Origin of the sequence: Lutimonas halocynthiae, from assembly GCF_030409835.1 — a bacterium.
GTDB classification, from domain to species: Bacteria; Bacteroidota; Bacteroidia; order Flavobacteriales; family Flavobacteriaceae; genus Lutimonas; species Lutimonas halocynthiae.
The window spans coordinates 576,716-660,982 of the sequence record NZ_JAUFQO010000001.1; the positions used below are offsets into that span (position 1 = coordinate 576,716).

Sequence of the window (84,267 nt, forward strand, 5' to 3'; positions counted from 1 at the left end):
ATGGTATCTTCAGGATTTTGAATTCTGGTTTGGAAGGCATCATTCTCTGAAAGAAAATCATTGAAATAGAGATCGTCTTCTCTTAGGGGCACTGTATCCAAATCTTCACTTATAACCACAATGGGAGAAAGCGCATGTGCTTCAAGCAGTTTTTTATAAAGTGGAAGTTTTTTCCCCACCCTGCTAATTACATCTTGCGTAAAGATTAATTTGGGAGCTGTTATATTTAATCTTACCGCTATTTCGTTAGGGCTAAAACTGTCTGCAATTGTAACTACCGGGATACCTGCTTTAAGGCCTGCCAGGTAAATGGCAACAGCCTCTAAGGTCATTGGCATGTCAATAGCGATTCTGTCTCCTGGCTTCAATCCGAAATCACTCAGGCTATTGGCAATTCTATTTACATATTTTTTGAGGGCTTTTTGACTTATTTTTTCTATCGATTTACCTTCTTTTTGGTAAATGATGGCAATAGCATCATCATCATTTTGAAAGCAGGAATCAACAATATTAAAGGCAGCTCCTTTTAGCCAGGCAGCGTGTTCAACCCCTTTGGAAATATCCAAGACGGTATCATATTCTTTATAAAAATCAATGCCAAGGTTTTTGATGGTCTGATCCCAGAAGTCTTCCTTTTTGCTTGCTGACCATTTCCAAAAATCATCATAGGTATCAAAATTGTTCTTCAGCATCATCTTATAGATGTTGCTGCTTTTCAAGACTTCATCTTTTGGATACCAGGAAGCAGTCATAATTTTAGAAATCTATTTCTTCATTCAAATCGGGCTTTTGCTCTTCGTCACCATCTTGCTTCTCGTCTCTTTCTTGATCACAATCAACACTAATCGTTAGATTTTCAGGTACTTCAAATTCTTCCGTACTGATGCCTAAATCTTCGTCAGTATAATTCTTTTTCATGTAAAGTGCCCATATGGGTAATGCCATTGTTGCTCCCTGACCTCTTGTAAGGTCAGCAAAATGAACCGCACGATCTTCGGCGCCAACCCAAACTCCGGTTGATAAATTAGGAACAAGGCCGATAAACCAACCGTCAGATTGATTTTGTGTAGTCCCTGTTTTACCCGCAATAGGATTGTTAAATTGATATGGATATCCTGTTACAACTTTATCCGGATATTTTCCTCCCGAAGTTCTTAAGCGAACACCTGATCCGTATCTTGTAACACCTTCCATCAAATTAATAGTTGTATAGGCTATGCTTTCGCTTAAAACCTCTTTCGTTTCGGGCATGAATTCTTCAAGGATGGTTCCGTTTTTATCTTCGATTCTCAGAATCATCATCGGTTTGACATACATTCCTTTATTAGCGAAGGTGTTTAGTGCCCCGATCATTTCATAAAGACTTAAATCTACTGTTCCTAAGGCTACTGACGGAACTGCAGGGATATCGGTTTCAACCCCTAGATTTTTTGCCATCCTAACCACATTTTGAGGTGTAGTTTGGTCAATAAGATTTGCCGAGATTACATTAATAGAGTTGGCCAATGCATTTTTTAAAGTTCTCAAACCTCCGTATTCATCTCCAGAATTTCTCGGTGTCCAATCTTCATCAAGATGGTATTTACCGGCTGGAATTGTATAGGGTGTATTCGGAAATTCATCGCAAGGAGAAAGCCCTAGTTGATTTATGGCTGTTGCATATACAAAGGGTTTGAAAGTTGATCCAACTTGTCTTTTCCCTTGTTTTACATGGTCATATTGAAAATATTTATAATTGATTCCGCCAACCCAGGCTTTAACGTGACCAGTTGTTGGGTCAGTTGATAGCACACCTGCCTGCAGGATAGATTTATTGTGTCTGATTGAATCATATGGGGTTAAAACAGTGTCAATAGCACCTTTCCATGAAAATATTTTCATGGGAGTTTCAACATAAAATGAGGCTTTGATTTCTTTCTCAGAGGCACCGTTCTTTTTCATTTTCCTCCAACGATCACTTCTTTTCATTGCAGAAAGCATGGTACTTTCAATCTGCTCTTTTTCAAGATCGTAAAAGGGTGCAGTTTTGTTCTTCTTTTGTTGTTTGAAAAAGACTCTTTGCAGGTTGGCCATATGTTCACTCATCGCCTCTTCGGCATTCTTTTGAAGCCTTGAATCAAGGGTAACATAAATTTTTAATCCGTCTCGATAAATATTATAGCTCTCACCATTGGTCTTTGGATTTTCTTTCATCCATTTCCTCATAAATTCACGAACATATTCTCTGAAATACGTTGCTGTGCCATCACTGTGTCCTTCCAGGTTGATATCAAGTTCAAGAGGTAGTTTTTGAAGAGAATCTTTTACCTGTTCAGTCAAAAATTCATTTCTAACCATTTGACCCAAAACAACATTTCTTCTATTGGTCACCAATTCTTCCCTACGCATCGGATTGTATAAAGATGAATTCTTTAACATACCAACCAACATGGCCGATTGGTCAATACTTAGCTCATAAGGTTCCTTTCCAAAATAAATCCTACTGGCAGATCTAATTCCCACGGCAGCATGCCCAAAGTCGTACTTGTTCAGGTACATGGTAATGATCTCATTCTTGGTATATTGCTTCTCCAATCTAAGTGAGATAACATATTCCTTTACTTTCTGAATTAATCTTTTTCCGATGTTACCAGATGCCGTTTTAGTAAACAACATTTTCGCTAACTGTTGGGTAATGGTGCTCGCACCGCCATCTCTTCCAAGCTTCACTGCAGCTCTTGCCGTACCCTGAAAATCTATTCCAGAATGCTCGTAGAACCGTTCATCTTCAGTAGCAATAAGTGCCTCGATAAGGTTATCCGGCAGTTCGCTAAATTTAACAGGAGTTCTGTTCTCTCTGTAGTATTTACCTAAAGTTTCGCCATCAATTGATATGACTTCAGTAGCGAGATTATTTTCGGGGTTTTCAAGTTCCTCAAAAGTAGGAAGTGTTCCAAAAACATCTAATGCAGCGAGCATAAAAACTATAAACAATGCGACTAAGCCGCCTAGGAACAATCTCCAAATCCATTTGGAGAATTTACTCATACCTTGTTTTTGACTTTTTTGAGCCATTAATCTAATTTTTCAATTTGTAATCCGACATCTGTGATTCCGTTTAATGAAGTTAGGCCTTCAATATCACGCGTTTTTCGCATGGCTTGTTGCACAGATATATCATAATCTCCAACTAAAGAGAATGTCACATTCGTTTTATATTCCAATTTATTTTCCTTGATATCAGTCATTCCTGATCCAAGAAACCTACCTTCTGCACTTGTCATTTCATACTCCAGGGTGTCTACAATCTGGTAGTTATTCGGAAATTTTATACCAACGATCAGAAACAGGTTACTAAACTCGTAATCCTTGTTGTTTCTAAGCGTGACATATAGATTGTTTTTAGCAATCGTATCAGTAGAATTAACGGTGAAATTGATAATAGAATCTTTGTGCCATTGACTATACTCAATTGGCTTGTATTGATTGTAGATTATATTATTCGTGCAAGACATGGTATAATTCATAACGATAAAAGCTAAAAATATTTTAATTAAGCCAATACCTTTCTTCTTCATCTGAATAGTCATTATTAATTGTTCTTTTTTTGAAGATTTTTTCTGTTGTTTTTAGAATTACGGTTGCGGTTATTGTTGTTTCTTTTTCTCTTCTTTTTGAATTTTGGTTTGTCAAACCTCGTAAGGCTATCCTGACCAACAACATCCGTAAAGTTTGATGCCTCTATGCTTTCAAATTCAAGTTCTGATTCATATTCTTCTAAACTTGTAGCCTTTTTGTTCTCTTTATTCAGGTCAATGATCTGATTGGTTTGTTCAACAGTAAGTTTATGCCAGCTAATAGGGTTTTCTTTATAAGCATACCATATCCAACCTTTGAAAATATCCATTTTTTGAAAAACAGCAGGTCCCTTTTCTGTCTGAAGCCAAACGTTTGCTTTCGGGAAGGATTTTAAGGAATCCATATATGAATCCAATTCATAGTTCAGACAACATTTGAGTTTTCCACATTGTCCGGCTAATTTCTGAGGATTTAGAGAAAGCTGCTGGTAACGGGCAGCAGAAGTACTAACTGATCTAAAATCAGTTAACCAAGTGGAACAGCATAACTCTCTTCCACAAGAACCAATTCCTCCTAGGCGAGCCGCTTCTTGTCGAAGCCCAACTTGTTTCATTTCAACTCTAAGGCTAAAAGTTCCGGCAAGCTCTCGTATTAATTGACGAAAATCAACTCTGTCGTCGGCTGTATAGTAGAAGGTGGCTTTATTTCCATCTCCTTGGTATTCTACATCTGAGAGTTTCATTTTTAAGCCTAATCTGCTAATGATCAAGCGCGATTTTCTTTGAACTTCTTTCTCTTTATTTCTGGCAGTCGTCCAGATTTCAATATCTTTTTGAGTGGCTTTTCTATAAATCTGTTTGATGTCTTCGCTGGTTTGCGGAATCCTTTTTTTACGCATTTGAACTTTCACAAGTTCTCCTGTAAGGGATACAACACCTATATCGTGACCTGGAGAAGTTTCAACAGCAATCACTTCACCAATACAAATTTGAATTTCTTTGGTGTTTCTAAAATAACCCTTTCTTCCATTTTTGAATCTAACTTCAGCAATGTCAAAAGGTTTTTGACCATTTGGGAGTGACATGTTTGAAAGCCAGTCAAAAACGTTCATTTTATCGCAACTCCCGGATGCGCAAGCGCCATTGCTTTTGCAACCCAAGGGTAATCCATCTATAGAGGATGAGCACGAAGTACAGCCCATAGTATTTATATATTTTGAATCGAGAATTACTATTTACCTGATTTAGAATCATTTCAATTATCATAAATTCCTTAGTCCAAAGCAATTCTGACAGGTAAAAACTCAATATAAGTTCGAAAAATTTAGGTAAATATACTCATTAATGATAAACTATAAACATGCCTAAAGATTATTAGCAGCAAGCCTTATTTTTCTTTGACGCTAATGATGTTAACGGGGCAGGCTTCTTTAGCTTTGATAGCATCTTCAAGAATTGACATATCGGGTGATTTAATAGTAAAAAACCCCTTTTTGTCATTTGAGTGCAGTAATACTGACTTCCCATCTTTTTTAGACATTTGGAATTGTTTTGGAGCCAGCTCCACACAATAATTACAACCGATACATTTTTTTCTCTGTAAAGTAATAATAACCATGGGATGAATTTGCTGTTGAAAGAAGGATACGATTATTCTGCGTTTTTGTATCCTAGCCTTAATTTGATTTTTTGCAAAAATAGGTTTTTTTGAACAATCACTGTAATTGAAAATAGTGAGTCTTTCTAAGCGTAAATCCTAAGTTTTTGTTTTCTTTGTAAACTAAGATTAATAAGGATGCTTTTTTCAGACATCATTGGGCAAGAACATATCAAACATCATTTGGTAAGAACAGTTGAGAATTCAAGAATTCCTCATGCTCAGTTATTTATTGCACCTACAGGAAGTGGAGCGCTGCCCTTGGCAATTGCCTATGCCCAATATATTCTCTGCCAAAATAAAGGAGGAGAGAATGATAACGGGAATGCTTCTTGTAATTTGAAGTTTGACAAACTCATGCATCCTGATTTACATTTTGCTTTTCCTGTAACGACTAATGAAAAAGTAAAAAAACATCCAACCAGTAATTCTTTTTTGGAAGAATGGAGACAATTTGTTCATGAAACGCCTTATGGTAGCTTGTTTAACTGGTATCAGCTTTTGGGGATAGAGAACAAACAAGGCCAGATAGGGGTGGATGAAGCAGAAGAGATCGTTAAGAAATTGATTCTGAAACCCTATGAAGGCGGGTTCAAAGTGATGATCATTTGGATGGCAGATAAAATGAATGCATCGGCATCCAATAAGTTATTGAAACTGATAGAAGAACCACCAGAAAAAACCTTGTTTTTACTCATAGCAGAGAATGAGGAGCTCATCATAAAGACCATATTGTCTAGGTGTCAGGTACTTCATATACAGGCTTTAACGGAACAAAGCATTATTGATAAACTGATGAAGAACCATGAGCTTGATGAAAATCAAGCCATAAAAATAGCACATCAGTCTAATGGGAACTGGAATAAGGCTTTACATTTATTGAGACATGACGATAATGAATTGATCTTTGAAAAGTGGTTCATAACATGGGTAAGGTCTGCCTTTAGAGCCAAAGGAGATGCCAGTGTAGTTCAGGACCTAATCAAGTGGAGTGAAGAAATAGCGAAGACGGGTAGAGAGACTCAAAAGAGATTTTTAAAGTATTGCTCTCACTTTTTTAGACAGGCCATGCTCACAAATTACAATGCCAGATCTCTCGTGTTCTTTGAGTCACAAGAAAATAATTTTGATTTAGAAAAATTTGCTCCTTTTGTTCATGGGGCTAATATTGAGGACATCAATCAAGCCATTGAAGATGCCATATATCATATTGAAAGAAACGGAAATGCCAAGATCATTCTTCTTGATCTTTCTATGCAGTTGACAAGATACCTTCATCAAAAAGAAGAGAAGGAAGAGAAGTAATTTAACGCTCAGGCAATACGTATAGAAATATTGCCATAAAATGACAAAAACTTCCTAATAGTACAAAGACATGGAAAATGGCATGGTTGAATCGTATGCCTTTATAACTGTAAAAAAAGGCACCAATACTATAAGCCAAACCTCCACAAAGCAACCAAATCAAACCTGGGGTAGGAAAGTTTTCGATCAATGGTTTAACCGCGAAGATGATTACCCAACCCATTAAAACATAGGCAATAGTTGAAATCTTATCGTATTTGCCAAAATAGAATACTTTAAATATAATACCAGCAATGGCCAGGCCCCATGAAATTCCGAAGATGGTCCAACCAACCCAACCTTTTAAAACTACCAAGGTAAAAGGGGTATAGGTTCCTGCTATAAGGACATAAATAGCTGAATGGTCAAGAATGTTTAGTTTATGACGTAATTTTGGATTTTTTGCATAATGATATAGGGTTGAAGCAGCGTATAAAACGATGAGGCTGCTTCCAAAAATGGCAAAACTTGTGATATGTCTGGCAGTACCGTATTTAGAGGCTGAAACAATCAATATGACCAAGGCAGCAATACTTAATATGAATCCAATTCCATGGGTGATAACGTTCAGTGTTTCTTCCCTGCTCTCATAAAAAGTGCTCTTGTTTTCCATAGAATTCAAAATTACTAAAATTGCCCTTACTGCATGTTTTATATTGATTTAATTATCACTCACATTAGATTTTTTAGTTAAATTTATTGGATATTAACCAATTAAACTTTTCATTATGAGCTTTATTTATTTTATAATTATTGGCGCCATTGCTGGGTGGCTGGCCGGAAAAATCATGAAAGGCGGCGGATTTGGCCTTGTTATGAATATGGTACTGGGAATTATTGGAGGTGTTGTTGGTGGCTGGGTTTTCAGTATTTTAGGTCTTAGTACAGATGGAGGAACGATAGGGTCATTGGTTACATCGGTTGCCGGAGCTGTTTTAATTCTGTACGTGGGGCGCTTGATTAAAAAATAATTCAAAGACATCATATTATCTAATCTTATAATTAGGGTTTAGAAGTTCTGTTATAATCCCTATGATTTAAGGCATATTTCCTTATTTTTGCCATTGAATTTTTAAGAAAGTCAGATGTCAAGAATACTTACAGGAGTTCAAAGTACAGGAACGCCTCATTTAGGAAATTTGCTAGGTGCCATCATTCCTGCGATCAGTATGTCAAAAGATTCGAAAGAGGAATCTTTTTTATTTATTGCTGATCTCCATTCTTTAACTCAAATTAAGGATGCCAAAGAATTGAGACAAAATACATATAGCACAGCTGCTACCTGGTTGGCTTTTGGTGTGGATGTTGAGAAAACTGTTTTTTACAGACAAAGCGATGTGCCGCAAGTCACAGAGTTGTCATGGTATTTAAGTTGTTTTTATCCTTTTCAAAGACTTACTCTTGCCCACAGTTTTAAAGATAAAGCTGACAGACTGGAAGATGTGAATTCTGGACTTTTTTCTTATCCAATGCTAATGGCGGCTGACATTTTATTGTATGACGCTGATGTAGTGCCGGTTGGAAAAGACCAATTACAGCATCTTGAAATGTCAAGAGATGTTGCCAATAGATTTAACCACCAGATGGGTGATACCTTAGTGCCGCCTCAGGCTAAGATTCAGGAAAACACCATGTATGTACCTGGAACCGATGGCGAAAAAATGAGCAAATCCAAAGGAAATATTATTGACATATTTTTGGCTGATAAGCCTTTGCGGAAACAAATCATGAAGATCAAAACAGATTCTACGCCAATGGAGGATCCTAAGGATCCCGACACTTGTAATCTTTTTGCGCTTTATAAATTAGTTGCTAGCCCAGAACAGATTGAAGAGATGAGAGCGAATTATGAAGGCGGGAATTATGGATACGGACACGCCAAACAGGCTTTTTACGAATTGTTGATTGATAAATTCAAGGTAGAACGTGAAAAATACCACTACTATATGGCGAATTTAGATGAGATAGATGCCGTTCTAAAGCAAGGTGCCGAAAAAGCCCATAACGTGGCAGATACAGTTCTAAAAAGAGTTAGAGAAAAACTAGGGTATTAAAATTTTCCTAAAATCAGCATTGATCAATTATGAAAAGAAAACTCATTAGTTCAGGTTCTTCATTCGAAGAAAAAATTGGCTATTCGAGAGCTGTTGTAGCTGGCAATATGATTTTTGTCTCTGGAACTACCGGCTACGATTATAATACGATGCAAATTTCTGATGACATTGCTGAGCAAACTGAACAATGTATTAAGAATATCGAAAAAGCGCTGCAGGAAGCTGATGCCTCACTTGTGGATATCGTCAGACTAACTTATATACTTCCAAAAGGAAGTGATTTTGAGCAGTGCTGGCCTGTATTGAAGAAATATTTTGGAGGGATAAGACCCGCTGCAACAATGATTTCAGCAGGTTTAGCCGATGATAAAATGAAAATTGAAATAGAGGCAACAGCCATCAAGACCGATTAATATGGTGCTATTGGGTCAATTGGCTTTATTTGAGTTGCATTTCTATAATTGTATCAATAGCTTCTCTCTCTCCTGACGGTACAGAAAAAGTCAATCCAAATTCATTTACAGTGTGTACTACTTTTTTTCCACTGCTGAAGAAGGTCATTTTTTTTATTTTTTCACTAAAATGAGGGATGAGGTAGGTGTCTTTTTGATCATTTAATAAATGTAAATAAACAATCCCGTCTTTTTGAGTAGACACCATAGATGAACTAGGGGCAACAGGCCCTTGTCTTGTGCCGTAAATGCTTGTGCCATGAGTCTTGAGCCAGTCGCCTATGCTCTTCAAGGAGCTGATATGCTCAGCCTGTATCTTTCCATTAGGCATGGGCCCTACATTCAATAATAAATTACTACCATAGCCTGCCGCATTAATCAGGTATTGAATTAACTCTTTGTCTGATTTGTGTTTTTTATCTTGTAGGTTGAATCCCCAGGAACCATTGATCGTTTCACAAACTTCTTTTGGCAAGGCTCCGATATCAGTAGAACTGGTTCCCCAACCTGTAGTGTTTTTTCCAGGAAGGTCTTTTTCAAACATTTGAAAGTCTTCACCTGAAATAGGAGCAATATGATGGTTGTTACCAATAAGACATTGAGGTTGTAAATCATGAATTAAGGTATAGATTTCATCGTAATGCCAATCTACTTTTGCTGCACCAAACTTTTTACCATCCCATTCTTTCTGATCCCAATGACCATCAAACCAGATTCCGGCAATATCGCCGTAATTGGTCAATAATTCAGTAAGCTGGGTTTTCATAAAAGCAATGTATTTATCCCAATCTCCGGTTTCAGCGCGACCCTTTATTCCTGTACCTGTTCTTCCTCTTGGGAAATAATCATCATGACGCCAATCGAGTAAAGAATAGTAAAAGAATAATTTAATACCTTCTTTTTTACAGGCCTCTGACAAAGCCTTTAAAACATCTTTTTTGTAATTGGTCCTTTGAACAATATTGTAATCTGAGGCCTGGGTATCAAACATTGAAAACCCGTCATGATGCCTGCTTGTGATCGTGATATATTTCATTCCCGCTGCTTTGGCCATGGCGACCCACTCTGCAGGATCATATTCAACGGGATTAAAAAAAGCAGGAAGCTTTTCATAACTATCGACGGCAATATTTTGATTATTCATCACCCATTCGCCATCTCCTAAAATACTATAGACACCCCAGTGAATAAACAAGCCAAATTTGGCGTCTTCAAACCATTCTCGGGCTTCGAGGTTTTCGGCCGTTGGGGTATAATTCTCTTGGGAAAAGAGCGGTTTAACATTTAAGAGAATCAATAAGATAATTATAATTGCCCTCATCATTTTAGGATTTATTGGTTAGCTGAAAGAGTTTATGGTGCCGGATTTGGTTGTAAATTCTGAATTTGATCTATTTCTTTTAATAAGTCATCGGATAAGTCAAATTGTATACTGCCGATGTTCTCTTTGAGCTGATCCATAGTTGTAGCACCAATAATGGTGCCGGTTACAAAGGGTCTTTGATTCACAAAAGCAAGGCTTAATTCAGTAAGGCTCATATTGTTTTTACTGGCCAGGTCAGCATAGGCGGCGGTCAGTTGTAAAGCCTGTGGATTGCTGTATCTTGAGTAGTTTGGAAAAAGTTTTAATCGCGATTTTTCAGGTAGATTTCCATTCAGGTATTTTCCTGATAAAACGCCAAAGGCCAGCGGGGAATAAGCCAATAGCCCGATTTGTTCTCTAAGAGCCACTTCAGCAAGATTAATTTCAAAAGTTCTGTTCAGCAAAGAATAAGGGTTCTGAATTGTTTTACAAGTAGTCAAATTATTGTTGTTACTTTCTGCCACTTGTCTCATAACACCCCATGAAGTTTCATTTGAAACCCCATAATGTCTGATTTTACCTTCTTTAACAAGACCATCAAGTGTTTCAATGACCTCTTTAAAATTATCGATCCATTTTTCATTTGGGTTATGCGTATAGTTTCTTTGACCAAAAAAATTCACATTTCGTTCTGGCCAATGTAGTTGGTAGACATCTGCATAATCAGTTTGTAATCTTTTCAAACTTTGATCCAGGGCATCGTGAATTACATTTTTTGAAAATCCTAAGTTGGGTCTGAGGTAATTGAAATATTCCATAGGGCCCGTAACCTTTGTTGCGACAACAAAGTCTTCTCTTTTTTGCTCTTTTAACCAAGTACCAAGAATACGTTCTGAACTACCCTGGGTTTCTTTTCTCCCTGGAATTGAATACATTTCAGCTGTATCGAAAAAATTAACACCTTTTTCTTTGGCGTAATCTAATTGTTCGTGCCCTTCTGATTCAGTGTTTTGCTGGCCATAAGTCATGGTGCCCAAGCAGATTTTACTAACTTTTATATCGGTTTGAGGAATCTTAGTATATTTCATAAAATTGTTGAATCTATTGTTTGAATTGACAGTATTATAAAAGAAAAAGGTCTAAAACCGTGATATAGATTTTAGACCTTTAAATTTATGAATTTAAATTGATTTATTTTAATCCAGGATAGCTTGTATTCCAGGTAAGGTTTTACCTTCAAGCATTTCAAGCATCGCTCCACCACCAGTAGAAACGTAACTCACTTTATTGGCAAATCCAAACTGTTTAACCGCCGCAACAGAGTCTCCACCTCCAACAAGAGAGAAAGCACCGTCAGCAGTTGCATCAGCCACAGCATTACCTAATTCTATAGTTCCCTTTGAAAACGCTTTCATTTCAAAAACACCGATCGGGCCATTCCAGAGGATGGTTTTAGATTGTGCAATAACGTAAGAGAAACCAACATTGGTTTTTGGTCCTGCATCAAGACCTTCCCATCCGTCAGGAATATGATAAATATCTACAACTTGTGTATTGGCATCATTACTAAAAGCATCAGCAGCAATAACATCAACTGGTAAATGAACTTTTACTCCTTTTTCCTCTGCTTGTTTTAAGATGCTGAGGGCAAGCTCCATTTTGTCATCTTCGCAGATTGAATTACCAATATCTCCGCCCTGGGCTTTGATAAAAGTAAAACCCATTCCTCCACCAATGATCAAATGATCAATTTTATCAAGAATGTTTTCTATTACAGTAATTTTAGAAGATACTTTTGAGCCCCCTAGAATTGCTGTAACTGGCTTTTCACTAGATCCTAAAACTTTTTCAAGACTTTCAATTTCTTTTGCAAGAAGCAAACCGAAACATTTGTTTTCTGGAAAGAATTCAGCAATGATGGCAGTTGAGGCATGCGCTCTGTGAGCCGTCCCAAATGCGTCATTTATATAAATGTCACCATTCTTACTTAACTTTTCAGCAAACGCTTTATCTCCCGCTTTTTCTTCACTATAAAACCTTAAATTTTCTAATATCAAGACTTCACCATTTTGTAGGTTAGCCACTGCAGCTTCTACATCAGGTCCAATACAGTCATTAACATATTTCACTTGTACGCCAATGATATCGCTTACCTTGTCAACAATGTTTTTTAATGAGAATTTTTGCTCAACGCCTTTTGGTCTGCCCAAATGAGACATCAAGACCGCGCTTCCACCATCTTCAAGTACTTTAAGGATAGTTGGTTTAGCCGCTTCAATTCTGGTTGCATCTGTTACTTGTAATGCTTCGTCAAGAGGCACATTAAAATCTACTCTAATGAGCGCCTTCTTATTCTCAAAGTTAAAATCGTTTACTGTTTTCATCTTTATATATCAGTTGTTTTTTATAGATCAAAAAAGAATATTTACAAAATTTCTCTATGGGTTCTCATCATCATCCTGAATGATTCAGGATCGTTTTTAAAATGGATGACAAATATACTAAAAAGAAGCGCTTTTTGACCTTGGATAATGCAATAATTCAGCTAATTTTTTAGCTATTTAGAAATTAATGTCATTTTTAAATGAATGCTAAATTTACGAATTATTATTGAGCAGTTGTCAAGCTCAGCATTATCAACCTTAGTCTTTGATGATATTTAATTCACCCCATTGGAGATCGATATCATTAAAAACCTGTTCCCCCATGTCTTCCTGTTCATCGAATAAGTGTTCTTCTGCTATTGGAGTAGCTATTGAATCCAGTTGGTTAATAAAAAATACCTGCCCAATATTGATATCAGAATTCTCGTTGGGATCAAAAGTGTGCTTTTTGGTAAGCTTGACTTTAGCGTCCCATCTAAATAATTGAGGGTACCATTTGTCTTTGTATTTTTGATAACTGATAGCAGTTTTAAAAGTAGGGCTTTCTATTTTTAGACCTATTACGAACAATATTGGCTTAACAATGAAAGGGATACTGAATTTACCCTTTTGCTCAATTGAAACGATAGCATAATCTTCTGTATTGATAAGAATTTTACCGGAATCCTTTATATGATCTATTGTTCTCTTGGCTTTAAAATTAATGGTCACCAATCTTTCACCGTTGAGTGACGTTTCATCTCCAAAACTGTATTCGTATTTTTTGAAATGTTTAGGATTTAAATAATTATCTCGATCATTATTGATGTCTAGATCGATTACCGATTCAGGACCTCCCAAATCCATGTCAATGTCACTATCAAATTCGTCTTCATCAAAATCTTCCCCTTTTTTGATCGCTTTCTTTTTTCTTTTTTCCTGCTTTTCTTCAAACCATTCTCTCATGAATTGAAACTGCTGTGGATTCTCTTCGGGTTTATAGAGTAGGAGCTGGTGCTGGTTCTTGGCAGAGTCTCCTGATTTAGGATAATAAGTTTTAAAAACACCTTCTTCTTTGTTAATGACGGCACCATTTTCAATAAATTTTTCTCTGTAATACGCAATTGACTGGTATTCGTTTTGAGGGTAATTCTCAGAAAGTCGATCAAGTGCTTTTTTAATATAATCCAAAGGGTCTTTCTCTGTCAGAATGACTTCATCCAGTACGTTACTACTCGGTGTCATTACGATGTTGAGTTCCCGGTCAATATTACTTACCGGAACTTCATAGCTGTTGAATCCAATAAAACTGATACTAATTGTATCGTTTCTTTTTGATTTTGGGATATAAAAGTCAAAGTCACCATTTTCATTACTAATGGTTCCTATGGGATGATTTTTTAATCTGACTGAAGCGAAAGGCAAGGGTTCATTGTCTTCCCCGTTTATGATTTGCCCGGTAATTACACTATTGTCTTGGGCAAAAACCCCAGGAATAATTGTAAACATTACAAATAGTAGGGCATAGTATGATTTGAATCTCATAAGGTAATTTTCAGATTCGACGAATTAACGAAGGTATTGTTACAAAGTGATAAGTCAGATTAAACTAAATAATCGATATTAAGTCTTTTTGATCAGAAGGAAATAGTCATTGTCTAATTCCAAATAACCCTGATCATATACATAATAATAGACTTTCCCAATTTTAGTCTTATAGATCGATGTGAATAGTGAAAAATCAAAATTGTGGCTATTAAGTGTGTTTCGAATAACCTTACTCTTACCGCTTTTGTTCAGTTCAGTAAGGATTTTATAGTTTTTTTTCAGGCGATTGTTGGTATTTCTGATCAGGTTTTTACTTTCAGTATTGACCTTGTTATTATGTGAATTACGACAATAGTCACTGCAAAACTTTTTATCACTTCTTCCTTGTATTTGCTCTCCGCATTCTAAACATAGTTTTTGTTCCATTTCGTTTAATTTAAGGTAATAATGTATAATGACCATGAGCACATAGCCACGAACCATTTTCTTTAATAAATATTCTAGTTGATTTGCCGCGTGTTGAAAAGTCAACACCATCAGTGCTTCCCTGGTCACTCCAGTAGTAAACAATCCAGGCAACATTTCCTTTAATTGTGACTATCGGATCATGCATTTCAGTCTGGATATTTTCAGATGTCTCGATCCAAGACTTTATACCAGCAACTTCAGCAGTTTTTCCAACTCTCAAAATACTGTCATACTCTCCAAATTGTGTAAAATCTGGATGTACAAATGAGGCGTATTCATTTAAGTCTTCATTTTCTATAGCATCCCACATCGATATAAGCGTTTGTTTTACTGCTTCTTTTTCTGATTCAACAGTTGTTGAATTATCCTGGCAACTGAATAAAAGGATATAACAACTGAGTGTCAAGCCTAATACTATTTTGTTTTTATTCATTGATGAATAGTTTAATATTTGTGATGCTGTGTACTCGCTGCTTTAAAAAACCACACCTTTTGGCAGTACGAACCTGAACAAGCAGATCATCATGATGAGTATGATGAAAGCTTTCCAGGATAGTTGACCAATCGATGCGTTATCAGAAAGTTTTATGTTTTTTATTATTCTTGCGTTTTGCCAAGGGTAAATGAAAATCATTCCACTCATTATGGGATAAATAAAACTGATGATATTTATAAAAGGCAGGTATAAGAATGTAATGATTACGGAACCTATTATAAAAGGAATGATAATTATTCGAAATGAAAATTTAGGGGCATTATCTTCAGGATTGACCCATTCTTTTTTATAGGCAAATTCTAAAAATGGCCGCGTCATTCTGTTGGCAACAAATAAAAGACCAATGGCTGCGAGCAAGGAATATAGAATTTTCAGAGAAATTGGGGTTCCAATGAGCTCATAAGCTTTTCCTATATCACCGATACTAAACAAAGGACCGGTCATGACATAGCCCAAAAAATTATTAAAACCAAGCACGGTTGCCCAGAGCATAAATAGTTGAAGTAAGCCTCTTTTTTTAGTTCTAAAAAACGACCCTCCCATTAAGAACCCTTGGATAAGACTTATTAAAGGGCCAGCCAAAGCGGTTCCGATTTTTTGACTGTTAGTCAGGTTTTCAATAGCAAGATGTTCAACATAATTATGATGCATAATGGGCTCACTACTTGAAAGCCATCCAGAAAAAGCATGGGCAAATTCGTGCACAATAGTCGTAAACATAAAAGCCAATACATAACAAATAGTAGAATGAATGATAATATTTGATTTTTCTGTCATGCAAATTGAGTCAAGGAATAAAAGCTCCAAAGGAGTTGAAAAATAAGTATAAATGTAGTTAAAATTACTCGATTACAAACGACTACATTCATTTACATACGAAAGTAAATGTTTAACAAGACAACCTTTTGATTTTCTCGTCACAAATTTGCAGAAGCGAATCCAGAAAAGTTCGTAAATGTTTAACCCCCTGCATTCAGGGATAATAATTAGTAATATGAATACATTAAGAAACAGAGTACAGTTGATCGGTCATTTAGGAATGAATCCAGAATTAAAGACATTAGAATCAGGAAGGAAATTAGCAAAATTCTCCTTAGCTACAAATGACAGCTATACGAATTCAAATGGTGAGAAAGTAGAGGAGACCGAATGGCATAATATCATTGCATGGAATAAAACAGCCGAACTAGCCGAGTCTTTTCTTGAAAAAGGCAAAGAGGTTGCCATAGAAGGTAAATTAACTACAAGATCATGGGATGATGACAAAGGACAAAAAAGGTATATCACTGAAATAGTTTGCAATGAAATTTTATTTTTAGGAAAAAAGGACTAGTATGGAATTTAAGATCAGGATGAGGGATTGCCCTCATCCTATATTTGCTTACTTTTAAAGGGCTCTAAAACCCATATCAAAATCTAATCTTTCAATTATGAAATCATTTCAAAAGGAAATCAGGTTAAAACCTTATTCTCGCGGATACCATTTAATTACGGATCAAATTTTGGAAAACTGCAGGGAAATACGAGAGATTAAAATAGGCTGGATTCAGGTATTTATAAAACATACCTCAGCGAGTTTGACCATAAATGAAAATGCTGACCCGTCTGTTCGCGTTGATTTTGAAAGCCATATTAATCAAATGGTACCTGAGAACGCTCCGTATTATGTGCATACCTATGAAGGTCCGGATGACATGCCGGCCCATATCAAATCATCGCTGATGGGCGCTTCAGTGCAAATACCTATAACTAATGGCGAATTGAACATGGGTATCTGGCAAGGGATTTACCTATGTGAACACAGAAATCATGGTGGATCAAGAAAATTGGTGGTGACGATTTTAGGGAATTAATACAATTAATTATTGATTCAAGGTGTCATTAAACAACCGAAATCCTTGCGTCAATGCGACCTTTTCCTGGAAGAATCTCAAGGTTTTTCAATTTCAACTGGGCTTCAAAATCTTTTTCAAGACTATGAAGGGCTCCATGTTCGAGGAGCTCCTTTTTAAACCGGCTCAAGGTACTATGTCCAGGAACACTGTCTTCAATAGTAAGGCCGCAGAACCTGAGTGCCGAGATACTATCATAGACCATAGCTTCTGTTTGCGTGTCTGAAAGCTGGTACCATTCAGAAATCAAATGCATTTTAAAAAGCAGTAATGGTGAATAGGCTTTGGCTCCCCTGTCTGTAAGTCCTTTAGTATATATTTTCTTAAGTTTTGAAGTAATAGGTTCCCAATTGACATACTTATTTATATGAGAAAAAAATTCATTCTTTCTACTGTGTTTGTCCACAAATGGGGCTACAAAACTTCTTTGCGGATCATTGATGTTCTTATAACTTTTCACTCTTCTAAGTTACGAACTAATGTCTTGGTTTGCAAGCTGGTGAACGCATAATCTTTAGAAATAATGGATTGATTCAAACAAATCTAAATAAAATGATTTAAAAGCATATAATTCAATTACCTAATGATAGTATAGAACACCTTTAGTCTAATTAATATTATTAAATTAGCGTCTATATATACCCAAATCATGCGCAAAAAATATTTCTTAGAATCAATCTTATCCTTGAATAAGAGCAATCAAGATCCGCTTAATTTCCCTATCAGGTTAACCAACAAATTAGGTCACTTAAATAGCCTGGTTACGTTAGACGATTTTCCGCCCACGTCTCAGGATATTGCTGTTAAAAATGAATTAAGTGCTTTAATTGAATTAGAATTAGATAAATTTGATAATCTGATAAGCAAAGAGATCAAAGGATTTAATGATTCTTTTAATGCTTTATCTTTAGATTATTTAATTTTGGAGTGATTACGGTTATACAATGAAAAGACTTAAATACTTATTTGTTTTTATTCTTCCATTAGGAGTGTATTTTTCCTTTAACAGGCATGGATTAAGCACTTTTGGCCCAGTATTTTTTGCCTTCATTTTTATTCCATTGATTGAACTTTTTTTAAGACCGGATAAGCGTAATTTAGATCAGGATTCTTTGCAAAAAGAAAAGAACTCTAAGGTTTATGATTGGATTTTGTATCTGGCAGTACCGATTCAATTATTGATGCTAATATCGTTTTTGTTTGTTATTGAATTGACACCATTCATGTCAGTTAGTTTTATAGGGAAAGTTTTTTCCATGGGATTATTATGTGGTGTTCTTGGGATTAATATTGGACATGAACTAGGGCACCGTTCGTCAAGAATGGAGCAATTTTTAGGTGAGATATTGTTATTAACCTCGCTGAATACGCATTTTCTTCCTTATCATAATGAAGGGCATCATCGCGAAGTGGCAACTCCGAGTGATGCGGCAACGGCTAAAAAAGACCAATGGTTATATTCATTTTGGATTACTTCGCATTTTAAGAGCTATGTCAAGGCCTGGAAAATTGAAAATAATAGAATGAGACGTAATGGGAAGTCAATTTTTTCTTTGTCTAATAAAATGATAGTTTATAGCATAGCGAATGTAGCAGTGCTTAGTACCATCTATTTTCTCTTTGATCTGAAGGTTTTTTTAGCCTTTATTTTAGCCGCCGTCATAGGAATATTACTATTGGGAACAGTAGACTATATTGAACATTATGGTTTATTGAGAAAGTTAAATGCCTCAGGAAGATACGAAAGGGTCCAACACCGGCATTCTTGGAATTCAGATCACCAATTAGGCAGGCTAATGCTGTTTAATCTTTCAAGACACTCTGACCATCATTATAAAGCCAGTAAGAAATACCAGCTGCTGGAATCATTACCAGAAAGTCCTCAGATGCCAACAGGATACCCGGGAATGATGATGCTTGCCACGATACCTCCTTTGTTTTTTTGGATTATGAATAAAAAAATTAAATCCTAGCAATCATACTTAATCCTAGCATAGTTTTATTCTTTTTGTCTGGGGTCTTCGTTAATAATTCTTCTCACAGGAGCAGGAGCTTGAATTCCATCTTCTTTGAGCGCTTTAAAAATTGCCAAGGCGATACTGCTATCAGTTTTTAACGTATCAGAAAAAGTTGTCCAATACATTAAGGCAAAATTAAGATTGCCATCAGGTCCATAACCATAGAAATAGGTTTTCGGAGCAGGTTCACGACTTGTATTAGGGTGTTCTAAGGCAATTTCATTGAATAATTCGATTACTCTTTCAGGGTCGGCATCAGGCGATGTTTTCATCGGAACTTTACTTCTTCTATTTCTGTTGGATAAAGTCCAGTTGATTACTTTTTTAGAAATCAAATCACCATTAGGAATGATGACCTCTGCACCTGAATAGGCTCTGATATTACTTGATCGAACCCCAATATTAGTCACAACTCCCATTTCCATATCAACCTCTATGGTATCTCCTAAATTGATGGGCCTTTCAAAGGCCAGGATTAATCCTGAAACAAAGTTAAGCACCACATTTTGCAATCCAAAACCAATACCAACTCCAAGGGCACCAAGAATAAATCCAAGTTTACTGAGGTCTACCCCAGCAGCAGAAAATCCGGCATATAAGCCTAAACCAATCACCACAATTCGCAATACCAATGAGATAGCTGGAGCAACACCTCTAGGTAAAACATTGACCATCCATTCATCTTGAAATAAGGTTGCTGCTAATTTAGCAATAACCAAAGTCATAATGAAAATTACGGCAAAGGCTAAAAGACCACCTAAAGAAATAGTCATTTCACCAACCCTCCATTCTATAGCTAAAATGTCATTATAGCCATTAATGAGATAATCATTTAGTTCAAAGGCGTTCAGCGTAAAAAACAACCAAAATAATAGACCAACAAAATTCAATAAAGGCCTTATTCTTTGATGAGTGGCCTTCACCATGGCGGTCAAGGTTTGGATATTTGTAGTACTTCTAAATTTAAAAATGAGTATAAAAATACTTGTGAATACTTTTATAGCGAGGTAAATGATAACACCAAAAGTGAGTGAAATAATAACTGCTTTTGTTATAAAGTTAGATAAGGCGACCATACCAATTACGTTGGCGATGATAGAAATAACTAGCAGGAACATATAAAAAACTGAAATGATCTTAAAAGGACGAATGATTTGTGAAAAAGCATCTGGGTTTGCTTTGATTATTTTCCGTCCAAGGATTAAGGAAAGTATGATTATCAGCGCATCCAAGATTAATAGGCCTCTTACCAAATGCGCTTTGATTCCGATAAAAGCTTCAAATGTATTGATCATGTACACGAGAAAAAGTAGCCACAAAAACCCACTGAATTTTTTAACAGTTACTTTTGGAAGCAATAAAACTGTACCGAATAAAACAATCATAATATGAAATTCGGCATAGGCAGGAACCATTGAATCATAAAAGAATGCCGAGATGAGAACACCTACTGACAAGGTTGTTAAAAACGGGTTTTTTAAAATGGTTTTAGCTTGTATTTCAATGGGATTTTTTAGCGACAGGATATTTTTTTTCCACTTTGCATTGGCTATGATAAGAAAAGCCATAAATAAAATTAGAAATACAATCTGAAATATAAAGGTCTTAATATTTAAATGAAAAAAATCTAAAAATTGGGTTTTGTTTTCTTTTACGCCTTTGTAAATCAAAGAATAAGAAGAAATTGATTCAGTAGCAATACTATCCCCAATCATTAATTTTTCACCTTTTTGCCAAATTGGCTTACTGTCAAAAACAAAATAATCCTTTCTTCTTTGATTTTCTGCAAATTCAATATTTGAAATTTCCTCATCTATGATAAGCACTAGTTCGGTAATTTTTTTCTGTGTGATAAAAACACTATCTAATCTAAGATGGGCTATTGACATGATTTCCTCGAGAACGACAATGGCTTTATTAAAGCTGTCTTCCATGTCTTTAGACTCGCTCCTGTTTGCTAATTCTGCTTTGGTAAGCTCCCAACGATTTATATCATAAAACACATCGTTAATGATTTTACTAATTTCTTCGGACCTGTTTTTGATGACGCCTTGGTATTCACTTAAAACTGATTTATAATTAGTCCATTCGACTTTTCGTACTTTAAGATCTCGCAGCGTTACATCCTCTCTGTTTAAAAAAGCAGAGTCTACTAATTGGAGTATTTTCGGCCCGGCTACATCAACGATAGAATCTATTTCTAAGATTCTATTTTTTGCATCCAGCGCTGATTTAAGCTTAGATACTTGTTGGCCTAATTTTTCGGATTCTTCTGAGATATCTCCAATTGCAATAGCTTCACTAGAAACAGAAGTACTGTCAGTTTTAGTTTCTACGTCTTGGGCATAAAGACCAAAAGAAAGGAATAAAGAGAGAGACAGAAAGTAAAATATTCTAATGGATTGAGACTTCATAAATAGCGTTTTGAAAGCAACAAGATACTTATTTTTTCCATTCCGAATCATACACCTGAAACTTGAGTCATTAGAGGATCTTTTTAAAAAAGAACTTATCTTTATGAATTCATAATTTCACTGATCAAAACACTACAAATATGTCTAAAAATGATGCGCGGCTAAGGGTTGGAATGGCTCAAATAGCACCAGTTTGGCTCGATAAACAGATGACGATAGCAAAAATCATTTTTCAAATCAATGAAGCGGCCGACAAAAAATGTGAGCTTCTTGTTTTTGGAGAAGGTCTATTGCCTGGTTACCCTTTTTGGCTGGGTTTGACTCATGCTACCGAGTTTGATTCTAAAATGCAGAAGGAGATGCATGCGCATTATGTTAGAAATGCCATTCAAATTGAAGCAGGTGAATTGCAAGACATAACGAATCTCTGTCGTGACAGGAAAATATCAGTATATCTCGGATTGATTGAACGCCCGCTTAATAGAGGAGGGCATAGCTTGTATTGTTCGTTGGTATATATTGATGCAAAAGGAGAAATTCAGTCAGTGCATCGAAAATTACAGCCTACCTATGATGAAAGACTCACTTGGTCTCCAGGAGATGGAAATGGTTTGCAAGTGCATCCACTAAAGAAATTTACTGTGGGAGGTTTGAATTGCTGGGAAAATTGGATGCCACTTCCTCGTACTGCGCTATACGGACTCGGTGAAGACCTTCATATTGCGGTTTGGCCTGGATCAGATCATAATACCCGTGATATCACGAGATTTATTGCGAGAGAATCAAGGTCATTTGTCATTTCAGTATCAAGTTTGATGAATAGAAAGGATTTTCCAAATGACACACCTTATTTGGATAAGATTCTTCAGGATTGCCCTGATGTATTGGCCAATGGAGGATCTTGCATTGCCGGACCAGATGGCGAATGGATTATTGAGCCACAAATTGGTAAGGAAGGTCTGATCATTCAGGATATTGATTTTAACCGCGTATTGGAAGAGCGTCAGAACTTTGACGTTGTTGGCCATTATTCAAGACCTGATGTAACGCGCTTGACAGTCAACAGAGAAAGACAAAGCATTTTAGATATAGAGGATAATACAAAACCAAAAGGATGAAAAAAATTGGATTAATAGGAGGAATGAGTTGGGAGTCAACACTTTTGTATTATAAACTGCTTAATGAAAAGGTGAAATCATTACGTGGCGGTTTTCATTCAGCAAATTGTGTAATTGAGTCGGTTGACTTTGCTGAAATAGCAGCGCTCCAAGCTAAAGATGATTGGAACGCTTTGGATGAATTAATGAAAACAAGGGCGCGGGCATTGGAATCTTCAGGCGCAGAAATGATATTGATCTGTGCCAATACGATGCATTTGAGTGTGCCTGCTATTGAACAAAGCAGTAAAGTTCCTGTGTTGCATATTGCCGATGTCACGGCGGCTGAAATCAAGAATAAAAAATTAAAAAAAGTGGCCTTGTTGGGAACAAAATTCACCATGGAAAGAGACTTTTTTAGAGACATTCTTGAAAAGAATGGGATTGCCGTATTAATACCTGACGAGGAGGGGAGAAATAAGGTTCATGATATTATTTACAAAGAACTGGTCAATGGGATTGTGACCGATGAATCAAAAAAGGCATATGTGTCAATAATCGAGAGTTTAATAACAGAAGGAGCAGAAGGGATTATTCTGGGTTGTACAGAGATTCCTTTATTGATCAAGCCAATGGATGTTGACATTCCTCTTTTTAATACAACAAAAATTCATGCCGAAAAGGCTGTGGAGATAGCACTGGAAGGTAGTTATTAGCTAATTATCTTTTCGAATGGAGTGACAGTTGAATCCTCTTTCTAATTTTATCAACTTCTAAAACCTTCACGATAACTTGTTGGTGAAGGTTTACAATGGCATTTACATCTTTTACGAACGTATCGGAAAGGTTTGAAACATGAATCAAACCATTTTCTTTGATTCCAATATCTACAAAGCAGCCAAAATTTGTAATATTATTGATAATACCGGGGAGTAATTGCCCTTCTTTCAAGTCGTCAATACTTTTTAAATTTTGATCAAAACTAAAAATCTTGGCTTTTTCTCTTGGGTCAACACCTGGTTTTTCAAGTTCGTGAACAATATCTTTCAATGTAGGAAGACCGATCTGATCATTGCAATACTGTTGAAGGTCAATTTTTTCAAGTAGGGGCTTATTGCCCACCAAATCGTTCAAATTTATTTTTTCATCCTTTGCCATTTTTGCAACAAGACTATAACTTTCAGGATGAACTGCAGAATCGTCTAATGGGTTTTTCGCATTTTTAATACGCATAAAACCCGCAGATTGTTCAAAGGCTTTCGCGCCAAGTCTTGCTACTTTCTTAATTTCTGCTCTTGACTTGAAAGGACCCTTTTCTTTTCTGTGATCTACAATGTTCTGAGCCAGTTTATCGCCAATCCCGGAAACATAACTCAATAGAGAAACACTGGCCGTATTGATGTTCACTCCAATAGTGTTTACGCAACTTTCAACTACGGTATCCAGACTGTCTTTTAGTTTATGCTGGTCAACATCGTGCTGGTATTGACCTACTCCAATTGACTTGGGATCTATTTTTACCAGTTCTGCCAAAGGATCAGCTAGTCTTCTCCCAATAGAAACAGCACCTCTTACCGTTACGTCAAAATTAGGAAATTCATCACGGGCAATTTTCGAAGCAGAATAAATCGAGGCACCTGCCTCATTAACTATAAAGACCTCAATATCTTTATTAAAACGAATGTTTTTTACCAGTCTTTCTGTTTCCCTCGATGCAGTACCATTTCCGATTGCAATGGCGTCTATTTTGTAGGCATCCACCAGGGAATTTAATTTTTTCATTGCGCCTTTTACATCATTTTTGGGAGCATGAGGATAAATGTTCTCATTGTGTTCTAATCGGCCCTGTGCACTGAGGCAAACAAGTTTACAGCCAGATCTAAACCCAGGGTCGAGCGCTAAAATTCTTTTTTCACCAAGTGGTGCTCCAAGTAAAAGTTGTCTTAGGTTTTTGGAAAAAACCTGTATAGCATTTTCATCCGCCTTTTCTTTAGCAGTTTGAAGAATTTCATTAGAAAGTGAAGGGAAGAGCAATCTTTTAAAGGCATCATCTATGGCAAGAGCAATTTGTTCGGTACATTCTGTCTGGCGTTCGATGATTCTCTGTTTGATTTCATTGAGAACCTTTTCTTTGTCGATAAGTATTGCGATTCGGATAAAACCCTCTCGTTCTGCTCTTAAAATAGCCAATAGGCGATGGGACGGACAAGACTTAAGATCTTCCTCCCAATTAAAATAATCTGAAAATTTGATGGCCTTTTCCTGATCAGCTTTCGACTTTACAACTTTGGTCTGGATACGGGCGAATTTGTTCAAATGCCATCTTACTCTATTTCTGACACTGCTTCTTTCACTTATCCATTCTGAAATGATGTGTCTGGCTCCTTCAAGTGCTGCTTCATGATCTATATCTGCTGAAGTATATCTGGAAACAATCTGTGATAGTGAATCTGGTTTTTGGCTCATGATAATTTTAGCCAGGGGTTCTAAACCATTGTTTCTGGCCGTTTCAGCCTTTGTTTTTCTTTTTTTCTTAAAGGGCAGGTATAAGTCTTCTAAAGTATTGAGATCAATCGCGGCATTAATTTGAGAACTTAATTCAGGACTTAAAACCTCCTGCTCTTCAAGCGCTTTAAAGATTGTAGCTCTCCGTTTCTCTAGTTCTTCGAACAGTTTTTTGAATTCAACTATACGGCCTATCTCTACTTCATCAAGATTACCAGTTTTTTCTTTTCTGTACCTTGAAATAAATGGAATGGTACAATCTTCCTTCAGCAGGTCTATTGTATTTGAAATTCCCTTTTTGGGAAGTTGTGTTTTAGACTCAACAAAAGCCAATAGATCCATAGAAGATTTTTAATTATTTGATCAGCTTACTTTTTCTCCGTTTGCAACGGAGTCAGCATCGGGTTCAATAAAACTAAGCTTGCCTTCGGTTGTATCACTCATTAAAATCATCCCTTGACTTTCAACCCCTCTCAATTTTCTTGGAGCAAGATTAACTAAAACAGACACTTTTTGTCCAATAATATTGGCAGGATCAAAACTTTCTGCAATGCCGCTTACGATAGTTCTGGTATCGATTCCAACATCAACTTTTAGTTTTAAAAGCTTCTTGGTCTTCGGTATTTTTTCAGCTTCAAGAATTGTTCCTATTCTAATGTCCAATTTACTGAAGTCATCAAAATTAATGGTTTCTTTTTGAGGTGTTAATTCAACAGTTACCTGACTCTTTTTTGACGCTTCTAGTTTGTCAATTTGAGTTTGAATTTCTGCATCTTCGATTTTTGCAAATAACAATTCAGCCTTATTGATTTGATGATTCGCCGGCAGCAATGTTTTTTCTGTGCTAATCGACTTCCAATTCAGGTTTTCAAATCCTGTACTATTGAGAATTCCTTTTAATTTTATACTTGTAAAAGGAAGAAATGGTTCGCATAAAACTGATAAGCCTGTTGCGATTTGAAGTGCAACAAACATAATCGTTTTTACTCTTTCAGCATCTGTTTTTATTTTTTTCCAAGGCTCTTCATCAGCTAGATATTTGTTGCCCAGTCTTGCCAAATTCATCAGTTCAGAAAGCGCTTCTCTAAAGCGATACCTATCTATCGAGCTTGAAATAATATCAGGATATTTAGCTAATAGATCAAGTGTTTTGTTATCTACTTCTGTAAAACTGTTTGGCTCAGGAACTGAACCTTCGTAGTATTTATCAGTCAATACAACAACTCTATTGATAAAATTACCAAAGATAGCCACAAGTTCATTGTTATTTCTGGCCTGAAAATCTTTCCAGGTAAAATCATTATCCTTCGTCTCAGGCGCATTAGCGGTAAGCACATACCTTAATACATCTTGTTTTTCAGGAAATTCCTCAAGGTATTCATGAAGCCATACTGCCCAATTTCTCGAAGTTGAGATCTTGTTTCCTTCAAGATTTAAGAATTCATTTGCTGGTACATTTTCCGGAAGAATATAACTTCCCTGAGCCTTTAACATAGCAGGGAAAATGATACAATGAAATACAATATTGTCTTTTCCTATAAAGTGAATCAAATTGGTACCTTCATCTTTCCAATAAGGCTCCCAATCTTTTCCTGTTCTTTCTGCCCATTCCTTTGTTGAAGAAATATAACCAATCGGCGCATCAAACCACACATATAAAACCTTTCCTTCCGCTCCTTTAACAGGAACTGGTATTCCCCAGTCTAAATCTCTGGTTACAGCTCTTGGTTTTAAGCCATCGTCAACCCAAGATTTTACCTGGCCTAAAACATTGGCTTTCCAATCTTTTTTATGACCCTTTAGAATCCACTCATCCAGAAAACTTTCATATTCATTCAAAGGCAGATACCAATGCTTGGTTTCTCTTAGTGATGGTTTGTTTCCTGTAATAACTGATTTTGGGTTTATTAAATCCTGTGCATTGTGACTGGTACCGCAATTCTCGCATTGATCACCATAACTTTCTTCAAAGCCACATTTAGGGCAGGTTCCAACGATAAACCTGTCAGCTAAGAATTGATCAGCCTCTTCATCATATAATTGAGCGGATGTTTCCTCAATAAATTTACCGTGTTCATATAAGTCCTTAAAGAATTCACCTGCCGTTTCGTGATGCACTTTTGCTGTTGTTCGCGAATAATTATCAAAAGTAATTCCGAATTCCTGAAAAGATTTTTTAATGATCTCATGGTATTTATCCACTACGGCTTGAGGTGTAATTCCTTCCGCTTTAGCTTTTAAAGTAATAGGCACTCCGTGCTCATCTGAACCGCAAACAAATGCTACATCCTTGCCATTGAGGCGAAGGTATCTCGCATAAATGTCAGCTGGAACATAAACTCCTGCCAAATGACCTATATGAACCGGCCCGTTGGTGTAGGGTAAAGCAGCTGTTATCGTATATCTTTTAGGATCTTGCATGTGTAAAAATTAAGACCACAAAAGTAAGAAAAAGGGTAAACATGTCATTCTTTATTTTCATTTATCAAGCTATTCATGCTTAGTTAAGAAAGGATGGTCAAAAAATAGATTTTAAATTATATTTTTATAAAAATTTAAAAAATGTTTTACAAGTTAAATATATTGTTGTTTTCGTTGATTTGTCTGGTGCTTTTTAGCCAGAATACAACAGCTCAAAACGACACGGAGGCCATTATCACAAGAGATCTTATACGGCCACCACACTTAAAAAAAGGGGATACGATCATTATTTTGGCACCAGCTGGAAAGATTAAAGACAGGGCGGCAATTGATCCGGGAATAGAACTTGCCAATCATTGGGGATTAGTGGTTTTTTTTGGAAATCATTTGCTTTCTCAGGATAGTTCTTTCGCCGGAACCGACTCAGAAAGACTGGAAGATCTTCAAAAGGCGCTTGATGACCCAAGCATCAAAGCCATATGGGCTGCTCGTGGAGGTTATGGTACGATAAGAATCATTGATGATCTTGATTTTTCAAAATTTATGGAACACCCTAAATGGATTATTGGTTATTCGGATGTGACCGTGTTGCATAATAAAATTCACGGTTTAGGTTATCAGTCTATTCATGGGCAGATGCCATTGACTCTTGATTTGGAAGAGCCAAGTCAAAAAGAATCAATTCAAACCTTGTATGGAACCTTATTTGGTAAGAAATTACAGTATAAAATACCTTCTTCAAAGTACAATCGTTTAGGTGAAGGCTCAGGTCAATTGGTAGGCGGTAATTTATCAATTGTTTACAGTATGCTGGCCTCTGACACTAATCTAAACATGAATGGTAAAATTCTCTTCATTGAAGATGTTGGTGAAGCCTTGTATCATATAGATCGCATGATGATTAGTTTGAAAAGAGCTGGATTTTTTAATAATTGTGGAGGTATTATTGTTGGGGATTTTAAGTTAAAATCTAATGAGGGTAATAGATTTGGGAAAACACTGGAAGAAATAGTTCTTGAAGCTGCTGAAGGAACTGAATTTCCAATTGTCTTTAATTTTCCGGCCGGCCATGTTGATGATAATAGAACATTATTATTAGGAAGTTATGTTGACATGAAAGTAGCAAAGAATAAAACCAGGATAAAATTTAGATAAAAAATGGCAGCTCATAATGAACTTGGAAATCATGGTGAGCAACTGGCTGTGCAGTATTTAATAGAGAAAGGATTTATAATAAGAGAGCAGAATTGGCGGTTCAAAAAGGCCGAGGTGGATATCATCGCTCAAAAAGGAGATGTTCTGGCCATTGTTGAGGTGAAGACCAGATCGAATAGTTTTTTTGGTGACCCCCAGGAATTCGTAAAGCGGGATAAGATCAATTTAATAGTAAAAGCGGTAGATCATTATGTTACTGAACTCGACTTGGATGTGGAGGTACGATTTGACATTATAGGAATTGTGAAGACTGACTTTAAAACCTCCATTACCCATTTAGAGGATGCTTTTTACCACTTTTAACAGATCCGGTTCATCTTTACAATTATCTTGTTTCAAACATTGTTTTTAATTCATTAAAGTCTTCCGGTTTGGCAAGAATTTTCTTTTCAGCGTCTAATACCAGGTAGGTGGGAATGGCCGAAATACCATAGTCTTTGACTTTTTGACTTGACCATTTATCCAAATCTAAAATATTGACAAACTCACTGTACTCCTTTGTCATAATCTCCCAGCTTTGTTTATTATCCTCTAGACCTACAGCTACGACTTTAATATTCTCAATGCCGCTTATAAATGTATAAAATTCAGGGATTTCCATTTGGCAATGTGGACAATTGGAACTAAAAAACAAAACGATAAAATAGTCAGTTCCCGATAGACTGTGCAGCGTGTTTGTTTTACCATCAGACTCCCAGCTAAAATCAGGGGCGATGCTGCCCAGGGCTGTTAGCAATGTTGCCTCTGTTCTTCTGATTAATTCTTCGTTTTGATAGGCAACGGGCAAAGCTTTGTAATAGGTGTCCATTACAAAGTTGATCATTTCTACATTTTCACTTATCAAGTAAGTTTCAATTAGTTCCTCCTCAAAACTGGACAAAGTTTCAAAATGATGGTCAATCCAATTTACCGCCTTTTCAATTGCAACTTTTTGAAGTTCATTTTCTGAAACTTCATCTTCGCCTTGGTTTAAATAAAAGACATAGTCGTTTAAGCGGTCATTGACAAAAGTAGAGTGATTTAAAATGCTATCTGAAAGGTCCATGGCATCAAAAAAATGTTCCTTTATGGCTTCAAGATAAGCCTCAGGTTCCTTATGAGGCGAATTCTCGTTATACTGCGAGCTGGCTAGGATAAAATGATTTGCGAGCAAACCTTCAGAGTTTTTTTCAAAAAGATGCTGTTCATCTTTTAAATCCGCGAGGTATTTTTTGTATGTTTTTTCAAGCGCTTCATCGGTTTTTTTATCAGTAGATTTAAAATAAAGCACCTGAATCGAATCCAATCTTTGTTGCTTTGATTTTATTGCCTCATAATAATTGTGATAGATATTATTCTCTTCTGATTCTGAAAACGATATGGAGGTATCAGGATTATTTGGGTCAAATGAAAACTTCACGTCTTCTTTATTGTAGATAAATTCGACATACAGATTGTTTTCAATTTGATAGTACGCCCGGTAAATACCAGAATCTTCCTTTTCGTCAATTTCAAACTTAAATTCACCATCTTCTACATCTGCATTCGCAATATAGGTTTGTTCACCGTTCTCCAATTTATACAGCAGAATCCACGAATAATCATGGTCAGGGTCTATAGTTCCATTAATGGAATATTGAGCTTGAAGTGCATAGCCAAAGACAAACAACAATAAAAAAAGATACTTCCTCATATAGGATTTTTTTGCAAAGGTACAATTTATCTTAAAATTCTTGATTCATGAAGCTGGCCTTTGACAGTCCTTATCAACGCATCTAATTGAGTATCTTTGAAAAAACTGATTATGAATCTAAAGAATAATATTATTTGGATCACAGGATCCTCTTCCGGAATTGGTGCCGCTTTGGCGCGACAGTATTCTGAGTTGGGAGCTCAATTGATTCTCTCTGCAAGAAATACAGAAGCTTTAGAAGAAGTGAAATTGTCATGTTTGCATCCAGAACGCATCAAGACCTTGCCATTGGATTTGGCTGATACTTCAGCTCTAAAAGGAAAGGTTGAGCTGGCTCTAAGTCTGTTTGGAAGGATAGATATACTTGTTAATAATGCCGGAATAAGTCAAAGATCACTCGTTTCGGATACATTTTTGGAGGTAGATAGAAGAATTTTTGAAGTGAATTATTTTGGGACAATAGTTTTGACAAAAGCCTTACTTCCACATTTCAAAATGAATAAGAAGGGGCATTTAGTCGTAATAAGCAGTGTGGTAGGTAAAATTGGAACGCCATTAAGATCTTCATATTCAGCATCTAAACATGCTTTGCATGGTTTCTTTGATAGCCTGAGGGCAGAATGTTATGATGACAGATTAGACGTCACTTTAATATGCCCAGGTTTTGTGAATACAGATGTTTCAATTAATGCACTCACAGCAAAAGGAAATAAGCAAGGCACAAAAGACAAGGCTACCGCCAACGGACTCAGCCCAGAATTTTTTGCAAAGAAAGCGATAAAGGCAATCTATCGAAGAAAACAAGAAGTTGTGATTGGAGGTTTTCTGGAGGTTTTAGCTGTTTATGTAAAAAGATTTTTCCCATTACTTCTCTCAAGAATGGTTAGAAAAGTGGACGTTACATAATCGGTTTTTCAGTATTTGAACCGTCGATTATTTTATCCAGATCTGCCTGAGTTAAGTTCGTTTTTAAACCAATTAAAACGAGCTCATCCCCGGAAGCTATTTCGAGTACTATTTCTTTAACTTTTTTATTTCTCTGAAGTGTAAAAAACGCAATTTTATCATTTTTACTTTTCACTTTGATCGTTTTTTCAAACCTCGATCTATTGATAAACTTGTCAAATTGCTCAGTTTTGTCTTCAGCGTGTTCAGAAAACACAAGAATTCGAATATGCTTGGCTTTTTTCAACAATGGTTTGATGTCTTCAATAGATTCCTCCGGCAAGAAACTTGCGATTAATGAACTACTAAGGCCAAAGGAAAATTCAGAATCGTCTTCATGTTCTTGGTAGAATGAATTAAAAGAGGTGTTGATAGCACAAGAGGAAAACGCAACAATAAATAATAACAAAAAAACTCTTTTCATGGTGGGGATTTCCTATACGACGATTGAAGTCGGGTTTTGTAACAAAAAAACTCAAGGCTTACTCAGGGTTTCACTTAAAGTGAAGCTCTGAGTAAGCTCTGAGGCAGAAAAATTGTTAAAGCATATCATTTGCTAAGTTGGCTAATTCTGAACGTTCTCCTTTTTCCAATTTGATATGGGCAAAGAGTGAATTTCCTTTTAGCCTGTCTATCAAATAGGTGAGTCCGTTACTGTGCTCGTCCATATAAGGAGTGTCTATTTGATTGATGTCTCCGGTAAATATGACTTTGGTGCCTTCACCAGCTCTTGTAATGATGGTTTTTACTTCATGGGGTGTAAGATTTTGAGCCTCATCAATAATGAAAATTGCATTGCTAAGACTTCGACCTCGAATAAACGCAAGCGCTGTAATAGTAAGTAAACCAGATTCTTGTAATTGTTCTAGTAACTTGCTCTTTTTTTCATTGGCTTTAAATTGATTCTTTATAAAAGTAAGGTTGTCCCAGAGAGGTTGCATGTATGGAGATATTTTATCCTCAGCATCACCAGGAAGAAAACCTATCTCTCTATTACTCAGAGGAATAATAGGTCGGGCAAGGATAATCTGGTCATATTTATTTTTTTGTTCCAAGGCGGATGCTAACGCCAACAGTGTTTTACCTGTTCCTGCAACTCCTTCTAAGGCTACTAGTTTAATATCTTCGTTGAGTAAGGCATTTAATCCAAAAGTTTGTTCAGCGTTACGAGGTTTGATACCGAAAACATATTTTTTATCAACTTTTTCAATAGCATCGGTTACCCCATTATATCTGGCAAGTACTGAATTTGTACAGTTGTTAAGAATATAATAGCCATTGGTAATTTTTTCCTTCCCAAGAATTCCTTTTTCTTTTACCTGACTCTTTTGATAAATACTTTGAATCACATCTGCATCAATATTGTCTATTACAGGTAGCCCTTCAGAAAACTTCTTTATGTTTTTGACCTTACCTGTTTCATAATCTTCAGATACAAGTCCGATTGCTCTCGCTTTGATACGAAGGTTAATGTCTTTAGACACTAAAATGATGGCATTGTCTTTTTCTTCATTTTGCAATGAAATGGCCGCGTTTATGATTTTGTTGTCATTTTTTGTATTTCCATAGATTTCTTCAGCATCTACTTTTTCCAAAGCGAGTTGATCCATGATCACTTTGATTTTACCATTGTCTTTTCCAAGCCCTATCCAAGAATTTAATCCGTTAACTCCTGATAATTTATCTAAGAACCGGATTACTTCTCTAGCTTCAAAATTTTTAGTTTCATTACCTATTTTGAACTGATCTAACTCTTCCAAAACAGTTATTGGAATAGCCACATCATTCTCTTCAAAACTCTTGATTGAATTGTGATCAAATAATAAAACAGATGTGTCTAAGACGTAAATTTTCTTTGTAGTGCTTTTCTTCATAAAATTTATTTTTTGGCGAGAGCACATCATTTTTGTGATGATGGGCTTATTTTTTCATAGGTGCCTTGCAAATGGCAGCTTCTAATTTTTTAAAAATGTACAAAAAATAAAGCTTGAAAAAAGAGGGAGGGATTAAAATATGGCTAGACTTATTAACAAGAAGTTAACTAAATGGCGTGTAAGGTGTCTAAAGCCTTTTCAATACTATCAATCCGAATAAAGGTAATAAGGAGTCTTAGGCCCTTTTTTGTTTGTTTTTCTTTCATGACGCAAGTTTGGCCATGAGATTGAACATATTTCAGCACTTTTGTGAAAAACGGACTTTGATAAAAATCGCTTTGCTGGTCAGACAAGAAATAGCCTATCATTCTTTTTTGTTTCAAAATGACTCTTTCTAAACCAAGAGTTCGGGCGACCCATTTTAACCTTATTGAATTTAACAAGTCAACAGCTTCAATCGTCAGTTCCCCAAATCTATCAATTAGTTTCTTTTCAAACTCCTGTATTTCCTCTTCAGTTTCGAGTTCACTAAGTTCTTTGTAGAGACTTAACCTCTCTGCTATACTGCTGATATAGTCATCAGGAAAGAGAATTTCAAAGTCAGTATCGATCTGAACTTCCTTTACATATTCTTTGATTTGATCTTCGTCCTGATGGTAAAGATCTTTAAATTCATTTTCTTTCAGTTCCTGAATAGCTTCATTCAGAATCTTTTGATAGGTTTCGAATCCGATATCATTGATGAAACCAGATTGCTCACCACCTAAAAGGTCACCGGCCCCTCTGATTTCTAGATCCTTCATGGCTATATAAAAGCCGCTACCTAATTCAGAATGGAGTTCAAGAGCCTGAATTCTTTTTCGGGCATCATCGGTCATCATATGATATGGTGGGGTAATTAAATAACAAAAAGCCTTTTTGTTAGACCTTCCCACACGACCTCTCATTTGATGCAAGTCACTTAATCCAAAGTTATTGGCATTATTTATAAAAATGGTATTGGCATTGGGCACGTCTAAACCGCTTTCAACAATAGTTGTACTGACCAATACGTCAAAATCACCGTTAATAAATTGAAGCATCAGTTGCTCCAGTTTTTTTCCTTCCATCTGGCCATGACCAATACCCACTTTTGCATCGGGTACCAATCTTTGAATAAGTCCGGCTACTTCAGTTATATTTTCTATACGGTTATGGATAAAGAATACCTGGCCACCTCTCAGAATTTCATAACGAACAGCATCTCTTATGGTATCTTCTCCAAAACGAATTACATTAGTTTCTATGGGATGCCTGTTTGGAGGAGGTGTTTTTATTACAGATAAGTCTCTCGCTGCCATGAGAGAGAATTGAAGCGTCCTGGGAATAGGAGTAGCTGTAAGGGTCAGCGTATCTATATTTTCTTTAATAGTCTTTAACTTGTCTTTAACGGCCACACCAAATTTTTGCTCTTCATCAATGATCAAAAGACCAAGGTCTTTGAATTTCACACTTTTACTCACGAGCTGATGCGTTCCAATAACAATATCAACACCTCCACTTTCCAAGCCTTCTAAAACATCCTTTCTCTGTTTAGTAGTTCTGAATCGGTTTAAATAATCTACTCTTAGCGGAAAATCTTTTAGCCTTTCCTTGAATGTTTTTGCATGTTGGAATGCCAAAATAGTGGTAGGAACTAATATGGCGACCTGTTTCCCATTGTCAACAGCTTTGAAGGCGGCTCTTATGGCTATCTCTGTTTTCCCAAATCCAACATCTCCACAAATCAACCTGTCCATGGGTTGGTCTTTTTCCATATCTGCTTTGACCGCTTCAGTGGCGCTTAGTTGGTCAGGAGTGTCTTCATAAATAAAACTCGCTTCCAATTCATGTTGTAGATAGCTGTCGATATTATAGGCATGTCCTTTTTGAAGTTTTCTTTTTGCATAAAGTTCTATTAGATTATAGGCAATATGCTTGACTCTGGCCTTTGTTTTTTGTTTGAGGTTTTTCCAAACATTTGACCCCAGTTTATGAACTTTAGGAGCCTTACCATCTTTACCGTTGTATTTGGTGATTTTATGCAAGGCATGAATGCTGATATACAAAACATCCCTTTCTCCATATATAAGTTTTATAGCTTCTTGTTTCTTGCCTTCTACATCGATTTTATGCAGACCTCCAAAACGACCTATTCCGTGGTCAATATGCGTTACATAGTCTCCAATTTCAAGATTTGTCAACTCCTTGAGTTGTATAGATTGTTTTTTCGCAAAACCACTTTTTAATCTGAATTTATGGTAGCGCTCAAATATTTGATGATCGGTATAACAGGCAATTTTAAGATCTCGGTCAATAAAACCCTGGTATAATGGTGTGGTTATGGTTTGGTAGGTAACTTCTTTGTCGAGATCGTCGAAAATATCATGAAACCTCTTGGCCTGATTTTCATTGTCACAAAACAAATAATTTGTTATACCCGCTTCAGAATTCTCATTTAGGGTTTCAATTAATAAATCGAATTGTTTGTTAAAAGCCGGCTGAGGCAGGGTATCAAAAGCAATGGTTTTATCAAACTTTCCTTTGGATCTGTTTTCTATGATAACACTTGAAAATGCTGTTAATTGATTATCTATTAGCGCTCCATCGCAAAACAACTCATCAGGGCTGCTGTGCTTTATTTCACCCTTAAGATTCTCAAACGCCTCTTTAGCTTTTACGTATAACTTGTCTAAACGAGCCTTATTTAAATCAGGGCTTTTTGTAAAAACTACCGTTTTTGAAGAAATATACTTTAGAAAGCTCTGGCGTTTCTCTTCAAGAAATTTGTTTTCAACATTAGGCATGATATCGATCTTGGTCAATCGATCTATCGAGAGTTGCGTTTCTATGTCAAAGGTCCGGATACTATCTATTTCATCTCCAAAAAATTCGATTCGATAAGGATAATCATTTGAAAATGAGAATACATCGATGATGCCTCCTCTAATAGCAAAATCTCCGGGGTCTACAACAAAATCAACACGATTGAATTTGTACTCATGGAGTAAGTCATGAACAAAATCTAGAGACAGGGTGTCAGCCACTGCCAGTTTAAGGGTGTTTCTTTTTAGCTCACTTTTTGTAATGACCTGTTCAAAAAGGGCATCAGCATAGGTAACGATAAGTGCAGGTTTTTTTTGTGAATTAATCCTGTTCAATACTTCTGCCCTAAGAAGTATATTGGCATTATCGGTATCTTCTATTTGATAAGGTCTTCTATAAGATCCAGGATAGAAAAGAACGTCATCTCTTACACTGCTATTGTTATTGTCGAGAACTTGTTCAAGATCATTTAAAAAATAGGCTGCTTCTTCTTTTTCATTGCAAATGAGCAATATGGGTTTTCCGGTTGCTCTAAATACAGAAGATATCACCATAGACAATGCAGATCCATTCAAATTGGTAATTTCAATTTGTTGGTTGTCATTTTTGACAGTGTCTACAATATGCCTGACTTTGTCAAAACTATCATAAAGATCAGCAATAATCTGCTTACTCAAAGTGATTAATTTTTCGCAAATATAAGTTTAATAGGGCAGAATATTAAAACGATTATAGAAGTATATGCTAAAATTTTACAAGGTTATTTTGTATATTTGATAGTGTCCTTAAATAGTTGTTTTATGAATATTTCAGATATATATTTGTCTATAGGGCAAAAGAGAAACATCAGCCACTTTGCCAATATTGTCCGCATCGCAAAATCGGACAATCAAATTTCTTCTGAAGAAGTTGCATTCCTTGCAAAGGTTTCAAAGAAATATAGTATTACAGATGAGAATTTCAAGAAAATTTTAAAATCTCCTGAAAGTGTTCCCACCATAGCGCACCTCGATCATATAGAAAGAATTGAGCGTCTTTACGAATTAATCCTTATGGTCAAGGCTGATCGTCATATTGAAAATGAAGAGGTGTTAATGCTGAGACGTATAGTGATCGGTTTGGCTTTTCCATTGAACAGGGTTCAAATGATAGTAGACCATGCTCTTGAAATAGATATAGAAGAGGCTTCTATGGATAGTTTCACCGATAAAATGCTCAGATTATTAAAAATGAAATAGTTAAATGCTTCAGTCGATGGCGTTATAAATGACCTTATTGAGCTCTTGCCAAAAAGGTTGGTTGTTAAAGCCAAACATTTGGGTCATGCCCACAATGACAATATCTTTTTTAGGATCGATATAGTATTTGGTGTTAAAATAACCTCCCCAGCCAAATGATCCTTTACTAAGTGGTGACATGGCTGAATTTTCTTTTTTCACAACCCAATAACCCAGACCAAATCCCATTTCTTCCACATTACTCATAAACCCTGTATTGTTATTATCCAATTCGGTAAATTCAGGTTCTGACAGAAGTTTGACTGTTTTCTTTTTCAAGATTCTTTTTTTATTTAATGAACCTTCATTGGCAAGTGCCATACATAAGGTAGCATAATCAAGCGTAGTTGAGCTTAGGCCACCACCACCAGCGAAATGATTATGAGCAGGCATTTTAGGATATTCAAGAAATGGATAGTTAATGATATTTTGAACCGTATCGGAGGCATGAACTTTTGCGAGTCTATCTTGTTTTTCTTTCGGCAAATAAAAATATGTATCCTTCATTCCTAGAGGTCCAGAGATGTTTTCACTAAAGTATTTGTCTAGACTAGTTTTAGATACAACTTCAATTACCCTTCCTAATACTTCCATATTCATTCCGTATTTGTAATGAGTTCCGGGTTGGAATGCCAATGGTGCGGCCGCTATTTTATTCACCATCTCTTCAGTTGTAAATTGGTCGGTTGACAGGCCAAAAATCATAAGTTCATTTTTCGTATAGACGGCGCGTAAAGAATCTTTTTCAAAGCTGCCATAATAAATGCCTGAAGTATGGGTCAATAAGTTTCTTATCGTTATTTCTTTTTTTTGATTTACTGTTGTATAGGAAGAATCACTGCTATTAAAGCGATCCAAAACCATTGTTTTCTTAAATGAAGGAATGTATTTAGATAGCGGATCATCAAGGTCTAATTTCCCCTTTTCCATCAATTGCAAAATACTAACAACGGTGAGGCTTTTGGTCATTGAGGCAATTCTAAATATATTATCGTTTTCATAGGGTTTATTCATCGATTGGTTATCGTAACCAAAGCTTTTGAAATATTTTATTTTCCCTTTTTCTGCCACAAGAAACACACCCCCAGGAATAACACCCTTTTCAATATTTTCAGTTAAATAGTTGTCAATTACTGTAAGACTGCTTCCTATTGAAGTATCATAAATGGCACTTTGGCCAAAGATGAAAGTGTTGAAAAGCATAAAAGTTACAAAGGAGAAGAATGTTTTTGTCATTATAAGAATTGATAAGTGAATTTGAAAGATAATGAATAATTAGCAGTCAAAAAATTTAGACTTACCTAAAATAATATTTATATTTGCAAAAAAATTACTATGTATTCGCAGGCAGAAGAGAACTATTTAAAGACCATTTACGCCTTGGAGAAGGATTTTGGGAATGAAGTAAGTACAAATCTTATTGCAGGTAAAATTAAGACCAAGGCATCTTCAGTTACAGATATGTTGAAGAAATTAGCCAATAAAGAACTGGTGATTTATAAAAGATACCAAGGCGTGTACCTCACAGAACTAGGTCGTCTAAGTGCTTTGAAAGTGATAAGAAAACACAGGCTTTGGGAATGTTTTTTAGTTCAAAAACTACAGTTTAACTGGGATGAAGTTCATGACATCGCGGAGCAATTAGAACATGTAAAGTCAGAATTGCTGATCAATAAACTAGATGCGTTTCTAAGATTTCCAAAATTGGACCCACATGGAGATCCAATCCCGGATGCACAGGGGAGGGTTCTTTTAAGTAAGACTTTAAGCATTAAGGATATGAAGATAGGAACAGCCGGAATTTTTGTTGGCGTAAAAGATTCATCATCAGTATTTTTACAATATTTAAATAAAAAGAACCTTGCTTTAGGAGATAAGATTCGAGTAATTGATATAGAACCTTTTGATGATTCGTATCACATTGAAACAAAGACACACAGATTGGTAATAACGAGTAATGTTGCTGAGAACCTCTGTTTAAAAAATGTCAAATAATGACCTATAACCCAATAACAGCATTGTTGATCTTCCTAGGAGGCGTATTATTGATATTTGCCTTTTTTCGCCCAGTAAAGGGTTGGTATTGGTTGTTGAAAAACAATTATCAGTCAAATGAAAAGACTGTAATGGAAGATATTTTAAAACAATTATTTCGATTGGAGAGTTATGGTGCTGAAGCAGATATCAATGCACTTACAAATTCATTGAAGGTTAAGGATAGTTTTATTATTGATGCCATTCATAAAATGTCAATTATGGAACTGGTAAAAGTTGAAGGAGATCTCCTTCGATTAACAAATGACGGAAGACAATACGCCCTAAAAATTATTAGGGTGCATAGATTGTGGGAAAAGTATCTGGCAGAGAAAACAGGTTTTGACAAAACGGATTGGCACGATATGGCTGAAGAGATGGAACATGTTTTGAGTCATGAAGAAACAGATAGGTTGGCAAATCAATTAGGAAACCCAATGTATGATCCTCATGGAGACCCTATTCCTAATAATGAAGGAATGCTAAAGGAAGTAGATGGAGAGCCCTTGTCATCAATGCCAGCAAATAGTGTTGGTAGAATAGTGCATATAGAGGATGAACCGGATGTAATTTACCGGCAGATCTTAGCCGAAAAGATTCATATCGGTTCGGTGATCAGGATAGAAGAAAAGAGCAATGAACGTATTGTTTTTCATTCGGAAGGAGAGGAATTTATATTGGCGCCCATCGTTGCGGCAAATATTACAGTGTCAGCCCTAAAAAAGGAAGTGGTTGAAGAAGAAGGAACCGTTAGACTTTCGAGTTTGATTGATGGAGAAGTTGGTAAAATCGTAGGGATGTCAAAAGAATGTCGGGGAGAGAATAGAAGGAGACTCCTTGATCTTGGATTTGTAAACGGGACAGAGATTAAGATCGATCTAAACAGCCCCATGAATAACCCTGTGGCTTATTCTGTGAAAGGAACAAGTATTGCACTGAGAAGGGATCAAGCTTCTAAAATTCTTATAAATAAATTGTAGTTATGGAGAAGAAAGAGGATCATGCATGTGGGTCTTGCGCTCATTTTAATTCGGAAGGATTAAAAAAACTTGGAGTTGACACTGGTGGTTTTGATCATATTATTGCTATTGCTGGGAATCCTAATACTGGGAAAAGTACGGTTTTTAATGCCTTGACCGGATTGCGTCAGCACACGGGGAATTGGCCTGGAAAAACGGTTGCCAGAGCTGAAGGAGCCTATTCATATGCGGATAAGAAATACAAACTGGTTGATCTTCCGGGAACCTACTCTTTATTGTCTACTTCACAGGATGAGGAGGTTGCAAGAAATTTTATTCTTTTTGGGAAACCTGATGTTACGATTATTGTTGTTGATGCCTGTAGATTGGAACGCAATTTAAATCTGGCTTTGCAAATTCTTGAAATTACTGATAAGGCTGTTTTATGTCTTAATCTGATCGACGAAGCTGAACGAAATAACATTACGATCGATACAAGAACGCTAAGCAGGGAATTGGGAATTCCGGTTGTGGCCACGAGTGCGAGATATCAAAGAGGAATACCTGAACTTATCCAGACAGTTGATGAGATTGCTTCAGGTAAGATACTATGCAAACCACGAAAAATTAAAAATGTTCCTAAAAAAATATTAGAAGCAGTCACAAAATTAAGTGGAGAAATTGAGGCAGAATTCCCTGATATTCCGAATAGCAGATGGATTGCCTTTAGATTACTTGAAGGAGATAACAGAATAATTGAGGCATTAAAAGCTGGTGAATTAGTGTAGTATGGAGAATAATTCTGTTGATAAGATATTGAGCATGACCAATGAACTGCGATGGAAAATCGGAGAAGATTTTCACGATCATCTTGCGGAAGGGATTTATGCGGATGCCTCAGAAATTGCCGAGAGTTCGGTGATGAAGGATTCTGGCAAAAATCGGTTTAGGATCGATCGAAAAATTGATGAAATAGTCACCAGTAAGACCTGGGGGTTTCCGATAATGTTTTTAATACTAGGCCTGGTTCTTTGGCTGACTATTGTGGGAGCGAATTACCCTTCAGCCATGCTAGCTCAATTGTTGCTCGAAGGTTTGCATCCTATGCTGAAGAATTTAGGTGCGACATTAGGAATGCCGTGGTGGCTTAGTGGTTTCCTTTTCGATGGAGTCTATTTAGCAGTTGCCTGGGTCATTGCAGTAATGCTGCCTCCTATGGCAATTTTTTTCCCAATGTTTACCTTATTAGAGGATTTTGGTTATTTACCACGGGTCGCTTTTAATTTGGACAATTTATTCAGAAAATCTGGCGCCCACGGCAAGCAGGCTCTTACTATGAGTATGGGTTTTGGATGTAATGCTGCCGGGGTGGTTGCCACTAGAATCATAGACAGCCCTAGAGAGCGTCTGATAGCAATTATAACAAATAATTTTTCACTCTGTAATGGTAGGTGGCCAACTCAGATTTTGATTGCAACCATATTTGTTGGAGCGGTGGTTCCGGATGCATTTTCAAGCCTGGCTTCTTTACTTGCCGTGGTAGGAATAGCCATTCTTGGAATAGCCTTCATGTTTTTAGTTTCTTGGGGCTTGTCAAGAACTGTTCTAAAAGGAGAGGTGTCAACATTTAATTTGGAATTACCGCCTTATAGACCGCCCAATTTTTGGAAAACGGTTTATACTTCTATTATTGACAGAACCTTAATTGTGTTATGGCGAGCTATCGTTTTTGCGGCTCCCGCAGGGGCAATTATCTGGCTTATTTCGAATATTTATGTTGGTGATCTGAGCCTGGCTGGTTGGACAGTTCAAAGCTTAGATGGTTTTGGATTTTTATTAGGTCTTAATGGCGTGATACTGCTCGCTTATATTGTAGCTATTCCTGCAAATGAAATTGTTATCCCAACTATTCTTATGCTTACCGTAATGGTCACAGGCATCGCCGGAGGAGAAGGAGCCGGGGTGATGTTTGAACTTGACTCTGTTTCTGGTACGGGAAATATTCTAAGAGCAGGAGGATGGACTTTATTGACTGCAGTAAATCTCATGTTGTTTAGTTTACTTCACAACCCTTGCAGTACAACAATTTACACGATCTATAAGGAAACTAAAAGCGTGAAATGGACAACTGTTGCTTCTATTTTACCCGTTATATTAGGTTTTATCATTACATTTTTAGTAGCTCAGATTTGGCGAATTTTTATAGGTTAAGAAAATGTTTTACGCGAATTGATTTTTGTGAAAATGAACTTATTGATAAGCTCATTTTCCTTACTTTTATGGAAAATCAATAAGTGGACCAACCTTCAACTTTTCAAGTATACAATGCATCTGCAGGAAGCGGGAAAACCTTCACGCTTGTTAAGGAATATTTGAAAATCATTTTGAGCGATCCTGATCAGCGATTGTATCAGCATATTTTGGCAATTACCTTTACAAATAAGGCTGCTTCTGAAATGAAGGATAGAATTCTTGAGAACCTACTTCGGTTTTCTGTCATAAATCAGAAAGATGAAAAGGATGATATGCTATCTTCTCTTATTTCAGAAACAGGGCTGGATGCAGCTATATTGAAAATTAGAGCCAAAGAAAGACTTCAGGATATACTCAAAAATTATGCTTCTTTCCACATAAAAACAATTGATAGTTTTACCAATAAATTAATTAAATCTTTTGCTTTTGACCTGGGTATGTCGACTGATTTTGAGGTTGAACTCGATACTGATTCGATCTTAAAAGAAGCCGTAGATGCGGTATTGTCAAGGATAGGAATTGACCAGGAATTGACAACTCTTTTGGTTTCCTTTTCTAAAGAAAAAACCCTTGAAGATAAATCTTGGGATGTGAGTAAGGATCTCTTTGAGATTTCAAGGCTGATCTTAAATGAGAATCATGCAAAGGAGCTTAAAAAATTATCCGGAAAGAGCTTGTCATCGTTTTCAGACTTATCTTCTAAATTGAGAAAGGAGCAACGTGTTTATAAAAAAGTGATCGAAGAAACAGGGCAAAAAGCGTTGACCTTAATAAATGACCAAGGGATTGATACTAAAGATTTTTTGCGATCTCAATTTCCAAATTTCTTTTTAAAAATGATCAATCAGCCTGGAGAATTAGATTTTGATCAAGAGAGTAGTCTGTTTCGAAATATTGGAGAAAGAAACTTTTATGGGAAAACCAAACCTGAACAGGTGAAGTCAGCAATCGATGCCATTGCTGAGCAACTAATTGCCTATTATCAGGAAGCGGCTTTGGTCTATGAAAAATATAAACTCAACGAATTAATATTAAAAAACCTGGTTCCGTTAGCAGTTATAAACACCATCAATCAGGCATTGGAAGAATTAAAGACCAACAATAATATCAGATTAAATGCCGAATTTAATCAATTGATCAGTGATCATTTGGTCAATGAACCGGCCGCATTTATTTATGAAAAATTAGGAGAGCGGTTTAAACATTTTTTTATTGATGAAATGCAGGATACTTCTGTACTGCAATGGCAAAACCTAATTCCTTTAGTTGATAATGCTTTGAGTGCTGAGGCAGCTGGTTTGATGTTGGTAGGGGATGCAAAACAGGCTATTTATAGATGGAGGGGAGGTCGTGCAGAACAGTTTATCAGCTTGTCTTCAGATCAAAAAGACTATGAATCTAATCCTTTTCAAACGACTAAAGCCGCGTTGAATCTTGAGACGAATTATAGAAGTTACCAGCAGATCGTAGATTTCAACAATGGTTTCTTTAGCCATATTTCTCAGCATTTTGCAAATAGTGCCTATGGTGATTTATACAGGTTAGGCAATGATCAAAAGACCAATCAAAAAAAAGGTGGTTTTGTAAGATTGCAATTTATGGAAGCCCTCAAGAACAGTGAAATGAGGGAAGAGGTTTATCCCAAATATGTCTATGATACAATTAAAGATCTTTTGAATCAATATGAGGCCCATGAGATTTGCATCTTAGTTAGAAAGAAAAAAGAAGGGGCGGCCATTGCTAAATATTTGACAGAGCAGGGCGTAGATATCATAAGTTCAGAAACCTTGTTAGTCAAGAATAATCAGAAGGTTAGTTTTATCATTAGCTTTTTGCAAATGATTGAAGACGATAAAAATGAGGACGCTAAATTCGAGGTTTTAAATTTTTTATTTGGGCATTTGAATATTGCCTCACAAAAGCATGATTTTATTAAGGACTTCATTAAGAAGGATTTGAAAGACATATTCGAATCTCTTGAAGCATATGACATCTATTATAAAACAAAAACGTTTAACGAATATTCGATTTTAGAAGGTATAGAAGATCTTATTAGAAGCTTCCGACTGACAAAAGAATCTGATGCTTTTCTTCAATTCTTTTTGGATTTCGTATTTGATTATACACAGAGAAAGTCGCAAAAGAATATTTCTTTTTTGGAATATTGGGAAGAAAAGGGTGATAGATTGAATATTGTGAGTTCTGAAGACATTAAAGCAGTAAGAATCATGACGATTCATAAGTCAAAAGGGCTTGAATTTCCTGTTGTCATTTTTCCATATAATCTTGATATTTATTTTGAAAGAGATCCAAAGGCCTGGTACAGAGGTTTGCCCGAAGAAGAATTTAATGGATTTGATACCATTTTGGTTAATTCATCATCCGGAATTACAAAGACGGGAGATGCAGGAACTGCTATTTACGAGGAACAGCGAAAAGAAAAGGAGTTGGATAGCTTTAATCTCTTATACGTTTGTTTGACCCGGGCCATTGAACAGTTATATGTCATTTCTGAGCTGAAAAAATCAGGAGGAAAATTGGGAACCAGCTCTCAATTGTTTGTCGATTTTTTGAAGCAGCAAGGGAGATGGGAAGAGAACCAGATGACCTATGATTTTGGTGTAAACGAAAGAGCCAGTGAGCCGGATTCATCTACAAATCAAGCCGAATTGCAAAAAGAATTTATCAGTAGTTCATGGCAGGATCATCAAATACATATCGTGGCCAATTCAGAAATTCTATGGGATGAAGCCAGAGCGGAGGCCATTGGCTATGGAAATTTGATTCATGAAATGATGGCAGATGTTGTTGATGAAAACATGATTGACAAAACCTTAAAAAGATGGGTCACTAAAGGGTTATTGCAAGAACAATCATATGCAGAAATCCATAAACTGATGTTAGAAATAGTCAATCACCCTCTTTTAAACATGTATTTTAAAGTTGGGCTGGAAGTACTAACAGAAAGAGAAATTTTGACGGATTCGGGCCAGGTAATCATACCAGACAGGTTGGTGTTTGATGGAAATAAAGTAACAATTATAGATTATAAAACAGGAAAATCCAATAAAAATCATGGACTGCAAATTGATAATTATGCCTTAGTTTTACAAAAATTAAATTTTGAGGTTGTAGATAAAATATTGGTTTACATAGATGATGAAATTACTGTAGTTAAAAGTTAAATAATATGAATACAATTGACATAATAATTGGGATTATCCTGATTTTCGGTACTGTGAACGGCTTTTTAAAAGGCTTATTTGTTGAAGTAACTACTTTGGTGGGTTTGGTACTTGGTGTTTATGGAGCCATTCATTTTTCTCATTTTTTAGGTAATTTCCTTAAAGATTATGTGACTTGGGACGAATCAATGTTACAATTGGTTTCTTTCGCCGGAACCTTTTTAATCATCCTAATCGGTATGGTTTTATTGGGGAAGGCCATGACTAAAATTGCAGAAACAATAGCTTTAGGGTTTTTCAATAAATTGGTTGGAGCCATTTTTGGATTAGTCAAATATGCCTTGATCTTAAGTATCGTTTTACTTGTTTATGATGAAATAAACGCTTCTTTGCGTTTTGTAGAAAAGGAGAAGGTTAAAAAATCAATTTTATATGAACCGGTAAAGAATTTTGCCCCAACCATATTTCCCAATTTGGTCAGGGTCGTCAAATAAACGATTCCAATGTTTTTAGGGAATAGTCGGTAATTTCAAATTACTTAAAACCCTAGGCTTAGTGATTAAAAATTATCGCTATTTTTGCATTGCTAAATATTAATTATGTCTGCAGCTAAAAAGGAATACAAAAGGATTACAACCAAAACATTGTTTGAAATGAAAAAGCAAGGTGAAAAGATCGCCATGCTGACTGCTTATGATTATACGATGGCAAAAATTGTAGATCACGCAGGTATAGACATTATTTTAGTAGGTGATTCAGCATCGAATGTTATGGCTGGTCATGAAACGACTTTACCAATTACCCTTGATCAAATGATCTACCATGCTTCTTCTGTTGTGCGAGCCATTGACAGGGCACTAGTAGTGGTAGACCTTCCATTTGGAACTTACCAAGGGAATTCAAGACAAGCTTTAGATTCGGCCATCAGAATTATGAAAGAATCAGGAGGCCATTCGGTAAAATTGGAAGGAGGAGCTGAAATATCAGAATCGATTACTCGAATTTTGTCAGCAGGAATACCTGTTATGGGACATTTGGGCTTAACGCCTCAGTCAATTTATAAATTTGGTACCTATTCTGTTAGAGCAAGAGAAGAGGAAGAGGCTGGTAAATTAATGGCAGATGCCAAATTATTAGAAGAATTGGGCTGTTTTGCAATTGTACTTGAAAAAGTTCCCGCAAAATTAGCAAAGGAAGTTGCCGAAAGTGTTTCGATACCGGTTATTGGAATTGGAGCTGGAGATGGCGTTGATGGTCAGGTTTTGGTAACACATGATATGTTAGGAATGACACATGAATTCAGCCCGAGATTCCTGAGAAGATATCTCGATCTATATACCGAAATGGGCAATGCTTTTAAAAGTTATATCTCAGATGTGAAATCAAAGGATTTTCCAAATAAAGAAGAACAGTATTGATACACAATTCTCGCCACTCCGGCGAGTTTTTTTATTTTACACTTTTAACCAAATTTTAACAAGAAAAAACTTGCCTAACCCTTAGATTTGTTGCCCTTGTTGTATAAAACGAAAAGAAATTTAAAAAGATAAATGGATACACAAAACGCAAATGTTGATATCAGATTGATCAACGAGAAAATAGAGAAAGAAAGTGCATTTGTCGAGATGCTTCATTTGGAAATGAATAAGGTTATTGTAGGGCAAAGACACATGCTTGAAAGACTGCTAATTGGTTTGCTTGGTAATGGACACATTCTTCTTGAAGGAGTTCCTGGATTGGCCAAAACATTAGCAATCAACACCTTGTCTAAAGCGGTGCAAGGGTCATTTAGTAGGATTCAATTTACCCCTGATCTATTGCCAGCAGATGTTATTGGTACCATGATTTTTAATATGAAGGAGAATGATTTCTCGATTAAAAAAGGGCCAATATTTGCTAATTTTGTTCTGGCTGATGAGATCAACAGAGCGCCTGCTAAGGTTCAGTCTGCCTTGTTAGAGGCCATGCAGGAACATCAGGTCACAATTGGAGATACTAGTTTTAAATTAGAACAACCATTTTTAGTTCTTGCTACCCAGAACCCAATTGAACAAGAAGGTACCTATCCGTTACCTGAAGCTCAGGTGGATAGATTTATGTTAAAGACAGTGATTGATTATCCAAAAATGGAAGACGAACAAATGATCATGAGACATAATCTGAAGGGAACTTTTGGTCAAGTTAATCCGGTAGTTTCCGTAGAACAAATCTTAAGAGCAAGAGAATCTGTGAAAGAGGTTTATATGGATGAAAAAATTGAAAAATACATTCTAAATATAATTTTCGCTTCACGATACCCTGAAGATTACCGTTTGGCTGACCTAAAACCGCTGATTAGCTTTGGAGCTTCTCCAAGGGGTAGTATCAATCTGGCAATGGCCTCTAAATGTTACGCTTTTATCAAACGAAGAGGTTATGTTATTCCTGAAGATGTTCGCGCGGTAGTTCACGATGTGTTAAGACATAGAATTGGAATTACGTATGAGGCCGAGGCCGAGAATATTACTTCAGTTGACATCATTAATAAAATCGTTAATGAGGTTGAAGTGCCTTAATGAATCTATTATCAACAACTATTCAAAACTTAAAGATGCGTTCTTCCAGGAAGGAAGAATTAGGAAGTTTAATTAGAATACCGGCCAGTGGATACTAAAGAATTACTTAAAAAGGTTAGAAAGATTGAGATCAAGACAAGAAGATTGTCTGACCACATTTTTTCGGGAGAATACCATAGTTCCTTTAAGGGGCGAGGTATGACCTTTTCTGAAGTGAGACAGTATCAATTTGGTGATGACATCAGGTCTATCGATTGGAATGTTACCGCCAGATATAATGAGCCTTATATCAAAGTCTTTGAAGAAGAACGAGAATTGACCATGATGCTTGTTGTTGATATAAGCGGGTCGGAATCATTTGGAACAACTCAGCAATTTAAAAGAGATATATTAACCGAAATAAGCGCAACACTTGCTTTTTCAGCAATCCAGAATAATGACAAAGTTGGGTTGTTGTTGTTTTCTGATGAGATTGAATTGTTCATTCCTCCAAAAAAGGGGAAAACACATGTGCTTAGAATCATCAGAGAATTGATTGAGTTCAAACCCAATAGCAGAAAAACTGACCTTACCCAAGCTTTACGATATTTTTCAAATGTGATGAAGAAAAAGGCGATTGTCTTTATACTATCAGATTTTATTGATACAGGTTATGACAGCGCATTAAAGATTGTTGGGAAGAAACACGACGTAACCGGAATCAGGGTATATGATAAACTGGAAACAGAATTACCTAAGTTAGGAATGGTGCCCATGCGAGATGCGGAAAGTGGGCAGATCAAATTGGTCAATACAAATTCTAAATCTGTGAGAACGAATTATCGTGCCAATTACTTGAAAACAGTAGATTACTACGAAGATTCTTTTACAAAGAGTGGTTCGGGTGTAATCAACACCAGGATTGATGAGAGTTACGTTAAAAAGTTATTGGGCTATTTCAAAAGAAGGGCATAGTATTTCAATCTATTGATGATTGAATTGAAAATTGAATGAAGAAAATGAGATATTTATTTTATCTATTATATAACATCAAAAACGCTAAGAAAACGAGTTTGGGCCATGGAACCAATAGTTTTAGAAGGGTTTTCACTTTGTTGTTTTTGTTCATTGGCATAGTAGGATACGGACAAGTTTCCTCTAAAATTGATACGACAAGTATCAGGATAGGTGAACAGTTTAATTATGAAATTATAGTTGACCAAACTTCAGATGTTCGCTTCCCAAAACTGGAATTAGACAGTTTAAACAGAATTGGGGTAGTTACATCTCATGAGATTGATTCTTTAAAGAATCAATTGATCAAAAAATATACTTTAACCAGTTTTGACAGCGGAAGGTACGTTTTACCAGGACAGGAGATTTTTATAAAAGACAAAAGATTTCTTACTGAAGATGTGATTATTGATGTGGCAACGGTTCCTGTAGATACAATCAAGCAACCGATGTATCATATCAAGGATATAGAAAACGAACCTTATCTGTTTAGTGATTATTTAAACTATTTCTGGGGCTTAATTGCCTTGTTAATCATTATTGGTCTGATACTCTATTTTGTTTTAAGAGATAAACCAACGGAGGAAGAGATTTTATTGAGAATTCCTCCTTTTGACGCAGCTAAAAAGAGGTTAAAGGAGCTAGACGGGAAGGAACTTATTTCTCAGAATAAGATCAAGTTATACTATGTTGAATTGACGGATATCGTAAGAACATTTATAGAGAGAGAATTAAACATCCCTGCCTTAGAATCTACAACCGATGAATTATTAGAAACGATTACTGATTTTAATAGTAGCAGTAAACTCAATATACCAAAAGACACTTTGGTCAAATTGCAGAAGTTATTGCAGGAAGCGGATCTTGTAAAATTTGCCAAGTCAAAACCTTTGCAAAATGAAATTAGCCTGCATAGAATGGATGCAGAAGGAATTATAGATACACTACATCCAATTCAGTTGGAAACTAAAGAAGAAGAAGATGATAGGGAGTAATATGGAGTTCACAAATCCGGGTTTTCTATGGCTGTTATTGCTCATTCCAGTATTGGCTGTGTGGTACTTTTTTGTAAGAAAGAAGGATAATGCGAATTTACATATTCCCAGTGTTGCAGGATTTCAACAGAGCAATATATGGGCAAAATTAAAACCGATGCTCTATGCAATGAGGCTGCTTGCTATCGCCTTGTTGATCGTTGCTTTGGCGCGTCCAAGAAATGTAGAAGTTAGTAAAAGGAGTAAAACTACCCGTGGAATTGATATTGTCATGGCAATTGACGTTTCAGCAAGTATGTTAGCAAAAGACCTGAAGCCAAATCGGCTTGAAGCCTTAAAAAATGTGGCAAGTAAATTTGTTCAGAAAAGACCAAATGATAGAATTGGCATTGTGGTTTATGCGGGTGAAAGCTTTACGCAGACTCCAATAACCAGTGACAAAACCATCATTCAGAATACGATCAGAAAAATTAAATGGGGTCAAATTGAAGATGGAACCGCCATTGGAATGGGTTTGGGTTCAGCCGTAAATAGGTTAAAAGACAGCAAGGCAAAAAGTAAGGTTATTATTTTGCTTACGGATGGTGTTAATAATACTGGGTTTGTAGACCCCAAGACGGCAACGGAACTGGCCAAACAATTAAATATAAAAGTGTATACGATTGGATTGGGTACAAATGGTACCGCATTATTTCCGGTGGCAAAGGATTTAAACGGCAAGCTAATTTTCAGGAATGCACCGGTAGAAATTGATGAGGAGCTTTTAAAATTCATCGCTGCTGAAACGGATGGAAAATATTTCAGGGCTACGGGAAATAAAAAGCTTGAAGCCATATATGAGGAAATAAATAAGCTTGAAAAAACCGAAATAGAGGAGTTCAAGTATTATAATTATCAAGAAAAATTCAGACCCTTGATCTTACTTGCAGGATTTCTGATCATGTTAGAAATGTTGTTGAGATTCACGGTTTATAGAAGTTTTATCTAGTTAGTAAAATATGTATCAAATAGAGGAACCAAAATATTTTTACTTATTTGTCGCCATTGCGATCTTATTGCTGTTCTATCTTCTGAACTGGTTTTGGAAGGTGAAAAAGCAAAAGGAGTTTGGTGATCTTTCTTTGTTGGAGCAATTGAGTCCTCAAAAATCTGTTTTTAAACCGGCTTTAAAAATGATTTTTGTGCTATTGGGCTTATCACTGTTGATCATTGCAATGGTTAATCCCAAAATGGGAACCCAATTAAAGACGGTAAAAAGGCAGGGAGTTGATATTGTTTTTGCCCTGGATGTATCAAAAAGTATGCTTTCTGAAGACATTGCGCCTAATCGACTGGAAAAATCTAAGCAAATCATATCAAAGATCATTGATAAACTGGGTAGTGATCGTGTTGGTATCATTATCTATGCGGGGAATGCATATCCTTTACTTCCTATCACGACTGATCATGGCGCTGCGAAGATGTTTTTGCAAAATGCAGGTCCTGATATGGTTTCATCACAAGGGACGGCAATTAATGAGGCTTTAGAATTATCAAAGACTTTCTTTGATGATGATACGCAAACCAATAGGTTTTTATTCGTGATTTCTGATGGTGAAGATCACGAAGAGAAGTCGAGCGATATTGCGAAAGAAATTGTTGATCTTGGCATTAGAACCTATACGATAGGAGTAGGGACAAACAAGGGAGGCCCCATTCCTATAAAGAAAAAAGGAAAATTTCTGGGATATAAAAAAGACAACAAAGATGAAGTTGTTATTACGAAATTGAATGTGGAAACATTAAAGGATATCGCCGATAAAGGTGATGGAAAATATATATATGGAAATAAAACCTCTAAGACTATAGAATATGTTGAAGAGCTATTATTGAAGGCAGATAAAAAAGAGTTTGAGACAAAACAATTCTCTGATTATAAGGACCAGTTCCAATGGTTTATCGGCTTTGGTTTGTTAATGTTGGTATTAGATGTTTTCTTATTGAACAAGAAAACGAAATGGGTACAAAAGTTGAATTTATTTAATGAACGGTAAAATGAAAAATATAATTTACGTGTTGCTCTTTTTGCCTCTGACCATATTTGCTCAGGAAAAAGAACAAGAGAAACAAGAACCGGTAAAGATTAAGTTGGCGGAGAAACAAATGTTGAGAAAGGGAAATGATCTTTACAAGCAAAAGCGATTTGTCGATGCGGAGGTTAAATATAAGAAAGCCTTAAAGGAAAATCAAAATTATGGTACGGCGGGCTATAATCTTGCCAATGCGGTTTATGAGCAAGACAGGTTTGAAGAAGCCTTGCCTCAATACGAACTGGTAGCCAAAAGTTCTGTTGCTGTTGAAACCAGAGAGAAGTCTTTCCATAATATTGGAAATGTGATGATGAAAAACAAGCAGTATGATAAGGCTGTAGAGGCGTATAAAAAATCAATGATATTAAATCCGAGCGACGAAGAGACAAGATATAATTTAGCCCTTGCTCAAAAACTCCTTAAAGATCAACAAAATGATCAAAATAAGGACAAAGACAAGGATAAAGATAAAGACCAAGATAAGGATAAGAATCAAGATCAAGATCAAAACAGCGAAAATAAAGACCAGGAAGAGGATCAGGGAGAAGACGAGAAAAAGGATCAGAATGAAAATGAAGGAGACAATGAAAATGATCAAAACGACCAGCAAGATCAAAAGAACGAGGGTGATAAAAAGGAACAAAAAAAGCAACCTCAGCCAAATCAATTGAGCCAGCAACAAATTCAACAATTGCTGGAAGCCATGAATAATGAAGAGAATAAAACACAGCAAAAAGTAAATGCCAAAAAGGCAAAAGGTAAAAAAGTCGATCAGGAAAAAGATTGGTAAATAAAAACGTCATTTTGTCGTTAAAGTGAACTGAGAATGAAAGTTTAGAAAATGAAAGCGAAGTATTTATCCATATTGGTATTGCTCATAACAGCGCAAAACGTTATCGCACAGGTGACGTTCAAAACGGCTGTTAGTAAAACTGAACTGGGTCTAAACGAAAGATTGCGTATTGAGTTTTCAATTGATAAGCAAGGTGGGGATGATTTCACTCCTCCTGATTTTAAAAACTTCAAGGTATTAGCTGGTCCAAGTCAGTCTAGCAGTTTTTCTTCGATTAACGGGAAGACTTCTTATAAATTAACCTACACCTATGTAATCCAGCCAACTGCTAAGGGAACTTTTACGATTCCTTCTGCTACCGTTCTCTATGATGGGGAACTTATCAAATCTAATACGGTTAGGATATCTGTGACGGATGCTGTGGATATTCCTGAGGATCCTAATGACCCAAGATATGTAGCACAACAAAACATTCATTTAGTGGCTGAAGTGTCTGATATGACCCCTTATGTGGGTGAGAGTATTTCAGTTGTTTATAAATTATATGTTGACATTAACAAAGTAAATGTTCAAAATACAAGGGAGGCTTCATCCCCTTCATTCAATGGTTTTTGGAATCAAAACATCGAAGTTAAAAAGTGGGTGGCAAAAAATGGAACCTATGGTGGTAAACCCCATCGTTTTGTGATTGTCAGGAAGACAGTTTTAATTCCTCATAAATCAGGAAAGCTTGAAATAGAACCTCTTGAAATGGAGATTACTGCCGGGATTCCAATGGGCAGGAGAGATTTTTTCGGGAATATGTTGATGAATGATGTGAATTTCACACTGACCTCTGGTAGAAAAATCATAAGAGTTAAAGAATTACCAACCGAAAATAAACCCTTTAACTTTAGCGGTGCCGTAGGTGATTTTGACTTCTCCGTTACACCTAGTAAAACGGATCTTAAGGCGAATGAATCAGCCCAAATAAAAGTAGAACTGAAAGGTCAAGGAAATCTTAAGCTGGTTAAATTACCGGGTATTTCAACTCCGAACGGTTTGGAAGAATATGAACCAGAACACAAAGAGAATATCAGAACTACCATGAGCGGTCTTAAAGGGAGCGTTTATGACCAATATGCGGTTGTTCCTCAATCAAGAGGTAAGTTCAAGATTCCGGGTGTTTCATTTTCATATTTTAATCCAAAAGAAGAAAAGTATTATTCAGTTGAAACCGAACCCATAGTATTAAATGCCCTGACTGGTGTGGAAGTATCAGATCAGAATGTGATAGGTAACAATAAACAGGCTGTGGTTAGTAATGAAGGTGATATTAGGTATATTCATTTGAAAACAAGTTTTGTTTCGACCTTGAAGGATGAGGATTTCATGGATTCTAATTTATTTTATGTGCTAATGATTTTGCCTTTGTTATCGATTCCATTAGGTATCTATATAGGTAAAAAGAAACAGCAGAGGGATAGTGACATCATAGGAAACAAGCGAAGGAAAGCCGATAGATTGGCAAGAAAGTATCTGTCTCAGGCGAGAAAAGTATTGGGTAAAAAAGAAGCTTTTTATATTGCCTTAGAAAAAGCACTTCATAATTACCTTAAGGCTAAACTACACGTAGAAACAACAGATATCTCTCGTGAGAGAATTGCAGAGATCCTGAAAAAGAGACAGGTGGATGAAAACACTATACAGGAGTTTGGTACGGTTTTGGAGAATTGTGATTATGCCCGTTATACACCATCTACTGATGTGATGATGAAGAAAGAATATGAAAATGCCAAAAGAGTAATAGCGAAAATTGATAAACAGTTATAGCTATAGATTGATTTAAATAAACATGTTGAAATTTTTAATACATACCGTTTTTATTTCTTTACTGGTTTTTGCAGGCACTTCTGTACAGGCTCAGGTTCCTGATAGTTTATTTGCATCAGCTAATAAATTATACCAGCAGGAAAAGTATATTGAAGCTTTAGAACAATATCAAAATATTGAAAAGTTAGATTTGGAATCTGCTTCTCTCTACTTCAATATGGCAAACATTTACTATAGAACAAATCAGGTAGCACCTGCCATTTATTATTATGAAAAGGCTTTAAAATTGAACCCGAATGACAAAGACGTAAGGTTTAATTTAGGATTCGCTAATAATATGATTCTAGACAATATTGAGCCGATCCCCAAAAGTTTATGGCAGAAATTCATGGATGGTATCATTTTAAGATTTACCTATGAAACTTGGTCGAAAATAGCTGTTGCTCTTGCTTTTCTCTTTGCTTTTTTATTTTTAATGTATCACTTTTCTTACAGTACCGGGAAGAAGAGGTTTTATTTTATTACCAGTATCTTATCTGTGATTTTTGTCACCACGAGTTTGTTTTTTGCATACAGAAATAAACACCATATGGATACCAACGTTGAAGCGATTATTTTCTATCCTGCTGCCGAAGTAAAAAATGCGCCAACCAAGTCTAGTGATGTATATTTTGAACTGCATGAAGGTACCAAAGTACTGATCCTGGAAACGCTGGACAACTGGAAAAAGATCAAAATTGCTGATGGTAAGATGGGATGGATCGATACCGCTGCAATCAAGGAAATTTAAGTATTGAGTAGATCTGGCTTTTATACTTCTACAATAAGACTTCATTGGGTTTTAAACCAACAATTTTTTGATTAATGTTTACTTTTTGAAATAAGTGACATGAGTCAAGCCTTCACTTAAGTGAAGGCCTCATTTAAGTGAGCCCCTCACTTAAATCACCCTCTGAGAACCCTAGGTATCCAATCAAGGTTTAAAACAAACAGGTAAGATTTCTCCTTTTGCCAAGCAATATTTTTCTACGAGTTCAGGGCTTAGTTTCAGCGAATAATCGACTTCCTCAACATTAAATCCTGCGTTTCTTAATCGATCAAAATAGTCTCTTCCATAAATTCTCACATGGTCGTATTGTCCAAAATGTGTTGCTTTGTCTTCAGGTGTTATGATATCTGGGTCTTCATATGTAGTTTCTCTTGCTAATTCTTGAGGAACCTGAAAAATACCCATTCCCCCGGATTTCATTACCCTATACAATTCTTTCATTGCTTTATTATCATCCTCTATATGTTCGAGTACGTGATTACAAAAAACCAAATCAAATTCTCCATCTTTAAACGGAAGATCGAGGATATCTGCTTTAACGTCTACAATAGGTGAATAAAGATCTGCGGTAGTATAATCAAGATGCTTCATTTTCTTAAATATGGATAAGAAGCATTGTTCTGGAGCCATATGTAGCACTCTTAAAGGTTTTTGGAAAAAATCTGTTTCATTTTTTAAGTATAACCAAAGCAAACGATGCCTTTCTAAAGAAAGTGTACTGGGTGAAAGGACATTTGGTCTTTGTTCTCCATAACCATAAGGTAAAAAGCGTTTAAAGCTTTTTCCATCTATAGGATCAGTATATCGATCTCCTTTTAACCAAACTGAAAGAATTGGCGTTGCGAGATAGCTCATTTTGATCAAATAGGGTCTCGGGATGGTATTCAGTACATATTTGAATAGCTTCATGTAATGATCTCTTATTTGGCTCTAAACTCAGCCTCTTCATTGGTCACGATACCCAAAGCTTCATTGACATATTTAAAAGTTGAAAGCAACTCTGGTTTTCCATTAACTATAGCCACATCATGTTCAAAATGTGCACTTGGTTTTTCATCGGCAGTTTTAATGGTCCAACCATCACTAAATTGCTTAATTCTATGCGTTCCTAAATTAATCATAGGTTCAATGGCAACCACCATTCCCTCAACAAATTTTTTGCCTTTTCCGCGACGACCGTAATTGGGCATCTCAGGATCTTCATGCATCTCTCTTCCTAAACCATGACCAACAAGTTCTCTTACAACTCCATACCCATGACCTTCAGTAAACTTTTGAATGGCATGACCTACATCACCTACGCGCTGACCTGTTCTGAATTCTCTAATGCCTACATAAAGACTTTCTTTGGTCACTTCAAGTAATTTTTTAGTTTCGGGATCTATTTCTCCAACAGCAAAAGTAAAGGCATGATCGCCATAAAAACCATTTTTAAGCGCACCGCAATCTACTGATATAATATCGCCTTCTTTTAGTGGTTGCTTATTTGGAATTCCATGAACCACCTGTTCATTCGGGCTCATACAAAGTGTGTTTGGAAAGTCATACAACCCTAAAAAACCGGGAATTGCGCCATGATCTCTAATGCATTCTTCAGCAATTTTATCCAATTCCAAAGTACTAATACCGGGCTTTATCACTTTCGCAATTTCACCAAGTGTCTTAGAAACAATAAGAGCACTTTCTCTCATCAATTCTATCTCTTCACGGGACTTAATTTGTATCATGACTTGTATTTAATATGGCAAAGATACTGTAAAAAGATAGAGACAAAAAAATCAATTCTGATCTTTTATAGCCTCTTGATTGAATCTTTCAAAGAATTATATTTTTTTACACTTGCCATTAAACCTTTTTTCAGAAACCGAGTCAGAAGGTAAACTAGAAATTGAAAAATTATGAATAAACATGTATTGTTATTAATAGTATTCTTATCCCTAAATCTCTCAACTTATGCACAAGGTCAAGGCAGAGAGTCTAAGAAGGGAAACCAAAAAGAAGCGATGCAAACCATGGTGTCAACCTTAGAACTAGATGAATTACAAGAGATCAGTTTTAAAGAGGTGCTTCGTCAAACCATGACTGAAAGGAAGGCTTTAAGAGACCAGGTCCTTACACAAGAAGTAAAAAGAGAAACCTTAAAGTCTATTTCTGATAAGGAAAATATTGAGGTCGCTAAAATATTGAATGACGATCAGTACAAAGAATTCCTTTTGCTAAAGGATGAAATGAGAGAAAAGGCAAGAAAACAAAGGAATGGTGGTAGCAAAAAAAGAAATTAACTCTTAAAAAAGCCAAATAAGCCTTTTTTCGATTTGTGCTCATGAGGTTTTTCTGTTTTCAACAATTGCTGATAAATTTCACCCCAACCCAATAAGCCACCTACATTTCTATCATCAATAAACACATCAGCATTTACCTTTCTGCTGATACTTCCATCAAATTTTTCTTCGGGATAACTCTTATTGACAGCATAGAATTCCAGGCCGTTTTTTTTGCAAAAATCTACCGCATCTTGCAACCGGTCTCCATATCTGTATGTCCACAAGATTAAACGATGCCCTTTTTGTTGGAGTTCGAGTAAAGTGTCAAAAGCAAAAATCTTTGCAGCCCCAACTTTTGGATAAGCATCTTCTACAATTGTACCGTCGAAATCGACGGCAATCAATAAAGAATTTTTAGGTAACATTTTCATCTCCAAATTTTATCAAATCTAATCATAATACAATCCTAAAACCAAGAAAAGTATTTCAATTAGGTAATTTTAACATATTATATAAACGAAATATTAAGTGTTTTCGTGTTCGTTTACTTTTCTGTTATCCAGATTCCTTATTTCAGTAATGATTCACGCGTCATTGAACCAGGTTTAGAGAGCTTCAAAAGATCAAGAACAGTGGGCGCGATATCGCCTAAAACACCATTTTTTATACCATTCTCTTTATCCTTTTCAACCAGAATTAAAGGGACAGGATAAGTTGTATGTGCCGTATTAGGTGATCCATCTTCATTAAGCATTTTCTCACTGTTTCCGTGATCGGCAATAACGATACTTGAATAATTATTTTCCAAAGCCGTATTGATGACGTCTTTCAAACATGAGTCAACGGCTTCAGCTGCTTTCATAGCGGCCTCCATTACGCCTGTGTGACCTACCATATCCGTATTCGCAAAATTCAGGCAAATAAAATCTGCTTCACGAGCTTTAAGCTCTGGAAGAATGGCATCTCTAATTTCGAAAGCACTCATTTCAGGCTGCAGGTCGTAAGTAGCTACTTTTGGAGAAGGACAAAGCAGTCTTTTTTCTCCATCAAATTCAGTTTCTCTTCCGCCAGAGAAAAAGAAAGTCACATGAGGATACTTTTCTGTTTCAGCGATTCGAATCTGTTTTTTATTATTGTTTTCCAGGATTTCACCCAAGGTTTCAGTAAGATTATCTTTAGGATAAACCACTGATACTTTTTTATATGAATCGTCATAGTTTGTCAATGTCACATAGTACAACGGCAAAGTATGCATGTCAAATTCTTCAAAATTTTCTTGTGATAGTGCTCTTGTTAATTGTCTACCTCTGTCTGTTCTAAAATTGAAGAATATAATAACGTCATTATCTTCAATTTTTGCCACTGGCTGCCCATCGTCTCCGGTCATAACAATCGGTTTGATGAACTCATCTGTAACACCAGCATCATAACTTTTTTGCATACTTGCTGCAGCATCCATAGAAGGTTCCCCAATTCCATTAACCATAACATCATAAGAAAGTTTTACTCTTTCCCATCGCTGGTCTCTGTCCATTGCATAGTAACGTCCACAAATACTGGCTAATTTACCCGTTGAAGTAGCCATATGTTCTTCAAGTTCTTTGGTAAACCCAAGACCTGATTTTGGATCAACATCTCTTCCATCGGTAAAAGCATGTACAAAAACATCTTCTAGACCATAATTATCAGCTGCATTTAAAAGACCTTTTAAGTGATCGATGTGTGAATGAACTCCACCATCAGAAAGAAGGCCTAAGAAATGTACTTTCTTACCTTCCTTTTTTGCATAAGCAAAAGCATCTGTGATCACTTTTTCCTCAGCGATAGACCCGTCTGCAACAGCATTGTTGATTTTAACGAAATCCTGATATACAATTCTTCCGGCGCCAAGATTCATATGACCCACTTCAGAATTTCCCATTTGACCTTCCGGTAGACCTACATTTAATCCATCAGTGCGTAAACTCGCGTTTGGATAATTGCTAATTAGTGAATCGAAAAATGGTGTTTTAGCTTTATAAATTGCTGAAACATCAGGGTTTTGAGTTTCACCCCACCCATCTAATATGATCAAAATAACTTTTTTATCCATGGCTCATTTACTATTGAAAAATTCAAATGCAAAGATAAGGAACAATTAGATTTTGAACCAGATTTTATGGTAAAATAATGCAGGAATCCCTTTAAAAAAGGGGATTTTTAGCTGTAATCAAAAAAAATGAAGGATAATCGTGTCACGAAAAATATTAAATGTTAATTCGAAACGATTTTTACAATACCGAGCTGCTCAATAGAAACATAAATATGCCCATCAGGACCTATTTTAACCGTCCTGACTCTACCCATATCTTCAATTAATTTTTCCTCACTAATAACTTTTCCATTTTCAAGCTTAACAAGGTTTAAATATTCGAACTTAAGTGAGCCAACGAGTAATTGATTCTCCCAGCCTGGATATAGATCAGTTGTTATAAAGGTCATACCACTAGGTGCAATAGACGGAACCCAATAATGCAGCGGTTGTTCCATGCCGGGTAAATCTGTGTCTTTTGTGATTTCTGAATCGTCATAGTTGATCCCATAGGTAATTAATGGCCAGCCATAGTTTTTACCGGAATCGATAATGTTGATCTCGTCTCCACCTTGAGGACCGTGTTCATGAACCCATATTTTTCCGGTTTGAGGATGCATGGCCATTCCCTGAGGATTTCTGTGTCCATAAGAATATACGGCGGCCTTTGCACCCGCTGTGGATACAAACGGATTGTCAGATGGAATACTTCCATCGTCATGGAGCCTGTATATTTTTCCGCCATCTCTTTTGATGTCCTGAGGGTTATTATCTCTGTTGCCCCTGTCGCCAATAGAAAAGAAGAGGAAGCCATCATTATCAAATTCTAATCGAGACCCAAAATGTTGTCCTTTTTTTGTGTTCGGTGTTGCTTTGTAAATAACCTCTTTGTCAACTAATGCATCTCCTTTGATTCGGGCCCTCATTATTACTGTATTGGCCCCTTTGTCATCGTTTTCAGTATTTCCTGAAAAGGAAAAATAGACCCATCCATTGTTTGCATAATCAGGATGCAATTTTAGATCTAACAATCCACCTTGGTTTTTGTAAACCACAGCCGGGACATTTTTTAATTTGGTTTTTTCGCCATCTTTAAAAACGATTAAATCTCCTTCTTGCTCTGCAATCAATAGCGATCCATCAGGCAGAAATTCTAAACCCCAGGCGATATCAAGGCCATCCACAACAGTTTCAGCTTTATAACTAAAGTCACCATTGCTGGTAAATTCATTAGTCTTTTGACATTGGGTCATAAAAAAGGACAAACAGACGATGACAAGAGTGATTTTATTCATTTTGATAAATTTTAAGTTTAAAGATACAATTTTTTAAAAAGTATATTTTAGATTCAGGCCAGCATAATAATTTGTGGGTTCTCCTGGATAATAATAGCGAGGAGCGTTATTTCCAAAGCTTGCCGCATTTATTTGCAACATTGAGGCGTATTTTTCATTGAAAACATTATTTACGCCAACATAAGCATCTAGTTTGAAGTGCGCTGTTAAATTTATTTTATACCCGGCTTTTAAATTTACCAGCTGGTAACTGTCAGCGTATATACTATTGTCATCTCTCAACGGAATCTCACCTATGAATTGATAGTTTAGGTAAGTATAAAATCCGGATAAGGTGGTTAAATGAAGCTGCGAAAAAAAGGTTTTGTCTGGCACTCCTGTCAAGTCATTTCCAGAATAATCTTCATCAAGATCTTGAAATTCATCAAATGTATACCGATGTATACTCAAAGCATTTGAATGACTTAATTGAATAGTAGGTTTGTTAAGCAAGAAATAATTAATTTCGATTTCGAGACCTTTATGAATTGTTTTACCGGCATTTACGCCAACAAATTGATCATCACCTATTCTTCGGGCTACCAATAAATTGTCAATATCCATATAATACAGAGCAATTTCATAATTAAAAATGCCTTTGATGAATTTACCACGACTTCCAATTTCGTAATTCCAGCCTGTTTCAGGTTGAATATCGCTATTAATAAGGCCATCTGGCAATAAGGTTTCTTCAAGCTTTGGTGGAGAGAAGCCATGGCTCACCGAAGCGTATAGCATACTAGTTTTATTCAATTGATAGTTGAGGCCAATCTTCGGAGATAAAATAGGGTCAAAACTGTAGTTACCGGATTGGTTATTTTGATCGTCATTAAAATTGTCATCAATTTTATAGGAGGTTTGATTCAAATTCAGACCTAAATCGAGAAGCCATTTATTTGCAAGTTGGTATTTACCTTCAAGAAAGAGATTATAATAATACCTTTTTTCATCAAAATCGCTTAGTTCTTCACCTTGAACGCTTCCTGTTCCAGGCGGAAAATCCTGATAAAGGTTCTCAAAAGTTTTCAATTGATTTAAATCATTAAAATATTCAAAACCAACAGTCCATTGCAAGTCCTTTTGGAATAGATCTAATTGTTGTATAAACCTTGTACGTAAGCCAATAGAGTTGGTATTCTGTTCAAGAATATTAAAGGGTCTTGCTTCATAAGAGTCTAATAAGCTGCCAAATATGCTGCTTATTTGTTTGGAGTTTTCGTTGTATTGATGCTGCCAGGATACCCCTAATAAGAATTTCTTGTAATCTTCAAAGCCTTTTGATTGACCCCATGTAAAGGCTGCTTTAGTTGGCTCATTGATATAATCTTCTTCATTTAAAGAACTTGGAATAAAAGCTTTGAGGTCGATAAAATTAGCGATTATATTAAGATTGTTTTTTTCATTTAGATAATGATTAGAGGCGAGTGTCAGGGTCTGTCGATCTAATTCATTATTGTCTCTGTAGCCATCACTATGGGTATTGGAATAAGTAATTTTAGCTGAATTGGTTTTATTTGCAAGGTTAGCGTTAAGCCAAAACTTTTGAAGCCCGAATGAACCAAAAGTATAGGCTGTAGCGATGGCTTTTGTGTTAAAAACACCTTTGTCTGGGATAAGTTGTATGGTGCCCCCGAGACCAGCTCCATAAAGACTGGATGAAGGCCCTTTAAGCACTTCCATTCGAGCCATACCTTCTAGTTCAATATCTTCGATGGTTGTTTCTCCTGAACCATTAGTCAGAGGAATATCTCCATAATAGGCCCTGATTTTGCTTGTTCCAAAAAGATTTCTTGAACCAATACCACGAATGGTTATTCGATTTGTATTGAGTGTTCCATTGTGCATATAAACGCCAGGCACACTATTCAGAATAGGAGCAATATTGACGCCATTATTGCTCTTAATTTGAGAGAATGGAATTACGGCTATTGACGAAGAAATATATTTTAATTCACTTTGAAAGTGATTAGATTTTATAATCACTTCAGCAAGGGAAAATGGTTTTTCCTCCATCTCGACAATAGTCATTTCAGCTGCATTGACATTGAATTTCTTTGGATAATAACCTTCTTTTATACATGTAAATGTTCCCTGGGACTTTAAAAGAAACTGGCCATTTTGATCAGTAGTTTCAATTATGTTTTGAAGACTGTCAATAATTTGAACCTGTTGAATCTCTAATTTGTTTTCTAAGCTGATCACCTTTCCGGCATAGGATTGACCTCTTAAAGAGGAAGAGAACAAGATGAAGAGGAAACCTGTTAAAAACAAATACCTTGGTACCATTCCACGACGTAAAACCTTATTTAACAAGCCCGTTTTTGACCATGTTTTTATTTTCATCCAAATTGTATATAAAACCATTGATTATAGCATAAACCACTATATCGTTTTTCATTAATAAAAATGTAGCATCTGCCCCAATTTTAATAGGTGACATAGGCATCGAATTGTTTTTTGGTATCATGATTTTTTTGATGTCGATAATGTTTATTGGCTTCGGAGTAAATTTAATCTCCTTCGGCATATCATTTATGCTTACCGAAGTATAGCCTTGACTTAGCAAGCTCGTAAAATCTAAATTCATAAAAGCTTCAAAATCATCTAGTATTTTAGGATAGGTTTCGCCAACTTTAAACTCATAACCTTCTGCATCAAGCGTTTCATATCCATAGTGTGTTGAAAGGTCACCTACATCGCTGATTTTACCTAAATAGTAAAACTCACTGTGATTTTTATTTTCAATTTCAGTATGATTCACACCAATATCTACTTTAAAGTCTAAACCAAGGTATGAGAAGCTTAAGTTTTCAATTTTAAGATCGAAGAGTTTACGATCATTTTTGGGTATAGACATATATTGATCAAGTGTGGTTGCTTCATAACTTTTTGTCGAAATGCTTTCTATGGCTGATAGGATGCTGACATAATTTAATTTCCGAATGAACTGTTTTTCTGGATCGTCATAATGACCTCCAGATTCAATAAGAATCGTACTTGTGCCCCATAATTGCATGTTGTCACCAAAGGCTCTTGGTTCGAACTCATCCGAATACCGGCCAACCTGACCTCTGGCATATCTTTGTATTACCTTATTCATATTGGCAATTACACGCATGGCGTTACCTCTTGTTTCGTTGATGTCTTTTTCAAAATTATAAGCAGGTGCTAAAAATGAAATAGTCGCTGGTTTTTCAGTTGTCTTAGCATTATAATACTTGCTTTGATCATGAAGATTGAACCCGAAATCAGCATCGAGACTGTCTCTTACTCTTTTTAGTATTTCTGATTCTGGAGACTGACGTCTGACAGCATCTCGATTGATATCTATACCAATGGCATTACGTCGAGAAAAAGCTTCGGCGCCATCTGGGTTTAGCATTGGTATAAAATGGACTCTAACATTTTTCAATAGGGTTTTATTTTGCTTGAAATAGTTGATTATGTCAAAGATAGCTGCTGTAGCTGTTGGCTCATCACCATGCATTTGAGACCATAAAAGAACGTCTGTTTCACCTTCACCAACACTGATCATTGAAATACTGCGTTCTTGAATTGATTCTCCTAATATGGTAACCTCAAAAGCCTTTTGTGTTTTTAGACTGTCAATGAGTGGCTGAATATCATTATGTTTAAACCGTCTCTTATCTATGGTGATTTCTTTGTAATCATCATAAGACGCAAAAAGGCGTTGATCTAATGTTTCTTTCTGAGAATAGCCTATAAAAGGAAGCAGTAGTAGGAGTAAATATTTTGTCATAGTTTAATTTTTAACAGGAATTGTTTCCCAACTAAGAGAGGTTGTAGACTTACGTATGTTATCGATAAAATCTTTGCCAGGATCTGTTTTTTCTGTACGGTACTTTTGATCCTTTTCGAGCCATAGCGGATGCCCTTCAAAAAGGGTATACTCGTAATGACCAATTACATAGTCGATTTCAGGGAATTGTTTTTTTAAGAACTTGACCAATTTAACATTTGATTTCAATTGTTTTTTGGTCAGGGGTTTGTCTGCAGTGCCACCCACGTTTTCAATTCCTATGGCACAATGGTTTAAACCAATCACGTGTCTGGCCATTGTTGTTTCAGGAAGGAGGCGATACACCGTTCCGTCTTGGTCCACAAGAAACTGTGAAGAGACATTTAAGGCACTTGCACTGGTAATATCGACTCTTGAATTAGGCAGTCTGCTATCTTTAAATGCATTATATGACTGTTCAAAATCAGGGATAGCTGTCCAGTGGACAACAATCATTTTTGGCGAAATGCTTGTTGTGCTTTTTTCAATCCCATATCTTTTTGACATATATTCAAGCGTCAATTGCTTCCTTTCATCGTCAAAAGTAATAGGCTTGTCGATGATTTTCATTGAATTACATGAAATAAGAAACAGGCCAATAAGAGAAATAAATGGAATGAATTTGAGCATGAAATGTGGGATAATTTTTGATTCCGGCTAATTTAGATAAAAATAAATGCAATGTCATGTTGAAAGATTTATTTTTATTATTCATGTTGCTACTACTAAAATTGGGAACTTATTTTTAAGTAAAGGAATCTAAACATACGAAATTGTCAAGATTGTGACCAATGGCTTGAGGATGTAGTAAAATTCTCGAAATATTTAATTTATATAACTTTACAAAAAAGCGTTCTATGGCCCGAGAGTATCTTTCAAATAGTGTGTTGGAGAAGCTTCCCTATCACTTACGTGATTTTATCTTAAAGCAACCCTACGATTCATATACAGCGCAAAACCAGGCTGTTTGGCGATATGTTATGCGAAAGAATATGGATTACTTAAAGTCTACGGCTCATGAATCATACATATCGGGGCTTCAGAAAGCTGGAATTTCTACAGAAGAAATTCCAAGAATGGAAGGGATGAATCGAATTCTCAAAGAAATTGGATGGGCAGCTGTTTCGGTAGATGGTTTTATTCCCCCAAATGCTTTTATGGAATTTCAAGCCTATAACACGCTGGTTATCGCAGCGGACATACGTACAATAGAACATATAGAATATACGCCGGCACCTGATATCATACACGAGGCTGCAGGGCATGCACCTATAATTGCGAACCCGGAATATGCAGAATACTTACGTCGTTTTGGTGAAATTGGTTCAAAGGCGATTTCTTCAGCGAAGGATTTTGAATTGTATGAGGCGATCAGGCACTTGTCAATAATAAAAGAAGATCCAAATACTCAGAAGAAAGACATACAAGAAGCTACCGAACAGATAAAAGCCATTTCTAAAAATATGGGTGACCCCAGCGAGATGGCAGGGATCAGAAATATGCATTGGTGGACCGTGGAATATGGTTTGATCGGGGATATGAAAGCCCCGAAAATATATGGAGCTGGCCTACTGTCATCTATTGGAGAAAGTAAATGGTGCATGAGTGATCAGGTTAAAAAACTTCCTTATACCATTAATGCTGCCAAGGTTGAATTTGATATTACAAAGCCACAGCCCCAGTTATTCGTTACCGAAGATTTTGCGCATTTAAGCTTTGTACTAGAGGAATATGCTAATTCCATGTCACTGCGCAAAGGAGGACTCAGAGGAGTGCAAAAATTAATTAACTCAAAGAACTTGGGAACGGTTGAATTATGCACGGGAATTCAGATTTCAGGAAAATTCACTGAATTGATTGCTGATGATTATAATCGCCCCATTTATTTAAAAACAAAGGGCCCTACTGCCTTGGCGTATAAAAATAAAGAATTGATAGGGCATGATAAGACATACCATTTAGATGGTTTTGGCTCACCTATAGGTAAATTAAAAGGGATTAATCTTGCGATTGAGAATATGTCACCTACTGATCTTGAAGCTTATGGTATTTATGAAGGAAGAACAACGAGTCTATTGTTTGAAGGAGGCGTTAGGGTTGAAGGAGAAATAATAACAGGGAAGAGAAATCTTCAGGGCAAAATCATATTGATTTCATTTAGAAATTGTACAGTAAGCTATGGAGACCAGGTATTGTTTCACCCTTCCTGGGGAATTTATGATATGGCCGTTGGCGAATCCGTGATTTCAGCTTTTTCAGGAATTGCCGATCCAAATTCTTTTGGACAACAATTTGAAGTACCAAAAGAGAAAACACATAAAATTGATTATAGCGCTGAGCAACTTGAGCTTTTTCAACTTTATGAAGAGGTAAGAAAAATGAGGCAGTCAAAACTGATTGACTCGGTTAGGCTGAAAACAATATTCGGGAAGCTTGTGTTAAACTTCCCGAATGACTGGTTATTGGTTCTTGAGATTTATGAACTTTTATATCCTGAAGAAAGTTCAGATACAAAAGAGCTTGTGAAGTCTCATTTAGAAAATTCCTATGAGCTTGAATCCATCAAGCATCTTATTGCTGATGGAATTAAATTGATCAATGAGGAATCTTATTAAGTTTCAATTTACAATTGAGAAACTCTTAAGGTGTTTACCATCCCTTTGTCATGAACTGGCATAGAAGTAAGATTGATTACAAAATCGCCCTTCTTTGCATAATTCCTTTCTAAAGTCATACGGTTAAGATCTTCAACAGTTTCATCAGTACTCACCATTCTATCATAAAACTGAGCTTTAACACCCCATAAAAGGTTCAATTGAGCCAAAATACGAGGGTTGTCTGAGAATGCAAGAATATTTGATTTTGGTCTTCTGGCAGAAATTTGAAACGCAGTATAACCACTATTCGTTAATGTCGTTATGGCCGAAGCTTCAATTTCATCTGCAAGTTTAGCAGCATTACTACAAACAGCTTTTGAAATATACCTTTCATTAATGCAATTAACTCCTTGAACGTATCCTTCGATCAATTCAGAATCTTCAACACTTACGATGATACTTCTCATGGCTTTAATTACTTCCGTTGGATAATCTCCAACTGATGTTTCACCCGAGAGCATCACAGCATCAGCACCATCCATAATTGAATTTGCCACATCATTCACCTCTGCTCTAGTTGGTATTTGACTTGTAATCATTGATTCCATCATTTGAGTCGCGATAATTACTGGAATACGCGCCTCTTTTGCTTTTCTAACTAACATTTTTTGAATGATAGGTACTTGCTGCATTGGAACTTCAACTCCTAAATCACCTCTTGCTACCATTATCCCATCGCAATAAGATGTTAAATGGTTGATGTTCTCAACAGCTTCAGGTTTTTCTATTTTCGCAATAATTGGAATCTTATAACTTGATTTTTCTTTGATAAGATCACTTAGCTTAACAAGATCCTCTGGTGTACGCACAAATGAAAGTGCCATCCAATCAACCTCTTGCTCAATAGCAAACTTGGCATCTTTTATGTCTTTTTTAGTTAGTGCTGGAAGAGAGATCTTTGTATTTGGAAGGTTAACACCTTTCTTAGATTTTAAACTTCCCCCTCTTATAACCTTAGCAATCACTTTTTTATCTCTATCTGTGCTCAAAACTTCGAATAAAAGCTTCCCGTCATCGATGAGAATTTTTTCTCCTTTCTGAACATCTTTTGGAAAATCCTGGTAGGTCATAAAGGCTACCTTCTTTGTACCTATACACTTGACAGTAGTAAATTCAAATTCATCCCCTTCATTCAATTCAACGCCTTCTTCCATGACGCCAACACGCAGTTTTGGCCCTTGAAGATCCGCCAGAACGGCAACATTAAAATTGTTTTCTTTATTTAAATCACGGATATATTTGATTTTTGTTCTAACATCTTCATAATCGGCATGAGAAAAATTCACTCTGAATACATTGACACCGGCAACCATCAATTCCTTGATTTTTTCTTTGGTAGATACAGCTGGTCCTAAGGTGGCAACTATTTTCGTTTTTTTTCTAGTTTTCATTCTTTAAAAAATTAAATTATCTCTGGATTTTAAATCCATAGGGTCTATGGCATAGGATGCCATAATGTTATTTATTTTATTGATATTAAGCAACGTCTTATTAAGCGCAGCATCATCCTTTAAGCCTTCGATTTTTATGAAATAATCCACTCTTTTCTTTTCGGGGATTAAATAAGAGATCTTTGTCTCTTCAGGAAATATGATAGTTCCTCCTTCACTTGTGTTTTCAGTGAATACATACTTATTAGCCATCAATGACCATGATGTAAATGCTGTCTCGTCTTCAAATTTATATAGAGGAAAACTACAATTTTCATATTTAAAATCAAGATCATCCTTAAATCGTCTTAATCGTATGTCTAAATGACTGTTTAAAAAATAAGCCATTCTGTAATCAGTCAAAACTGAGTGTATCCCAATCAGAGCATAGTCGTGATCGAATTCAAAATCAATAGAATGAATTTTTGACACTATAATTAGATTAAAGCATGCGTTTTTACAAAAATAAAGATAGTTTTTATAAATCAACTCAATTTTTTACGAAATCGATTTAGTAATCATAACCAAGCGTTACATGAAGAATAAATCAGGCCTCTATTTGAGCTTTTAATTTATAATATGCCCTTTTTGAAGCAATCTCTTCAGCTTTCTTTTTGGAGGTTGCTCGTCCTTTTGACACCAAATCCTGGTCGACTAATAATTTTACACTAAAATGCTTTAATGTGTCATTTCCAGTGTCTTCGTAAACATTATATTTAATTCTTTTCTTTCTTTTTTGACTCCATTCTATCAGGACGCTTTTATAACTGGTAATTTTCCCTTCCAGTCTTTCAATATCCACATAGGGTTCAATAACAAACCTGAAGATGAACTTTTCAGTGAAGGCGTAGCCTCTGTCTGAATGAATGGCTCCAATCAAAGCTTCAAACAGGTTGCCATGAATATTGTCTCCAAAATTGGTGTTTGGAACGGAGCTCTCGACAAAATGAATCAGATCTAAATCTTTGCCTAATTCATTTAGGTGCTCCCTACTAACTATTTTTGAACGCATTTGTGTGAGATAGCCCTCGTCACCTGTAGGAATTTTTTTAAAAAGATAGTTCGCAATCACTGCCCCTAAAATGGCATCTCCCAAAAACTCTAAACGTTCATAATTTTTTGGAACACCCTTCTTATTAACTCTTTTAAGTGAGCTGTGGGTAAAAGCTTCTTTGTAAAAATCAATTTTTTTGGGCTTATAACCTAAAATCTGTTTCATCGCCATAATAAATTCTTCATCCTTGGCAGAATGAGAATTTGTTATTTTGCGAATTAGATTCATTAAGTTTTAATCTTCGAATTTTCTAAATAAGATACAGGCATTATGTCCACCGAACCCAAATGTATTGCTCATTGCTACCTTAACTTCTCTTTTTTGAGCCTTATTAAATGTAAGATTTAATTTTGGATCAATCTGATCATCATCGGTAAAATGATTGATAGTAGGAGGAACAATCCCATGATTGATTGAAAGTATAGAAGCAATGGCTTCAATAGCTCCAGCTGCTCCTAACAAATGGCCAGTCATCGACTTAGTAGAATTGATGTTTAAATTGTAGGCATTATCTCCAAAAACACTTTTAATGGCCTTTAATTCGGCAACATCTCCAAGTGGAGTTGAAGTTCCATGCATATTAACAACATCTACATCTTCAGGTCCAATTTCAGCATTCTTGAGACAGTTCAGCATCACATTTTTTGCTCCACGACCTTCAGGGTGCGGCGCTGTTATATGATGTGCATCAGCAGAAAGGCCACCACCGATTACTTCGGCATAAATTTTAGCACCTCTTGCTTTTGCATGTTCTAGCTCTTCTAGAATCAAAGCTCCGGCTCCTTCTCCAAGAACAAAACCATCTCTATCTTTGTCAAAAGGTCTGGACGCCGTTTTTGGATCATCGTTTCTTGTAGATAAGGCATGCATGGCATTAAAACCACCCATTCCGGCAATAGTTACGGCAGCTTCTGAACCTCCTGTTACAAAAATATCTGCTTGACCCAATCGAATATAATTCAAAGAATCAATAATAGAATTAGCCGAGGAAGCACAGGCAGAAACTGTAGTAAAGTTAGGGCCTTGTAAGTTATGTTTGATCGAAATTTGCCCAGGGGCAATATCTGCGATCATTTTTGGAATAAAAAATGGGTTAAAACGCGGAGATCCATCTCCCTTTGCGTAATTAAGAACTTCATTTTGAAAAGTTTCAAGACCGCCTATTCCTGCGCCCCATATTACACCTATTCTTGAAGTATCTTCATTTTCTAAATCAAGACCAGAATCAGCAATCGCTTCATCAGCTACAACCATAGCATATTGTGTAAACCTATCCATTTTGCGTGCCTCTTTTCGATCAAAATGATCAGTGGCAACAAAGTTTTTAAGTTCACAAGCAAATTGAGTCCTAAAATTTGAAGCATCAAAATAGGTAATGGGAGCAGCTCCGCTAACACCGTCAGTCAGTCCTTCCCAGTATTCCTTAACAGAATTTCCTATAGGAGTCAAAGCCCCTAATCCTGTTACAACTACCCGTTTTAATTCCATTTTTGAAGTTTTTATTAACAAAACAAGAAATTACGAGCCGTTTCCAAATAGGAAAAGCTCGTAATTTTATAAGCAAAGTATAAATTTATTTAGCTTCTTCAATATAGCTAATAGCCTGACCTACAGTACCTATGTTCTCTGCTTGATCGTCTGGAATTTGGATATCAAATTCTTTTTCAAATTCCATAATTAACTCAACTGTATCTAATGAATCTGCTCCTAAGTCGTTGGTAAAGTTAGCTTCATTAGTAACTTCATTTTCGTCCACTCCTAATTTATCAACGATGATAGCTTTAACTCTTGATGCAATGTCTGACATAATTTTTTATTTTTAAATTTAATTATGCTGCAAAAATAATATATTTTAACTTCTAATCTATAAAAAGTAAAAAAAATTAAACAAAGCGGAAAGTAGAAATACTTTAACTTTTCTTTTTTCAATTTGATTATTATGCTTTTTTTTGCTTCCACTTACTAAATATTCGATTATGATTAGGATCATTATTTTTGCCTCAGGTTCTGGAACCAATGCCGAAAACATCATCGAATATTTTAGCGAAAGTGACCTGGCAACAGTAAGTTGCGTAGTTACAAATAACGCAAAGGCAGGTGTTTTAGAGAGGGCCAAGCGCTTAGGGATTCCTACAAGAATCTTTTCGAAACACGAAATGCATAAGCCGGAATTCTTAAGTTTTTTGAATAAAAATGCGGATTTTATCGTGTTGGCTGGGTTTTTACTTAAGATTCCTGATCAAATGATTCACGATTTCCCGAACACTATTATCAACATTCACCCGGCTTTACTTCCTAAATATGGAGGAAAAGGCATGTATGGAATGCATGTTCACAGGTCTGTAGTAGAGAATAAGGAGCCAAAATCTGGAATAACGATTCATTATGTGAATGAAAATTATGATGAAGGAGCCATTATTTTTCAAAAATCGGTTGACCTTACGGCTCAAGATACACCAGATGATGTGGCGGCAAAAATTCATCAATTAGAACAGGAGAATTTCCCAAGGGTCATTGAAAGTTTATTAAAGTCTTTATGAGAGTTAACGTATATACAGATGGTGCATGTAGCGGAAATCCTGGCAAAGGAGGCTATGGTATCATTATGGAATGGGTAGGAAAGCCGTATATAAAAGAATTTTCGGAAGGATTCAGATTGACTACAAATAACCGAATGGAGCTACTTGCCGTAATTGTAGCTTTAGAACAACTTAAAAAAGATGGCGTTCAGGTCTTGGTTTTTTCAGATTCCAAATATGTTATAGATTCAGTCGAAAAAGGCTGGGTTTTTGGTTGGGTGAAGAAAGGTTTTAAAGATAAAAAAAACGCAGACCTATGGAGAAGGTTTTTAAAAATATATAAAAAACATCAGGTCAAATTTAAATGGATTAAAGGTCATAATGACCATCCCCAAAATGAGAGATGTGACCAATTAGCTGTAGCGGCCGCAAAATCCGCAAACTTACATATAGATAAAGAGTTCGAGCTTTTAAAAAAGGAAAAGCCTGGTAAATTAGAACTCTAAATTGACATGGCGATAATCAGTACTTCGTCGTTTTTATCATACAGATACAACTCTTTCTTTACAACTTCAAAACGAGCTACTTCAGGCAAAATTTTCAAGAAAGTATCTTCCGCTGACATATCAGGGCAGAGTTTTCTGGTTGAACCAGTTTTGTCAAATTTAATTTCTACACCAGAAATAGCATAAGTGGAAAAATAATTATTACACCCGGCAAAGCCACTTAGCCTGTTATCTACTTCATGAAAGAGAAGGGTAGGGGCTGATGAAATTTGCTCTAAGCCTTTTAGTTTTAACACTTTCCATTCCTTCATGAGTTCTGAATTTTGGTCCGTTGCCACTTTCGATAAAAGTTCTTTCAATTGATATTTTATTGAAGAAGCATCAGCCGCTGGATTTTCAACTTTAATTTCTGTAACGATCAACTCATACGTGTAACCAGGAACATATTCAAAACCTTCAATTTGATCATAGAAATAAGTCCAGTCATCTTCAGGTGATTCTTTTACAAGCATACAAGTTTGCGGACCAACACCAACACAGTCAGAAAGATGATCAGCTATGATTAGCTTTTTAGATTGTATATCGCTATTTGCCGTGCAAGCCAATGAAAGAAATAAGAATAAGTATTTCATAATAAAAAGATTAAGATAACATATTGATTGCTCTGAGAAGCGCTTCGATAAAAAGATCAATCTCCTCTTTAGTATTGTAAAACGAAAATGAAGCACGAACTGTGCCAGGAATTTTATAATAATCCATGATTGGCTGGGCACAATGATGTCCTGTTCTGACGGCAATACCCAATTTGTCAATTATAGAGCCAATATCATAAGGATGTAATCCTTCAACATTAAACGAAATTACAGCCGCTTTTTTCTGAGAAGTCCCGTAGATAAGTAACTTGTCGATCGCATTTAATTTTTCTGTAGCATAAGTTAGTAACTCATCTTCATAAGCTGCAATCTGATCAAAACCAATACTGTTCATATAGTCTAAAGCGACTCCAAATCCTATTACTCCTGCAATATTTGGCGTACCTGCCTCAAATTTATGCGGCAAATCTGCATAAGTGGTCTTTTCAAAAGTAACTTCACTAATCATTTCGCCACCTCCTTGATATGGAGGTAATTTATTGAGCCATTCTTCTTTGCCGTAGATCATTCCAACACCTGTTGGTCCGCAAAGCTTGTGAGCAGAGCAAGTATAGAATTCACAGTCTAAGGCCTGAACATCTGGTTTGATATGAGGTGTAGCCTGGGCTCCGTCAATAAGAACAGCAGCTCCAAATTCATGAGCCTTATCAATTATCTGTTTGATTGGATTTATGGTGCCAAGCGCATTAGATACATGGTTTACAAAGACCAACTTGGTTTTAGATGAAAGAAGCTCATCAAATACAGCCATTTCCAATTCCCCTTTAAGGGTCATAGGGATTACTTTAAGTAAGGCCCCCGTTTTTTCGCATAGCATTTGCCATGGAACAATATTAGAATGATGCTCAAGAGCAGAAACGATGATTTCATCTCCTTTACTCAGTAGATCAGAAAAACCATTTGCTACCATATTGATGCCATGGGTTGTGCCTGAGGTCAATATAATTTCATAAGATTTAGAAGCATTAAAGTGTTTCTGAATTTTTAATCTTGCTTCTTCGTAGGCGCTGGTAGCTTCTTGGCTCAATGTATGTACCCCACGGTGAATATTTGCGTTATAATTGCTATAATAATCAACAAGGGCATCAATCATAACCTGAGGTTTTTGACTTGTTGCTGCATTGTCAAAATAGACTAATGGCTTTCCATTTACCTTTCTATTTAGTATCGGAAAATCTTCTCTAACTTTCTTTATATCGAACATAGCTTATTTAGAATCATTCAAAATACAAATATACGATAGTATCATCTTAAACTGTTCAAAAACAAATTGAAAATTTCTTTATTTTTGCTTGATCTAATTTAGTTATTCCTATGAAAAAGCCGCTTAAGTATTTCCTTATTCTATTATTAATTAGCTCTTTAGTTCTTGGGTATATCTATTATCCGGCTTTGAATATTGTAACCGGTTATTCTAGTAAGAATTTGGCCTCCGGAATCTTTTTGGCTCATCGCGATCAGCAATCGATGATAAATGAAGACAATGGATTTATACCTATAAATTTGGCGAAATACGAAATTAATGAGGCTGAGAAGTCTGTTACTTCCTCCATATTTGGATTGATGAAAAGAAAGGCTGTTTTTAAGGATGGCTTGGGGGCAACCTTAATTAATGAAGGCAATAATATCAAGAAAGTATTTGACAAACCAAATCGCATTCAGCCAGATCTGAAGCTGATATTCCCTTATGGAGAGCTTGCTCAAAAGGATACGCTGTTCCTTGAGATTGATTATAAAAAATTAGATGAAGCTGTTGCAAATGCTTTCGATCAAGCTGGAGAGAAGGAAAAACAAACCCGGTCAGTCCTTGTAATTTATGAAGATCATATCATTGCCGAAAAATATTTAGAAGGCTTTGACCATCGTTCATTGATGCATGGCTGGTCGATGACTAAAAGTTTGACCAGTACAATGTATGGTATCCTTCAAAAACAAAAAGGCTTTGATATTCATAAACAAACTGGATTGGAGGCCTGGAACTCTGATGCCCGAAAAAATATAACTTATGCGAATCTATTAGAAATGAATAGTGGACTGGAATGGAGTGAGGCATATTTTAATATTTCTGACGTTACAAAAATGCTGTATTTGGATTCAGATATGGGCCAGCCTCAAATTAATAAACCTTTAATAGGTCAACCAAACGAATCATGGTATTACTCTTCTGGTACCACCAACTTATTAGCCGGCCCTCTCTTGAAAGAACAGTTTGATTCTGATCAGGATTATCTGGATTTTTGGTACAGGGAGTTAATAGATAAGCTAGGAATGTATTCAGCTGTAATTGAAATTGATGAAGCCGGAACCTATATTGGTTCATCATATGCCTGGGCCAATACAAGGGATTGGGCAAAATTTGGATTGCTGTATTTACATGAAGGGAACTGGAACGGAGAACAGATCTTAGATAGCTCTTTTGTAAAATATGCAGCTAGTCCAACAAATAGCTCAGAAGGAAGGTATGGAGCTCAGTTTTGGTTGAATGCAGGTGGTCATCACCCTGATGCACCACTAGATATGTATTCTTGTAATGGTTTTAAAGGCCAGTATGTTTTTATTATACCCAGTAAAAGATTGGTGATAGTCAGAACAGGTTTAAAGGGTGATCCAAATTTTGATGTCAATGAATTTATAAAAAACATTGTTGCAAGCATCTCCTAGATCAATTGTCGGTCAATCCATATACTATTAAAAAAGCAAGGTAGCCTTTTATTAAAAAGGCTACATGTCCATTCCTAATTCCACGTCAAGTTTTTCTGCAAGAATTTTATTAATTCTCGGTTTGAGACCTGGAATTTTAATTTTTTCGACCACATCATTACAAAAAGCAAAAAGCATTAAAGCCTTAGCTTCCTTTTTTGGAATCCCTCTTGATTGAAGGTAAAACAAGGCGCTATTGTCTAATTGACCGATGGTACATCCATGCGAACATTTAACATCATCTGCAAAAATTTCAAGTTGAGGTTTGGCATTTATACTTGCCTTGTCTCCAATTAGAATATTGTCATTCTGCTGATATGCATTAGTTTTTTGAGCAAGTTTGTCAACGATTACTTTACCATTGAATACACCGGTTGCAGCATCATCGTAGATCCCTTTATACATTTCATGACTTTCACAGTTTTCTTGTTTGTGATGCACAAGTGTATGGTTGTCAACATGTTGTTTATTCCCAATTACTGTGATTCCATTTAAGTTGGATGTAATATGTTCTCCTTCCTGATGAAATTCAAGATTGTTTCTGGTTATGTTACCGCCAAAAGAAAAGGTATTAATCGATACGATACTGCTTTCTTTTTGCTGCACATATACATTATCAATTAATGAAGATGTTATTTTATCATTTTGAATCTTATAGATATCTGCAATCGCTCTTTTATGAGCAAAAACTTCAGTTACAGCATTGGTTAAAACCACATTGTCACTAAGGTTTTGATGACGTTCATATATTTGAACGTGAGAATTTTCACCAACAACTACTAAATTTCGAGGTTGTAACATGATTTCTTTTTCATTTCCTGTCGAAAAATGCAGAATTTGAATTGGTTTTGGAAGCACCGTGTTTTTTGGGATATTAATAAATACCCCCTCTTTTGAAAAAGCGGTGTTCAGTGCAGTTAAACTGTCTTCTTTAGAGGCAACTGTACCAAAATAATGATCAACAACCATTTTATATTTTGGTTGTTTCAAGGCTGAAGAAAGAATACAGATATCGACACCTTCGTGAGTGGTATCTGACAAGAATGAGCTGTATGCACCGTCAATAAAAACGATTTTATACGACTCAATTTCATGTAAAAAGTACTGTTTTACATTTTTAAACTCAACCGAAGCATCTCCTTTTGGGAAAACACTGTAATCATTTTTTAAAAGACTATTTAAAGAAGTGTATTTCCATTCTTCATGCTTTTTACTCGGAAAGCCTGTTTTTTCAAACTCCTCTATAGCTTCCGTTCTGATTCCGTGAATTTTTGAATCAAGATCGATATTGCCTTTGTTCTCAAAGGCCATAAATGAGGTTACTAATTTTTCTTTTAAATCCATATCAATTCAACTATTTCAACCAATCGTAACCTTTATCTTCAAGTTCATGAGCTAATTCTTTGCCTCCAGACTTCACTATTTTTCCGTTGTGTAGTACGTGAACAAAGTCAGGCACTATATAATCTAAAAGTCTTTGATAATGCGTAATAACAATCACTGCATTGTCTTGACTCCTTAATTTATTTACACCATTGGCAACAATTTTAAGCGCATCAATGTCTAAACCAGAATCTGTTTCGTCCAAGATGGCCAACTTAGGCTCTAACATGGCCATTTGAAAGATCTCATTTCTCTTTTTTTCACCTCCTGAGAAGCCTTCATTTAAAGAACGAGAAAGAAATTTTCGGTCCATTTCTAACAATTCAGATTTTTCTCTGATCATTTTCAGCATATCCTTAGCAGGAAGGTCATCTAATCCTTGTGCCTTTCTTTTTGCATTGATGGCCGTCTTAATAAAATTTGTTGTCGAAACTCCTGGAATTTCAACCGGATATTGGAAAGACATGAAAATGCCTTTATGAGCTCTTTCGTCAGGAGATAATTCAAGAATGCTTTCATCTTGAAAATCGATTTCACCTGCTATCACTTCATAAGTTTCATTCCCGGCAATAACAGAAGAAAGTGTACTTTTTCCAGAGCCGTTAGGGCCCATAATTGCATGGACTTCACCAGGTTTGACCTCTAAATCTATTCCTCTAAGGATTTCCTTATCTTCAATACCTGCACGCAGGTTATTTATTTTAAGCATTTTTTTTAATTTTTTTGATTCTTAAACTTTTCACAGATCAATGTAAATCAATATGTTTTATTCAACTATAATTTTGACTATTTGAAAAATCTTAACCTACAGATCCTTCCAAAGAAATTTCTAACAATTTTTGAGCTTCAACAGCAAACTCCATTGGGAGCTTGTTGAGTACCTCTTTACTAAAACCATTAACAATCAGTGCGATAGCTTTCTCTGTATCGATTCCTCTTTGGTTACAATAGAACAATTGGTCTTCGCCAATTTTACTGGTCGTGGCTTCGTGTTCTATCTGAGCAGATGTATTTTTTGCCTCTATATAAGGAAAGGTGTGAGCTCCACATTCATTTCCCATTAACAAAGAATCACATTGTGAAAAATTTCGGGCATTTTCAGCTCTTGAACCTACTTGAACAAGTCCTCTATATGAATTTTGAGATTTTCCGGCAGATATACCTTTTGAAATAATGGTACTTTTAGTATTCTTACCAAGATGGATCATTTTTGTTCCTGTATCGGCCTGTTGAAAATGATTCGTAACGGCGATAGAGTAAAACTCTCCAACTGAATTATTTCCTTTTAGCACACAACTCGGGTATTTCCATGTAACAGCACTACCTGTTTCCACTTGTGTCCAAGATATCTTTGAATTATTATGGCAAATACCTCTTTTGGTAACAAAATTATAAACCCCGCCTTTACCTTCTGCATCACCAGGGAACCAGTTTTGTACCGTAGAATATTTGATTTCTGCATCATCTAAGGCAATCAGCTCTACCACCGCGGCGTGCAATTGATTTTCATCCCTTGCCGGAGCTGTACATCCTTCAAGATAACTCACGTAACTACCTTCATCAGCAATTACAAGCGTTCTTTCAAACTGACCCGTTCCACCTTCATTTATTCTAAAATAAGTAGAAAGCTCCATTGGGCATTTTACACCTTTGGGGATATAACAAAAAGAACCATCTGTAAATACCGCCGAATTCAAAGCAGCATAAAAATTATCAGTTTTTGGAACAATACTTCCAATGTATTTTTTCACCAATTCAGGATGGTCTTGAATGGCTTCGCTAATAGGACAAAAAATAATTCCTTTTTCAGCTAGTGTTGCTTTAAATGTTGTTGCTACTGACACTGAATCAATAACAATATCCATGGCAACTCCTGAAAGCCTTTTTTGCTCATCAATAGAGATACCTAGTTTTGTAAAAGTCTTTAATAATTCAGGATCAACTTCATCAAGACTCTCCAGTTCTTTTTTAGGTTTCGGCGCTGAATAATAACTTATTCCTTGAAAATCAGGTTTTACATAGTTGACATTAGCCCAGTCGGGTTCAGTCATGTTCTTCCAGATTTCAAAGGCTTCTAATCGCCAGTCTGTCATCCATTGCGGTTCATTCTTTTTCTTTGAGATGGCAACAATGATGTCTTCATTCAGCCCTTTAGGAAAAGTTTCTGATTCAATATCAGTATAGAAACCATATTCATATTCTTTGGTTTCGAGTTCCTTTTTCAGATCATCCTCGGTATACTTACTCATAATTTTAAGTCATTAAATTAAAGTGAGAAGCTTTCGCCACAACCACAGGTTCTGTTCGCATTAGGATTTTTGAAGACAAAGCCAGTTCCGTTAAGGCCACCTGAATAATCAAGTTCAGTCCCTACAAGGTATAAGAAGCTTTTTTTGTCAACAATAATCTTGATATTATTATTCTCAAAGATCTTATCATTTTCCTTTTCTTCATTATCAAAACTCAGGTCATAGGACAGCCCAGAACATCCTCCGCTCTTAACGCCTACCCGGATATAATCTTTAGCAGCATCATATCCATCCTCTCTCATTAATTCAATAGCCATCATTTTGGCTTTTTCAGATACTTGTATCATAACAAATTAGATTCATTCTAAATAACTGCAAAGATATGGTAAAAATGATAATGGTAAAAAAATTAAAAAAAAAATCACCCTTTTACACAATAATAAATTTTTTCGTGCAGGTGAAAAAAAGCACAATATTCAATATATAACTACGTTCGGCTATTAACAATTTTCTCGAGTTATTAACATCTTCTTAACAAGGATGAACTCTTCTATTAAGGCTAATGACAATATCCTCGAGGTAAATTGTTGACGTACAGACAATAACATAAAAACGTAGGATATGAAAACCGATCTCTCCCCATTCGGTAACATAGATAAAACGATTAAAAACTCCCTGATTTCACAAGATGATTTTGTGTTATCAGGCTTTACGCATACCAAATTCTTTAACAACAACGATACAAATTGTATGAACAATTTAACAATTAACAATAAAAGAAACGTAGCTTTTCCTAGACTTAGATCCTCTAAGAAATCTTATTATTCTTCAAAAGGGCTTAGAATCTTAATGATTTTGGGTTTATTTCTTTTTTCCATAAGCATGTTTGCGCAGTCAAATGGTGATTACCGATCAATACAAGATGGAGATTGGACTGATGCTAATACATGGCAACATTACGATGGGTCTTCATGGTCCAACGCCACAGATTATCCAGGTGAATTTGGAGGTACTTTGAATGTTACGATACGTAATAATCATAAAGTAGAAATCAGTGGATCTATTGCAAATTTGATTCAATCGGTAACTATTGGAGATAATGATTCTGGAAATGGAAGAGAGGTATTAGAGATAGATGCCAATACATTTCTATATACTAGTTCATTTGTTATTGCAAGTGATGGTGACCTTGAATGGGGAGGAAATAATTACGATCTGGATTTAGGGCCAGATGTATTTATAAGTATTTTTTCAGGTGGATTAATAGATACATCAAGTCCTTGTAGCGCAAGTAAAACAATTTCTGCAAATGGGATAATTATTTCATCATGTCAAGGACCTATTGGTGGCGGTGGAAATTTCAGTTTTCAGGATATGATAGATGCTGGCGGTTTTGATAACAGCATCGATTCAGACGGTGATGGTATCAGAGACCGAGTAGATCTAGATGATGATAATGACGGTATACTCGACTTAGATGAAAGCGAAAATTTATTACAGGCAGCTACTTTTGATGATACAGTTCAGCCATCCTACGGAAATAACTTAGGCGTTGCAATTGCACCTTGGTCAATTACCGGTGGCGGAACGAATATTGTGAAAGTAAATGGTAGTACAAACTATAATAACTCTGGACCAAGAATTGATGCGAATCCATATACGCTAGCTGGTACAGATCAGCATTATTTTGATGTTAATGGAACTGGTGATTTTTACCAGTCTTTTGTTTTAACAGCAACTAGAACAATCACTTATTCGGGTTATTTCTCTCCAAGGGATGGAGATTCAGCATCAGGATCAATTTCGATGCGTCAAGGAGTAGGGAATACTGGAACTGTAATGGATACCTCAGGTACTATTGCAATTTCTGATAATGGTGGTGATTCACAAAATGCAACCTGGACATATGTTGAACGCACGGTTGTATTAACTGCGGGGACTTATTCAATGGTAGTAAATATGTCAGACCCTACCAATTTTGATGAGGGTAAGGTACAGGCTATTGATTTAGATTCTGACGGTGATGGAATAGTGAATCAGCTTGATTTGGATTCAGATGGAGATGGGATTTTTGATGCCGTAGAAGCTGGTCATAATCAATCTCATAGCAATGGTATAGTAACAGGTTCGGTTGGTACAGATGGTATTCCAGATTCAGTTCAATCTTCAGCCGATAGTGGTCTGATTAACTATACAGTTTCAGAAAGTGATGGTGACACTATTTATGACTTTTTCGATTTGGATTCTGATGGTGATGGTATTCCGGATAATGTAGAATCTCAGACAACAGCAGGTTATAGAGCTCCAAGTGGGTTAGATACAGATACCAATGGAATGGATGACGAATATGATTCAAATGGAACTGTTATTGTTCCTGTGAATACCGATGCATCTTTCCCGACAAGTGATACGATACCTGATTATTTAGATCTAGATTCTGATAATGAAGGAGGTGATGACACTGCAGAAGCTGGGTTAACCTTGACAGGAACAGATTCTGATGGAGATGGTTTAGATGATACAACAGATGCAACAACTGGATATTCCGATCCAGGAGGAACAATTGATGATCCTTTATCTGGAGCTTTAATTCTTCCAGATTTTAATGGTTCTGGGGATGTTGATTTTAGAGATGCTCAACTTACCTCTGATTTAAGTGTTACAAAAGTGATGGATAACCCAGTGGCATTGCCAGGGCAATCTCCAACATTTACAGTTACAGTTACAAATGATGGACCAGGAGATGCATCTAATGTTGCGCTTACAGACCTTTTGCCAACCGGTTACTCATGGGTAAGCGATGATGGTATAGGCTCATATAATAATGTTTCAGGAATCTGGACGATTGGTGATTTGGCAAACGGGAATTCAGTTTCTTTAGATATTACAACTTTTGTTGAATTCAGCCTTTCACCTCTTTATGATTATGTGAATATTGCTGAAGTTAGCGCTTCGGATAGTTTTGACCCAGATTCAACACCAAATAATGGAATTGAAGCTGAAGATGATCAGGCGGAAGCAGGTTTTCCTTTTATATTTTATGATTTATCTGTAGATGGTAGCGTTGATATCAGTAACCCTTGTGAAGGAGAAGATGTAGTTTTCACTTTGGTTGTAAATCATGATGTTAACAATTCAAACGGAACAGCAACCGGAATTGAAGTAACAGATGTTTTGCCAGCAGGTTTTAGTTATGTTAGCCATGATTCGGGGACCTATAACTCTGCTACTGGAGTATGGCAATTGAGTAATTTAGCTCAAGGAGCTTCACAAACGATAAATATTACTGCTACAGCAAATACAGCTGGAGCTTACAATTATACAGCATCAATTACTGATGTGACAGGTTTTAATTATAACTCAGGAAACAATAGTGATTCTGTAACTGGTGCAATTGAGACACTTCCAAACGCAGAGGCAGGACCGACTGCAGCCCTTAGTTGTTTAGTTACAAGTATAAACCTAGCGGGATCAAGTAGTACTTCAGGTGCTACTTTTGCATGGACAACAACAGGAACAGGAAACATAGTAAGTGGAGCTAATACATCTACGCCTTTAGTTGATGCGGTAGGGACTTATACTTTAACTGTAACAAATCCTTCTACTGGATGTACTAATACGGATACAGTAGTTGTAACATTTCTTCCAGACACAACTCCACCAGTTACACCGACATTATCGGCAGTAACGGTAGATTGTAATGGTACATTGACTGCACCAACCACAACAGATGCATGTGCAGCAGGAACAATTAC

At 36.1% G+C, this 84,267-nt stretch carries 72 protein-coding genes and 3 pseudogenes (1 of these 75 running past the window's edge); 34 read left to right on the top strand and 41 right to left on the bottom strand.

Annotated features, from left to right (window positions below):
* The 5 genes from QWY87_RS02575 to QWY87_RS02595 form a co-directional block, all read right to left on the bottom strand.
* On the bottom strand, positions 1-752 hold the 5' portion of the coding sequence (locus QWY87_RS02575; RefSeq protein ID WP_290287843.1) for an AMP-binding protein. Its footprint begins 1,066 nt before the window's first position; the window shows 752 of its 1,818 coding nt (coding positions 1-752); the start codon lies at positions 750-752; its stop codon lies off the left edge, out of view.
* Positions 753-756: 4 nt separating this feature from the next.
* Positions 757-3,054 (bottom strand): penicillin-binding protein 1A, encoded by a 2,298-nt coding sequence (locus tag QWY87_RS02580; protein ID WP_290287844.1) that lies wholly within the window; start codon positions 3,052-3,054, stop codon positions 757-759.
* A complete protein-coding gene (locus tag QWY87_RS02585) occupies positions 3,054-3,557 on the bottom strand; it encodes a gliding motility lipoprotein GldH (RefSeq protein WP_290287845.1) in 504 nt (167 codons plus the stop codon). Before QWY87_RS02585 ends, QWY87_RS02580 begins: the two co-directional genes overlap by 1 nt.
* Before the next feature lie 14 nt (positions 3,558-3,571).
* A complete protein-coding gene (locus tag QWY87_RS02590; protein ID WP_290287847.1) occupies positions 3,572-4,759 on the bottom strand; it encodes a PSP1 domain-containing protein in 1,188 nt (395 codons plus the stop codon).
* 185 nt (positions 4,760-4,944) lie between these two features.
* Positions 4,945-5,175: a ferredoxin gene (locus QWY87_RS02595; protein WP_290287848.1), complete on the bottom strand. Its 231-nt coding sequence runs from the start codon at positions 5,173-5,175 to the stop codon at positions 4,945-4,947.
* 177 nt (positions 5,176-5,352) lie between these two features.
* On the opposite strand from QWY87_RS02595, the gene QWY87_RS02600 reads away from it, so the two are divergent.
* Positions 5,353-6,519 carry a DNA polymerase III subunit gene (locus QWY87_RS02600; protein WP_290287851.1) on the top strand — a complete coding sequence of 389 codons (1,167 nt, stop codon included), beginning with the start codon at positions 5,353-5,355 and terminating at the stop codon, positions 6,517-6,519.
* 1 nt (position 6,520) lies between these two features.
* Here QWY87_RS02600 and trhA read toward each other — a convergent pair whose 3' ends face one another.
* A complete protein-coding gene (gene trhA, locus QWY87_RS02605; protein WP_290287854.1) occupies positions 6,521-7,171 on the bottom strand; it encodes a PAQR family membrane homeostasis protein TrhA in 651 nt (216 codons plus the stop codon).
* A gap of 115 nt (positions 7,172-7,286) precedes the next feature.
* Here trhA and QWY87_RS02610 point away from each other — a divergent pair, with 115 nt between their 5' ends.
* The 3 genes from QWY87_RS02610 (at position 7,287) to QWY87_RS02620 (ending at position 9,025) form a co-directional block, all read left to right on the top strand.
* On the top strand, positions 7,287-7,529 hold the full coding sequence (locus QWY87_RS02610) for a GlsB/YeaQ/YmgE family stress response membrane protein (RefSeq protein ID WP_290287856.1): 243 nt from the start codon (positions 7,287-7,289) through the stop codon (positions 7,527-7,529).
* Between the two features lie 114 nt (positions 7,530-7,643).
* Positions 7,644-8,612, top strand: coding sequence for a tryptophan--tRNA ligase (gene trpS / locus QWY87_RS02615; RefSeq protein WP_290287859.1), 969 nt, complete (start codon positions 7,644-7,646; stop codon positions 8,610-8,612).
* A 29-nt stretch (positions 8,613-8,641) separates the two neighbouring features.
* Positions 8,642-9,025, top strand: coding sequence for a RidA family protein (locus QWY87_RS02620; RefSeq protein WP_290287861.1), 384 nt, complete (start codon positions 8,642-8,644; stop codon positions 9,023-9,025).
* A gap of 25 nt (positions 9,026-9,050) precedes the next feature.
* On the opposite strand, the gene QWY87_RS02625 is transcribed toward QWY87_RS02620, so the two are convergent.
* The 7 genes from QWY87_RS02625 to QWY87_RS02655 all read right to left on the bottom strand — a co-directional run bounded on the left by QWY87_RS02625 (position 9,051) and on the right by QWY87_RS02655 (position 16,019).
* On the bottom strand, positions 9,051-10,385 hold the full coding sequence (locus QWY87_RS02625) for an alpha-L-fucosidase (protein WP_290287863.1): 1,335 nt from the start codon (positions 10,383-10,385) through the stop codon (positions 9,051-9,053).
* Between the two features lie 32 nt (positions 10,386-10,417).
* Positions 10,418-11,455, bottom strand: a complete 1,038-nt coding sequence (locus QWY87_RS02630; RefSeq protein ID WP_290287866.1) for an aldo/keto reductase — start codon at positions 11,453-11,455, stop codon at positions 10,418-10,420.
* Positions 11,456-11,563: 108 nt separating this feature from the next.
* Positions 11,564-12,751, bottom strand: coding sequence for a phosphoglycerate kinase (locus QWY87_RS02635; protein WP_290287868.1), 1,188 nt, complete (start codon positions 12,749-12,751; stop codon positions 11,564-11,566).
* Positions 12,752-13,009: 258 nt separating this feature from the next.
* The gene (locus QWY87_RS02640; protein WP_290287871.1) at positions 13,010-14,275 is read right to left on the bottom strand and encodes a carboxypeptidase-like regulatory domain-containing protein; all 1,266 of its coding nucleotides are present in this window, start codon (positions 14,273-14,275) and stop codon (positions 13,010-13,012) included.
* A gap of 78 nt (positions 14,276-14,353) precedes the next feature.
* Complete coding sequence (locus QWY87_RS02645; protein WP_290287872.1) at positions 14,354-14,704, bottom strand: hypothetical protein; 351 nt, start codon at positions 14,702-14,704, stop codon at positions 14,354-14,356.
* Between the two features lie 10 nt (positions 14,705-14,714).
* Positions 14,715-15,179, bottom strand: a complete 465-nt coding sequence (locus QWY87_RS02650; protein WP_290287873.1) for a YybH family protein — start codon at positions 15,177-15,179, stop codon at positions 14,715-14,717.
* Between the two features lie 42 nt (positions 15,180-15,221).
* Entirely contained in the window at positions 15,222-16,019 is a 798-nt protein-coding gene (locus QWY87_RS02655; RefSeq protein ID WP_290287875.1) for a hypothetical protein, read from the bottom strand.
* A gap of 217 nt (positions 16,020-16,236) precedes the next feature.
* Between QWY87_RS02655 and QWY87_RS02660 the strand changes: the two genes are divergently transcribed.
* Positions 16,237-16,575 (top strand): single-stranded DNA-binding protein, encoded by a 339-nt coding sequence (locus tag QWY87_RS02660; RefSeq protein WP_290287877.1) that lies wholly within the window; start codon positions 16,237-16,239, stop codon positions 16,573-16,575.
* A gap of 97 nt (positions 16,576-16,672) precedes the next feature.
* The gene (locus QWY87_RS02665; RefSeq protein ID WP_290287880.1) at positions 16,673-17,095 is read left to right on the top strand and encodes a secondary thiamine-phosphate synthase enzyme YjbQ; all 423 of its coding nucleotides are present in this window, start codon (positions 16,673-16,675) and stop codon (positions 17,093-17,095) included.
* Positions 17,096-17,123: 28 nt separating this feature from the next.
* Here QWY87_RS02665 and QWY87_RS02670 read toward each other — a convergent pair whose 3' ends face one another.
* The gene (locus QWY87_RS02670) at positions 17,124-17,594 is read right to left on the bottom strand and encodes a transposase (RefSeq protein WP_290287883.1); all 471 of its coding nucleotides are present in this window, start codon (positions 17,592-17,594) and stop codon (positions 17,124-17,126) included.
* A gap of 228 nt (positions 17,595-17,822) precedes the next feature.
* On the opposite strand from QWY87_RS02670, the pseudogene QWY87_RS02675 reads away from it, so the two are divergent.
* Both QWY87_RS02675 and QWY87_RS02680 read left to right on the top strand, forming a co-directional pair.
* Positions 17,823-18,065, top strand: a pseudogene (locus QWY87_RS02675) (hypothetical protein); the annotation flags it as partial.
* 13 nt (positions 18,066-18,078) lie between these two features.
* Positions 18,079-19,107: an alkane 1-monooxygenase gene (locus QWY87_RS02680; protein WP_290287885.1), complete on the top strand. Its 1,029-nt coding sequence runs from the start codon at positions 18,079-18,081 to the stop codon at positions 19,105-19,107.
* 26 nt (positions 19,108-19,133) lie between these two features.
* Here QWY87_RS02680 and QWY87_RS02685 read toward each other — a convergent pair whose 3' ends face one another.
* Positions 19,134-21,566, bottom strand: a complete 2,433-nt coding sequence (locus QWY87_RS02685; protein WP_290287887.1) for a mechanosensitive ion channel family protein — start codon at positions 21,564-21,566, stop codon at positions 19,134-19,136.
* Between the two features lie 140 nt (positions 21,567-21,706).
* Here QWY87_RS02685 and QWY87_RS02690 point away from each other — a divergent pair, with 140 nt between their 5' ends.
* Entirely contained in the window at positions 21,707-22,684 is a 978-nt protein-coding gene (locus QWY87_RS02690; RefSeq protein ID WP_290287890.1) for a carbon-nitrogen hydrolase family protein, read from the top strand.
* Entirely contained in the window at positions 22,681-23,379 is a 699-nt protein-coding gene (locus QWY87_RS02695; protein ID WP_290287892.1) for an aspartate/glutamate racemase family protein, read from the top strand. The genes QWY87_RS02690 and QWY87_RS02695 overlap by 4 nt, the downstream gene beginning before the upstream one ends.
* A gap of 4 nt (positions 23,380-23,383) precedes the next feature.
* On the opposite strand, the gene QWY87_RS02700 is transcribed toward QWY87_RS02695, so the two are convergent.
* Together QWY87_RS02700 and metG are read right to left on the bottom strand one after the other, a co-directional pair.
* Positions 23,384-25,510, bottom strand: coding sequence for a Tex family protein (locus QWY87_RS02700; RefSeq protein WP_290287894.1), 2,127 nt, complete (start codon positions 25,508-25,510; stop codon positions 23,384-23,386).
* A 21-nt stretch (positions 25,511-25,531) separates the two neighbouring features.
* A complete protein-coding gene (gene metG / locus QWY87_RS02705) occupies positions 25,532-27,589 on the bottom strand; it encodes a methionine--tRNA ligase (protein ID WP_290287896.1) in 2,058 nt (685 codons plus the stop codon).
* A gap of 141 nt (positions 27,590-27,730) precedes the next feature.
* Here metG and QWY87_RS02710 point away from each other — a divergent pair, with 141 nt between their 5' ends.
* Both QWY87_RS02710 and QWY87_RS02715 read left to right on the top strand, forming a co-directional pair.
* Positions 27,731-28,744: a S66 peptidase family protein gene (locus QWY87_RS02710; protein WP_290287899.1), complete on the top strand. Its 1,014-nt coding sequence runs from the start codon at positions 27,731-27,733 to the stop codon at positions 28,742-28,744.
* A 3-nt stretch (positions 28,745-28,747) separates the two neighbouring features.
* Complete coding sequence (locus QWY87_RS02715) at positions 28,748-29,107, top strand: YraN family protein (RefSeq protein WP_290287902.1); 360 nt, start codon at positions 28,748-28,750, stop codon at positions 29,105-29,107.
* A gap of 22 nt (positions 29,108-29,129) precedes the next feature.
* Here the strand turns inward: QWY87_RS02715 and QWY87_RS02720 are convergent, their stop codons facing one another.
* Positions 29,130-30,476: a redoxin domain-containing protein gene (locus QWY87_RS02720; RefSeq protein ID WP_290287904.1), complete on the bottom strand. Its 1,347-nt coding sequence runs from the start codon at positions 30,474-30,476 to the stop codon at positions 29,130-29,132.
* 111 nt (positions 30,477-30,587) lie between these two features.
* Between QWY87_RS02720 and QWY87_RS02725 the strand changes: the two genes are divergently transcribed.
* Positions 30,588-31,382: an SDR family oxidoreductase gene (locus tag QWY87_RS02725; RefSeq protein WP_290287906.1), complete on the top strand. Its 795-nt coding sequence runs from the start codon at positions 30,588-30,590 to the stop codon at positions 31,380-31,382.
* Here QWY87_RS02725 and QWY87_RS02730 read toward each other — a convergent pair.
* From QWY87_RS02730 to mfd, 3 genes are all read right to left on the bottom strand, one after another.
* Positions 31,375-31,845 carry a DUF4252 domain-containing protein gene (locus QWY87_RS02730; protein WP_290287908.1) on the bottom strand — a complete coding sequence of 157 codons (471 nt, stop codon included), beginning with the start codon at positions 31,843-31,845 and terminating at the stop codon, positions 31,375-31,377. The two genes, QWY87_RS02725 and QWY87_RS02730, sit on opposite strands and share 8 nt — an antisense overlap.
* 115 nt (positions 31,846-31,960) lie before the next feature.
* The gene (locus QWY87_RS02735) at positions 31,961-33,295 is read right to left on the bottom strand and encodes a PhoH family protein (protein ID WP_290287910.1); all 1,335 of its coding nucleotides are present in this window, start codon (positions 33,293-33,295) and stop codon (positions 31,961-31,963) included.
* 167 nt (positions 33,296-33,462) lie between these two features.
* Complete coding sequence (mfd, locus tag QWY87_RS02740; RefSeq protein WP_435389484.1) at positions 33,463-36,816, bottom strand: transcription-repair coupling factor; 3,354 nt, start codon at positions 36,814-36,816, stop codon at positions 33,463-33,465.
* Between the two features lie 123 nt (positions 36,817-36,939).
* Here mfd and QWY87_RS02745 point away from each other — a divergent pair, with 123 nt between their 5' ends.
* Positions 36,940-37,377, top strand: a complete 438-nt coding sequence (locus QWY87_RS02745; protein ID WP_290287912.1) for a hypothetical protein — start codon at positions 36,940-36,942, stop codon at positions 37,375-37,377.
* Positions 37,378-37,386: 9 nt separating this feature from the next.
* Here QWY87_RS02745 and QWY87_RS02750 read toward each other — a convergent pair whose 3' ends face one another.
* The gene (locus QWY87_RS02750) at positions 37,387-38,652 is read right to left on the bottom strand and encodes a serine hydrolase domain-containing protein (protein ID WP_290287914.1); all 1,266 of its coding nucleotides are present in this window, start codon (positions 38,650-38,652) and stop codon (positions 37,387-37,389) included.
* Positions 38,653-38,751: 99 nt separating this feature from the next.
* Between QWY87_RS02750 and QWY87_RS02755 the strand changes: the two genes are divergently transcribed.
* The 14 genes and pseudogenes from QWY87_RS02755 to QWY87_RS02820 all read left to right on the top strand — a co-directional run bounded on the left by QWY87_RS02755 (position 38,752) and on the right by QWY87_RS02820 (position 55,854).
* Positions 38,752-39,411 carry a metal-dependent transcriptional regulator gene (locus QWY87_RS02755; protein ID WP_290287917.1) on the top strand — a complete coding sequence of 220 codons (660 nt, stop codon included), beginning with the start codon at positions 38,752-38,754 and terminating at the stop codon, positions 39,409-39,411.
* Positions 39,411-40,430, top strand: coding sequence for a metal-dependent transcriptional regulator (locus tag QWY87_RS02760; RefSeq protein WP_290287919.1), 1,020 nt, complete (start codon positions 39,411-39,413; stop codon positions 40,428-40,430). Before QWY87_RS02755 ends, QWY87_RS02760 begins: the two co-directional genes overlap by 1 nt.
* Before the next feature lie 2 nt (positions 40,431-40,432).
* Positions 40,433-42,620, top strand: a pseudogene (gene feoB, locus QWY87_RS02765) (ferrous iron transport protein B).
* An 83-nt stretch (positions 42,621-42,703) separates the two neighbouring features.
* Positions 42,704-45,847, top strand: coding sequence for a UvrD-helicase domain-containing protein (locus QWY87_RS02770; RefSeq protein ID WP_290287920.1), 3,144 nt, complete (start codon positions 42,704-42,706; stop codon positions 45,845-45,847).
* Positions 45,848-45,852: 5 nt separating this feature from the next.
* Positions 45,853-46,341 carry a CvpA family protein gene (locus tag QWY87_RS02775; RefSeq protein WP_290287921.1) on the top strand — a complete coding sequence of 163 codons (489 nt, stop codon included), beginning with the start codon at positions 45,853-45,855 and terminating at the stop codon, positions 46,339-46,341.
* Between the two features lie 105 nt (positions 46,342-46,446).
* Positions 46,447-47,265, top strand: coding sequence for a 3-methyl-2-oxobutanoate hydroxymethyltransferase (gene panB, locus QWY87_RS02780; RefSeq protein ID WP_290287923.1), 819 nt, complete (start codon positions 46,447-46,449; stop codon positions 47,263-47,265).
* Positions 47,266-47,397: 132 nt separating this feature from the next.
* Entirely contained in the window at positions 47,398-48,402 is a 1,005-nt protein-coding gene (locus QWY87_RS02785; protein WP_290287926.1) for an AAA family ATPase, read from the top strand.
* Between the two features lie 87 nt (positions 48,403-48,489).
* A complete protein-coding gene (locus QWY87_RS02790; protein WP_290287930.1) occupies positions 48,490-49,356 on the top strand; it encodes a DUF58 domain-containing protein in 867 nt (288 codons plus the stop codon).
* 35 nt (positions 49,357-49,391) lie between these two features.
* Positions 49,392-50,390 carry a hypothetical protein gene (locus QWY87_RS02795; RefSeq protein ID WP_290287931.1) on the top strand — a complete coding sequence of 333 codons (999 nt, stop codon included), beginning with the start codon at positions 49,392-49,394 and terminating at the stop codon, positions 50,388-50,390.
* Positions 50,377-51,378, top strand: a complete 1,002-nt coding sequence (locus QWY87_RS02800; RefSeq protein ID WP_290287933.1) for a vWA domain-containing protein — start codon at positions 50,377-50,379, stop codon at positions 51,376-51,378. The genes QWY87_RS02795 and QWY87_RS02800 overlap by 14 nt, the downstream gene beginning before the upstream one ends.
* A 10-nt stretch (positions 51,379-51,388) precedes the next feature.
* Positions 51,389-52,423, top strand: coding sequence for a vWA domain-containing protein (locus QWY87_RS02805; protein WP_290287938.1), 1,035 nt, complete (start codon positions 51,389-51,391; stop codon positions 52,421-52,423).
* Position 52,424: 1 nt separating this feature from the next.
* Complete coding sequence (locus tag QWY87_RS02810) at positions 52,425-53,249, top strand: tetratricopeptide repeat protein (protein ID WP_290287940.1); 825 nt, start codon at positions 52,425-52,427, stop codon at positions 53,247-53,249.
* 51 nt (positions 53,250-53,300) lie between these two features.
* A complete protein-coding gene (locus QWY87_RS02815; RefSeq protein WP_290287942.1) occupies positions 53,301-55,064 on the top strand; it encodes a BatD family protein in 1,764 nt (587 codons plus the stop codon).
* Positions 55,065-55,086: 22 nt separating this feature from the next.
* Positions 55,087-55,854, top strand: coding sequence for a tetratricopeptide repeat protein (locus QWY87_RS02820; RefSeq protein ID WP_290287945.1), 768 nt, complete (start codon positions 55,087-55,089; stop codon positions 55,852-55,854).
* A 183-nt stretch (positions 55,855-56,037) separates the two neighbouring features.
* Here QWY87_RS02820 and QWY87_RS02825 read toward each other — a convergent pair whose 3' ends face one another.
* Entirely contained in the window at positions 56,038-56,802 is a 765-nt protein-coding gene (locus QWY87_RS02825) for a class I SAM-dependent methyltransferase (protein ID WP_290287948.1), read from the bottom strand.
* Positions 56,803-56,813: 11 nt separating this feature from the next.
* Positions 56,814-57,620: a type I methionyl aminopeptidase gene (gene map / locus QWY87_RS02830; RefSeq protein WP_290287951.1), complete on the bottom strand. Its 807-nt coding sequence runs from the start codon at positions 57,618-57,620 to the stop codon at positions 56,814-56,816.
* Positions 57,621-57,791: 171 nt separating this feature from the next.
* Here map and QWY87_RS02835 point away from each other — a divergent pair, with 171 nt between their 5' ends.
* A complete protein-coding gene (locus tag QWY87_RS02835) occupies positions 57,792-58,175 on the top strand; it encodes a hypothetical protein (RefSeq protein WP_290287952.1) in 384 nt (127 codons plus the stop codon).
* Here QWY87_RS02835 and QWY87_RS02840 read toward each other — a convergent pair.
* The 6 genes from QWY87_RS02840 to QWY87_RS02865 form a co-directional block, all read right to left on the bottom strand.
* Positions 58,172-58,582 carry a BT0820 family HAD-type phosphatase gene (locus tag QWY87_RS02840; protein ID WP_290288038.1) on the bottom strand — a complete coding sequence of 137 codons (411 nt, stop codon included), beginning with the start codon at positions 58,580-58,582 and terminating at the stop codon, positions 58,172-58,174. The genes QWY87_RS02835 and QWY87_RS02840 overlap by 4 nt on opposite strands.
* A gap of 143 nt (positions 58,583-58,725) precedes the next feature.
* Positions 58,726-60,249: a 2,3-bisphosphoglycerate-independent phosphoglycerate mutase gene (gpmI, locus tag QWY87_RS02845; RefSeq protein ID WP_290287953.1), complete on the bottom strand. Its 1,524-nt coding sequence runs from the start codon at positions 60,247-60,249 to the stop codon at positions 58,726-58,728.
* A 161-nt stretch (positions 60,250-60,410) separates the two neighbouring features.
* Positions 60,411-61,523 (bottom strand): PQQ-dependent sugar dehydrogenase, encoded by a 1,113-nt coding sequence (locus QWY87_RS02850; RefSeq protein WP_290287956.1) that lies wholly within the window; start codon positions 61,521-61,523, stop codon positions 60,411-60,413.
* A 33-nt stretch (positions 61,524-61,556) separates the two neighbouring features.
* Positions 61,557-63,905, bottom strand: a complete 2,349-nt coding sequence (locus QWY87_RS02855; RefSeq protein WP_290287957.1) for a TonB-dependent receptor — start codon at positions 63,903-63,905, stop codon at positions 61,557-61,559.
* A complete protein-coding gene (locus tag QWY87_RS02860) occupies positions 63,865-65,322 on the bottom strand; it encodes a M14 family zinc carboxypeptidase (RefSeq protein WP_290287959.1) in 1,458 nt (485 codons plus the stop codon). Before QWY87_RS02860 ends, QWY87_RS02855 begins: the two co-directional genes overlap by 41 nt.
* Before the next feature lie 3 nt (positions 65,323-65,325).
* Positions 65,326-65,991: a peptidoglycan recognition protein family protein gene (locus tag QWY87_RS02865; protein ID WP_290287962.1), complete on the bottom strand. Its 666-nt coding sequence runs from the start codon at positions 65,989-65,991 to the stop codon at positions 65,326-65,328.
* Positions 65,992-66,218: 227 nt separating this feature from the next.
* Between QWY87_RS02865 and QWY87_RS02870 the strand changes: the two genes are divergently transcribed.
* On the top strand, positions 66,219-67,976 hold the full coding sequence (locus QWY87_RS02870) for an aromatic amino acid hydroxylase (RefSeq protein ID WP_290287965.1): 1,758 nt from the start codon (positions 66,219-66,221) through the stop codon (positions 67,974-67,976).
* Positions 67,977-67,984: 8 nt separating this feature from the next.
* Here QWY87_RS02870 and pyk read toward each other — a convergent pair whose 3' ends face one another.
* The 5 genes from pyk to QWY87_RS02895 all read right to left on the bottom strand — a co-directional run bounded on the left by pyk (position 67,985) and on the right by QWY87_RS02895 (position 72,309).
* Complete coding sequence (gene pyk, locus QWY87_RS02875) at positions 67,985-69,409, bottom strand: pyruvate kinase (protein ID WP_290287968.1); 1,425 nt, start codon at positions 69,407-69,409, stop codon at positions 67,985-67,987.
* Positions 69,410-69,412: 3 nt separating this feature from the next.
* Positions 69,413-69,880, bottom strand: coding sequence for an IPExxxVDY family protein (locus tag QWY87_RS02880; protein ID WP_290287969.1), 468 nt, complete (start codon positions 69,878-69,880; stop codon positions 69,413-69,415).
* 115 nt (positions 69,881-69,995) lie between these two features.
* Positions 69,996-70,730, bottom strand: a complete 735-nt coding sequence (gene rnc, locus QWY87_RS02885) for a ribonuclease III (protein ID WP_290287972.1) — start codon at positions 70,728-70,730, stop codon at positions 69,996-69,998.
* Between the two features lie 6 nt (positions 70,731-70,736).
* The gene (gene fabF, locus QWY87_RS02890; RefSeq protein ID WP_290287974.1) at positions 70,737-71,990 is read right to left on the bottom strand and encodes a beta-ketoacyl-ACP synthase II; all 1,254 of its coding nucleotides are present in this window, start codon (positions 71,988-71,990) and stop codon (positions 70,737-70,739) included.
* A gap of 85 nt (positions 71,991-72,075) precedes the next feature.
* The gene (locus QWY87_RS02895) at positions 72,076-72,309 is read right to left on the bottom strand and encodes an acyl carrier protein (RefSeq protein ID WP_224930148.1); all 234 of its coding nucleotides are present in this window, start codon (positions 72,307-72,309) and stop codon (positions 72,076-72,078) included.
* A 169-nt stretch (positions 72,310-72,478) separates the two neighbouring features.
* On the opposite strand from QWY87_RS02895, the gene purN reads away from it, so the two are divergent.
* On the top strand, positions 72,479-73,042 hold the full coding sequence (gene purN, locus QWY87_RS02900) for a phosphoribosylglycinamide formyltransferase (RefSeq protein WP_290287981.1): 564 nt from the start codon (positions 72,479-72,481) through the stop codon (positions 73,040-73,042).
* A complete protein-coding gene (gene rnhA, locus QWY87_RS02905; protein WP_290287983.1) occupies positions 73,039-73,527 on the top strand; it encodes a ribonuclease HI in 489 nt (162 codons plus the stop codon). The genes purN and rnhA overlap by 4 nt, the downstream gene beginning before the upstream one ends.
* Here the strand turns inward: rnhA and QWY87_RS02910 are convergent.
* Positions 73,524-74,159 carry a DUF4377 domain-containing protein gene (locus tag QWY87_RS02910; RefSeq protein WP_290287986.1) on the bottom strand — a complete coding sequence of 212 codons (636 nt, stop codon included), beginning with the start codon at positions 74,157-74,159 and terminating at the stop codon, positions 73,524-73,526. The two genes, rnhA and QWY87_RS02910, sit on opposite strands and share 4 nt — an antisense overlap.
* Before the next feature lie 10 nt (positions 74,160-74,169).
* A complete protein-coding gene (locus QWY87_RS02915; protein WP_290287989.1) occupies positions 74,170-75,384 on the bottom strand; it encodes an aminotransferase class V-fold PLP-dependent enzyme in 1,215 nt (404 codons plus the stop codon).
* A 110-nt stretch (positions 75,385-75,494) separates the two neighbouring features.
* Between QWY87_RS02915 and QWY87_RS02920 the strand changes: the two genes are divergently transcribed.
* Entirely contained in the window at positions 75,495-76,841 is a 1,347-nt protein-coding gene (locus QWY87_RS02920) for a serine hydrolase domain-containing protein (RefSeq protein WP_290287992.1), read from the top strand.
* Between the two features lie 60 nt (positions 76,842-76,901).
* Here the strand turns inward: QWY87_RS02920 and sufD are convergent, their stop codons facing one another.
* From sufD to QWY87_RS02940, 4 genes are all read right to left on the bottom strand, one after another.
* On the bottom strand, positions 76,902-78,224 hold the full coding sequence (gene sufD, locus QWY87_RS02925; protein ID WP_290287994.1) for a Fe-S cluster assembly protein SufD: 1,323 nt from the start codon (positions 78,222-78,224) through the stop codon (positions 76,902-76,904).
* Positions 78,225-78,234: 10 nt separating this feature from the next.
* Positions 78,235-78,972 carry a Fe-S cluster assembly ATPase SufC gene (sufC, locus tag QWY87_RS02930; protein WP_290287997.1) on the bottom strand — a complete coding sequence of 246 codons (738 nt, stop codon included), beginning with the start codon at positions 78,970-78,972 and terminating at the stop codon, positions 78,235-78,237.
* A gap of 91 nt (positions 78,973-79,063) precedes the next feature.
* Positions 79,064-80,512, bottom strand: a complete 1,449-nt coding sequence (gene sufB / locus QWY87_RS02935) for a Fe-S cluster assembly protein SufB (protein ID WP_290287999.1) — start codon at positions 80,510-80,512, stop codon at positions 79,064-79,066.
* Positions 80,513-80,529: 17 nt separating this feature from the next.
* Positions 80,530-80,859 carry a HesB/IscA family protein gene (locus tag QWY87_RS02940; RefSeq protein WP_290288001.1) on the bottom strand — a complete coding sequence of 110 codons (330 nt, stop codon included), beginning with the start codon at positions 80,857-80,859 and terminating at the stop codon, positions 80,530-80,532.
* A 274-nt stretch (positions 80,860-81,133) separates the two neighbouring features.
* On the opposite strand from QWY87_RS02940, the pseudogene QWY87_RS02945 reads away from it, so the two are divergent.
* Positions 81,134-84,267 (top strand): annotated as a pseudogene (locus QWY87_RS02945) (hypothetical protein); the annotation flags it as partial.

Coding starts and splice junctions, on each gene's coding strand:
- QWY87_RS02580 (WP_290287844.1), bottom strand. CDS start 3,054: ATGGCTCAAAAAAGTCAAAAACAAGGTATGAGTAAATTCTCCAAATGG.
- QWY87_RS02585 (WP_290287845.1), bottom strand. CDS start 3,557: ATGAAGAAGAAAGGTATTGGCTTAATTAAAATATTTTTAGCTTTTATC.
- QWY87_RS02590 (WP_290287847.1), bottom strand. CDS start 4,759: ATGGGCTGTACTTCGTGCTCATCCTCTATAGATGGATTACCCTTGGGT.
- QWY87_RS02595 (WP_290287848.1), bottom strand. CDS start 5,175: ATGGTTATTATTACTTTACAGAGAAAAAAATGTATCGGTTGTAATTAT.
- QWY87_RS02600 (WP_290287851.1), top strand. CDS start 5,353: ATGCTTTTTTCAGACATCATTGGGCAAGAACATATCAAACATCATTTG.
- trhA (WP_290287854.1), bottom strand. CDS start 7,171: ATGGAAAACAAGAGCACTTTTTATGAGAGCAGGGAAGAAACACTGAAC.
- QWY87_RS02610 (WP_290287856.1), top strand. CDS start 7,287: ATGAGCTTTATTTATTTTATAATTATTGGCGCCATTGCTGGGTGGCTG.
- trpS (WP_290287859.1), top strand. CDS start 7,644: ATGTCAAGAATACTTACAGGAGTTCAAAGTACAGGAACGCCTCATTTA.
- QWY87_RS02620 (WP_290287861.1), top strand. CDS start 8,642: ATGAAAAGAAAACTCATTAGTTCAGGTTCTTCATTCGAAGAAAAAATT.
- QWY87_RS02625 (WP_290287863.1), bottom strand. CDS start 10,385: ATGAGGGCAATTATAATTATCTTATTGATTCTCTTAAATGTTAAACCG.
- QWY87_RS02630 (WP_290287866.1), bottom strand. CDS start 11,455: ATGAAATATACTAAGATTCCTCAAACCGATATAAAAGTTAGTAAAATC.
- QWY87_RS02635 (WP_290287868.1), bottom strand. CDS start 12,751: ATGAAAACAGTAAACGATTTTAACTTTGAGAATAAGAAGGCGCTCATT.
- QWY87_RS02640 (WP_290287871.1), bottom strand. CDS start 14,275: ATGAGATTCAAATCATACTATGCCCTACTATTTGTAATGTTTACAATT.
- QWY87_RS02645 (WP_290287872.1), bottom strand. CDS start 14,704: ATGGAACAAAAACTATGTTTAGAATGCGGAGAGCAAATACAAGGAAGA.
- QWY87_RS02650 (WP_290287873.1), bottom strand. CDS start 15,179: ATGAATAAAAACAAAATAGTATTAGGCTTGACACTCAGTTGTTATATC.
- QWY87_RS02655 (WP_290287875.1), bottom strand. CDS start 16,019: ATGACAGAAAAATCAAATATTATCATTCATTCTACTATTTGTTATGTA.
- QWY87_RS02660 (WP_290287877.1), top strand. CDS start 16,237: ATGAATACATTAAGAAACAGAGTACAGTTGATCGGTCATTTAGGAATG.
- QWY87_RS02665 (WP_290287880.1), top strand. CDS start 16,673: ATGAAATCATTTCAAAAGGAAATCAGGTTAAAACCTTATTCTCGCGGA.
- QWY87_RS02680 (WP_290287885.1), top strand. CDS start 18,079: ATGAAAAGACTTAAATACTTATTTGTTTTTATTCTTCCATTAGGAGTG.
- QWY87_RS02685 (WP_290287887.1), bottom strand. CDS start 21,566: ATGAAGTCTCAATCCATTAGAATATTTTACTTTCTGTCTCTCTCTTTA.
- QWY87_RS02690 (WP_290287890.1), top strand. CDS start 21,707: ATGTCTAAAAATGATGCGCGGCTAAGGGTTGGAATGGCTCAAATAGCA.
- QWY87_RS02695 (WP_290287892.1), top strand. CDS start 22,681: ATGAAAAAAATTGGATTAATAGGAGGAATGAGTTGGGAGTCAACACTT.
- QWY87_RS02700 (WP_290287894.1), bottom strand. CDS start 25,510: ATGGATCTATTGGCTTTTGTTGAGTCTAAAACACAACTTCCCAAAAAG.
- metG (WP_290287896.1), bottom strand. CDS start 27,589: ATGCAAGATCCTAAAAGATATACGATAACAGCTGCTTTACCCTACACC.
- QWY87_RS02710 (WP_290287899.1), top strand. CDS start 27,731: ATGTTTTACAAGTTAAATATATTGTTGTTTTCGTTGATTTGTCTGGTG.
- QWY87_RS02715 (WP_290287902.1), top strand. CDS start 28,748: ATGGCAGCTCATAATGAACTTGGAAATCATGGTGAGCAACTGGCTGTG.
- QWY87_RS02720 (WP_290287904.1), bottom strand. CDS start 30,476: ATGAGGAAGTATCTTTTTTTATTGTTGTTTGTCTTTGGCTATGCACTT.
- QWY87_RS02725 (WP_290287906.1), top strand. CDS start 30,588: ATGAATCTAAAGAATAATATTATTTGGATCACAGGATCCTCTTCCGGA.
- QWY87_RS02730 (WP_290287908.1), bottom strand. CDS start 31,845: ATGAAAAGAGTTTTTTTGTTATTATTTATTGTTGCGTTTTCCTCTTGT.
- QWY87_RS02735 (WP_290287910.1), bottom strand. CDS start 33,295: ATGAAGAAAAGCACTACAAAGAAAATTTACGTCTTAGACACATCTGTT.
- QWY87_RS02745 (WP_290287912.1), top strand. CDS start 36,940: ATGAATATTTCAGATATATATTTGTCTATAGGGCAAAAGAGAAACATC.
- QWY87_RS02750 (WP_290287914.1), bottom strand. CDS start 38,652: ATGACAAAAACATTCTTCTCCTTTGTAACTTTTATGCTTTTCAACACT.
- QWY87_RS02755 (WP_290287917.1), top strand. CDS start 38,752: ATGTATTCGCAGGCAGAAGAGAACTATTTAAAGACCATTTACGCCTTG.
- QWY87_RS02760 (WP_290287919.1), top strand. CDS start 39,411: ATGACCTATAACCCAATAACAGCATTGTTGATCTTCCTAGGAGGCGTA.
- QWY87_RS02775 (WP_290287921.1), top strand. CDS start 45,853: ATGAATACAATTGACATAATAATTGGGATTATCCTGATTTTCGGTACT.
- panB (WP_290287923.1), top strand. CDS start 46,447: ATGTCTGCAGCTAAAAAGGAATACAAAAGGATTACAACCAAAACATTG.
- QWY87_RS02785 (WP_290287926.1), top strand. CDS start 47,398: ATGGATACACAAAACGCAAATGTTGATATCAGATTGATCAACGAGAAA.
- QWY87_RS02795 (WP_290287931.1), top strand. CDS start 49,392: ATGAAGAAAATGAGATATTTATTTTATCTATTATATAACATCAAAAAC.
- QWY87_RS02800 (WP_290287933.1), top strand. CDS start 50,377: ATGATAGGGAGTAATATGGAGTTCACAAATCCGGGTTTTCTATGGCTG.
- QWY87_RS02805 (WP_290287938.1), top strand. CDS start 51,389: ATGTATCAAATAGAGGAACCAAAATATTTTTACTTATTTGTCGCCATT.
- QWY87_RS02810 (WP_290287940.1), top strand. CDS start 52,425: ATGAAAAATATAATTTACGTGTTGCTCTTTTTGCCTCTGACCATATTT.
- QWY87_RS02815 (WP_290287942.1), top strand. CDS start 53,301: ATGAAAGCGAAGTATTTATCCATATTGGTATTGCTCATAACAGCGCAA.
- QWY87_RS02820 (WP_290287945.1), top strand. CDS start 55,087: ATGTTGAAATTTTTAATACATACCGTTTTTATTTCTTTACTGGTTTTT.
- QWY87_RS02825 (WP_290287948.1), bottom strand. CDS start 56,802: ATGAAGCTATTCAAATATGTACTGAATACCATCCCGAGACCCTATTTG.
- map (WP_290287951.1), bottom strand. CDS start 57,620: ATGATACAAATTAAGTCCCGTGAAGAGATAGAATTGATGAGAGAAAGT.
- QWY87_RS02835 (WP_290287952.1), top strand. CDS start 57,792: ATGAATAAACATGTATTGTTATTAATAGTATTCTTATCCCTAAATCTC.
- QWY87_RS02840 (WP_290288038.1), bottom strand. CDS start 58,582: ATGTTACCTAAAAATTCTTTATTGATTGCCGTCGATTTCGACGGTACA.
- gpmI (WP_290287953.1), bottom strand. CDS start 60,249: ATGGATAAAAAAGTTATTTTGATCATATTAGATGGGTGGGGTGAAACT.
- QWY87_RS02850 (WP_290287956.1), bottom strand. CDS start 61,523: ATGAATAAAATCACTCTTGTCATCGTCTGTTTGTCCTTTTTTATGACC.
- QWY87_RS02855 (WP_290287957.1), bottom strand. CDS start 63,905: ATGAAAATAAAAACATGGTCAAAAACGGGCTTGTTAAATAAGGTTTTA.
- QWY87_RS02860 (WP_290287959.1), bottom strand. CDS start 65,322: ATGACAAAATATTTACTCCTACTACTGCTTCCTTTTATAGGCTATTCT.
- QWY87_RS02865 (WP_290287962.1), bottom strand. CDS start 65,991: ATGCTCAAATTCATTCCATTTATTTCTCTTATTGGCCTGTTTCTTATT.
- QWY87_RS02870 (WP_290287965.1), top strand. CDS start 66,219: ATGGCCCGAGAGTATCTTTCAAATAGTGTGTTGGAGAAGCTTCCCTAT.
- pyk (WP_290287968.1), bottom strand. CDS start 69,409: ATGAAAACTAGAAAAAAAACGAAAATAGTTGCCACCTTAGGACCAGCT.
- rnc (WP_290287972.1), bottom strand. CDS start 70,730: ATGAATCTAATTCGCAAAATAACAAATTCTCATTCTGCCAAGGATGAA.
- fabF (WP_290287974.1), bottom strand. CDS start 71,990: ATGGAATTAAAACGGGTAGTTGTAACAGGATTAGGGGCTTTGACTCCT.
- QWY87_RS02895 (WP_224930148.1), bottom strand. CDS start 72,309: ATGTCAGACATTGCATCAAGAGTTAAAGCTATCATCGTTGATAAATTA.
- purN (WP_290287981.1), top strand. CDS start 72,479: ATGATTAGGATCATTATTTTTGCCTCAGGTTCTGGAACCAATGCCGAA.
- rnhA (WP_290287983.1), top strand. CDS start 73,039: ATGAGAGTTAACGTATATACAGATGGTGCATGTAGCGGAAATCCTGGC.
- QWY87_RS02910 (WP_290287986.1), bottom strand. CDS start 74,159: ATGAAATACTTATTCTTATTTCTTTCATTGGCTTGCACGGCAAATAGC.
- QWY87_RS02915 (WP_290287989.1), bottom strand. CDS start 75,384: ATGTTCGATATAAAGAAAGTTAGAGAAGATTTTCCGATACTAAATAGA.
- QWY87_RS02920 (WP_290287992.1), top strand. CDS start 75,495: ATGAAAAAGCCGCTTAAGTATTTCCTTATTCTATTATTAATTAGCTCT.
- sufD (WP_290287994.1), bottom strand. CDS start 78,224: ATGGATTTAAAAGAAAAATTAGTAACCTCATTTATGGCCTTTGAGAAC.
- sufC (WP_290287997.1), bottom strand. CDS start 78,972: ATGCTTAAAATAAATAACCTGCGTGCAGGTATTGAAGATAAGGAAATC.
- sufB (WP_290287999.1), bottom strand. CDS start 80,512: ATGAGTAAGTATACCGAGGATGATCTGAAAAAGGAACTCGAAACCAAA.
- QWY87_RS02940 (WP_290288001.1), bottom strand. CDS start 80,859: ATGATACAAGTATCTGAAAAAGCCAAAATGATGGCTATTGAATTAATG.